Source organism: Nocardioides ferulae, from assembly GCF_003660455.1.
Taxonomy (GTDB): Bacteria; Actinomycetota; Actinomycetes; order Propionibacteriales; family Nocardioidaceae; genus Nocardioides; species Nocardioides ferulae.
Genome location: NZ_QZVR01000005.1, coordinates 57,672 through 169,529, shown reverse-complemented (window position 1 = coordinate 169,529; position 111,858 = coordinate 57,672). Strand labels below are relative to the sequence as shown.

General features: G+C 73.1%; 108 protein-coding genes (2 of these 108 running past the window's edge). 46 read left to right on the top strand and 62 right to left on the bottom strand.

What is annotated here, in order from left to right:
* Positions 1 to 48, bottom strand: the 5' end (the start) of a protein-coding gene (locus D6B71_RS22675; RefSeq protein ID WP_164519587.1) for a hypothetical protein. 126 nt of this gene lie to the left of the window's left edge; 48 of the gene's 174 nt are visible here — the first part of the coding sequence; its start codon is at positions 46 to 48; its stop codon lies beyond the left edge, outside the window.
* Positions 45 to 653 (bottom strand): PadR family transcriptional regulator, encoded by a 609-nt coding sequence (locus D6B71_RS09080; RefSeq protein WP_121254207.1) that lies wholly within the window; start codon positions 651 to 653, stop codon positions 45 to 47. Before D6B71_RS09080 ends, D6B71_RS22675 begins: the two co-directional genes overlap by 4 nt.
* A 222-nt stretch (positions 654 to 875) precedes the next feature.
* On the opposite strand from D6B71_RS09080, the gene D6B71_RS09075 reads away from it, so the two are divergent.
* Positions 876 to 1,658: an SDR family oxidoreductase gene (locus D6B71_RS09075; protein WP_121254205.1), complete on the top strand. Its 783-nt coding sequence runs from the start codon at positions 876 to 878 to the stop codon at positions 1,656 to 1,658.
* A gap of 19 nt (positions 1,659 to 1,677) precedes the next feature.
* Here the strand turns inward: D6B71_RS09075 and D6B71_RS09070 are convergent, their stop codons facing one another.
* Together D6B71_RS09070 and D6B71_RS09065 are read right to left on the bottom strand one after the other, a co-directional pair.
* Positions 1,678 to 2,442: a hypothetical protein gene (locus D6B71_RS09070; RefSeq protein ID WP_126688218.1), complete on the bottom strand. Its 765-nt coding sequence runs from the start codon at positions 2,440 to 2,442 to the stop codon at positions 1,678 to 1,680.
* An 83-nt stretch (positions 2,443 to 2,525) separates the two neighbouring features.
* The gene (locus tag D6B71_RS09065) at positions 2,526 to 3,422 is read right to left on the bottom strand and encodes an LLM class flavin-dependent oxidoreductase (RefSeq protein ID WP_206051642.1); all 897 of its coding nucleotides are present in this window, start codon (positions 3,420 to 3,422) and stop codon (positions 2,526 to 2,528) included.
* An 83-nt stretch (positions 3,423 to 3,505) separates the two neighbouring features.
* Here D6B71_RS09065 and D6B71_RS09060 point away from each other — a divergent pair, with 83 nt between their 5' ends.
* The gene (locus D6B71_RS09060) at positions 3,506 to 3,847 is read left to right on the top strand and encodes a hypothetical protein (RefSeq protein WP_121254202.1); all 342 of its coding nucleotides are present in this window, start codon (positions 3,506 to 3,508) and stop codon (positions 3,845 to 3,847) included.
* Positions 3,848 to 3,897: 50 nt separating this feature from the next.
* On the opposite strand, the gene D6B71_RS09055 is transcribed toward D6B71_RS09060, so the two are convergent.
* From D6B71_RS09055 to D6B71_RS09040, 4 genes are read right to left on the bottom strand one after another with little or no spacing between them, the layout of a single operon-like run.
* Positions 3,898 to 4,581, bottom strand: coding sequence for a histidine phosphatase family protein (locus tag D6B71_RS09055; RefSeq protein ID WP_121254200.1), 684 nt, complete (start codon positions 4,579 to 4,581; stop codon positions 3,898 to 3,900).
* A gap of 10 nt (positions 4,582 to 4,591) precedes the next feature.
* A complete protein-coding gene (locus D6B71_RS09050) occupies positions 4,592 to 5,677 on the bottom strand; it encodes a phosphotransferase family protein (protein ID WP_121254198.1) in 1,086 nt (361 codons plus the stop codon).
* Complete coding sequence (locus D6B71_RS09045; RefSeq protein ID WP_121254196.1) at positions 5,674 to 6,552, bottom strand: SDR family NAD(P)-dependent oxidoreductase; 879 nt, start codon at positions 6,550 to 6,552, stop codon at positions 5,674 to 5,676. Before D6B71_RS09045 ends, D6B71_RS09050 begins: the two co-directional genes overlap by 4 nt.
* Positions 6,549 to 7,808, bottom strand: a complete 1,260-nt coding sequence (locus tag D6B71_RS09040; protein WP_121254194.1) for an acyl-CoA dehydrogenase family protein — start codon at positions 7,806 to 7,808, stop codon at positions 6,549 to 6,551. Before D6B71_RS09040 ends, D6B71_RS09045 begins: the two co-directional genes overlap by 4 nt.
* 119 nt (positions 7,809 to 7,927) lie before the next feature.
* On the opposite strand from D6B71_RS09040, the gene D6B71_RS09035 reads away from it, so the two are divergent.
* Complete coding sequence (locus D6B71_RS09035; protein ID WP_126688217.1) at positions 7,928 to 8,482, top strand: BTB/POZ domain-containing protein; 555 nt, start codon at positions 7,928 to 7,930, stop codon at positions 8,480 to 8,482.
* 376 nt (positions 8,483 to 8,858) lie between these two features.
* On the opposite strand, the gene D6B71_RS09030 is transcribed toward D6B71_RS09035, so the two are convergent.
* Both D6B71_RS09030 and D6B71_RS09025 read right to left on the bottom strand, forming a co-directional pair.
* A complete protein-coding gene (locus D6B71_RS09030; protein ID WP_121254191.1) occupies positions 8,859 to 11,063 on the bottom strand; it encodes a 3-hydroxyacyl-CoA dehydrogenase NAD-binding domain-containing protein in 2,205 nt (734 codons plus the stop codon).
* Between the two features lie 269 nt (positions 11,064 to 11,332).
* On the bottom strand, positions 11,333 to 12,544 hold the full coding sequence (locus D6B71_RS09025; protein ID WP_121254189.1) for an acetyl-CoA C-acetyltransferase: 1,212 nt from the start codon (positions 12,542 to 12,544) through the stop codon (positions 11,333 to 11,335).
* 76 nt (positions 12,545 to 12,620) lie between these two features.
* Between D6B71_RS09025 and D6B71_RS09020 the strand changes: the two genes are divergently transcribed.
* A complete protein-coding gene (locus D6B71_RS09020; RefSeq protein ID WP_240641231.1) occupies positions 12,621 to 13,367 on the top strand; it encodes a MerR family transcriptional regulator in 747 nt (248 codons plus the stop codon).
* A gap of 152 nt (positions 13,368 to 13,519) precedes the next feature.
* Positions 13,520 to 14,404 carry an NAD(P)H-binding protein gene (locus tag D6B71_RS09015; protein ID WP_121254186.1) on the top strand — a complete coding sequence of 295 codons (885 nt, stop codon included), beginning with the start codon at positions 13,520 to 13,522 and terminating at the stop codon, positions 14,402 to 14,404.
* A 22-nt stretch (positions 14,405 to 14,426) separates the two neighbouring features.
* Here the strand turns inward: D6B71_RS09015 and D6B71_RS09010 are convergent, their stop codons facing one another.
* The 7 genes from D6B71_RS09010 to D6B71_RS08980 form a co-directional block, all read right to left on the bottom strand.
* Positions 14,427 to 15,143, bottom strand: a complete 717-nt coding sequence (locus tag D6B71_RS09010) for a CPBP family glutamic-type intramembrane protease (protein WP_240641230.1) — start codon at positions 15,141 to 15,143, stop codon at positions 14,427 to 14,429.
* Between the two features lie 169 nt (positions 15,144 to 15,312).
* The gene (locus D6B71_RS09005; protein WP_121254184.1) at positions 15,313 to 16,812 is read right to left on the bottom strand and encodes a DEAD/DEAH box helicase; all 1,500 of its coding nucleotides are present in this window, start codon (positions 16,810 to 16,812) and stop codon (positions 15,313 to 15,315) included.
* Between the two features lie 334 nt (positions 16,813 to 17,146).
* A complete protein-coding gene (locus tag D6B71_RS09000; protein WP_121254182.1) occupies positions 17,147 to 17,341 on the bottom strand; it encodes a CsbD family protein in 195 nt (64 codons plus the stop codon).
* Positions 17,342 to 17,427: 86 nt separating this feature from the next.
* Positions 17,428 to 18,891 (bottom strand): flavin-containing monooxygenase, encoded by a 1,464-nt coding sequence (locus D6B71_RS08995; RefSeq protein WP_121254180.1) that lies wholly within the window; start codon positions 18,889 to 18,891, stop codon positions 17,428 to 17,430.
* A 153-nt stretch (positions 18,892 to 19,044) separates the two neighbouring features.
* The gene (locus tag D6B71_RS08990; RefSeq protein WP_121254178.1) at positions 19,045 to 19,488 is read right to left on the bottom strand and encodes a pyridoxamine 5'-phosphate oxidase family protein; all 444 of its coding nucleotides are present in this window, start codon (positions 19,486 to 19,488) and stop codon (positions 19,045 to 19,047) included.
* Between the two features lie 269 nt (positions 19,489 to 19,757).
* Positions 19,758 to 20,489: a glutamine amidotransferase gene (locus D6B71_RS08985; protein WP_121254176.1), complete on the bottom strand. Its 732-nt coding sequence runs from the start codon at positions 20,487 to 20,489 to the stop codon at positions 19,758 to 19,760.
* Positions 20,490 to 20,633: 144 nt separating this feature from the next.
* Positions 20,634 to 21,812, bottom strand: coding sequence for a CaiB/BaiF CoA transferase family protein (locus D6B71_RS08980; RefSeq protein ID WP_121254174.1), 1,179 nt, complete (start codon positions 21,810 to 21,812; stop codon positions 20,634 to 20,636).
* A gap of 113 nt (positions 21,813 to 21,925) precedes the next feature.
* On the opposite strand from D6B71_RS08980, the gene D6B71_RS22670 reads away from it, so the two are divergent.
* Positions 21,926 to 22,924, top strand: a complete 999-nt coding sequence (locus D6B71_RS22670; RefSeq protein WP_164519586.1) for a hypothetical protein — start codon at positions 21,926 to 21,928, stop codon at positions 22,922 to 22,924.
* A 32-nt stretch (positions 22,925 to 22,956) separates the two neighbouring features.
* The gene (locus tag D6B71_RS08970; protein WP_121254172.1) at positions 22,957 to 23,739 is read left to right on the top strand and encodes a nucleotidyltransferase domain-containing protein; all 783 of its coding nucleotides are present in this window, start codon (positions 22,957 to 22,959) and stop codon (positions 23,737 to 23,739) included.
* Between the two features lie 10 nt (positions 23,740 to 23,749).
* Here the strand turns inward: D6B71_RS08970 and D6B71_RS08965 are convergent, their stop codons facing one another.
* Genes D6B71_RS08965 through D6B71_RS08950 form a run of 4 tightly spaced genes read right to left on the bottom strand, consistent with a single transcriptional unit; the run spans position 23,750 to position 26,917 of the window.
* On the bottom strand, positions 23,750 to 24,505 hold the full coding sequence (locus D6B71_RS08965; protein WP_121254171.1) for an amino acid ABC transporter ATP-binding protein: 756 nt from the start codon (positions 24,503 to 24,505) through the stop codon (positions 23,750 to 23,752).
* On the bottom strand, positions 24,505 to 25,356 hold the full coding sequence (locus D6B71_RS08960; protein WP_121254169.1) for an amino acid ABC transporter permease: 852 nt from the start codon (positions 25,354 to 25,356) through the stop codon (positions 24,505 to 24,507). The genes D6B71_RS08965 and D6B71_RS08960 overlap by 1 nt, the downstream gene beginning before the upstream one ends.
* Before the next feature lie 25 nt (positions 25,357 to 25,381).
* Positions 25,382 to 26,293 carry an ABC transporter substrate-binding protein gene (locus tag D6B71_RS08955; RefSeq protein ID WP_121254167.1) on the bottom strand — a complete coding sequence of 304 codons (912 nt, stop codon included), beginning with the start codon at positions 26,291 to 26,293 and terminating at the stop codon, positions 25,382 to 25,384.
* 18 nt (positions 26,294 to 26,311) lie between these two features.
* Positions 26,312 to 26,917, bottom strand: a complete 606-nt coding sequence (locus tag D6B71_RS08950) for a DUF4396 domain-containing protein (RefSeq protein ID WP_240641229.1) — start codon at positions 26,915 to 26,917, stop codon at positions 26,312 to 26,314.
* Between the two features lie 64 nt (positions 26,918 to 26,981).
* Between D6B71_RS08950 and D6B71_RS08945 the strand changes: the two genes are divergently transcribed.
* The 5 genes from D6B71_RS08945 (at position 26,982) to D6B71_RS08925 (ending at position 33,023) form a co-directional block, all read left to right on the top strand.
* Positions 26,982 to 27,983, top strand: coding sequence for a M28 family metallopeptidase (locus D6B71_RS08945; RefSeq protein WP_121254163.1), 1,002 nt, complete (start codon positions 26,982 to 26,984; stop codon positions 27,981 to 27,983).
* Positions 27,984 to 28,148: 165 nt separating this feature from the next.
* Positions 28,149 to 28,703 (top strand): PadR family transcriptional regulator, encoded by a 555-nt coding sequence (locus tag D6B71_RS08940; protein ID WP_121254161.1) that lies wholly within the window; start codon positions 28,149 to 28,151, stop codon positions 28,701 to 28,703.
* Entirely contained in the window at positions 28,700 to 30,724 is a 2,025-nt protein-coding gene (locus D6B71_RS08935) for an NADPH-dependent 2,4-dienoyl-CoA reductase (protein WP_121254159.1), read from the top strand. The genes D6B71_RS08940 and D6B71_RS08935 overlap by 4 nt, the downstream gene beginning before the upstream one ends.
* Before the next feature lie 139 nt (positions 30,725 to 30,863).
* The gene (locus D6B71_RS08930; protein ID WP_121254158.1) at positions 30,864 to 32,021 is read left to right on the top strand and encodes a MalY/PatB family protein; all 1,158 of its coding nucleotides are present in this window, start codon (positions 30,864 to 30,866) and stop codon (positions 32,019 to 32,021) included.
* 75 nt (positions 32,022 to 32,096) lie between these two features.
* Positions 32,097 to 33,023 (top strand): NADP-dependent oxidoreductase, encoded by a 927-nt coding sequence (locus tag D6B71_RS08925; RefSeq protein WP_121254156.1) that lies wholly within the window; start codon positions 32,097 to 32,099, stop codon positions 33,021 to 33,023.
* 116 nt (positions 33,024 to 33,139) lie between these two features.
* Here the strand turns inward: D6B71_RS08925 and D6B71_RS08920 are convergent, their stop codons facing one another.
* A complete protein-coding gene (locus D6B71_RS08920; protein WP_240641228.1) occupies positions 33,140 to 34,513 on the bottom strand; it encodes a GH1 family beta-glucosidase in 1,374 nt (457 codons plus the stop codon).
* Positions 34,514 to 34,529: 16 nt separating this feature from the next.
* Here D6B71_RS08920 and D6B71_RS22460 point away from each other — a divergent pair, with 16 nt between their 5' ends.
* Entirely contained in the window at positions 34,530 to 35,231 is a 702-nt protein-coding gene (locus D6B71_RS22460) for a pirin family protein (RefSeq protein WP_164519585.1), read from the top strand.
* Positions 35,232 to 35,300: 69 nt separating this feature from the next.
* On the opposite strand, the gene D6B71_RS08910 is transcribed toward D6B71_RS22460, so the two are convergent.
* Positions 35,301 to 35,810 carry an Lrp/AsnC family transcriptional regulator gene (locus D6B71_RS08910; RefSeq protein ID WP_240641227.1) on the bottom strand — a complete coding sequence of 170 codons (510 nt, stop codon included), beginning with the start codon at positions 35,808 to 35,810 and terminating at the stop codon, positions 35,301 to 35,303.
* Between the two features lie 109 nt (positions 35,811 to 35,919).
* Here D6B71_RS08910 and D6B71_RS08905 point away from each other — a divergent pair, with 109 nt between their 5' ends.
* Positions 35,920 to 37,077: a trans-sulfuration enzyme family protein gene (locus D6B71_RS08905; RefSeq protein WP_121254442.1), complete on the top strand. Its 1,158-nt coding sequence runs from the start codon at positions 35,920 to 35,922 to the stop codon at positions 37,075 to 37,077.
* 71 nt (positions 37,078 to 37,148) lie between these two features.
* On the opposite strand, the gene D6B71_RS08900 is transcribed toward D6B71_RS08905, so the two are convergent.
* A complete protein-coding gene (locus D6B71_RS08900) occupies positions 37,149 to 38,069 on the bottom strand; it encodes a diacylglycerol/lipid kinase family protein (protein WP_121254150.1) in 921 nt (306 codons plus the stop codon).
* Complete coding sequence (locus tag D6B71_RS08895) at positions 38,066 to 39,649, bottom strand: FAD-binding oxidoreductase (RefSeq protein ID WP_240641226.1); 1,584 nt, start codon at positions 39,647 to 39,649, stop codon at positions 38,066 to 38,068. Before D6B71_RS08895 ends, D6B71_RS08900 begins: the two co-directional genes overlap by 4 nt.
* 17 nt (positions 39,650 to 39,666) lie before the next feature.
* Between D6B71_RS08895 and D6B71_RS08890 the strand changes: the two genes are divergently transcribed.
* The 5 genes from D6B71_RS08890 to D6B71_RS08870 are packed head-to-tail and all read left to right on the top strand — an operon-like array spanning position 39,667 to position 44,680.
* Positions 39,667 to 40,296 (top strand): TetR/AcrR family transcriptional regulator, encoded by a 630-nt coding sequence (locus D6B71_RS08890; RefSeq protein ID WP_121254148.1) that lies wholly within the window; start codon positions 39,667 to 39,669, stop codon positions 40,294 to 40,296.
* Positions 40,293 to 41,897, top strand: coding sequence for a glycerol-3-phosphate dehydrogenase/oxidase (locus D6B71_RS08885; RefSeq protein ID WP_121254146.1), 1,605 nt, complete (start codon positions 40,293 to 40,295; stop codon positions 41,895 to 41,897). Before D6B71_RS08890 ends, D6B71_RS08885 begins: the two co-directional genes overlap by 4 nt.
* Before the next feature lie 51 nt (positions 41,898 to 41,948).
* Positions 41,949 to 43,025, top strand: a complete 1,077-nt coding sequence (locus D6B71_RS08880) for a sigma-70 family RNA polymerase sigma factor (RefSeq protein ID WP_121254144.1) — start codon at positions 41,949 to 41,951, stop codon at positions 43,023 to 43,025.
* On the top strand, positions 43,022 to 43,663 hold the full coding sequence (locus D6B71_RS08875; protein ID WP_121254142.1) for a TIGR03086 family metal-binding protein: 642 nt from the start codon (positions 43,022 to 43,024) through the stop codon (positions 43,661 to 43,663). The genes D6B71_RS08880 and D6B71_RS08875 overlap by 4 nt, the downstream gene beginning before the upstream one ends.
* Before the next feature lie 9 nt (positions 43,664 to 43,672).
* The gene (locus D6B71_RS08870) at positions 43,673 to 44,680 is read left to right on the top strand and encodes a LuxR family transcriptional regulator (protein ID WP_121254140.1); all 1,008 of its coding nucleotides are present in this window, start codon (positions 43,673 to 43,675) and stop codon (positions 44,678 to 44,680) included.
* Here D6B71_RS08870 and D6B71_RS08865 read toward each other — a convergent pair.
* Positions 44,639 to 46,030 carry an MFS transporter gene (locus D6B71_RS08865; RefSeq protein ID WP_206051641.1) on the bottom strand — a complete coding sequence of 464 codons (1,392 nt, stop codon included), beginning with the start codon at positions 46,028 to 46,030 and terminating at the stop codon, positions 44,639 to 44,641. The genes D6B71_RS08870 and D6B71_RS08865 overlap by 42 nt on opposite strands.
* Before the next feature lie 286 nt (positions 46,031 to 46,316).
* Positions 46,317 to 47,351, bottom strand: coding sequence for a DUF2332 domain-containing protein (locus D6B71_RS08860; RefSeq protein ID WP_121254138.1), 1,035 nt, complete (start codon positions 47,349 to 47,351; stop codon positions 46,317 to 46,319).
* Between the two features lie 118 nt (positions 47,352 to 47,469).
* Between D6B71_RS08860 and D6B71_RS08855 the strand changes: the two genes are divergently transcribed.
* Positions 47,470 to 48,465, top strand: coding sequence for a hypothetical protein (locus tag D6B71_RS08855; RefSeq protein ID WP_121254136.1), 996 nt, complete (start codon positions 47,470 to 47,472; stop codon positions 48,463 to 48,465).
* A 20-nt stretch (positions 48,466 to 48,485) separates the two neighbouring features.
* On the opposite strand, the gene D6B71_RS08850 is transcribed toward D6B71_RS08855, so the two are convergent.
* Entirely contained in the window at positions 48,486 to 49,943 is a 1,458-nt protein-coding gene (locus D6B71_RS08850; RefSeq protein ID WP_121254134.1) for an NAD-dependent succinate-semialdehyde dehydrogenase, read from the bottom strand.
* Between the two features lie 497 nt (positions 49,944 to 50,440).
* On the opposite strand from D6B71_RS08850, the gene D6B71_RS08845 reads away from it, so the two are divergent.
* Together D6B71_RS08845 and D6B71_RS08840 are read left to right on the top strand one after the other, a co-directional pair.
* The gene (locus tag D6B71_RS08845) at positions 50,441 to 52,543 is read left to right on the top strand and encodes an elongation factor G-like protein EF-G2 (RefSeq protein WP_338036789.1); all 2,103 of its coding nucleotides are present in this window, start codon (positions 50,441 to 50,443) and stop codon (positions 52,541 to 52,543) included.
* A 93-nt stretch (positions 52,544 to 52,636) separates the two neighbouring features.
* Positions 52,637 to 53,641 carry an NAD(P)/FAD-dependent oxidoreductase gene (locus tag D6B71_RS08840; protein WP_121254130.1) on the top strand — a complete coding sequence of 335 codons (1,005 nt, stop codon included), beginning with the start codon at positions 52,637 to 52,639 and terminating at the stop codon, positions 53,639 to 53,641.
* 42 nt (positions 53,642 to 53,683) lie between these two features.
* On the opposite strand, the gene D6B71_RS08835 is transcribed toward D6B71_RS08840, so the two are convergent.
* The 5 genes from D6B71_RS08835 to D6B71_RS08815 form a co-directional block, all read right to left on the bottom strand.
* Complete coding sequence (locus tag D6B71_RS08835) at positions 53,684 to 55,609, bottom strand: penicillin-binding transpeptidase domain-containing protein (protein ID WP_121254128.1); 1,926 nt, start codon at positions 55,607 to 55,609, stop codon at positions 53,684 to 53,686.
* Between the two features lie 59 nt (positions 55,610 to 55,668).
* On the bottom strand, positions 55,669 to 56,649 hold the full coding sequence (locus tag D6B71_RS08830) for an SGNH/GDSL hydrolase family protein (RefSeq protein WP_121254126.1): 981 nt from the start codon (positions 56,647 to 56,649) through the stop codon (positions 55,669 to 55,671).
* Positions 56,650 to 56,811: 162 nt separating this feature from the next.
* Positions 56,812 to 58,590: a DEAD/DEAH box helicase gene (locus D6B71_RS08825; RefSeq protein WP_121254124.1), complete on the bottom strand. Its 1,779-nt coding sequence runs from the start codon at positions 58,588 to 58,590 to the stop codon at positions 56,812 to 56,814.
* 98 nt (positions 58,591 to 58,688) lie between these two features.
* Positions 58,689 to 60,506: a glutamine--fructose-6-phosphate transaminase (isomerizing) gene (gene glmS / locus D6B71_RS08820; RefSeq protein WP_121254122.1), complete on the bottom strand. Its 1,818-nt coding sequence runs from the start codon at positions 60,504 to 60,506 to the stop codon at positions 58,689 to 58,691.
* An 11-nt stretch (positions 60,507 to 60,517) separates the two neighbouring features.
* The gene (locus tag D6B71_RS08815) at positions 60,518 to 60,781 is read right to left on the bottom strand and encodes a hypothetical protein (RefSeq protein ID WP_121254120.1); all 264 of its coding nucleotides are present in this window, start codon (positions 60,779 to 60,781) and stop codon (positions 60,518 to 60,520) included.
* Between the two features lie 198 nt (positions 60,782 to 60,979).
* Between D6B71_RS08815 and D6B71_RS08810 the strand changes: the two genes are divergently transcribed.
* From D6B71_RS08810 to D6B71_RS08800, 3 genes are all read left to right on the top strand, one after another.
* On the top strand, positions 60,980 to 61,594 hold the full coding sequence (locus tag D6B71_RS08810; RefSeq protein ID WP_121254118.1) for a YceI family protein: 615 nt from the start codon (positions 60,980 to 60,982) through the stop codon (positions 61,592 to 61,594).
* A gap of 170 nt (positions 61,595 to 61,764) precedes the next feature.
* Entirely contained in the window at positions 61,765 to 62,685 is a 921-nt protein-coding gene (locus D6B71_RS08805) for a GNAT family N-acetyltransferase (protein WP_121254116.1), read from the top strand.
* A 168-nt stretch (positions 62,686 to 62,853) separates the two neighbouring features.
* Entirely contained in the window at positions 62,854 to 63,885 is a 1,032-nt protein-coding gene (locus D6B71_RS08800) for an LLM class flavin-dependent oxidoreductase (protein ID WP_121254114.1), read from the top strand.
* Here D6B71_RS08800 and D6B71_RS08795 read toward each other — a convergent pair.
* The 4 genes from D6B71_RS08795 to D6B71_RS08780 form a co-directional block, all read right to left on the bottom strand.
* Positions 63,869 to 64,492 carry a hypothetical protein gene (locus tag D6B71_RS08795; RefSeq protein WP_240641224.1) on the bottom strand — a complete coding sequence of 208 codons (624 nt, stop codon included), beginning with the start codon at positions 64,490 to 64,492 and terminating at the stop codon, positions 63,869 to 63,871. The genes D6B71_RS08800 and D6B71_RS08795 overlap by 17 nt on opposite strands.
* 161 nt (positions 64,493 to 64,653) lie before the next feature.
* The gene (locus D6B71_RS08790) at positions 64,654 to 65,691 is read right to left on the bottom strand and encodes a hypothetical protein (protein ID WP_121254112.1); all 1,038 of its coding nucleotides are present in this window, start codon (positions 65,689 to 65,691) and stop codon (positions 64,654 to 64,656) included.
* A 217-nt stretch (positions 65,692 to 65,908) separates the two neighbouring features.
* Positions 65,909 to 67,843: a M3 family metallopeptidase gene (locus D6B71_RS08785; protein WP_121254110.1), complete on the bottom strand. Its 1,935-nt coding sequence runs from the start codon at positions 67,841 to 67,843 to the stop codon at positions 65,909 to 65,911.
* 35 nt (positions 67,844 to 67,878) lie between these two features.
* Positions 67,879 to 68,430 carry a Pr6Pr family membrane protein gene (locus tag D6B71_RS08780; RefSeq protein WP_126688215.1) on the bottom strand — a complete coding sequence of 184 codons (552 nt, stop codon included), beginning with the start codon at positions 68,428 to 68,430 and terminating at the stop codon, positions 67,879 to 67,881.
* A 92-nt stretch (positions 68,431 to 68,522) separates the two neighbouring features.
* On the opposite strand from D6B71_RS08780, the gene D6B71_RS08775 reads away from it, so the two are divergent.
* From D6B71_RS08775 to D6B71_RS08765, 3 genes are all read left to right on the top strand, one after another.
* On the top strand, positions 68,523 to 69,542 hold the full coding sequence (locus tag D6B71_RS08775; protein ID WP_121254106.1) for a glycoside hydrolase family 6 protein: 1,020 nt from the start codon (positions 68,523 to 68,525) through the stop codon (positions 69,540 to 69,542).
* A gap of 83 nt (positions 69,543 to 69,625) precedes the next feature.
* Positions 69,626 to 70,915, top strand: coding sequence for an MFS transporter (locus tag D6B71_RS08770; RefSeq protein WP_240641223.1), 1,290 nt, complete (start codon positions 69,626 to 69,628; stop codon positions 70,913 to 70,915).
* Positions 70,916 to 70,984: 69 nt separating this feature from the next.
* Positions 70,985 to 71,572: a hypothetical protein gene (locus D6B71_RS08765; RefSeq protein ID WP_121254104.1), complete on the top strand. Its 588-nt coding sequence runs from the start codon at positions 70,985 to 70,987 to the stop codon at positions 71,570 to 71,572.
* Between the two features lie 31 nt (positions 71,573 to 71,603).
* On the opposite strand, the gene D6B71_RS08760 is transcribed toward D6B71_RS08765, so the two are convergent.
* A complete protein-coding gene (locus D6B71_RS08760) occupies positions 71,604 to 72,107 on the bottom strand; it encodes a mycothiol transferase (protein WP_121254102.1) in 504 nt (167 codons plus the stop codon).
* A 76-nt stretch (positions 72,108 to 72,183) separates the two neighbouring features.
* On the opposite strand from D6B71_RS08760, the gene D6B71_RS08755 reads away from it, so the two are divergent.
* Entirely contained in the window at positions 72,184 to 73,173 is a 990-nt protein-coding gene (locus D6B71_RS08755; RefSeq protein WP_206051640.1) for an LLM class F420-dependent oxidoreductase, read from the top strand.
* 358 nt (positions 73,174 to 73,531) lie between these two features.
* Here the strand turns inward: D6B71_RS08755 and D6B71_RS08750 are convergent, their stop codons facing one another.
* From D6B71_RS08750 to D6B71_RS08735, 4 genes are all read right to left on the bottom strand, one after another.
* Complete coding sequence (locus tag D6B71_RS08750; protein ID WP_121254098.1) at positions 73,532 to 75,271, bottom strand: DUF429 domain-containing protein; 1,740 nt, start codon at positions 75,269 to 75,271, stop codon at positions 73,532 to 73,534.
* 114 nt (positions 75,272 to 75,385) lie between these two features.
* Positions 75,386 to 75,973, bottom strand: a complete 588-nt coding sequence (locus D6B71_RS23085; protein WP_206051639.1) for an RNA polymerase sigma factor — start codon at positions 75,971 to 75,973, stop codon at positions 75,386 to 75,388.
* A 49-nt stretch (positions 75,974 to 76,022) separates the two neighbouring features.
* The gene (locus D6B71_RS08740) at positions 76,023 to 76,949 is read right to left on the bottom strand and encodes a pseudouridine-5'-phosphate glycosidase (protein ID WP_121254096.1); all 927 of its coding nucleotides are present in this window, start codon (positions 76,947 to 76,949) and stop codon (positions 76,023 to 76,025) included.
* Positions 76,946 to 78,043 carry a carbohydrate kinase gene (locus D6B71_RS08735; RefSeq protein WP_121254094.1) on the bottom strand — a complete coding sequence of 366 codons (1,098 nt, stop codon included), beginning with the start codon at positions 78,041 to 78,043 and terminating at the stop codon, positions 76,946 to 76,948. Before D6B71_RS08735 ends, D6B71_RS08740 begins: the two co-directional genes overlap by 4 nt.
* Positions 78,044 to 78,151: 108 nt before the next feature.
* On the opposite strand from D6B71_RS08735, the gene D6B71_RS08730 reads away from it, so the two are divergent.
* The 3 genes from D6B71_RS08730 to D6B71_RS08720 all read left to right on the top strand — a co-directional run bounded on the left by D6B71_RS08730 (position 78,152) and on the right by D6B71_RS08720 (position 80,939).
* Positions 78,152 to 79,390: a fatty acid desaturase family protein gene (locus D6B71_RS08730; RefSeq protein WP_121254433.1), complete on the top strand. Its 1,239-nt coding sequence runs from the start codon at positions 78,152 to 78,154 to the stop codon at positions 79,388 to 79,390.
* Positions 79,391 to 79,581: 191 nt separating this feature from the next.
* Positions 79,582 to 79,812, top strand: coding sequence for a hypothetical protein (locus tag D6B71_RS08725; RefSeq protein WP_121254092.1), 231 nt, complete (start codon positions 79,582 to 79,584; stop codon positions 79,810 to 79,812).
* 74 nt (positions 79,813 to 79,886) lie between these two features.
* Entirely contained in the window at positions 79,887 to 80,939 is a 1,053-nt protein-coding gene (locus D6B71_RS08720) for a LacI family DNA-binding transcriptional regulator (RefSeq protein WP_121254431.1), read from the top strand.
* A 3-nt stretch (positions 80,940 to 80,942) separates the two neighbouring features.
* Here D6B71_RS08720 and D6B71_RS08715 read toward each other — a convergent pair whose 3' ends face one another.
* The gene (locus D6B71_RS08715) at positions 80,943 to 82,094 is read right to left on the bottom strand and encodes a winged helix DNA-binding domain-containing protein (RefSeq protein WP_121254090.1); all 1,152 of its coding nucleotides are present in this window, start codon (positions 82,092 to 82,094) and stop codon (positions 80,943 to 80,945) included.
* A gap of 58 nt (positions 82,095 to 82,152) precedes the next feature.
* On the opposite strand from D6B71_RS08715, the gene D6B71_RS08710 reads away from it, so the two are divergent.
* Entirely contained in the window at positions 82,153 to 82,647 is a 495-nt protein-coding gene (locus D6B71_RS08710; protein WP_240641222.1) for a VOC family protein, read from the top strand.
* Between the two features lie 28 nt (positions 82,648 to 82,675).
* Here D6B71_RS08710 and D6B71_RS08705 read toward each other — a convergent pair whose 3' ends face one another.
* Positions 82,676 to 83,494: a helix-turn-helix domain-containing protein gene (locus tag D6B71_RS08705; RefSeq protein WP_121254089.1), complete on the bottom strand. Its 819-nt coding sequence runs from the start codon at positions 83,492 to 83,494 to the stop codon at positions 82,676 to 82,678.
* 128 nt (positions 83,495 to 83,622) lie between these two features.
* On the opposite strand from D6B71_RS08705, the gene D6B71_RS08700 reads away from it, so the two are divergent.
* Entirely contained in the window at positions 83,623 to 84,045 is a 423-nt protein-coding gene (locus tag D6B71_RS08700; protein WP_121254427.1) for a nuclear transport factor 2 family protein, read from the top strand.
* On the top strand, positions 84,042 to 84,677 hold the full coding sequence (locus D6B71_RS08695) for a hypothetical protein (RefSeq protein WP_121254087.1): 636 nt from the start codon (positions 84,042 to 84,044) through the stop codon (positions 84,675 to 84,677). Before D6B71_RS08700 ends, D6B71_RS08695 begins: the two co-directional genes overlap by 4 nt.
* 73 nt (positions 84,678 to 84,750) lie before the next feature.
* On the opposite strand, the gene D6B71_RS08690 is transcribed toward D6B71_RS08695, so the two are convergent.
* The gene (locus D6B71_RS08690) at positions 84,751 to 85,215 is read right to left on the bottom strand and encodes a GNAT family N-acetyltransferase (RefSeq protein WP_121254085.1); all 465 of its coding nucleotides are present in this window, start codon (positions 85,213 to 85,215) and stop codon (positions 84,751 to 84,753) included.
* A 192-nt stretch (positions 85,216 to 85,407) separates the two neighbouring features.
* On the opposite strand from D6B71_RS08690, the gene D6B71_RS08685 reads away from it, so the two are divergent.
* Positions 85,408 to 86,196 (top strand): isocitrate lyase/PEP mutase family protein, encoded by a 789-nt coding sequence (locus D6B71_RS08685; protein ID WP_121254083.1) that lies wholly within the window; start codon positions 85,408 to 85,410, stop codon positions 86,194 to 86,196.
* 87 nt (positions 86,197 to 86,283) lie between these two features.
* Here the strand turns inward: D6B71_RS08685 and D6B71_RS08680 are convergent, their stop codons facing one another.
* Positions 86,284 to 86,775 carry a nuclear transport factor 2 family protein gene (locus D6B71_RS08680; RefSeq protein WP_121254080.1) on the bottom strand — a complete coding sequence of 164 codons (492 nt, stop codon included), beginning with the start codon at positions 86,773 to 86,775 and terminating at the stop codon, positions 86,284 to 86,286.
* A gap of 100 nt (positions 86,776 to 86,875) precedes the next feature.
* On the opposite strand from D6B71_RS08680, the gene D6B71_RS08675 reads away from it, so the two are divergent.
* Together D6B71_RS08675 and D6B71_RS08670 are read left to right on the top strand one after the other, a co-directional pair.
* Positions 86,876 to 87,499 (top strand): TetR/AcrR family transcriptional regulator, encoded by a 624-nt coding sequence (locus D6B71_RS08675; RefSeq protein WP_121254079.1) that lies wholly within the window; start codon positions 86,876 to 86,878, stop codon positions 87,497 to 87,499.
* 56 nt (positions 87,500 to 87,555) lie between these two features.
* Entirely contained in the window at positions 87,556 to 88,077 is a 522-nt protein-coding gene (locus D6B71_RS08670) for a GNAT family N-acetyltransferase (RefSeq protein WP_240641221.1), read from the top strand.
* Positions 88,078 to 88,210: 133 nt separating this feature from the next.
* On the opposite strand, the gene D6B71_RS08665 is transcribed toward D6B71_RS08670, so the two are convergent.
* The gene (locus tag D6B71_RS08665; protein ID WP_126688214.1) at positions 88,211 to 88,813 is read right to left on the bottom strand and encodes a hypothetical protein; all 603 of its coding nucleotides are present in this window, start codon (positions 88,811 to 88,813) and stop codon (positions 88,211 to 88,213) included.
* A gap of 158 nt (positions 88,814 to 88,971) precedes the next feature.
* On the opposite strand from D6B71_RS08665, the gene D6B71_RS08660 reads away from it, so the two are divergent.
* Complete coding sequence (locus D6B71_RS08660; RefSeq protein ID WP_121254073.1) at positions 88,972 to 89,751, top strand: hypothetical protein; 780 nt, start codon at positions 88,972 to 88,974, stop codon at positions 89,749 to 89,751.
* On the opposite strand, the gene D6B71_RS08655 is transcribed toward D6B71_RS08660, so the two are convergent.
* From D6B71_RS08655 to D6B71_RS08615, 8 genes are all read right to left on the bottom strand, one after another.
* Positions 89,748 to 90,839 carry a hypothetical protein gene (locus D6B71_RS08655; protein ID WP_121254071.1) on the bottom strand — a complete coding sequence of 364 codons (1,092 nt, stop codon included), beginning with the start codon at positions 90,837 to 90,839 and terminating at the stop codon, positions 89,748 to 89,750. The two genes, D6B71_RS08660 and D6B71_RS08655, sit on opposite strands and share 4 nt — an antisense overlap.
* A gap of 308 nt (positions 90,840 to 91,147) precedes the next feature.
* Positions 91,148 to 91,666, bottom strand: coding sequence for an SRPBCC family protein (locus D6B71_RS08650; RefSeq protein WP_121254069.1), 519 nt, complete (start codon positions 91,664 to 91,666; stop codon positions 91,148 to 91,150).
* A 49-nt stretch (positions 91,667 to 91,715) separates the two neighbouring features.
* Entirely contained in the window at positions 91,716 to 92,327 is a 612-nt protein-coding gene (locus tag D6B71_RS08645; protein WP_121254067.1) for a DUF5701 family protein, read from the bottom strand.
* Positions 92,328 to 92,398: 71 nt separating this feature from the next.
* Positions 92,399 to 94,057 (bottom strand): ABC-F family ATP-binding cassette domain-containing protein, encoded by a 1,659-nt coding sequence (locus D6B71_RS08640; RefSeq protein ID WP_121254065.1) that lies wholly within the window; start codon positions 94,055 to 94,057, stop codon positions 92,399 to 92,401.
* A 393-nt stretch (positions 94,058 to 94,450) separates the two neighbouring features.
* Positions 94,451 to 94,888, bottom strand: coding sequence for a GNAT family N-acetyltransferase (locus D6B71_RS08630; protein ID WP_121254063.1), 438 nt, complete (start codon positions 94,886 to 94,888; stop codon positions 94,451 to 94,453).
* Between the two features lie 391 nt (positions 94,889 to 95,279).
* The gene (locus D6B71_RS08625) at positions 95,280 to 96,110 is read right to left on the bottom strand and encodes a thioesterase family protein (RefSeq protein ID WP_121254061.1); all 831 of its coding nucleotides are present in this window, start codon (positions 96,108 to 96,110) and stop codon (positions 95,280 to 95,282) included.
* 57 nt (positions 96,111 to 96,167) lie between these two features.
* On the bottom strand, positions 96,168 to 96,827 hold the full coding sequence (gene merB / locus D6B71_RS08620; protein ID WP_121254059.1) for an organomercurial lyase: 660 nt from the start codon (positions 96,825 to 96,827) through the stop codon (positions 96,168 to 96,170).
* A 116-nt stretch (positions 96,828 to 96,943) separates the two neighbouring features.
* Positions 96,944 to 97,564: a LysE family translocator gene (locus D6B71_RS08615; RefSeq protein WP_121254057.1), complete on the bottom strand. Its 621-nt coding sequence runs from the start codon at positions 97,562 to 97,564 to the stop codon at positions 96,944 to 96,946.
* A gap of 130 nt (positions 97,565 to 97,694) precedes the next feature.
* Here D6B71_RS08615 and D6B71_RS08610 point away from each other — a divergent pair, with 130 nt between their 5' ends.
* The gene (locus D6B71_RS08610; RefSeq protein ID WP_121254055.1) at positions 97,695 to 98,147 is read left to right on the top strand and encodes an Lrp/AsnC family transcriptional regulator; all 453 of its coding nucleotides are present in this window, start codon (positions 97,695 to 97,697) and stop codon (positions 98,145 to 98,147) included.
* Between the two features lie 235 nt (positions 98,148 to 98,382).
* Here D6B71_RS08610 and D6B71_RS08605 read toward each other — a convergent pair whose 3' ends face one another.
* Positions 98,383 to 100,953, bottom strand: coding sequence for a replicative DNA helicase (locus D6B71_RS08605; protein ID WP_206051652.1), 2,571 nt, complete (start codon positions 100,951 to 100,953; stop codon positions 98,383 to 98,385).
* A gap of 611 nt (positions 100,954 to 101,564) precedes the next feature.
* Between D6B71_RS08605 and D6B71_RS08600 the strand changes: the two genes are divergently transcribed.
* The gene (locus D6B71_RS08600) at positions 101,565 to 102,929 is read left to right on the top strand and encodes an MATE family efflux transporter (RefSeq protein WP_121254051.1); all 1,365 of its coding nucleotides are present in this window, start codon (positions 101,565 to 101,567) and stop codon (positions 102,927 to 102,929) included.
* 60 nt (positions 102,930 to 102,989) lie between these two features.
* Complete coding sequence (locus D6B71_RS08595) at positions 102,990 to 104,219, top strand: hypothetical protein (protein WP_126688213.1); 1,230 nt, start codon at positions 102,990 to 102,992, stop codon at positions 104,217 to 104,219.
* Positions 104,220 to 104,318: 99 nt separating this feature from the next.
* Here the strand turns inward: D6B71_RS08595 and rplI are convergent, their stop codons facing one another.
* The 4 genes from rplI to rpsF form a co-directional block, all read right to left on the bottom strand.
* Positions 104,319 to 104,765 carry a 50S ribosomal protein L9 gene (gene rplI, locus D6B71_RS08590; protein WP_121254047.1) on the bottom strand — a complete coding sequence of 149 codons (447 nt, stop codon included), beginning with the start codon at positions 104,763 to 104,765 and terminating at the stop codon, positions 104,319 to 104,321.
* 14 nt (positions 104,766 to 104,779) lie between these two features.
* Entirely contained in the window at positions 104,780 to 105,016 is a 237-nt protein-coding gene (rpsR, locus tag D6B71_RS08585; protein ID WP_028637855.1) for a 30S ribosomal protein S18, read from the bottom strand.
* 73 nt (positions 105,017 to 105,089) lie between these two features.
* Complete coding sequence (locus D6B71_RS08580) at positions 105,090 to 105,704, bottom strand: single-stranded DNA-binding protein (protein WP_121254045.1); 615 nt, start codon at positions 105,702 to 105,704, stop codon at positions 105,090 to 105,092.
* A gap of 206 nt (positions 105,705 to 105,910) precedes the next feature.
* Complete coding sequence (rpsF, locus tag D6B71_RS08575; protein WP_121254043.1) at positions 105,911 to 106,201, bottom strand: 30S ribosomal protein S6; 291 nt, start codon at positions 106,199 to 106,201, stop codon at positions 105,911 to 105,913.
* Positions 106,202 to 106,488: 287 nt separating this feature from the next.
* Here rpsF and D6B71_RS08570 point away from each other — a divergent pair, with 287 nt between their 5' ends.
* From D6B71_RS08570 to D6B71_RS08555, 4 genes are all read left to right on the top strand, one after another.
* Positions 106,489 to 107,286, top strand: a complete 798-nt coding sequence (locus D6B71_RS08570; protein ID WP_240641220.1) for a deoxyribonuclease IV — start codon at positions 106,489 to 106,491, stop codon at positions 107,284 to 107,286.
* A gap of 58 nt (positions 107,287 to 107,344) precedes the next feature.
* Positions 107,345 to 107,875: a hypothetical protein gene (locus D6B71_RS08565; protein ID WP_121254040.1), complete on the top strand. Its 531-nt coding sequence runs from the start codon at positions 107,345 to 107,347 to the stop codon at positions 107,873 to 107,875.
* A 77-nt stretch (positions 107,876 to 107,952) separates the two neighbouring features.
* Entirely contained in the window at positions 107,953 to 109,125 is a 1,173-nt protein-coding gene (locus tag D6B71_RS08560; RefSeq protein ID WP_276310993.1) for a lipid II:glycine glycyltransferase FemX, read from the top strand.
* On the top strand, positions 109,122 to 110,192 hold the full coding sequence (locus D6B71_RS08555) for an alanine racemase (protein ID WP_121254036.1): 1,071 nt from the start codon (positions 109,122 to 109,124) through the stop codon (positions 110,190 to 110,192). The genes D6B71_RS08560 and D6B71_RS08555 overlap by 4 nt, the downstream gene beginning before the upstream one ends.
* Here the strand turns inward: D6B71_RS08555 and D6B71_RS08550 are convergent.
* Together D6B71_RS08550 and D6B71_RS08545 are read right to left on the bottom strand one after the other, a co-directional pair.
* Positions 110,185 to 111,639 (bottom strand): glycosyltransferase family 87 protein, encoded by a 1,455-nt coding sequence (locus tag D6B71_RS08550; protein WP_121254034.1) that lies wholly within the window; start codon positions 111,637 to 111,639, stop codon positions 110,185 to 110,187. The genes D6B71_RS08555 and D6B71_RS08550 overlap by 8 nt on opposite strands.
* Positions 111,629 to 111,858, bottom strand: the final stretch of a protein-coding gene (locus D6B71_RS08545) for a transglycosylase domain-containing protein (protein ID WP_121254032.1). Its footprint extends 2,056 nt past the window's final position; the window shows 230 of its 2,286 coding nt (coding positions 2,057-2,286); its start codon lies beyond the right edge, outside the window; the stop codon is at positions 111,629 to 111,631. The genes D6B71_RS08550 and D6B71_RS08545 overlap by 11 nt, the downstream gene beginning before the upstream one ends.

Genomic DNA, 111,858 nt, shown 5'->3' with positions numbered 1-111,858 from the left:
GGTCACCGCCAGCAGCGGCGCGCCGTCGGTCTGGCCGACGCGGGTCACGACGTCGCCCCGCTCGGGCGCGGCGCCGCGGCGCCCTCGCTCGGCGTACCGGGCCGTTGTTGCGCCGCCCGCTCGACCGCGGCCCGGCGGACCCTCGCCTCACAGTGGTCGAGCCACCGGATCTCGGCCTCGGCGGCGAAGACCAGCGAGTCGAGCACGAGGGTCCAGGCGAGATCGGCGCCGTCGCTCGACGCGGGGGCGCGGCCGCTGCGCTTGAGACGGGTGTAGTCCTGGAGCGCCGCCATCGTGGCGCTGCGCTGCTGTTGGATCACCGTGCCGACGTCGACGCCGGGCACGGTCACCGCGAGGGCGAGCTTGATCGCGAGCTCGTCACGAGGCGGCTGGGTGCGGTTGACCGGGGTGGTGAACCAGGTCGCCACCTCGGCGCGGCCGGTGTCGGTGATCCGGTAGACCACGTGCCCCTCGTCGTCGGAGCCGGCACCTGCGACCAGGCCGTCGCGCTCGAGCCGGGTCAGCGTCGTGTAGACCTGACCGACGTTGAGCGGCCAGGTCGCGCCGGTGCGCTGCTCGAACTCCGCGCGGAGCTGGTAGCCGTACATCGGCTCCTGCTCCAACAGCGCCAGCAGCGCCTGCTTCACCGACATCGGTGCCCCCTCGTCGTGGGTCACGGCTCCGAGCCGGCCGTGAATACCGGGTATGTATACCACGTATGCACACCCCCCGTCGCCCCGCTGGTCGTGCCCTTCGAGACGGCTCGTCCCTCGCCTCCTCAGGAACCGTGCCTGCAGACGCGCCATGGCGCTTCGTGGGGCACACGACCCGCCCTCACGCCCGGTGCCGCACACCGGTCGGGCACACTGCCGCGCATGAGCGAGCCCCGCGAGTCCTCCCCGAAGACGATCCTGATCACCGGCGCCTCGTCCGGCCTCGGCGCCGAGATGGCCCGCCAGTTCGCCGCGAAGGGCTACGACCTCGCGCTGTGCGCCCGGCGCACCGACCGGCTCCAGGAGCTCGCCGTCGAGATCACCGCCGCCCACCCCCGCCGGCGGGTGGAGTACCTCGCGATGGACGTCAACGACCACGACCGGGTGTTCGAGGTGTTCCGCGAGTTCCGCGCCCTGTTCGGCCGGCTCGACCGGATCGTGGTCAACGCCGGCCTCGGCAAGGGCGCCCCGCTGGGCACCGGCGGCTTCGAGGCCAACCGCGAGACCGCGATGACCAACTTCGTCGGCGCGCTCGCGCAGACCGAGGCCGCGATGGAGGTCTTCCGCGACCAGCAGGCCGGCCACTTGGTGATGGTCTCCTCGATGTCGGCGATGCGCGGCATGCCCAAGACCATGACGACGTACGCCGCCACGAAGGTGGGCGCCGCCTGGCTCGCCGAGGGGCTGCGCAACGAGCTGCACGGCAAGAAGCTGGGCGAGAGCGTGAAGGTCACCGTGCTCTACCCCGGCTACATCGCCTCGGAGATGAACGAGCACGTCGCCCAGAAGACCAAGATGATGGTCTCGACCGAGAAGGGCGTGCGGGCGATGGTCGACGCGATCGTCGCCGAGAAGGGCTCCGCCTGCGTGCCGCCGCTGCCGTGGGCACCGCTGTCGGTGGTGATGAAGCACGCGCCGCTGGGGCTGTTCAAGAAGCTGATGTGAGGCTGCGGCTCCCGCCCGGTCAGCCCGTCCAGCTGAGCTCCCGCACCAGCACCCGGTGGCCGGCGTCGGTGGTCACGACGAGAGGCGCCAGCTGGACCTGGTCCCAGGCGGCCCGCCAGTCGCCGGAGTCGTGGAAGACCGTGTAGCCGGGCAGCACCGTGCCGCTGGCTCCCGTCACCGCGCGGTCCGCCTCACCCGGAGCCTCGATCCGGACCCGGGCCTCGCCGGGCACCGCGCCCAGGAGCAGATAGTCACCGCCGGCCACGAGCCCGTCGGGTCCGCGCTCGCCGAGCACGTTCCCGCCGTAGAGGTCCATGCCGTCGCGCGCCTCCTCCGCCTCCGGTCGCAGCGCGAGGATCGTGCGCAGGATGCGGTCGCCGACCCGCACCCCGGTCGCCACGTAGTCGGCGCCCGCCCCCGCCGTCTCGGACCCGGGCCGGGCCGCGTAGAGGACCTGCTCGTGCTCGCCGACGCGGCCCAGCACCACGACCTCGCCGAGCACGCGTCCGTCCTCCCAGGTGCCGATCAGTCGCCCGCCGCCCGGCAGCGGCACCGAGCCCGATCCGGGGGGCCGACGCACCTTCGACCGCTGCCTGTCCGGCGCCGGCTCCGCGGAGTCGGTCGGAGCCGCGGGCGTCACGGTCGGCGCCGCTGCCCCGCCGGTCTGCTCGTCGCCCTCGGCGCGCATCCAGCCCGGCACCAGCGCGAGCGCCACGACCACGGCGGCCACGAGCACACCGGTGAGCACCGCCGTGAGCGCCGGCAGCCGCGAACGTGTCCTCATCCCGAGATTCACCATGCTCCTGGGACGCCGGCCGGCGACGGAAGGTTGTCGCCGCCGGTGCTGGGTCCGCGTCAGGCCGGCATTCAGGCCAGCAGGTCGGCCACCCGCGCGACCTGGTCGAGAGCCGCTCCGGTCGGGATCAGCTGCACCTCGTCGGCACCCAGGTCGGCGAACCGGTCGAGCGTCACGCGCAGCTCGGCGGGAGTGCCCGCGAAGCCGGTCGCGGGCGCCATCGCGTCGACGTACCGCTGGGGGATCCAGTTCATGTAGTGCCGCAGGTGGCGGTGCACCTGGTCTCGAGCGGAGCCGTCGCCGTCGTCGAGGGCGAACCAGAACGACGTCGTCAGCCGCGGCTCGGGGCGGCCGGCCTCGCGCCACGCCTCACGCACGAGGTCGAACTGGGCGGCCACCCCCGCTGGGTCGAGGTCGAGGGTGATCCCGGCCAGGCCGTCGGCCCAGGCGGCCGAGCTGCGGATCGTGCGCGGGCCGGTGCTGCCGACCAGGAGCTCGGGGCCGCCCGGCTGCGCCGGAGGCGGCCCGACCGGGCGCTGCGCCTCGGTGACCCGCTCGCCGGCCCAGACCCGCCGCATCACCGCGGCCCGCTCGGCCAGGCCGGCCATGGTCCGCGTGGACCAGTCGGCACCGGCGGCGCGGTAGTCCTCCTCGCGACCGCCCACCCCCAGCCCGACGCTGAGCCGGCCCCCGCACAGCTGGTCGCCGGTCGCCAGCGCCTTGGCCAGCATCACGGGGTCGTGCAGCTGCGGCACCACCACGGTGGTCGCGATCCGCACCCGGCTCGTCCACGCCGCGACGGCGCCGAGCAGCGTGAGGGTCTCCGGGTTGTCGAAGGCCATCCGCTCGCCGAAGCACACCGACGAGAACGGGCCCTCGTCGACGGCTCGCGTCCACGCCTCGAGCGTCGTGGCGCCGTCGGCCCACACGTCGGGCTCCATCACCGGGAGCGTCATCCCCACCTGCACGGTCGCCACCCTCGCAGCCCCCGCCGCCCTCGTCACCCGAGGTCCCGGTCCGCGGCACGGGACGGCGCGGCACACTGTCGCCCATGGCAGCGCGGGAGCGGAAGAGTCGCGAGCAGCGGGACGCCGAGACGCGCGCGCACCTCGACGACCTGGGCGCCGGCCGCGGCCGCGGCGAGGAGCAGGTCGGCTGGCTGCGGCAGATGGGCCGCGACCTCGTCGAGGACTCGCTGTTCGTGCTGGTCCAGGCCGTGCTGTTCGTGGTGCCCGCGGCCGTGGGCTGGTGGGTCGCCGGCGGTGTCGGGCTGGTCGTGGGCCTCGTGGTCGGTGCCGGCTGCTGGCTCGCGCTGTGGGTGGTGCTGCTCACCTCGGGGGTCCGGGCCGCCTGGCGCGGGTGGCGGGCCGGGCGGGCGCGACGCTCCGGTTGAGGCGGCCCCGGCCGATGTCGTGAAGCCGCAAGCGCCTGCACTCCCGCCGCTCAGCGATAGGTGAGGTGCTCACCCTCCAGATGCGGGTGCTCGTTGAAGGTCAGCAGCCGGGCGCCGGTCGAGCCGACCACGACCCGCGTGAGCGAGGAGTTCACCACCACGGTGTTGAACCGGCTCCACAGCCGCGCGGTGACCGCCTGGTCGTCCCCGGTCGGGTCGACCAGCGCCGCGGCCGCCGCCGCGATCGGACCGCCCGAGGTCACCACCGCGACCGTGCCGCCCTTGCCGGCCCGGGCGCAGGCGCGGCCCAGCGCCCCGCGCACCCGCGCCACGAACCCGGCGTACGTCTCGGGATAGGCGACGCCCTCCTCGGCCGCGGCCCACCGCGCCGTGGCCTGCTCGAAGAGCCGCTGGAACTCCCGGCGGTCGTGGGGCAGCTCCCCGGCCGGGCCGTGCAGCGCCGCGTCGGCCGCGACCACGCCGAGGTGGTCGAACTCGTCCCAGCCGGCATCGACCTCCAGCGGGGTCTCCCAGCCGGCGCCGGCGAGCAGGCTCTCCGCGGTCTCCCGGTGGCGGCGCATGTCGCCGCGCACCACCACGTCGGGGGCGACGCCGCGGGCGGCCAGCCACTCCCCCAGCAGCCGCCCCTGCGCCCACCCGGTCTCGGACAGCACGTCGTAGTCGTCGGCCCCGAACGAGGCCTGGCCGTGCCGGACCAGCAGCACCACTCCCACGCGCGCGCCCTCAGCCGGCGATCAGCCGGCGGCAGCGGGTCTCGAGGTAGCCCACCGCCGGGCCGAACACGGCGTACGCCTCGTTGGTGGTCTGCTTGTGGAAGTAGCGGAACCAGATCTGCTGGGCGATCACCGCCAGCCGGAACAGCCCGAACACCTCGTAGAAGCGCCACTGGTCGGCGGTCACCGAGTAGCCCATCCGGGCGCAGTAGCGCTCCACGATCTCGGCGCGGGTCATCATGCCGGGCAGCATCGAGGGCTGCCGGCTGAACATCTGGAAGAACTCGTCGTCGTCGCGCTGCACCCAGTAGGCGAGCGCGCCGCCGAGGTCCATCAACGGGTCGCCGACGGTGGCCATCTCCCAGTCGAGGACGCCGACCACGCGGGTGCGGTCACCGGGCGCGAGCACCAGGTTGTCGAGGCGGAAGTCGTTGTGGATCAGCCGCTGGTCGACGTCGGCCGGCTGCTGCTGCGCCAGCCAGGTGGTGATGTCGCTCCAGTCGCCGGTGTCGTCGGTGCGGGCGCGCTCGAAGCGCCCGGTCCAGCCCGACACCTGCCGCTCCACGTATCCGGGTCCGCGGCCGAGCGCGGCCAGGTCGGGCACCGCGGCGACGTCGACCGAGTGCAGGTCGACCAGCACGTCCCACGCGTTGCGGCACAGCGCGGAGATCTGCTCCTGCGGCAGGTCCCAGGGCAGGTCCTTGCGGGGGATCGTGCCCTCGAGCCGCTCCATCACGTAGAACTCCGAGCCGATCACCGCGTCGTCGGTGCAGTGCCCGACCATCGTCGGCACCAGGGCGAAGACCGGCTTCAGCGCCGACTGGATGCGGAACTCCCGGCCCATGTCGTGCGCGCCCGCGGCCTTGGTGCCGGCCGGCGGGCGCCGCAGGATCAGGTCGCGATCGGGGTAGCGCAGCAGGTAGGTCAGGTTCGACGCCCCGCCGGGGAACTGGCGCACCTCGGGCGTGCCGGCGAGGTCGTCGGCGAACGCGGTGGCGTTCTCGCGCAACCAGGCGGCCACCGCCTCGACGTCGAACGCGTCCTCCTCGCGCACCTGCTTGGCCGGGTTGCCGGCGTCGCGGTCGGCCTGGGTCACCGTGTCTCCTTCGTGGGGTCGGCTCGGTCCGGGTCCGGTGGGAGGTCCGCCCCCGCCATCCGGTGCAGCTTGGCGGCCTGCCGCCGCATCACGACGTCGTACGCCGCCCGGTCGGCCTGCTTGAGCGCGTAGGCGTCGCGGGCCGGCTGGTCGGGCAGGATCAGCTCCTCGCCCCGGTCGAGCGCCTCGAGCACCGCCGCCGCGATGTCGTCGGCGCTGAACGGCGAGCTCTCCACGAGGTGGGCGACCACGCCGGTGAGCGCGGCGTCCTCCGCCGGGGAGTCGCGCAGCGAGTCGACCAGGCTCGTGCGGAAGTACGACGGGCAGACGGCGTGCGCGGTGACGCCGAAGGCGGCCAGCTCGTGGCCGGTGGTCTCGGTCAGCGCGACCACCGCGGCCTTGGTGGCGTTGTAGGAGGCCATCCCGGCGGGGTGGACCAGGCCGGCCAGCGAGGCGATGTTGACGATCCGGCCCGAGCCCTGGCGTTTGAGCAGCGGGGTGAAGGTGCGGGTGCCGCGGACCGCTCCGAACAGGTTGATCTCGGTGATCCACCGCCACTCGTCGATCGGCGCCACGTCGAGCCGGCCGCCCCCGGCCACACCGGCGTTGTTGACCAGCACGTCGAGGCCGCCCCAGGTGGCCTCGACGTGGTCCAGCGCGGCGGCCCAGTCGTCGTCGGAGGTGACGTCGAGGCGCAGCACGTGGCCGGTGGTCGAGCCGCCCCCGGTGGTCGAGACTGCCGAGACCCGGTCGGTGCGCAGCACGCGCGCCCCGCGCGCCTCCCACGCCGCCGCGAGGGCGGCGCCGAGGCCGCTCGCGGCTCCGGTGACGAGCACCCGCTCGCCGGTCGCGGGGCCGGGAGTCGCGCCGGTCATCGCCGGGCTCCGTACTTGCCGAGCTCGAGCCGCGCGACCATCCCGCGGTGCACCTCGTCGGGCCCGTCGGCCAGCCGCAGCGCCCGGGCCGCGGTGAAGGCGCCGGCGAGCGGGAAGTCCTCCGACAGGCCCGCGCCGCCGTGCACCTGGATGGCGAAGTCGATGACCTGCTGGGCCATGTTCGGCACCGCGACCTTGATCGCGGCGACCTCCGACAGCGCGTTGAGGGGGCCTCCCTGGTCGAGCTTCCAGGCGGCGTCGAGCACCAGCAGGCGCGCGGAGTCGATCGCGATCCGGGCGTCGGCGATGCGCTCGCGGTTGCCGCCGAGGTTGGCCAGCGGCTTGCCGAACGCGGTGCGCTCGAGCGCCCGCTTGCAGGCCAGCTCGAGCGCCAGCTCGGCCAGACCGATCAGCCGCATGCAGTGGTGCACCCGGCCCGGGCCGAGCCGGCCCTGGGCGATCTCGAAGGCCCGGCCGGGGCCGCCGATGATGTTGGCCGCCGGGACCCGCACGTCGGTGAAGGAGACCTCGCCGTGGCCGAGCGGCTCGTCGAAGTGGCCCATCGCCGGCAGCAGCCGCTCGATCCGCACGCCCGGGGTGTCGCGCGGCACCAGCACCATCGAGTGCCGGTGGTGCCGGTCCGCGTCGGGGTCGGTGACGCCCATGAACACGAAGATCGCGCAGTCGGGATGCCCCACGCCCGTCGACCACCACTTGCGGCCGTCGACCACGACCTCGTCGCCGTCGACGACCGCGGTGGCCTCCATCGTGGTGGCGTCGGAGGAGGCGACGCCGGGCTCGGTCATCGCGAAGGCCGACCGGATCCGGCCGTCGAGCAGCGGCTCGAGCCAGTCACGGCGCTGCGCCTCGGAGCCGTAGCGCAGCAGCACCTCCATGTTGCCGGTGTCGGGCGCGTTGCAGTTCATCACCAGCGGCGCGATCGCGGAACGGCCCATCGCCTCGGCCAGCGGCGCGTAGTCGACGTTGGTCAGCCCCTCGCCGCCGTCGGTGCCGAACCGCGCGGCGTACTCACCGGCGTGCTCCTTGGGCAGGAAGAGGTTCCACAGCCCCCGCTCCCGGGCCTTCGCCTTGAGCTCCTCGAGCACCGGCAGCGGCTGCCACGGGTCGCCGGCGCCGGCCCGGCGGGCGGCGAGCTCGTCGTGGTAGGCCGACTCGACGGGGTCGACCTCCTCGGCGAGGAAGGCGCGCACCCGGGCGGTGAGGTCGGCCGCGCGGGGCGAGGGCGAGAGGTCCATGGCTGCACACCCTAGGGTGTGGCCGGTCGTGGTTGGCGCCCCGCACAAGGCGTCTCAGTCACGGAGAACACCGCGGTCGGCGGTGGCCGCCGGGCGGGCGCGGTGCCAGGATGCTGGGCGTGCACCCGCCGCGCTCCTCCGTTCGCTCCGGCCGTGCGGCCGTGGCGGTGGTCGCGCTCGCGGCGAGCGCCTTCCTGGCGGGCTGCTCGGGCGAGGACGACTCCGAGCCGGAGGCACGGCTCTCGACGGTGCGCTCCGGGCTCGCGGCGATGTTCGCCGGGGACCATGCCGTCGAGCGCGACATCACGGCCGGCAACTGCTTCGCCGAAGCGCTCACCGACGAGGTGGACCTGGCGGACCTGCGGGAGGCGGGCGTGCTCGACTCGTCGTACGCCGTGGTCGCCGAGCTGCCTGCGTTGACGGAGGAGCTCGCGGTGCCGTGGGCCCGGGCCCAGCTGGCCTGCACCGACTTCGCCGAGGAGTCGGCGCGGGCGCAGGTCGCGGCGAGCAAGGGCGCGGCCGACGCCGAGGCGTACGCCGGGTGCCTGCGCGCCGCGCTCTCCGACTCCGACCTCGAGGCCGCCCTCGTGGAGACGCTCACCGGCACCTGGGACGGCCCGGCGTTGACCCGGCTCGCGGCCGCCCAGACCTCCTGCGCCGTCGACCCGCGCTGACCCGCCACTCGTGGTTGGCCAGGGGACGCTGACCCGTCACTCGTGGTTGGTCAGGGGACGCCGACCCGCCACTCGCGGTTGCCCAGGGGGCGCCGACCCGCCACTTCTGGCGACGCAGCGACGGGTGACCTGCCACGTGTGGTGCCCGATGGCTGCCATGAACGGCACGACCCGCCACCTCCGTGCGACGGGAGGTGGCGGGTCGATCGGTCGACCGTGACCACACGTGACGGGTCGGGGTCGTGAACGCAACCACGAGTGACAGGTCAGCGCCCCGAACACCACCACAAGTGGCAGGTCAGCGCCCCGAACACCACCACAAGTGGCAGGTCAGCGCCCCGAACACCACCACGAGTGGCAGGTCAGCGCGAGGGGATCACGCCGGGAAGGACTCGCCCTTGGCGGCCATGTCACGCAGGTACGCCGTGGGGCGGAACCGGTCGCCGTAGGCGTCAGCGAGCTCGTCGGCACGCTTGACGAACGCGGCCAGGCCGATCTCGCCGTCGGCACCCTCGTAGCCGAGCATGAACTGCGCGGCGCCGCCGGTCATGGGCGGGAAGCCGATGCCCATGATCGAGCCGATGTTGGCCGCCGCGGCCGAGGTGATCACGCCCTCCTCGAAGCACTTCGCGGTCTCGAGGGCCTCGATGACCAGCATCCGGTCCTTCATGTCCTGCAGCGGCACCTGCTCCTCGGCGACCGGGAACGCCTCGGCCAGGCCCTTCCACAGACCCTGCCGCTGGCCGTTCTCGTCGTAGTCGAAGAAGCCCGCGCCCTTCAGCCGCGAGGGGCGGCCGAGCTCGATCATCTTCGCGACGACCTGCTCACCCGCGCTCGGCACCCACTCGCGACCCTCGCGGGCAGCGGCCTCGGCGTTGGCCTTCTGGATCTTGACCATCAGCTCCATGTTGAGCTCGTCGGTCAGCTGCAGCGGACCCACCGGGTAGCCCGCCTGGGTTGCGGCGCGGTCGATCGAGACCGGGTGGCAGCCCTCGGCGAGCAGCGCGAGACCCTCCATCACCTGGGTGCCAATCACCCGCGAGGTGTAGAAGCCGCGGCTGTCGTTGACCACGATCGGGGTCTTGCGGATCTGCTGGACCACGTCGTAGGCCTTGGCCAGCGCCTCGTCGGAGGTCTCCGCGCCGCGGATGATCTCGACGAGCGGCATCTTGTCGACGGGGCTGAAGAAGTGCAGGCCGATGAAGTCCTTGGGCCGGTCGACACCGGAGGCCAGCTCGGTGATCGGCAGCGTCGAGGTGTTCGAGCACAGCAGCGCGTCGGGGTTGACGTGCGGGGCGATCTCGGCGAACACCTTGGCCTTCAGGGCCGGGTCCTCGAAGACTGCCTCGATGACCAGGTCGCAGCCGGCCAGGTCGGCGGCGTCGGCGGTCGCGGTGATCCGCGAGAGCAGCTCGGCCATCTTCTCCTCCGTGGAGCGGCCCTTGGCGATCTGCTTGGCGAGGATCTTCTCGCTGTAGGCCTTGCCCTTCTCGGCGTTCTCGACCGCGACGTCCTTGAGCACGACCTGCATGCCGGCCTTGGCGCACACGTAGGCGATGCCGGCGCCCATCATGCCGGCGCCGAGCACGCCCACCTTCGTGGCCTTGAACGGCTCGATGCCCTGCGGGCGCAGCGAGCCGGCGTTGATCGCCTGCAGGTCGAAGAAGAACGCCTGGATCATGTTCTTCGCGCCCTGGTTGACGATCAGGTTGGTCAGGTAGCGCGACTCGATGCGCGAGGCGGTGTCGAAGTCGACCTGGGCGCCCTCGACGGCCGCGGACAGGATCGCCCGGGGCGCCGGGTAGACGGCACCCTTGGTCTGCTTGCGCAGCAGCGCCGGGAAGGCCGGCAGGAACTGCGCGAGCGCCGGCGACTTCGGGGTGCCGCCGGGCATCTTGTAGCCCTTGCGGTCCCACGGGTTGACCGCGGCGTCCGGGTCGTCGGCGTTCGCGGTCAGCCACGCCCTCGCGGCGGGAAGCAGCTCGTCCTGGCTCGCGACCAGCTCGTCGACCAGGCCCTTCTCGGCGGCCTGGGCGGCCTTGAAGCGGGTGCCGGGCAGCAGCACGTCCATCAGGCCCTGCTGCAGGCCGAGCAGCCGGACGACGCGGGTCACGCCGCCGCCGCCGGGGAGCAGGCCCAGGCTCGACTCGGGCAGGCCCACCTCGACCTTGCGGTCGTCCACGGCGACGCGGTGGTTGCAGGCCAGGCAGATCTCGAAGCCGCCGCCGAGTGCGGCGCCGTTGATCGCGGCCACCACGGGGCGGGGGAACTTCTCCAGGCGGCGCAGGTCCGCCTTGATCGCCTCGGCCATCGCGAAGACGTCGGCGGCGTCGTCCTTGGTCGCCTGCACCATGCTCTTGAGGTTGCCGCCGGCGAAGAAGGTCTTCTTCGCGCTGGCGATGATCACGCCCCGCACGTCGTCGACCTCGGCGTAGAGCCGGTCGATGGCCGCGGCCATGCCGGCCTTGTAGAGGTCGTTCATCGTGTTCGCGCTCGACGTCGGGTCGTCGAGGGTGAGGGTGACGATGCCGTCGGCGTCGCGCTCGTAGCGGACGGCGGTCTGGGTCTGGGTCTCGCTCATGGAAGTCCTTGAGTCCTTGCTCGAAAGTGCCGGAGAAGAGTTCGGGGTACGCCGGGGGCGTGGGGTGGGGGGTGGCGATCGGTCGCCGGTGGCTCAGCGGGGGGTCACGGCCTCGTCGCCGGGCCGGTGGCGGTGGCCGGTGGCGGTGGTTGCCCTGGCGGGCACCTCACCGGGTCTCGACACGCGGGTCACGGCTTCGCAGGCTCAGCCCTGCCGCTCGCTCGTCCACCGTTGACCATCGGTGAACTGGTGCTGACCTCGTTCCTCGGTCAGACCAGTTCCACGATGGTCGCGATCCCCATCCCGCCGCCGACGCAGAGCGTGGCCAGGCCGCGGCGCTGGTCACGGCGGGCGAGCTCGTCGACGAGCGTGCCGAGGATCATCGCGCCGGTCGCACCCAGCGGGTGGCCCATCGCGATCGCGCCACCGTTGACGTTGGTGATCTCGGAGGTGATGCCCATGTCCTTCATGAACCGCAGCGCGACCGCGGCGAAGGCCTCGTTGATCTCGTAGAGGTCGATGTCGGTGGCCTCGAGGCCGGCCTTGGCGAGCGCCTTGCGGGCCGCCGGGGCGGGGCCGGTGAGCATGATCGTGGGGTCCGCGCCGGAGACGGCGGTGGCGATGATCCGCGCCTTGGGCGTCAGGCCGAGGCGGTTGCCGACCTCCTCGGTGCCGATCGCCATGATCGCGGCGCCGTCGACGATGCCCGAGGAGTTGCCGGCGTGGTGGACGTGGTCGATCTTCTCGACCCAGTGGTACTTCTCCAGGGCGACGTCGTCGAAGCCCGCGTCGCGGCCGATCTGGGCGAAGCTCGGCTTGAGCGCGCTGAGGCTCTCGACGGTGGTGTCGGGGCGGATCAGCTCGTCGTGGTCGAGCACGGTGAGGCCGTTGAGGTCCTTGACCGGGATCACCGAGTTCGCGAAGTAGCCGTTCGCCCAGGCCTTGGCGGCCCGGTGGTTGGACTCCGCGGCGAACGCGTCGACGTCCTCGCGCGAGAAGCCCTCGATGGTGGCGATCAGGTCGGCGCCGATGCCCTGCGGCACGAAGCCGGTGGCCAGCGCGGTGGCCGGGTCGGAGGCCCAGGCGCCGCCGTCGGAGCCCATCGGCACCCGGCTCATGCCCTCGACGCCGCCGGCGAGGATGAGGTCCTCGAAGCCGCCACGCACCCGCGACGCGGCCTGGTTGACGGCCTCGAGGCCGGAGGCGCAGAAGCGGTTGAGCTGCACACCGGCCACGGTGTCGGGGTAGCCCGCCTTCAGCGCGGCGGTCTTGGCGATGTCGCCGCCCTGGTCGCCGACCGGCGAGACGACGCCGAGCACCACGTCGTCGACCGCCTGCGGGTCGAGACCGGGGTTGCGGGTCTTGATCTCGTCGAGGAGGCCGACCACGAGGTCGACCGGCTTGACCTCGTGGAGTGACCCCGTCTGCTTGCCCTTGCCGCGCGGCGTACGAATGTGGTCGTACACGAAAGCTTCTGCCATGACCGTCCTCGGGTGGTGTGCGGGAGTTGCCCCATGATTGTGACACCATCAGTGTCAAGGTCAAGGGGGGTCCAGCGTGACCAACGCCAACACGGAGGTGGGAACGGTGCCCGACGCACCGCGCGAGCTGCTGACGCTCGACGAGCTGACCAAGCGCGTCGGCATGAGCGTGCGCAACGTGCGCTTCTACACCACCAAGGGGCTGGTTCCTCCGCCGATCCGGCGCGGCCGGCAGGGCTACTACTCCCCCGACCACGTGGCCCGGCTGGAGCTGGTGCAGGAGCTGCAGCGGCACGGCTTCACGCTGGCCGCGATCGACAAGTACGTCGGGCGGATCCCGCACGACGCCAGCCCCGAGGACATCGCGATGCACCGCGCGATGCTCGCCCCGTGGTCGCGCGACCTGCCGGTCGAGATGTCGCGGGCCGACCTCGAACGGCGTGCCGGCCGTGACCTCACCGACGAGGACCTCGCCACGCTGGCGGCGCTGGGCATCGCGATGCGCACCAAGCGCGGCCGGTTCGAGGTCGCCACCCAGCAGCTCTCGGTCGGGCTGGGGCTGCTCGACCTCGGCTTCCCGACCGAGGCCGCGCTCGCCGCCGCCGACGTCTACGCCGCGCACGGCCGGCAGATCGCCGAGGAGCTCTACGAGGTGTTCCGCACCCAGGTGTGGCCGCGCTACAAGGAGGCCGGGGCGGCGCCGGAGAAGGTCCGCGAGGTGGTCGAGAAGCTCAAGCCGCTCTCGGTCGCCAGCCTGGTCGCCGCCTACGAGTCCGCCATGGACGAGACCAAGCGCGAGGGCATCGCCAAGCGCGCCCGCTGAGACAGCTGGGACCGGGCGCCGCGGAGCGACCGAGATCGGCCGAGATCCGCCGCCGGTCACATCAGCGCCCTTCGCCGGCCCGGAAAGGGCCGTGGCGTGACCGGGAGCGTACGACGGCCCGGCCGCGACCAGGTCCGGCCTACGGTGGGCGCATGACCACGGTCCTGGTGACCGGCGCCACCGGCTTCGTCGGGCGCCGGCTCGTGCCCGCGCTGATCGAGCGCGGCTTCGAGGTGCGCGCGATGACCCGCCGGCCCGAGGACTACGCCGGGCCGGCCGACCCGGTCTTCGGCGACGTGCACGATCCCGGCACGCTGGCCGAGCCGCTGGCCGGCGTCGACGTGGCGATCTATCTCGTGCACTCCCTCGACGACGACGACTTCGAGCGCAAGGACGCCGCGGCGGCCCGCGCGTTCGCCGTGGCCTGCGGGGCCGGCGGCGTCCGCCAGATCGTCTACCTCGGCGGCCTCGGGCCCGACGACGCCCGACTCTCCGCCCACCTGCGGTCGCGGCGCGAGGTGGAGCGGCTGCTTGCGACCGGCGGCGTGCCGGTGACCGTGCTGCGCGCGGCGATCGTGGTCGGTGCCGGCAGCATCTCGTGGGAGATGACCCGGCAGCTGGTGAAGAACCTGCCCGCGATGGTGGTCCCGAAGTGGGCCTCGACGCGCACCCAGCCGATCGCCGTCGACGACCTGATCCGCTACCTGGCCGGCGTCGTCGACCGCGAGGAGGCCTTCGGCCGGGTCTTCGAGGTGGGCGGCCCCGACCAGCTCACCTACCTGGAGATGCTGCAGCAGGCGGCCGAGGTGATGATCGGGCGGCGGGTGCCGATCGTCACCGCCCCGGTGCTGACGCCGCGGCTCTCGTCGTACTGGCTGTCCTTCGTCACCGACGTCGACGTCACCACCGGGCGCAACCTCATCGACTCGATGGACACCGAGGTGGTGGTGACCGACGACGCGATCCGCGAGCTGGTGCCGGGCGACCCGATCGGGTACGCCGAGGCGGTGCGGCGGGCGCTGGCCGAGCGGTCCTGAGCGCGCTCGGCTTCGGTCATGCTCACGCGAAGAGCGCGGGCAGCACGAACACCATCGACCCCGACCAGGTGACGTGGGTCAGCGCGGGGCCGAGGATGCCGCCCGAAGCCCGCCGCTCGAGGCCGACCACGGCGCCCAGCAGCAGGGCGGCGAGGACGAGCATCGCGTTGCCGGTGGCGAGCGTGGTGAGCCCGTAGAGCAGCGTGGTCCACAGCACGGGGTGCCGCGGGATCGCCGCGTAGGCCGCGCCGCGGAAGAACAGCTCCTCGGCGACACCGTTGAGCGCGGTGACCGCGAGCACCAGCGGCAGCGCGCCGGCGTCGGCGATCTCGGTGACCGACTCGACCCGCTCGGCCAGCCACGGCACCTCGCGCACGACGAGCGCCCCGAGCGTGAACACGCCGGTCATCGCGACGGCCAGCACCACCGGGGTGAGCACCGGGCGGACGGTGCGGCTGCGCCAGGCGATCCGGCCCAGGTGCAGCGGACCCGAGGCGAGCGCTCCGGCGACCCAGACCGCGGCCAGCGTCAGCGTGGCCGGGTAGAACCAGGCGCTGCCCGGTTCGAGCCGGAGCGAGACCCCCAGCACGACCGCGCCGACGGCGAGGGTCGCGGCCACCACCCACTGCCGGCGGCGCAGCGCCGCCGGGGTGTCGCGCTGGTCGCGCGGGACGACGTCCCACAGCGCGCGCCGCACGGCACGCCCCAGGGCGTCACGCAGCAACCCGACCGGACCCACCCCGCCGAGCGTACGGCGGGGTGGGGCGGTCGGGTCGACTGCAGTCGGGGCGGGCGGCACCAGGGCGTCTCCCCCCACGCGCTTCGTGCACTCCTCACGCGCTGCACAACGCGTGCGGTGCGAGGGAATCACCGGATATCCGGTGATCCCCCGCCCCCAGCAGCGTGGGTCAGCGGCGCCCGGAGCTGAACGACGCGGCGCTGTGGCCACCGGAGGAGCCGGACGAGCCTCGACCACCGCGGCCACGGGAGCGACCCGAGCCGGAGCCCGAGGAACCGGCGCCCGAGCCCGCCTTGGTCGAACCAGACGAGGCGCTGCCCGAGCCCGAGCGGCCGCGGCCGCGCGACCGGCTGCGGCCCGAGCCGGAGCCGCCTCGGCTGCCGCCACCGTTGCCCGCACCCGAGCCGCCGCCGGGACGCGCGGCCGGCACGTCGGCGACGTACCCACCGGGCACCAGGGTGCGCTCGCCGGGGGCCAGCTCGGCGAGCACCGGGTGGGCGGCGCGGTCGAGCTTGGTGATGGTCGGCTTGATGCCCGCGGCGCGGGTCAGGTCGCGCACGTCGCGGCGCTGCTCGTCGGTCATCAGCGTGACGACGGTGCCGGCGGCCCCGGCCCGGGCGGTGCGGCCCGAGCGGTGCAGGTAGGCCTTGTGCTCGGTCGGCGGGTCGGCGTGCACGACCAGCGAGACGTCGTCGACGTGGATGCCGCGGGCCGCGATGTCGGTGGCCACCAGCGTGGTGGCCTTGCCGGAGTGGAAGGCCTCCATGTTGCGCACCCGTGCGTTCTGGCTCAGGTTGCCGTGCAGGTCGACGGCGGGGACGCCGCTGCGGTTGAGCTGGCGGGCCAGCGCCTTGGCGCCGTGCTTGGTGCGGGTGAACACCACCGTGCGGCCGGGGGCGCTGGCCAGGTCGACCAGCACGTCGACGCGGTGCTCGCGGTTGATGTGCAGCACGTGGTGGTCCATCGTCGCGACCGGCGACTGGGCCGAGTCGGCCTCGTGGGTGCGCGGGTCGCGCAGGTAGCGCTTGACCAGCACGTCGACGGCCTTGTCGAGCGTGGCCGAGAACAGCAGACGCTGACCGGTGGGCACCCGGTCGAGCAGTCGGCGTACCGCGGGGAGGAAGCCGAGGTCGGCCATGTGGTCGGCCTCGTCGAGCACGGTGACCTCGATCGAGCCGAGCGTGCAGTGGCCCTGGCCGATCAGGTCCTCGAGCCGGCCCGGGCAGGCCAGCACGATGTCGGCGCCGCGACGCAGCCCCTGCACCTGCGGGTTCTGGCCGACGCCGCCGAAGACGGTGGCCGTGGTGAGCCCGGCGGCCGCCGCGAGCGGCGCCAGCGACTCCTGGATCTGACCGACCAGCTCACGGGTGGGAGCCAGCACCAGCGCGCGCGGTGCGCCGGGGGCGGTACGCCGTCCCGATGCGGCCAGGCGGGCCACCAGGGGCAGCAGGAACGCGTAGGTCTTGCCCGAGCCGGTGCGGCCGCGGCCGAGCACGTCGCGGCCGGCGAGCGAGTCGGGCAGCGTCGCTGCCTGGATCGGGGTGGGGTCGATGATCCCGCGCTCGGCGAGCACGGCCGCGAGGTCGGCGGGGACGCCGAGGTCGGTGAACGACCGGGCGGCGTGGGCGACGGGAGTCGCCGGGGTGGAGGTGGACGGACGGGTAGACACTGCAGAAGACAAGAAGGGATCTCTCGGTGGCGTGTCTCGCCACGCTGATCCCGCCGGCGGCGGGAGCGAAGAAGCGTTGCCTCCGAACGGAGGAGCGCGGCGCCGGTGTGATCCGGCAACGCGCGCGAGCCCGAGGCAAGACTGGGCGGGCTCCTGGGTCCACTGTAGGGCAGGAGCCCGCCGGTCGTTGAATCTGGGTGGAGCTGGGCGCCGGGGCCGGGCCGGGCAGAGCGGCGCGATCGCGCCGGAACGCACCTCGGCCGTGCCGACCTGGGCGTGAAGCCCGACAGTCGCGCTGAGACGCGTCCTGCCGGAGGTCGGCCCCCGGGTGCGCCTACTTGGTCAACCCGTCCTTGGCGTTCTTGGCGGCGTCCTTGACGTGCTCGCCGGCGTCCTTGAGCGAGGCCTTGGTCTGGTCGGCCTTGCCCTCGGCCTGGAGCTCCTCGTCGTCGGTCGCCTTGCCGGTGCCCTCCTTGAGCTTGCCGCCGGCGTCGTCCAGCTTGTTGCCGACCTTGTCTCCGAAGCTCATCTGCGCCTCCTGTTGGTTCGCGGCGGGCGCTCGGGACGCGCCGCCTGCTCCCCCCTCCGGTGACCGGAGTGCGCCACGGCGAAACGTCACCGGAAGGTCAGCACCCCGTCGTCGACCGGGTCGCGCCGGATCGTGCGCACGTCGGTGAGGTAGTTCTGCTTCAGCATCCACGGGGCGCGGTCACCCTGCTTCGGCAGCCGGTCGAGGGCCCGTAGGACGTAGCCGGACTGGAAGTCCATGAACGGCCGCTCGCCGACGGCGGGGTCCTTCTCGGCGACGAAGACGCGGCGTCCGGTGCGGTCGAGGTGGCTCAGTACGCGCACGACGTAGTCGGCGACCAGGTCGGCCTTCAGCGTCCAGGAGGCGTTGGTGTAGCCGATCGTGTAGACGAAGTTGGGGACGCCGCTGAGCATCAGCGCCTTGTAGGCCATGGTCTGCTCCAGGCGGACCGGCTCGCCGTCGACCTCGAGCTCCATGCCGCCGAACGGCAGCAGGCGCAGGCCGGTGGCGGTCACGATCACGTCGGCCTCGACCTCCCGGCCGGAGCCGAGCCGGATGCCGTGCTCGGTGAACGTCTCGATGGTGTCGGTGACCACCGAGGCCCGGCCCCGGCGCATCGCCCGGAACAGGTCGCCGTCCGGCACGAAGCACAGCCGTTGGTCCCAGGGGTTGTAGCTGGGGCGGAAGTGCACGTCGACGTCGACGCCGGCCGGCAGCTGCTTGCGGGTGCCGGCCCGGATCAGCCGCTTCACGACCTCGGGGCGCCGCTGCGAGAGCTGGTAGAACGCGACCGCCTGCAGGATGTTCTTCCAGCGCACCACCGGATAGGTGACCCGCTGCGGGAGCCTGCTCAGCGCTCGGGCGACGGGGTCGCTCCCGGGACGGGAGAGGACGTACGTCGGGGAGCGCTGCAGCATCGTGACGTGCGCGGCCCGCTCGGCCATGGCCGGCACCAGCGTGATCGCGGTGGCTCCGCTGCCGATGACGACGACCCGCTTGTCGGTGTGGTCGAGGTCCTCGGGCCAGGACTGGGGGTGCACCAGCTCGCCGCGGAAGTCGTCCTGGCCGGGGAAGGTGGGCGCGTGGCCGGACTCGTAGTCGTAGTAGCCCGAGCAGCACCACAGCACGTCGCAGGTGATCTCGATCCGCTCGCCGTCGCGGTCGATCTCGAGGCTCCACCGGGCGGTGTCGCTGTCCCAGGCGGCGCGGACCACCCGGTGCCGGTAGCGGATCAGCCGGTCGACGCCGCGTTCGCGGGCGACCGTGCGCAGGTAGTCGAGGATCAGCGGGCCGTCGGCCAGGGCGGTGTCGCTCGGCCACGGCCGCCACCGGTAGCCGAAGGTGAACATGTCGGAGTCCGACCGGATGCCCGGGTAGCGGAACAGGTCCCAGGTGCCGCCGCTGACCTCGCGGCCCTCGAGCACCGCGATCCGCCGCCGTGGGTGGTGCTCGCGCAGCTGGCAGGCGGCGCCGATGCCGGACAGCCCGGCTCCCACGACGACGACGTCGAGGTGTTCGGACGGTCCGGTCGAGGGCTCGGGTGCGCTCACCTCGGGAAAGGTACCCGCCGGGCGGCGCGGTGGCAGCCTCACCGCTCAGGCGGTGGAACTCACGTTCGGCCCACGAAGCTCCGTGGGCGAACCGTGAGTTTCGTCGGCCCGGGGTGACGGATGGGCGACGAGTCCGGCCTCAGCCGCGCCGGCTCACTCCTCCGGGCGCAGGTGCAGCCAGGGCCGGTCGAGCCGGAAGGAGCGGCCGGTGATCAGCGTCGGGGTGATCTCGACGACGTCGTACTTCGGTGTGCTCACCCACGGTCGCAGGGGGACGTTCTCGGCGCGGTGCGCCTCGTCCTCCTCCAGGCGGCGGGCGTTGCCGCGCACGATGACGCTGGCGGCCTGGTGCTCGTCGTACTCGTCGACCTCGAAGACCACGTCGTGGTGCATCACCACGCCGAGCAGCTTCTCGCCCTCGGCGGTGCGGAACAGCAGCGTGCCGTGGTCGACCGCGTAGTTGATCGGGACCAGGTGCACCTCGTCGCGCAGGTGGAAGGCCAGTCGGCCGAACTCCTGCCGGTCGAGCATGCCCCAGCACTCCTCCTCGGAGAGCTCACGGACGACGTCCTCGTCCACGTAGTTCTCGCCGCCCATGCCGGCCTCCTCACGACGCCCTTCGACTGGGTACGACCGTAGCGACCGCGCGGGGGTCTAGGCGAGGGACGTTGGTCCCGATCGGGCGGGTCCGGTCCGGTGGAATTCGGACGACCTGCGTCTCGTCGGTCCCCGGTCGGGCGGCTGCCCGTGAGCCCGGCGAGGCGGCGAGTCGTCGATCGTTCACCGACCCGCCGCGAAACAGCGGGAATCGTTGACGGGTCAGCGACGCCCACCCACCCGGACCGCTGACCGGGGCGCGGCGGCGTTCAGCGGGCGTAGAGCTCGGCGAACCGGCGCAGCAGCCGGGGCGGCTCGCTGACGGTGGCCTGGCGCGCGGCGCGTTTGAGCTCGTCGGCGTCGTCGGGGTCGAAGTAGCCGTACTCGCGATAGACGTCGATGCGCAGGCAGAGGTCCTCGACGTCGAGCTCGGGGTGGAACTGGGTGGCGTAGACGTTCTCGCGGAGCCGGAACCCCTGCACCGGGCAGCGGTCGCCGGTGGCGAGCAGCACCGCGCCCTCGGGCATCCGGGCGACGGCCTCCTTGTGCCCCAGGAAGGCCTCGAAGCGTTCCGGCAGGACGCCGAAGAGGGGGTCGGTCCGGCCGGCCTCGGTGAGGCTGACCGGGGTGGCGCCGATCGGCTCGCCGTAGGTGCGGTCGACCTGCCCGCCGTCGAGCACCCCGAGCGTGCCGATGCCGTAGCAGGCGCCGAGGAACGGGAAGTCGGCCGAGACCACGAGCCGGGCCAGGCCGCCGAGCTCGGCCTCGACCCGGCGCTGCACGGGCGACTTCGCCTCGGGCGGGTCGCTGACGTTGAACGGGCCGCCTCCGAGCACGATGCCCGACCAGCGATCCAGATTGACCTGACCCAGGGACTCCCGCTCCAGGCGGACCCGCCGCAGCTCGGGCTCGGCGAGGCCCATCCCGCGCAGCACGGAGACGTACTCGCCGTCGGCGGCGGGGTCCTCGGCGCGGGTGCCGAGGAACAGGAACGGCTTCACGGGGTCATCGTCTCAGCCCGGGTGCGCCTCGACGCGCCGATCCCGGGGGGATGGGTCGTGTGCCCCACGACGCGGTATGGCGCGTGCTCAGGCACCCGACCCGCCACGGAAGCCACGAAACCGCGAGGTACGCCGGCGGGGCGCTCACGCCTGGACGGCGACACCCCGCTCGAGCAGCCCCTCGACGTCGGCGACACCCCACGCGGTGAGCGCCTCGCGGGTGTGCGACCCGGCCGCCGGCGAGGGCGGCAGCGTGAGCGACGGCTCGGTGCGGGAGAAGCGTGGCGCGGGCGCCGGCTGCACCTGGCCGTCGTGCTCGACGAAGGTGCCGCGGGCGGCCAGGTGCGGGTGGTGCACCGCCTCGCTGATCGGGATGATCCCGGCCACGCAGGCGTCGGTGCCCTCGAACACCTCGACCCACTCGGCCTGGGTGCGGCTTCGGAACCGCTCTGCGATGAGCGTGCGCAGGGCGTCGCGCTGCGCCGCGTCGTACCGGTCAGGGGCGGTGTCGGCGATGCCGAGCAGGCGGACGAACTCGTCGTAGAACTGCGGCTCGAGCGCGCCCACCGACATGTGCCGGCCGTCGGCGGTCTCGTAGATGTCGTAGTAGGGCTCGCCGCCGTCGAGCAGGTTGGCGGCGCGCTCCTCGCGGAAGGCGCCGGAGGCGAGGAACGCGGCGGTCATCGCGTTGAGGTGGGCGGTGCCGTCGACGATTGCGGCGTCGACGACCTGGCCCTGGCCGCTGATCCGGGCCTCGAGCAGGGCCGCCAGGATGCCGATGACGAGGTAGGTCGACCCGCCGCCGAAGTCGCCGACCAGGTTCGAGGGGAAGTGCGGGCGGGCCTTGTCCTGGCCGAGCCCGAACAGGGTGCCGGTGATCGCGATGTAGTTCATGTCGTGGCCGGCGGCGTGGGCGAGCGGGCCGTCCTGGCCCCACCCGGTCATCCGGCCGTAGACCAGCCGCGGGTTGACCGCCAGGCAGTCGTCGGGGCCGAGGCCGAGGCGCTCGGTCACGCCGGGGCGCATGCCCTCGACCAGGACGTCGGCGCTCGCGACCAGCTCGAGCACGGTGCGGGTCGCCTCGGGGTTCTTCAGGTCCAGGGCGACGCTGGGACGGCCCCGGTTGAGCAGGTTCTCCTTGCCGCCGGCGAGCAGTTGCCCTCCGGGGCGCTCGACGCGGATCACGTCGGCGCCGAGGTCGGCGAGGATCATGCAAGCGTGCGGCCCGGGACCGATGCCGGCGATCTCGACGACCTTCACGCCGCGCAGCGGTCCGGTGCCCTGACCGAGTCCGTAGGGCCGCTGGCCCGGTTCGTTGCTCATGGCCGGTGATCATGACAGATCCACTGTCACGATCGGGAGAGATGTTCCACAGAGTCGCCGGCCCCGGTGGCGGCTCCGGCCGGGAGGGGCGAGGATGGACCCGTGATGCGCCCGTGAGCCGAACACCCGTTCTCGACCTCCGTGCGCTGTTCGGGCTGATGGACCGGCAGGCGGGGCTGGTCTCGCGCCGGCAGTTCAACGAGCTCGGCGGGCGCCACTCCGACGTGGAGCGGCTGGTCCGTCGCCGCCAGCTCGACCGCCTGGTGACCGGCGTGCTCATCGCTCCCACCGACCAGCCCAGCTGGCACCAGCGGGCCTGGGCCGGCGTCCTGCACTTCTGGCCGGCGGCGCTCGCCGGCGAGTCGGCGCTGCGCGCGGTGGCCGGACCGGGGTGGCGTCGCCACGACGACAGCGCGCCGATCACGATCGCGGTCGGCGGCGACCGCAGCATCCATCAGCTGGAGGGCTACGCCACGCGCAAGATGCGGGCCCTCGACGTGCGCACCGACTGGGACGCTGCGCCGCCCCGCCTGCGACCCGAGGAGGCCGCTCTCGACGTCGCCTCCCGGGCCGCGGACCTGTGGGCGGGGGTCGGGGTGCTGTCGACGGTGATCGACCTGCGCGGTGTCGACGCGGCGGTGCTGAAGTCGGCGGCCGACCGTCGGGCGCGGCTGCGCAACGCGCTGTGGCTGCGCCCGTTGCTGCGCGACCTGGAGCGGGGCCGCCCGCTGATGCTGGAGAGGCTGCTGCACGAGCAGGTCGAGGACCCCCACGGGCTGCCCCGCGGCCGGCGCTGGCGCCATCCGCGCGGCGACCGGCCCGACGAGCCGGGCATCACCGCGTTCGCCTACCCGCCGCACCGGCTGCGACTCGAGCTCGACGGCCGGCTGCGCCACGACTCGGCGGGTCGACACGACCGCGAGCTCGACGCCCAGCTGGCCGCGGCGGCCGCGGCCGGCCACGCCCGCCGCACCGAGGTGGTGCTGTCCTACGGCCAGGTGCTGGCCCGCCCCTGCGCCACCGCCGGCCACCTGGCCACGCTGCTGGCGCGGCGTGGCTGGTCGGGCGCGCTGCGGCCGTGTAGTCCCGGCTGCACCGCGAGCCGTCACTGATTCACGGGTTTCGTCGGCGTGTCGAGGAACAGATGACGACTCGGCGGCCGGTCCCGTCAGCGGTGACCGCGCTCGGCGCCCGGCTCGCCGAGCTGGGCTGGGTGCGCGACCTCTGGGTCGCGGGGTCGCTCGCGACCGGCGACCATCTGCCGGGGGTGAGCGACCTCGACCTGGTGGCGGTGGTCGACGGCCGGGTCGACACCGCCCGCATCAGGGCCGTCGCCGAGCTGCACCGCGACCTCGACAGCGGACCAGCGCTGGGCGCGGCGCTCGGCTGTGCCTACGTCGAGGAGCATCGCCTGCTCGACGTCGAGCTCCGGCACCCCACCTGGACCCACGGCCGGCTGGTCGAGCGTCCGCTCTCGCAGATCACCCGGGCCGAGCTGGTCCGGCACGGCTTCGCGGTCTTCGGGCGTCCACCGGTCGCGCTGCTGCCGCCCGTGACCGGTGACGACGTACGCCGGGCGGCGCGGGCCGAGCTGGCCGGCTACTGGTCGTGGGCGGTGCGCCGGCCGTGGGTGTGGCTCGACCCGACACTGGCCGAGCTCGGCCTGACCGCCATGGCCCGTGGCCGGCACGCGATCGCGACTGGCGAGCTGATGACCAAGAGCCGGGCGGTCGAGCAGGCCGCCGCTCCCCCGTGGCTGGCCGACCTGATCCGGGCCCGACGCCGCGGCGAGCCCCGGCCCCTGCCCCGGCTGCGTGGCGCCTGGATCGCCTGGCGCGATGCGAGCCGAACGGTGCGCGGCGCTACTGCGGGATCGCCGACCCGTCGATCGTTCCTCGACACGCGGCGACGTGGCGGGAATGCCTGACGGGTCGGCGTCAGGCGGGGAGCACTCGACGCAGGAACTGACGGGTCCGCTCCTCGCGCGGCGCCGCGAAGATCTCGGCCGGCGGGCCCTGCTCGAGGACCCGGCCCCCGTCGAGGAAGCACACCTTCGTGGCGACCTCGCGGGCGAAGGCCATCTCGTGCGTGGCCAGCAGCATCGTGGTGCCGGCCCGGGCCAGGTCGCCCACGATCGTGAGCACCTCGCCGACCAGCTCGGGATCCAGCGCCGCGGTGATCTCGTCGAGCAGCAGCACCTCGGGGTCGGGGCAGAGCGCCCGCACCAGCGCCACCCGCTGCTGCTGTCCTCCGGAGAGCCGGTCGGGGTGCGCGTCGGCCTTGTCGGCGAGTCCGAACCGCTCCAGCAGCTCCCGCGCCCGCGCCTCGGCGTCGCGGCGCGAGCGGCCGTGCACCTTGCGCGGCGCGAGCGTGCAGTTGTCGAGCACGGTCAGGTGCGGGAACAGGTTGTAGGCCTGGAAGACCATGCCCATCCGGCTGCGCACCGCGCGCACGTCGACCCGCGGGTCGGAGATCTCCTGCCCGTCGAGCTCGATCACCCCGTCGTCGACGACCTCGAGCAGGTTCAGGCAGCGCAGCAGCGTCGACTTGCCCGACCCCGACGACCCGATCAGGCAGATCACGTCGTGCCGGGCCACGTCGAGGTCGACGTCGTCGAGCACCACCTTGTCGCCGTAGCTCTTGCGCAGGCCGCGCACCCGCAGCACCGGCTCACCGCTTCCCGGATTCGGCATCACAGGGCACCCGCCCGCTCGCGCTCCATCGAGCGCCGCTGCAGCCAGTCGGCGAACCTGGTCAGCGGCACCGTCAGCACCACGAAGAACACCGCCGCCACGGTGAACGGCGTGTAGTTGAAGTGGTACGCCGTGTAGTCGCGCGCGGCGTACACCCCATCGAAGACCGCGACCGCGGACACCAGCGCGGTGTCCTTCTGCAGCGAGATGAAGTCGTTGAGCAGCGGCGGCACCACCCGGCGCACGGCCTGCGGCAGCACGATGTGCCGCATGGTCTGCCCTCGACCGAGGCCCAGCGCCTGGGCGCTGGTGATCTGCGAGGGATGGATCGAGTCGATGCCGGCGCGGAAGACCTCCGCCACGTAGGCGCCGTAGGAGGCGACCAAGGCCACGCCGGCCCAGAAGAAGCCGCTGTTCGGGAGCCCCTGCAGCTGCAGCGCGGGCATGCCGAAGCCGAACATCAGCACGAGCAGGATCGTCGGGATCCCGCGGAACAGGTCGGTGTAGACGACCGCGACCACCCGCAGCGGTGCCAGCCAGGGCGACCGGGCGGTGCGGGCCAGCGCCACCGAGAGCGCCAGCGCGAGGATCAGCACCTCGCAAATCGTGAACAGCTGCACGTTGAGCCAGAAGCCGTCGGCGATCGCCGGGAACGACTCGCGGGCGTGCTCACCGTTGAAGAACGTCTCGCGCACCCGCGGCCAGCCCGGGGAGCTGGTGACCGCCACCGCGACGACGGTGAAGGCCAGCAGCACCAGCGCCGTGGCGCCGAGCGTGCCGAGCCACCGCCGCCGCCGGCGCACCGCGCGGCGCTCGACCTCGCGCGGGCTCGGGGTCCAGGCCTCGGTCATCCCCGGGCCCGACGCGGACGGGCGGTCACGACAGCTCGGGAACGTTCACGACGTCGGAGAGCCACTCGGTCTCGAGCTGCTCGAGAGTGCCGTCCTCGCGCAGCGCGGCCAGCGCCGCGTCGACGCACGGGACCAGGTCGCTGCCCTTCTCGAACAGCATGCCGAACTCCTCCTGCTCGCCGGTCTCGGGCTGGAACTGCCCGACGATCGTGCCCTGCGGGATCTCGACGGCGGTGATGTAGAAGGCGGTCGGCAGGTCGGCGAGGATGGCGTCGACCTGGTCGTTGAGCAGCGCCTGCTTGGCGGCGTTGGTGTCCTCGAAGACGAGCGGGTCGTCGTCGGGCTCGATCACCTCGCGGATCGCGGTCAACGAGGTGGTGCCGGTCTGGGCGCCCAGCCGCAGGTCGCCGAGCTCGGCGACGGTGGTCGCGTCGGCGGCGGGCGAGTCCTTGAGCACGATCACGGCCTGGGCGGCGGAGTAGTAGCCGTCGGAGAAGTCGACGACCTCCGCGCGCGCCGGCGTGATCGAGATCTGGTTGATGTCGAAGTCGAAGTCCTTCGCGCCCGGCTTGTAGGAGGTGTTGAAGGGCACCTTGACCCAGTCGACCTCGTCGGCGGAGAAGCCGAGCTCCTCGGCGACCGCGTAGGCGACCGCCGACTCGAAACCCTCCCCGTTACTGGGGTCGTTGTCGACGAACCAGGGCTCGTACGCCGGGGAGTCGGTGCCGATGATCAGCTGCCCGGCGTTGACCAACGGCAGCTGCTCCTTCTCACAGGCGGGGTCCGGGCTCGCGTCGGCGCTCCCGGCCGGGCTCTCGGCGGACGTCGCGCCCGGGTCGTCGGCGGTCTCGTCCTCGTCGACCGGAGCACAGGCCCAGGCGGTGAGCAGGAACGGCAGGAGGGTGAGCCCGACGAGGCGGGGACGGCGCGCGCGCATGGACCGAATCGTAGGGACTCAACCGTGGTGCTGGTGACCGGTTCCACCGGACCGCCCCTGGTCGTGACTCTCGTCATTGCTGTGCCCGGGGGTCGAGCCCGCCTCGGTGGTCGAGTCCGCCTCGGTGGTCGAGCCTGCCGAGACCTCGTGCCCCTCATGCCCCTCGTGCCCCTCGTGGTGCATGGCGTGCACGACCGCGTGCCCGCGCCCGCGGGCGATCAGCGCGTGGTTGACCGGCACGGTGACCACGAACGCCACCGCCAGCGCCATCGCCAGGGCGGCCCAGAAGAGCCAGTCGCTGAGCATCGCGTCCATCGCCCCGGGCCAGGCGAGCAGGAAGCCGTTGTCGACGACCTCCATCACCAGGATCGAGACGGTGTCGGCGGCCAGCGCGGCGCGCACGGCGTCGCGCACGCTCAGGCCGGCCCGCCGGACGCTCCAATACGTGAGCAGGTAGCCGAAGAAGAACGCCAGCGCCACGGCCAGCGCGATGCTCGGCAGGTCCGACCAGCCCCACCAGGTGGCCAGGGCCATGCCGAGCACCTCGCCGATCGCACAGCCGGTCAGGCAGTGCCGGGTCGCGGTGATCGCGGTGCGCCAGGTCTGATCCATATCGATCGCCATACCCCCCTAGGGTATTCAGTCAAGAGGCCTGGGGTGTTCGGTCCTGGTGCCCTACCGTCGAGGCATGCGAGCACGGGGGGCGGCGGTCACGGTCGCGCTGCTCGCCGCCCTCGCCGGCTGCTCCGGCGACCCGGACGCCGGCCCGGCGAGCCCGACCGGCCCGAGCACACCGAACTCATCGAGCGCCTCCGGTCCGGCGACCACCCCCACCCCGAGCCCCGAGCCCACCGCCGACCCCTCCCCCGTCCGCCCGGCGCGCTTCGCGGTCGACCGGGCACTGCGACACGTCGAGGCGCTGGCCGGCCGGATCGGCCCACGGCTGGCGACCTCACCGGCGTTCCGCGACGCCGCGGCGTACGTCGGCGGCGAGCTGACGCGCCAGGGGTACGCCGTGCGCCGCCAGCGGTTCCCGGTGCCGGCCGGTGACTCGTGGGGCGTGCCGGTCGCGGCGGGCCGATCGTTCAACGTCGTGGCCGAGCCGCCCGGCTTCGACCCCACCCGGCCCTACCTGCTCGTCGGCGCCCACCTCGACACCGTCGCGGTGGCCCCGGGCGCGGAGGACAACGCCTCCGGGGTCTCGGTGCTCCTCGAGCTCGCCCGGCTGGCGAGCCGCGACGGCACGCGACTGCCGGTCGTGCTGGTCGCGTTCGGCGCGGAGGAGCCCCGTGGGCCCGGCGACGACCTGCACCACTTCGGCTCCCAGCACCTGGTGCGTGAGCTCACCGGCCCCGAGCGACGCAACCTGCGGGCCATGGTCTCCCTCGACCGGGTCGGCGTCGGCGGCCTGGTGCCGGTCTGCACCGGCGGCCTCAGCAGTGGCAGGGTGCGCGACCGGCTGCTGCGTACCGCCCGCGCCGAGGGCATCGCCGCCGCGGGGTGCAGCGACAACCGGTCGAGCGACCACTGGTCCTTCGAGAAGGCCGGCTTCGACGTCGCCCGGCTCGGCAGCACGCCGTACGCGGCGTACCACTCGGCCGACGACCGGCCCGACGTGCTGCAGCCCGAGCAGCTGGCCCGCACCGGCCGGCTGGTCTGGGCCTGGCTGCGGACACGCCCGACCGGCTGACCTCCCTCCCGACCGGCCCATCGAGGCCGGCTCGCTCGCTCCTCACGTTCGGGTTGTCTCTAGGGCCTCACAGCGACCGAAACGTGAGGAGCCGGACCTGCCTGTGGTCCAGGCAACGTGTGCAACTAGTTGCATACCGTCCCTGGTTGGGTGAGGATCGCCGTCATGGCCCTCGAGCACGCCCTACTGGTCGCACTGCGCGAGCAGCCCGCGGCCGGCCTCGAGCTGGCCCGCCGCTTCGAGCGGTCGATCGGGTTCTTCTGGCAGGCCACCCACCAGCAGATCTACCGGGTGCTGGGCCGGATGGAGGCCGACGGCTGGCTCACCGTCACCGAGGTGCCGCACCCCGGCCGGCCGGCCAAGAAGGTGTACGCCGTGTCGGCCGCCGGCGAGGCGGCGCTCGCGGCGTGGCTGGTCGAGCCCGCGGCCGGGGAGCCGCTGCGCAGCGACCTGGCCGTCAAGCTGCGCGGGGCGGCGTACGCCGACGACCCCGACGGGGTGCGCGACGTCGCCCGCGCCGCCCGCGCCGACCACGCGACCCGGCTTGAGCACTACCACCGGCTCCGGGCCCGCGACTATCCCCACCCCGACCGCCTCACCGGCCACGAGCTGCACCAGTACCTCGTGCTGCGCGGCGGCATCCGGCTCGAGGAGTTCTGGGTCGACTGGCTCACCGAGTTCCTCGACGCGACCGACCCCCACCCGGAAGGACAGCCGTGACCGGCACCTCGTACCCCCACCTGCTCGCCCCGCTCACGATCGGATCCCTCACCCTGCGCAACCGGGTGGTGATGGGCTCGATGCACACCGGGCTCGAGGACCGGGTGCACGATCTGCCCGCGCTCGCCGCCTACTACGCCGAGCGCGCCCGCGGCGGCGTCGGGCTGATCGTCACCGGCGGCTACGCCCCCACCAAGCGCGGCTGGCTCAAGCCGTTCGCCTCCGAGATGACCACGCGGCTGCAGGCGATGCGGCACCGCGACGTCACCGCCGCGGTGCACGGGGAGGGCGGTGCGATCGCGCTGCAGGTGCTGCACGCCGGCCGCTACGGCTACCACCCGCTGAGCGTCTCGGCGTCGAACCGGAAGTCGCCGATCACCCCGTTCCGGCCGCACGCCCTGTCCAGCCGCGCGGTCGACCAGACCGCGACCGCCTTCGCGAAGTCGGTCGGGCTGGCCCGCAAGGCCGGCTACGACGCGGTCGAGATCATGGGGTCGGAGGGCTACCTGATCAACCAGTTCCTCGCCGCCCGCACCAACGACCGCACCGACGCCTGGGGCGGCAGCGCCGAGAAGCGGATGCGGTTCCCGGTCGAGATCGTGCGGCGGGCCCGCGAGCTGGTCGGCGACGACTTCCCGATCGTCTACCGGATCTCGCTGCTCGACCTGGTCGAGGACGGCCAGATCTGGGAGGAGGTCGTCGAGCTCGCGCACCGGTTGGAGGACGCCGGCGTCAGCGTGCTCAACACCGGCATCGGCTGGCACGAAGCCCGGGTGCCGACGATCATCACCCAGGTGCCGCGCGGCGCGTGGCGCTCCTACACCGCCCGGCTCAAGGCGGAGGTGTCGGTGCCGGTCTGCGCGTCGAACCGGATCAACACCCCCGAGCTCGCCGAGTCGGTGCTCGCCTCCGGTGAGGCCGACCTGGTGTCGATGGCCCGGCCGCTGCTCGCCGACCCCGAGTTCGTGGCCAAGGCGGAGGCGGGTCGCGCCGACGAGATCAACACCTGCATCGCCTGCAACCAGGCCTGCCTGGACCACGTCTTCGAGAACCGCAAGGCGTCCTGCCTGGTCAACCCGCGCGCCTGCCGCGAGACCACGCTGGTGCTGAGCCCCACCCGGCACCGGTCGACGGTGGCCGTGGTCGGCGCCGGGCCGGCCGGACTGGCGGCCGCCACCGCCGCCGCCGAGCGTGGGTTCGCGGTCACCCTGTTCGAGCAGTCCGACGAGCTCGGCGGCCAGTTCCGGCTCGCGATGCGGGTGCCCGGCAAGGAGGACTTCGCCGAGACGCTGCGCTACTACCGTCGCCGGCTCGAGGTGCTCGGCGTCGACGTGCGGCTCGGCACCCGGGCGCGCGGCAGCGACCTCGCGGCGTACTACGAGGTGGTGCTGGCCACCGGCGTCGTGCCGCGGGTGCCCGACTTCCCCGGGGTCGACCACCCGAGCGTGGTCTCGTACGCCGACGTGCTGAGTGGACGGGTCGTGGCCGGCAAGCGGGTGGCGGTGATCGGCGCCGGCGGCATCGGCGTCGACGTCAGCCACTTCCTCGCGCACGACCCGCGCGAGGACTTCGACGACTGGATGGCGCACTGGGGCGTCGGCGACCCAGCCGTGCACCGCGGCGGGCTCACCGAGCGCAAGCCGCGGACGGCGGTGCGCGAGGTGACGCTGCTCCAGCGCAAGACCACCCCGATCGGGATCGGCCTCGGCAAGACCTCGGGGTGGGCGCACCGCGCGGTGCTCAAGCAGTCCGGGGTCGTGCAGGTGACCGGGGTGACCTACGACCGGGTCGACGACGCCGGGCTGCACGTCACCGTCGACGGAGAGCCGCGGCTGCTCGAGGTCGACACCGTAGTGGTCTGCGCCGGGCAGGAGTCGGTGCGCGACCTCGTCGAGGCACTGCCGCACGCCCATGTCATCGGCGGCGCCGACGTGGCCGCCGAGCTCGACGCCAAGCGGGCGATCGAGCAGGGCACCCGGGTGGTCGCCGGGCTGGCCGACCGGGTGCCGGCCGGGCGGTGAGTGCGCGCGTGCTCGCGCGATTGCCGGGCGAGGCACCTCTGGGCGGCCGATCCGATGCATCGCGGCGCAGATGCGCCAGGAGCTGCACCGCGAGACCCATCCCGGCCCCACTCGACCCCGCCTGACCTAGGTTCGGACCGTGAGCGAGACCGCACAGATCGTCGACCTGACCGAAGCGCAGGCCCGGGCCGCGCTGCCGTGCAAGTGGGGGGTGCCCGAGGGCGTGCTGCCCGCCTGGGTGGCCGAGATGGACTACGCCGTGGCGCCCGCGGTGACCGACGCGGTCGCGGCGGCCGTGGCCCGCGGCGTCACCGGCTACCCGGCGTTCGAGACCGGTGGCGGCGCGCTCGGCGAGGCGTACGCCGGGTTCGCGCGCCGGCACTTCGGCTGGCAGGTCGACCCGGGGCAGGTGACGCCGGTGGTCGACGTGACCGCCGGGGTGCGGCTGGCGCTCGACGTGCTCAGCGATCCCGGACCGATGGTGCTGCCGCTGCCGGCCTACGCCCCCCAGCTCGACGTGGCCCAGGTGACCGGCCGGGAGCGGTGGGACCTGCCCGTCTCCCCCGACGCCGGGCGCGCCACGATCGACCTCGACGGACTCGACCGGCTGTTCCGCGACGGCGCCCGCACGCTGCTGCTCACCCAGCCGCACAACCCGTGCGGCCACGTCTACACCCGCGCCGAGCTGGAGGGCGTCCGCGACGTCGTGGCGCGGCACGGCGCGCGGGTGATCAGCGACGAGATCCACGCGCCGCTGGTGCTCCCCGGCGCCGAGCACGTGCCCTACCTCGCGCTCGAGGGCACCGCCGACCACGCGGTCGCCATCGTGGCCTCCTCGAAGGCGTTCAACACGCCGGGGCTGCGCTGTGCCCAGCTGGTCACCGCCGACCCGGGGACGCACCGGCGGCTGACCGACGTGCCGATGGTGCGCAACGACTCGTGGTCGTCGCTGGGCGTGGTCGGCGCGGTGGCCGCCTACGAGCTCGGCGACGCCTGGCTGGCCGCGCTCGTGGAGCGCCTCGACGGCCAGCGCACCCTTCTCGCGGAGCTCCTCGACACCCACCTCCCGCAGGCCCGGATGCGGCCGCTCGAGGCGACGTACCTGGCCTGGCTCGACCTGCGCGCCTTCGGTCACGACGACCCGGCGCAGGTCGCGCTCGAGCGCGGCCGGGTGAAGCTGGCGCCCGGCCACGACTACCACCCGGGGCTCACCGGTCACGTGCGGCTGAACCTCGCCACCTCGCCGGAGCGGCTCACCGAGATCGTGCGACGCACCGCGGCGGCGCTGGGCGCCTGAGCGCGTACCCCGGGCTGGAACGGGCACCGGACCCACGGCCGGGACCGTCCCGGCCGACGAGCCCGGAGGCGATCAGTGCGAGCAGCGGTCTACGAGGAGTACGGCGACGCCGGAGTGATCTCGGTGCGCGAGGTCGAGGATCCGCCGATGGGGCCCGACACCGTCCTGGTGCGGGCGAGAGCCACCAGCGTCAACCCCGTCGACTGGAAGGTCCGCGAGGGCTACCTGCGCGGCGCGTTCCCGCACCACCTGCCGATCATCCCCGGCTGGGACGTCGCCGGAGTGGTCGAGGCGGTCGGGCCGGCGGTGACGACCGGGCTGCAGGTCGGCGACGAGGTGTGGGGCTACGTACGCCGCGACGACGTGCACGCGGGCACCTCGGCCGAGCTGGTGCCCGCCCCGCAGCGCACTGTGGCGCTGAAGCCGGCCGGCCTGTCGTTCGAGGAGGCCGCCGCGGTGCCGCTGACCGGGCTGACCGCCTGGCAAGCGGTCGTCGACGCGCTGCAGGTCGGCGAGGGTGACCGGCTGCTCGTGCACGCCGCGGCCGGCGGCGTCGGCCAGTTCGCGGTGCAGATCGGGCTGGCCCGGGGCGCCGAGGTGGTCGGCACGTCGAGCGCGGGCAACCACGACTTCCTGCGCGGCCTCGGCGTCACCGAGGTGATCGACTACGCCGCTGGGCCGGTCGGCGAGCAGCTGTCGGCGCCGGTCGACGCCGTGCTCGACCTGGTCGGCGGCGACGCGCTCGCCGATGCGCCGAACCAGGTGCGCGACACCGCCCGCGTCGCCTCGATCGTGGACGCAGACACCGTGCTCGCCATGGGCGGGCGCTACGTGTTCGTCAGCCCCGACCGCGACGACCTCGACGAGCTCCGCGCGCTGGCCGACGCGGGGCGGTTGCGCGTCGACGTCGCCGAGACCTTCGCGCTCGACCGGCTCCCCGACGCCCACCGGCTCTCGGAGCAGGGCCACACCCGCGGCAAGATCGTGGTCACGATCCCGTAGCGCCCGTGCGCGGCGCCCGCGGCATGTAACGCGGTGTCCGGGTAGGTTTTCGGCCGTCCCAGCACCGCGGTACCTACCCGGACACCGCGTTACAGCTGGCGCCCCGCCGACCGACCTCAGCCGAGCGACCGGGGCTGGGCGGCGATCACCTCGGCGTACCAGTCGAAGGAGCGCTTGGGGGTGCGCTGCTGGGTCTCGTAGTCGATGTGCACCAGGCCGAACCGCTGGGTGTAGCCCTCGGACCACTCGAAGTTGTCCATCAGCGACCAGGTGTAGTAGCCGCGGATGTCGACGCCGCGCTGGATCGCGGTGGCCACCGCCCGCAGGTGGGCGTCGAGATAGTCGATGCGCGGCTGGTCGTCGACCACGCCGTGCTCGTCGGGGCCCATGTTGTAGGCGCAGCCCGACTCGGTGATGTGGATCGGCGGCAGCGCCGCGCGGTAGCGGGCCCGGAACGTGATCAGCCATTCGCGCAGCGCGTCGGGCACCACCGGCCAGCCGAAGTCGGTGGTCGGGTAGCCGACGAGCTCGCGGAACTCGAACGGCATCTCCGCGCCCTCGGCGGCCGCACCGACGCGCATCGGGTTGTAGTAGTTGACGCCGTAGAAGTCCAACGGCTGCCGGATCGCGGCCAGGTCGCCGTCGCGGACCACCTCCTCCAGCAGCGGGGCCAGGTCGGCCGGGTAGCGGCCCAGCAGCATCGGCTCGCTGAACATGCCGTTCCACAGCGCGTCGAACAGCTTCGTGGCGCCCACGTCGGCGGCGTCCTCGCTGGCCGGCCACATCGGGGCGTGGTTGTTGGCGCAGCCCACGCTGGTCGCGCCCGCGGCGCGCAGCGCCACCGCGGCCCGGCCGTGACCGAGCAGCAGGTGGTGGGCCACCGGCAGCGCGTCGAACATCAACGCCCGGCCGGGGGCGTGGATGCCGATGCCGTAGCCCATCAGCGTCACGACGTTCGGCTCGTTGACGGGGATCCAGTGCTCGACCCGGTCGGCGTACCGCTCGCCGGCGATCGCGGCGAACTCGGCGAACCGCTCGACGGTCGCCCGGTTCAGCCAGCCGCCGTCGTCCTCGAGCGCCTGCGGCAGGTCCCAGTGGTAGAGCGTCACCATCGGCTGCACGTCGTTCGCCAGCAGCTCGTCGATGAGCCGGTCGTAGAAGTCGAGCCCCTTCGCGTTCGGCGCGCCCGAGCCGGTCGGCTGGATGCGTGGCCAGCTCATCGAGAACCGGTAGCCGTCGGTGCCGAGTCGCTTCATCAGCGCCACGTCCTCGGCGTAGCGGTGATAGTGGTCGCAGGCGTCCGCGCCCGACGAGCCGTCCACGACACGGCCCGGCTCGGCGCAGAAGGTGTCCCAGATGCTCGGGCCGCGCCCGTCCTCGGTGGCGGCGCCCTCGACCTGGTACGCCGCGGTGCTGGTGCCGAAGCGGAAGCCCGGCGGCAGCTGTGGTGGCGGGAGCGGGTCCCCGGGCGGGGGTGTCTGGGCGGGCACGGGCACAATCTTCCACGTGGTGGTCGAGGTCCGCAGGGGTTCATCCCGCTTCATCTCCCGGCTCGACGGTGGCCAGACCCGGCACTCGTTCAGCTTCGGGGAGCACTACGACGCCGAACGGGTGCGGTTCGGGCCGATGGTCTGCCACGACGAGCACCATCTGGCCGGCGGCAAGGGCTTCGAGGCGCACAGCCACAGCGACGTCGAGATCGTCACCTGGGTGCTCACCGGCGCCCTCGAGCACGGCGACGACCGCGGCACCGCCGACAGCTCGGCTCGGGTCGAGCCCGGGACCGTCCAGGTGCTCGACAGCGGCCCCGGCGTCACCCACCGCGAGGTGGCGGTGGCCGACGTGGGCCCGACCCGCTTCGTGCAGGTCTGGCTGAGCCGCGACGTGCCTGCCACCGAGCCGTCGTACTCCCTGGCGGCCGCGCCGCTGGAGCCGGGGGTGCTGACCGTGGTCGCCGGGGCGGGCGGGGCGGTGCCGCTACGCACGCCCGGCGCGACGTTCCGGGTGGCCCGGCTCGAGGGCGGGCAGACGCTGACCCTGCCCGACGAGGCGCGCCAGCACGTCTTCGTGGCCCGCGGGGCACTGCTGCGCTCCTCGCTGGCCGAGCCGCTCGCCGAGGGCGATGCGTTCCTGATCACCGACGACCCGGGCCGGCAGGTCACCGCGGCCGTGCCGAGCGAGCTGCTGGTGTGGTCGTTCGCCGGGTGAGGCGCGGCAGTTCCGTCGGTCCGGTGTGACGCCTGGGACGACGCCCCACGTCATCCGGCCGCGCCGGGCTCAGACCTCCGGCAGCAGCCGCCGCCCGGGGGTGGCGTGGAAGACCAGCGAGGTCTCGGCGTGGACCACCCCGGGACGCACGGTGAGGTGGTCGAGCACGAAGTCGCGCAGCGCCTCCGGGGTCTCGGTGGCGACGTGGACGATGAAGTCGTCGGCGCCGGAGACGTTGTAGGCCGCGATCACCCCCGGCAGCCCGGTCACCTCCCGGGCGAAGGCGTCGACGTCGCTGCGCAGGTGGCCGGCGAAGCGCAGCGACACCATCGCCTGCACCGGCAGCCCGAGGCGGGCCAGGTCGACCGTCGCGGTCACCCCGGTGAGGATGCCGCGCTCGCGCAGGCGGCGCAGGCGGGCCACGCACGTCGACTCGGCGATCCCGGCCGCCCGGGCGAGCGCCGCGTTGGCGGCGCGGCCGTCGCGCAGTAGCTCGGCGACCAGCACCCGGTCGACCTGGTCGAGCACCGGCGGGGTGCGGGGCGGCGGGCCGGGGGCCCGTGCACGATCGTCGGCCACGACGGCGAGCGTAGCCGTCGGGTCGTCGTGATCCGCGGTCTTCGCCACCATGAACCGAGGATTCTTCGGAACTGTTCTCTCAGAACCACGGGTGGCGCACGCTGGGGAGATGAACCGGCTCGACACCGACGCAGTCCACCTCGCCCGCGAAGACCTCGCCGCGCTCGGCGTGCACGTGCCCTCCATCGACCTGTCGACCACCTACCCGCTGCCCTCGGTCGAGGCCGGCGGCGCGGCGTACGACCGGCTGGCCGGCGGCGCCCGGCCCGAGGCGGGCGACTCGCTGGTCTACCAGCGGCTCTGGAACCCCAACGTCGACCGGTTCGAGCGGGCCGTCGCCGGGCTGGAGCGACTGCCCGCCGCGGTCGCGTTCGCGACCGGGATGGCCGCGCTGAGCGCGACCCTCGTCGCCACGGTGAGTGCCGGGCGGCCGCACGTGGTGGCGGTGCGCCCGCTCTACGGCGGCACCGACCACGTGCTGGCCAGCGGGCTGCTCGGCACGCAGGTCAGCTGGGCCACCGCCGACCGGGTCTCCGAGGCGATCCGCCCCGACACCGGCCTGGTGGTCGTGGAGACGCCCGGCAACCCGACGCTCGACCTGGTGGACCTGCGCGACGTGGTGGCCCAGGCCGGCGACGTGCCGGTGCTGGTCGACAACACCTTCGCCACCCCGGTGCTGCAGCGCCCCGCCGACCATGGGGCGGCGCTGGTGCTGCACTCGGCCACCAAGTTCCTCGGGGGGCACGGTGACGCCATGGGCGGGGTCGTCGCGGCGGGCGAGGAGTGGGTGGCCCGGCTGCGCGGCGTCCGCGCGCTGACTGGTGGGCTGCTGCATCCGCTGGCCGCCTACGAGCTGCACCGCGGGGTGCAGACGCTGCCGGTGCGGGTGCGCGCCCAGCAGGAGACCGCGGCGGCGCTCGCCGACCGCCTGGCCGGCCATCCCCGGGTGCGGCGGGTCCTCTACCCCGGCCTGAAGGAGTGCGACCCCCATGGCCTGGTCGGCACCCAGATGGCCGGCCCGGGCTCGATGCTCGCGTTCGAGCTCGCCGGGGGGTACGCCGCCGCGGCGGCCACGGCGGGCGGGTGCGCGCTGATCACCCACGCGGTCTCCCTCGGCGGGGTGGACACGCTGGTCCAGCACCCGGCCGGGCTCACGCACCGGCCGGTGGCCGCGGCCGCCCGTCCGGACGCGGCGTTGCTGCGGCTCTCGGTGGGCCTCGAGGACGTCGAGGACCTGTGGGCCGACCTGGAGCAGGCCCTCGGCTGACCCGGTGCCGCCGACCCGTCGAACGTTCCGCGACACGCCGCCAAACTGCGGGAATCTGTGACGGGTCGGCGTCAGGCCAGGATGCGCAGGACGCCCGGTCGGACCTCGACCACCAGCGGCGGGTCGGCGAGCCCGGGCAGGTCGCCCAGCGGCTCACCATCACCGCCCACCGGCACCGGCACCTTCGCGTCGGCGCGCACCTCGACCCGGCGTCCGGTCAGCGTGGTGACCTCGGGCAGCGCGACGTGCCCGCCGTCGTAGACCTTCGGCAGCGACCGGATCAGGGAGACCCGCGAGGCCGCCTCGATCACGACCACGTCGAGCCGGCCGTCCTCGACCGCCGCCAGCGGCGCGATCTTCATGCCCTTGCCGTAGAAGGCGGAGTTGGCCACCACGACCGTCGCGGCGGCGTACCGGTGGGAGACGCCGTCGACGACCACCTCGACGTCGGCCGGGCGGTAGGCGGCGAGCGCGCGCACCGCGGCGACGGGGTACTGCAGCCGCTGCGGCAGGCGGCGGGACCTCGCCACGATCGCCGCCGCGCGGGCGTCGACCCCGCAGTAGACCGAGCCGGCGACGGCCCGCGGGGCAGCTCCCGGGAAGGTGGCGCCGAGCAGGTCGACCGAGCGCTCGCTGCCCTCGAGCAGGAGCCGGGCCTGCGCCTCGGGCTCGGTGGGCAGGTCGAGCATCCGCGCGAAGTCGTTGCCGCGGCCCGCCGGCAGCACCGCGAGGGTGCCGTCGAGCTCGGCGACCTCGCCGGCCAGCGAGGCCAGCATCCCGTCGCCGCCGACCGAGACGACGACGTCGCCGCGGTCGACCGCCTGCCGCACCAGGGCCGTCATCGCCCGAGGCCCCGGCGAGTAGGTCACCTCGACGGCAGCACCCGCCTCACGCAGCAGCCGGGCCACCGGCACGACGGCCTCCGGCGCGGCACCGCCGCCGGCGCCGGGGTTGACCAGGAACGAGAACGAGCGGACCGCGGTGGAGCTCATGGCACCAGCACCCCCGGGTTGAGCACGCCGGCCGGGTCGAGCTCCCGCTTGACCGCCCGCAGCACCGCGACCCCCAGCTCGCCGATCTCGTCGGCCAGCCAGGGCCGGTGGTCGGTGCCGACCGCGTGGTGGTGGGTGATCGTCGCCCCGGCGGCGACCATCGCGTCGGTGGCGGCGGCCTTGGCGGCCCGCCAGCGGGCCAGCGGCTCCTCGCCCTCCGGCGCGGCCACGGTGAAGTAGAGCGAGCAGCCGGTCTCGTAGACGTGGGAGATGTGCGCCAGCACCATCACCGGCTGGCCGAGCGAGGCCTCCAGCGCGTTGCGGACGTCGGCGTGGAGCCGCTCCAGACCGGACCAGAAGGTCGCGCTCTCGAGGGTCTCGACCAGCACGCCGGCGTCGAGCATGGCGTCGCGCAGGTACGGCGCGGCGAACCGGCCGTGGGCCCAGGAGCGGCCCGGCTCCTCCCCCAGCGGGATGCCACCGAGGCCGGTGAGCAGTGCCTCGACCGCGGTGCGGCGGGCGTCGACCGCGGCCCGGTCGCCCTCGTGGCCGACCAGCATCAGGCAGCCGGCGGCGTCGCTGCCGCCGATGGCGCCGGGGTCGGCGAGGTTGATCGCGGTCTCGGCCTCGTCGGAGAGCCGGAGCACGGTGGGCTGCAACCCGGCCTGGACCAGCCTGCGCACGGCCGCGGCGCCGGCCGCGAACGACGGCCACCGCCATCCCTCGTAGACGCGGACCGCGGGCGCCTTGCGCACCCGCACGGTCACCTCGGTGATCACGCCGAAGGCCCCCTCGGAGCCGAGCACCAGCTGGCGCAGGTCGGGCCCGGCCGCACTGGCCGGTGCGTGCCCGAGCCGGAGCTCGCCGACGGGGGTGGCGACCCGCAGCGCCACCACGAGCGCGTCGAAGCGGCCGTAGCCGGCGCTGGACTGCCCGCTGGACCGGGTGGCGGCGAAGCCGCCGATGGTGGCGTACTCGAAGGACTGGGGGTAGTGGCCGATGGTGAGCCCCTCGGCGGCGAGCAGGGCCTCGGCCTCGGGACCGCGCAGGCCGGGCTCGAGGGTGGCGGTCATCGACTCGCGGTCGACGGCGATCAGGCGCTTGAGCCGCACCAGGTCGAGGCTGACCACGCCGGCGAAGCCCTCGCGGCGCGCGACCAGGCCGCCGGTGACGCAGGTGCCGCCGCCGAACGGCACCACCGCCACCCCGGCCCGGGTGGCCCAGGCGAGCAGGGCGGCGACCTCGTCGTGGTCGGCGGGGCGGACCACGACGTCGGGGGCGTCGCTCAGGTCACCGGCGCGGGCGAGCAGCAGGTCGGGGGTGGACTTGCCCCGGGTGCGCAGCCGCCGGGTGGCGTCGTCGGCGAGCACGTGCTCCTCGCCGAGGATCTCGCGCAGCTCGGCGAGCAGGTCGTCGCTCAGGCCGCAGGGCGGCAGGGTCACCTGCTCGACCGCGGGACGCTCGTGCACCCCGAACGCGAGGTCGACCAGTCCCCGGGCGGACTCGGGCAGCGGCGCGGCCAGGGCGGGGTCGCCCCACCGTTGCGGGTGCATCTCGGGGGTCTGCGTCGACGCGGTCATGTGTTACAGTGTGACACATGACGTCACAGCGTCACAACAGTCCGGACCAGCCGGTCGTGCCCGTCGCCTCGCTCCGGCAGTCGCCCCGCGACGGCTACCTCGACGCCGCCCGCGAGTGCATCCTCGACGTCGGCTGGCGGCGCACCACCCTCACCGAGGTGGCCCGCCGGGCGGGGGTGTCGCGGATGACCATCTATCGCACCTGGGCCGACATGCCGAAGCTGCTCGGCGACCTGATGACCCGTGAGTGGACCGCGGTCATCGAGGCCGCGGTCGCCGCCCAGGACCCGGCCCGGCCCGCCGTCGACCGGATGGTCGACAGCATCGTCGCCACCGTGCGTCACCTGCGCGAGAACGAGCTGTTCGTGCGCATCGTGGAGCTCGACCCCGAGCTGCTGCTGCCCTACCTGCTCGCCCGCCGCGGGCGCACCCAGGACCTCATCCTCGGCCTGGTCGCCGACGCCGTCCGCACCGGTCAGGAGGCCGGGGAGGTGCGCGCCGGCAACCCCGTCGCGATCGCCCGCGGGCTGCTGCTCGCCGCCCACGGGTTCGTCCTCTCGGCGCACACGATGGTCGACGACGAGGTGACCGAGGAGGAGCTCGACGCCGAGCTCACCGCGCTGATGACGAAGGCGGTGCTTCCATGAGCACGCACGCAGGCCGGGCGCCCGGCCAGGACGCCGGCCGGCCGGCCACCCGCATCGCCGCCGGCCTCGCCGACCTGCCCGACACCGTCGACCTGGTGGTGATCGGCCTCGGCGTCACCGGCGCCGGGGTCGCCCTCGACGCCGTCACCCGCGGGCTCACCGTGCTGGCGGTCGACGCCCACGACCTCGCCTTCGGCACCTCGCGCTGGTCCTCGAAGCTGGTGCACGGCGGACTGCGCTACCTCGCCAAGGGCCAGGTGGGGGTGGCCCACGAGAGCGCCGTCGAGCGCGGCGTCCTGATGGAGGTCACCGCGCCCCACCTGACCCGCCCGATGCCGATGCTGCTGCCGCTCAACTCCAGCGTCACGCCGCCGCTGGCGGCGCTGACCCGGGCCGGGCTGCTCGCCGGCGATGCCCTGCGGTTCGGCGCCCGCACCTCCTCCGGCACCCTCCCGCGGCCGCGTCGGCTGACCGCGACCGAGACGCTCGGCCTCGCGCCGGCACTGCGGCCCGCCGGGCTGCGCGGCGGGCTGCTGTCGTGGGACGGCCAGCTCGAGGACGACGCCCGCCTGGTCACCACGATCGCGCGCACCGCCGCCGACCACGGCGCCCACGTGCGCACCCGCGCCCGGGTGCTCGAGGCCTCGGGCAGCGGCGTCCGCCTGCGCGACGAGCTGACCGGCACGACCACGACGGTGGCCGCCCGCTCCGTCGTGAACGCCACCGGCGTCTGGGCCGGCGGCCTGGCCGACGACATCGCCCTGCGCCCCAGCCGCGGCACCCACCTGGTGCTCCGGCGCCAGACGCTGCCCGGCCTGCAGGTCTCGGTCTTCGCCCCGATCCCGGGAGCCACCAACCGGTTCGTGCTGGTGCTGCCCCAGCCCGACGACACCGTCTACGTCGGCCTCACCGACGAGCCCGCCGACGGCGACATCCCCGACGTGCCGCAGCCCACCGAGCCCGAGATCGGCTTCCTGCTCGACGTCGTCGGCGCCGCGTTCGCCCACCCGCTGCACCGCGACGACGTCGTCGGCGCGTTCGCCGGCCTCCGCCCGCTGCTCGACCTGCCCGGCCGCGAGGGCGCCACGGCCGACCTCTCCCGCCGGCACGCCGTGCACACCGGCGCCGACGGCCTGGTCACCGTCGTCGGCGGCAAGCTCACCACCTATCGCCGGATGGCCGAGGACGCCGTCGACGTCGCCGTGCGCATGGGGCGGCTCACCGCCGGCCCGTGCCGCACCCGCACCACCCGGCTGGCGGGCGCGGCACCCCGGCCCGCTCTGGCCTCCCTCGAGCACCCCGAGCGGCTGGTGCGCCGCTACGGCGCCGATGCCGGACTCGTGCTCGAGACCGCCCGCGAGGTCACCGGACTCAGCGACGACGACCTGCTCGCGCCCGCCACCGAGCAGATCCCGGTGACACTGGCCGAGCTGGTCTTCGGGGTGACCCACGAGGGCGCCGTCGACGTCGACGACCTGCTCGAGCGGCGTATCCGCGTCGGGCTGGTGCCCGCCGACCTCGAGCTCACTCGTCCGCTCGCCGAGCGAGCGCTGACGCTGGCCGGCATCGGTGATCGGCGGTATCTCGACGCCGACCGATGATTTTCTCCATCGACGGGGGTCGGTCCGGGGGAGCAGACTGAAGGAGCCCCCATGGTTGCACCCACGGCGCTGGAGACCACCCCCATGACCCCCACCTCCCCACCGAGCCCGACCCGCACGGCCCCCGACCCGGCAGGACCTGCCGGTGAGCTGTCGGACTTCTCCGCCCTGACCGAGCGCTACCAGCGCGAGCTGCTGGCCCACTGCTACCGGATGAGCGGGTCGGTCCACGAGGCCGAGGACCTCGTCCAGGAGACCTTCCTGCGCGCCTGGAAGGCCTCGGCCGACTTCCAGGGCCGGTCGTCGGTGCGCACCTGGCTCTACCGGATCGCCACCAACGTGTGCCTGACCAACCTCGAGGGTCGGCCCCGCCGGCCGCTGCCCACCGGTCTCGGCACCCCCGACTCCCCCGCGGGCTCGGAGCTCGAGCAGAGCACCGAGGTCGCCTGGCTCGAGCCGGTGCCCGACGCCGCCGTGGTCGTCGAGGAGCGCGACTCGATCCGGCTCGCGTTCGTCGCCGCCCTCCAGCACCTCCCGGCCCGACAGCGGGCGGTGCTGATCCTGCGCGACGTGCTGCGGTGGTCGGCCGCCGAGACCGCGGTCGCCCTCGACACCACCTCCGCAGCAGTGAACTCCGCCCTGCAGCGGGCGCACGCCCAGCTCGCCGGCCGCGGCCTCACCGCCGAGACCGTGCAGCCCGACCTCAACGAGGCCCAGCAGCAGCTCTTGGACCGCTACGTCGACGCGTTCTGGCGCAAGGACGTCGACGAGATCGTCAGCCTGCTGACCTCCGAGGCGATCTGGGAGATGCCGCCGTTCCTGAACTGGTACGTCGGCGCCGACAGCATCGCCGACCTGATCAGCAACCACTGCCCCGGCGGCTGGAACGACATGCCGATGCTGCGCACCTCCGCGAACGGCCAGCCGGCGTTCGGCCTCTACATGCGCTCGCCCGGCGACGGGGACTTCCGGCCGTTCCAGCTGCAGGTCCTCGAGCTCGACGGTGCCCGGGTGCAGCACGTGCACGCGTTCTTCGACACCGCGCTGTTCGCGAAGTTCGACCTGCCGGAGCGGCTGGGCGCCGACTACCGTCCCGGCGACCATCCCCTGAGCCTGGTTCCGAGGTGAGCCGGGAGCTCGACGCGGCCGTCGAGCTCCTGGACCGGTCGCTGGCCTACACTCGCGTGGCGCTCGCCGGCGTGACCTCCGACGACCTCGGCCGGAGCACGCCCTGCGCGGGCTGGTCGCTGGCGCGGCTGTTGGCCCACATGGAGGACGCGCTCGACGCGTTCACCGAGGCCGCCGGCGGGGCGGTGGGTGCCGAGGGGCCGGCCGACCGGACCGGCGCCCGCGTCGATCGGTTGCAGGCCAAGGCCTGCCGGCTGCTGGGCTCCTGGACGACGCTCTCGGCGGCGGTCGGGGCCGGCCACTCCGGGGGCGGGAGCGTCGCGGTCGGCGACCGGTTCCTGGCCGCCCCACTCCTGGTCGGCGCCGCAGCGCTCGAGATCACCGTGCACGGCTGGGACGTCGGCCGGGCCACCGGGCGCGGCGGCCCGGTGCCAGAGTCACTCGCGTCGGAGCTGCTCGAGGTCGCCGCGGTCGTCGTGCCCTCCCAGCGGCGCGACGGACGGTTCGGCGAGCCGGTGCCGCTGCCGGCCGGGGCCGACGCCGCCGACCTGCTGCCGGCGTTCCTGGGCCGCCACCCATCTGGTCCACCGTCGGGCAATCCCCTGGTTCCCGCCCCACCCGGGCCGCCGGGTTCTTAGCCTGAGGCCATGCAGGCGACGGGGAACGCGCTCCGAGTGCCCGCGCCCCGGCGCGGTGGCTCCGGCGTCCCCGAGGCGCGCGCGCTGATGCGCCAGGGCAGGCTCACCGAGGCGCTCGGCGCCCTGGCCACGCTCTCCGAGTCGCGACTCACCGAGGACGACCTCGCGCTGGCCCGCGCCGCACGGGTGGAGTGCCTCCTGGCCCGCGGCGAGCTCACGGCCGCGATGCTGGCCGGCGACCAGCTGACGCCGCTGCTGCAGCGCCCGTCGTACGCCGGCGCCGTGGCCCAGCACGCCCGCGCGGAGCTGGCCGCCGCCATGGGCGAGTTCGACGTCGCGCTCGAGGGCTACCTCGCCGTCGGCTCGCTGCCGGCCTGGGGCGATCACGGTCCCGACGGCGACAGGTCGCTGCCCTGGCGCTGCGGCGCGGCGCTGGTGCTGCTGCACCTGGGCCGGGGGCGCGAGGCCGCCCTGCTCGCCCGCGAGCAGGTCGACGCCGCCCGGGGCTCGGCGTACGACCGGGCGCTGGCCCTGCGCACGCTGGCCACCGCCGACGTGACCGTCGACCGGGTCGCCACGCTCCGGCTGGCGCTGGACGCGCTCGAGCCGGTGCGGGCAGACCGGCTGGCCGCCCAGATCGGCACCGACCTGGCCGGCCTGCTGCTGCTCTCGCCCGCCGTGGCGCCGGCGCAGCTCGCCGAGGCGGTGCGACTGTTGCGCGCCGCCGAGAGGTACGCCGGGCGGCAGGAGCTCTGGCCCCTGCAGGGCCGGGTGCGGCGGCTGCTCGAGCGGGTCGGCGAGGATCCGCAGCCGGTGCAGTCGGAGGCGATGGCGGCGCTCACAGCCGGGGAGCGCCGGGTCGCCCGGCTGGCCGCCGAGGGGCTGACCAACCGGCAGATCGCCGCCCAGCTCGTGATCACCGTGAAGGCGGTCGAGTGGCACCTCTCCCACGTCTATCGCAAGCTGGGGATCCGCTCACGCACCCGGCTGGCCAGCGCACTCGGGCTGCCCGCCTGAGCCCGACAGCGGCTCCGGCTCGTCGCGCAGGGGGTGGGCCAGCTCGTCGGCCGGCAGCCGCGCGGCGACCACCGCCACCACGGCGAACACCACCGGTGCCGTGCCGGCGAGCAGGAACGTCGTGCGGAGCCCCAGGACCTCGCTGACCGGGCCGGCCAGCGCCATCGAGACCGGCATCAGGCTGACGGAGACGAAGAAGTCGAGCGAGGCGACCCGGCCCAGCATGTGGGGCGGGACCCGGCGCTGCAGCAGCGTGCCCCAGATGACCACCGGCGCGGAGAACGCGGCGCCGAGCACGAGCGCGGCTGCGACGACCATCCACAGCTCGGTGGCCACCCCCATCACCGCCAGCGGCAGGCACCCCACCCCCCAGAGCAGGTTCATCCAGGTCAGGTAGCGGCGCGGCATGCGCAGCGAGGCCATCACCATCGACCCCACGGCGCCGCCGACGCCGAACGCGGCGAGCACCCACGCGTGGCCGCCGGGGCCGCCACCGAGCCGGTCCTTGACGATGAACGGCACCAGCACCTCGAGCGGCCCCATCATCACCAGGATCATCAGCGAGGCGAACAGCAGCGTGGCCAGCAGCCAGGGCGTGGCCAGCATGTAGCCGAACCCCTCGCGCATGTCGCGCAGGGCCGAGACCACCGGGTTGGCCGGCCCGGCGCCGGCGGAGGCGTCGCGACGCACCGGCGTCAGCGGCACCCAGGTGAGGGCGACCAGTCCGGCGGCGGCCGCCGACGCGGCCACCGACACCGCCGCGCCGGCCGAGACGGCACCGACCACCGCACCGGCCACCGCCGGCCCCAGGGCGTTGCCGATCGTGGGCCGGACCATGCCCTCGAAGCCGTTGACGGCCATCAGGTCGGACTCGGGCACCAGCGCCGGCAGCCAGGCGGAGTAGGCGGGGTAGTAGAAGGCCATGCCCACGCCGGTGAGGAAGGTGATCACCGCGAGATGCCACAGCTGGGTGAGGTCGGCGAGCGAGAGCGCCGCCACGACCGTCATGCCGCCCAGCTCGAGCGAGGCGACCCCGAGCAGGATCAGCTTCTGGGGGACCCGGTCGGCCACCACCCCACCGAGCAGCGCCGGCAACAACACCCCCACCGCGCTGGCGGTGGTGACGACCGACAGCTGGGCAGGGCCGCCGCCGATCCGGATGACCTCCCACACCAGGGCCACCACCCACACGCCCGAGGCGAACGTCGAGAGCACCAGCGCCGCGGCCAGCCGGCGGTAGGGAGGGTGCCGGAAGGGCGTGAGCGCCCGAGGAAGCCGCCGGGCCGGCGCCGGATCCGGGGTCGGCCGGGCCGGCGCCGGCGGCATCGTCGGCTGGCTCGTCTCGCTCATCGGTGGATCCTCCCCCGCCGCCCCACGGTGACCGCCGGCACGTCGGCCGGCGGGCGGGCCCCCCGAGGGCCCCGGGCGGCAGTCAACACGTGGGGACCGACACCGTCGAACGGATTCATCGGTGACCACCCGGGCACGGCCCGCGCCGCACCACGCGTCGTCCGCCCTCCGGCGGAGTCGAGACCGGGGAGGCTGATCGCTCGCATGCGAGCATCAGACAAGTTCGAGCGCACTCGAGGTCAACGCGGAGGCCGACGCAGCCGGCCACGACCTGGCCAGGGTCTGGTCAGCCGGCGGTGCCGAACCAGTGCATCGAGCGACCGTGACCATGGGTCCAGGCCACCGCGCGGCCGTCGACGCCCAGCACGAAGTCGGTGGAACGGTCGACCGCGGGAGGTGCGCTCGCCGTCACCTCGGGCACCACGTTCGGGCCCTCGTTGCTGACCCAGTGACAGGTGCCCGCCGCCACCAGCTCGGCCATCGTGGCCGCGAACGCCCGGCGGTCGGGCTCGTCGAGGTAGGCCACGACCGCGCTGTGGAACACCACCACCGGGCCCTCGGCCGTCGTCGCCACCTGCTCGACCAGTCCCACCAGCCCGGCGAGGTCGCCGCGCAGGTCACCGGCGACCAACCGCGGCGGCTCGCGCCGCAGCACACGGACGGCCTCGGACAGTCGCTCGCGCCGGTCCTCGTGCTCCGGCCACACCAGGGTGGAGAGCCAGCCCAGTTGATCGTCGTCGGTGACGTCGACCGGAGACAGGTCGAGTCCGTGGCGGGCCGCGACCCGTGGTGGCCGGCCCGGCAGCGGCGCCGGCCCGGTGACCTCGCAGCTCAGCCGGGGCCCGTCGGCGGGGTGCCCGGGCGGCGCCGCATGCACCTCGCCCTCGGCCGTCCGCCAGGTGTAGGCCCAACGGTCGGGATAGAGGCAGAGGCCGGCACTGGCCCCGGCCTCGACGAGGGTGAGCGGGGCCTCGCCCGCGGCCGACGAGATCACCGACAGCGCCGGCACCAGGGTGGCCAGCCGGCCCACCTCGTTGGTCTGCGTGGCCCGGGTGGAGATCGTCGCCCGGATCTCGCCGCCGTCGCCGAGCAGGGCGGCGCGGAGTCCGGCGTACGGTCCCGGGGCCGGCACGCCGTGGTGGCGAGCGGCCGCGAAGACCAGGTTCGGCTGTCGCTTCAGGGGTGGCAGCCGCTCCAGCCACGCCACCACGTCGGCGTCGTCGGCGACGCCACGCGCCCACTCCTCGAAGCACGGCGACTCGCCCTCGGCGTACGCCGCGAACTCCAGATAGCCGGCGCGCACGTCCTGGTAGGGCTCCATGACGGCATCCTGCCGCACCGGCGGGTGGCCGGGTGTGACGAGATTGCTGGGTGGAGTTGCCGGGCAGATCGGACGGTTCCTCGCGCACACCGCCGCGGCGACTGGGAGCATGGAGGGCATGGCGGTCCTGGGGGTGACACGCCGGCACCACGCCGGCCGTCACCCGCTGACCGCGGTGGCGCTCGTGGGGCTGCTCGCGCTCGGCGGCTGCGCCGGCGAGGCCGACCGGGCCCGCAGTGCCGGGGCGCGCCTGAGCCAGGTCGAGGGCGTGGCCCAGGCCGAGGTCGACCCACCCGGAGACGACCGGCTGGCCCGGCTCTCGGTGATGGTCGAACCCGACATCACCGCGGCCGTGGCCGGGTCGGTGCTGGCCGCCATGGCGGAGGCCGCCCAGAACGCCGGCTACGTCAGCTACACCCTCGAGATCGCCCGCGGGGACGGCGACCTGCTGCTCGCCGACGAGAGTCTCGTCGACGAGCCCCGCCGGATCGCGCTGCTGCGCGGCTGGCTGCGGCTGGCCGACGCGCTGGACGGCGGCCTGGTCCTGGACCGGACCTCGGCCGGCAACGTGGTGCAGGTGTCCGCCGAGACGGTGGCGCTCGACCTGGCCGAGGCCGCCGACGTCGAGCTGCCCGGACCCCGCACCGAGTGGCGGTTCAGCACCGACGACGGCAGCCTGGCGCTGGTCGGGAACCCCACCGACGCCGACCTGCGCGCCGCCCGCCGGGTCCCCGCGACCGTCACCTCACCCGGGTTGCCGCTCCCGGCCGACCGGTGGGGGCTCGGCCGGTTCGACGGCGGCTACCAGCTGGACCTGTGGCTGCGCGTTCCCGGCGCGGACGCACCGGCGGACCTCTCGCCGCGCAGGTTCGGCGAGCGCATCGCCCCGCTGGCCCGCGGGGCGCTGGAGGCCTTGCGACCCGCGCGCTCGGTCACGCTGCGGCTGCACGCCGGCGGCGAGGATCCCGGCGGCGCCGACGACCTGTTCGGTTGGTGGTCGACCTCCGGCACCGCCGAGCCGGGGCGAGACCTGCTCGGCCGCGGCTGGGACGCCTGGCTGCGCGATCTGCTCGAGCCGCGCGACGACCGCACCCGCCCGGTCCGCGGGCGCTGAGCGACCCGCCGGAGCAGCCTTCAGCCGCCGGGGAGCGCGACGTAGGTGGTGTCGAGGTACTCCTCGATCCCCTCGAAGCCGCCCTCCCGGCCGAACCCGCTCGCCTTCACCCCGCCGAACGGTGCAGCGGCGTTGGAGATCAGGCCGCTGTTGACGCCCACCATGCCGAACTGCAACGCCTCCGCGAGCCGGATGGTCCGGGCCAGGTCGCGGGTGAAGACGTAGGAGGCCAGGCCGTACTCGGTGTCGTTGGCGCGGGCCACCGCCTCGTCCTCGGTGTCGAAGACGGTGATCGGTGCGACCGGTCCGAAGATCTCCTCGGCGTTGATGTCGGATCCGGCCGGGACGTCAAGCAGCACGGTGGGCTCATAGAAGTGGCCGGCACCCTCGGGAGCGGTGCCGCCGACCACGACCCGGGCGCCGTCCTCGACCGCGGCGCCGACCAGCCGCTCGACGGTGCGCACGGCCTTGTCGGTGATCAGCGGGCCGACATCGACGCCGTCGTCCTGGCCTCGGCCGACTCGCAGCGCACCCATCCGGGCGGCCAGCTGCTCGGCGAACTCCTCGGCGACGGCGCGGTGCACCAGGAACCGGTTGGCGGCGGTGCATGCCTCACCCATGTTGCGCATCTTCGCCACCATCGCCCCGTCGACGGCGGCGTCGACGTCGGCGTCCTCGAAGACCAGGAACGGCGCGTTGCCGCCGAGCTCCATGCTCACCCGCTGCAGCTGGTCGGCGGCCTGCTTGACCAGCACCTTGCCGACGGCGGTGGACCCGGTGAAGCTGACCTTGCGCAGCCGGTCGTCGGCCATCAGCGCCTCGCTGACCGCGGCGGCGTGGGTGGTCGGCACCACGTTCAGCACGCCTGGGGGAAGCCCGGCCTCGGTGAGCAGTGCCGCGAGCGCCAGCATGGTCAGCGGCGTCTCGTGGGCGGGCTTGACCACCATCGTGCAGCCGGCGGCCACGGCCGGGCCGATCTTGCGGGTGCCCATCGCCAACGGGAAGTTCCACGGGGTGATGAACAGGCACGGCCCGACCGGCCTCTTCAGGGTGAGCAGCCGACTCCCACCGGCGGGGTTCTGCATCCAGCGGCCGTGGATGCGCACCGCCTCCTCGGCGTACCAGCGGAAGAACTCGGCCCCGTAGGCGACCTCGCCCCGCGCCTCGGCGACGGTCTTGCCCATCTCGAGACTCATCACCCGGGCGAAGTCGTCGGCCCGGGCGGTGATCAGCTCGAAGGCCCGGCGCAGGATCTCGCCGCGCTCCCGCGGCGGGGTGCGCGCCCAGTCGGACTGGGCGGCGACCGCGGCGTCGAGCGCCTCGACAGCATCGGCGACCGACCCGTCGGCCACCTCGGTCAGGACCGAGCCGTCAGCGGGATCGTGCACCTCGAACCGGGCACCGCCGTCGGCGTCGCGCCACTCGCCACCGACGAACAGGCGGCACTGCTCGGGGGCCGGGAACTCTAGACCAGTCATGGGCCACACCCTGTCATCCAGGGCAGTTGGAACAAATGCGGGACAGACCACCTACCCCGTGGAATCCTGTGGTTGTCGACTTCGGAGGGAGCACCGCGAAGGCGGCACTGAACCCCTTGCTGACCCCATGCAGCGAGGGGTTCGCCTCGTACCGGCCGCGCCGCGTCCCCACCGCGCCGCGGCCGGTCCGCATTTCCGGGCCCGCCACGTGGGGTCCCGGCCTCCGCTCCGGTCGCGTCATCCGCCCTGGTCGTGCTCCCGCGACGTCGTACGTTCCGGTCGCCCCGGCAGCCACCTCGTACGACGTCCCCGGTGACGTCGTACGAACCGGTCGCTCGGACGACCGCCTCGGATGACGCAGCCGGCGGCGTCCCGGGACCATCGACCCTTGCCCCGCGCCGCGAAGAGGAGTTGCCTGATCCAAACGGCCCGGACCGGGCTCCCGCGGCGACCCAACGCTCCTGGCCCACCGGGCGTGACGACGGTGGCAGCAGGAGGTGCTGGCAGTGGCAGACAAGGGAAATGCGCGTAGACCAGCGGGCCAGGATCTGGAGGCGAGCAGCCCCGATCGGATCCGCAACGTGGTGCTCGTCGGACCCGCCGGGTCCGGCAAGACCACCCTCGTGGAGGCGCTGCTCGCCTCGGCCGGAGCCGTGCCACGCGCCGGAAGCGTGCGCGACGGCACCACCGTCACCGACTTCGAGGACGCCGAGAAGGCGCACGGCCGCTCCATCTCCCTGGCCGTCGCGCCCGTCGTCCACGAAGGCATCAAGATCAACCTGATCGACACCCCCGGCTACGCCGACTTCGTCGGTGAGCTGCGCGCGGGGCTGCGCGCCGCCGACTGCGCGCTGTTCGTGATCGCCGCGAACGAGGACATCGACGCCGGCACGCGGGCGATCTGGCGCGAATGCGCCGACGTCTCCATGCCGCGGGCCGTGGTGGTCACCAAGCTCGACCAGGCCCGGGCCCACTACGAGGAGCTGCTCGCGCAGGCGCAAGCCGCGTTCGGCGAGAAGGTCGTCCCGGTCGTCGAGCCGGTGCGCAGCGGGGAGGAGGTCACCGCCGTCGCCCGGCTGCTGGCTCCCGACGGCAACCCCGACCTGCGCGGTCCGCTCATCGAGGCGGTCATCGAGGAGTCCGAGGACGAGGGCCTGATGGACCGCTACCTCGGCGGTGAGGAGATCGCCGAGGACGTGCTGGTCGCCGACCTCGAACGCGCCGTCGCCCGGGCGACGTTCTTCCCGGTGCTTCCGGTCTGCGCGATGACCGGCGTCGGGTGCACCGAGGTGCTCGACCTCGCCACCCGCGGCTTCCCCTCACCGTCCGAGCACCCCTCCCCGGAGGTGTTCCACCCCGAGGGCAAGCCCGCCGACCCGGTCACCTGCGACCCCGCCGGCCCGCTGGTGGCGGAGGTCGTGAAGACGACCAGCGACCCGTACGTCGGCCGGCTGAGCCTGGTGCGGGTCTTCTCCGGCACGCTCACCGCCGAGCAGCCCGTGCACGTGTCCGGCCATTCGGCGGCGTTCTTCGGCGACGGCTCCACCCACGAGGACCACGACGAGGACGAGAAGGTCGGGGGGCTGAGCCACCCGTTCGGGCGCACCCAGCTGGGCACCACGACGGTGGTCGCCGGCGACATCGCCGCCGTGGCCCGGCTGACCCGGGCCGAGACCGGTGACACGCTCTCGGCGATCGACACACCCCGGGTGTTGAAGCCGTGGTCGCTGCCCGAGCCGCTGCTGCCGGTGGCGGTGGTGGCCCGCAGCAAGGCCGACGAGGACAAGCTCTCCCAGGCGCTGGGTCGCCTGGCGGCCGAGGACCCGTCGCTGCGGGTGGAGAACAACCCCGAGACCCACCAGCTGGTGCTGTGGACGATGGGTGAGGCGCACTCACAGGTGCTGCTCGAGCGGCTGGCCGAGCGCTACAGCGTGAACGTCGACGAGGTGCCGGTCGTGGTGCCGCTGCGCGAGACGTTCGGCGGCAGCGCCAAGGGCAAGGGGCGCCACGTGAAGCAGTCCGGCGGCCACGGCCAGTACGCCGTGTGCGACATCGAGGTCGAGCCGCTGCCACAGGGCGGCGGGTTCGAGTTCGTCGACAAGGTGGTCGGCGGCTCGGTGCCGCGGCAGTTCATCCCGAGCGTCGAGAAGGGGGTGCGCGCCCAGATGGAGCGGGGCGTGCGCAACGGCTACCCGGTCGTCGACCTGCGGGTGACGCTGACCGACGGCAAGTCGCACGCGGTGGACTCCTCCGACATGGCCTTCCAGACCGCGGGGGCGCTGGCGCTGCGTGAGGCGGCGGCGGCCACCTCGATCTCGATGCTCGAGCCGTTGGACACGGTCACCGTGGTGGTGCCCGACGAGCTGGTGGGGCCGGCGATGAGCGACCTGTCCGCGCGTCGAGGGCGGCTGCTAGGCACCGACAAGGTCGGTGAGGACCGCACCGCGATCCGCGCCGAGGTGCCGCAGACCGAGCTGGTGCGGTTCGCCGTCGACCTCCGCTCGGCGACGCACGGCGCCGGCACCTTCACCCGCACCTTCGCCCGCTACGAGCCGATGCCGGAGGAGGTCGGTCGCACGGTTACCCCGCGCGAGAGCTGAACCCCGAGTCGCCGACCGCGGGCCTGCGGGGCGGCCGGCCGCACATGCCGGCCGGCCGTCCTGGGCACCCGGTCGGTCGAGGAGAGGGGACCGATGGACGAGGCGACGACTTCCCGCGGGGCGGCCGGCTCCGGCGACGGCACCGCGATCCGCCACGACGTCGTGGTGGTGGGCGGTGGCCCGGCGGGCATGCAGGCGGCGCTGACGCTGGCCCGGATGCACCGGCGGGTGCTGCTGCTCGACGCCGGCGCGGGGCGCAACGCGGCCACCGCCGCGATGCACAACTTCCTCACCCAGGACGGCCGGTCGCCCGAGGAGTTCCGGGCGGCGGGACGCGCCGACCTGGCGAAGTACCCGCACGTCGAGGTCCGCGAGGTCGCCGCCGTGGACATCGCACCCGATCTCCCGGCCGAGCCGCGCGAGGGCGCAGGCTTCCGCGTCGACCTCGCCGACGGCGGGCCGGTGCGCTGCCGCAAGCTGCTGCTGGCCACCGGGCTGCGCGACGAGCTGCCCGACGTGCCGGGCCTCGAGGAGCTGTGGGGGTCGCTGGTGCTGCCCTGCCCCTACTGCGACGGGCACGAGCAGAGCGGCAAGCACGTGGCGGTGCTGGGCGAGGGACCACACGCGGTGCGACTGGCGCTGCTGATGCAGCGGTTCACCGACCGGGTGACGGTGCTGCTCGGAGGTGGAACGCTGCGCGACCAGGACTCGGCGACGCTCGAGTCCGCCGGCATCCCGGTGCGCACCCAGCCGGTGAGCGAGGTCGTGGCGGCCCCGGCCGGCGCCCGGGTGGTCTTCGGCGACGGTGTCGACCAGGTCGTCGAGGCCATCGTGCTCGCGGCGGCGGCCACCCAGGCCGCGCCCGTCGCCGGCCGGCTCGGCCTCGACACCGTCGAGGGCGACTGCTGCGTCGCCGTCGACGGGGTGGGCCGGACCAGCCTGCCGGGCGTCTACGCGGCAGGCGACATGGCCCGCTGCAGCGAGGCGCCGCTGATGGAGGCGTCGGTGCTGGCGGCCGCGGCGTCGGGGCAGCTGGCCGCCACCGTCTGCGACCTGGACCTGCTCTCCGAGGACACCGGGGTGGCACAGGTGCCCTGACCCGTCCCGGTGGTCGAGCGCACCGAGACCCAGGACCGTGCCTCAGCCGCCGACGCCGATCGCGCCGGCGGCCCGCAGGAACGACTCGAGGATCGGGCCGGCGGTGCCGGAGCCCGAGGCGCCCTCCTCGACGAACACGGCGACGGCGAGGTCGCCCTGGGCGGCGACCATCCAGGCGTGGGTGCGCAGCCGGCCGCCGCGCTCGAACTCGGCGGTGCCGGTCTTCGCGATCGCCGGTGACCCCGGCAGATCCGCGAGCCCGGCACCGCTGCCGGTGGTGACCACGCCGCGCAGCATGGCCCGCAGCGCGTTCGCCTCGTCACCGGTGAGTGGCGCGACTCCGTCGGGCGCGGACACCTCGACCTGCTCGAGGAGCCGGGGCACGACCAGCTCGCCGCGCTGCACCGACCCGATCACCGCCGCCATCGCCATCGGCGAGGCGAGCACCTTGCCCTGACCGATCAGGTCGGCGGCCAGTTCGACGTCGGACGCCGGCGGCGGCACGCTGCCGAAGTACGCCGGGAAGCCGAGGTCGTGGTCGACGCCGAGGCCGAGCGACGCGGCGGCGCCGGCGAGGTCGTCGGCGCCCAGCCGGCCGGTCTGCGCGACGAAGGCGGTGTTGCAGGAGTGGGCGACCGCGGTGCGCAGCGCGATCCTGCCCACCGCCGAGGAGGGGTAGTCGTCGTAGTTCTCGAACTGCTTGCCCTCGACCGTGGTGGTGTCGGGGCACTCGAGGGGGGAGTCGGGGGTGAGCCCACTGCGCAGCAGGGCCAGGCTGCTGACGATCTTGAAGGTCGACCCGGGCGCGAACTGGCCGAAGCTGGCCATGTTGTAGCCCTCGGTGCCGGGCCCGTTGGCGACCACCAGCAGGTCGCCGGTGCTGGGTCGCAGCGCGACGAGCGCGCTCGCGGGCCGGACCTGCGCCAGCAGCCGCTCGGCCTCGCGCTGCAGGTCGAGGTGGAGGGTCAGCCGGAGCGGCCGGCCCGGCCGGGCGGGCACCCGGAACAGCTCCCGCTCGTCCTGCTGCTCGTCGCGAGCGAGGACGACCGCGCCCGGCCGGCCCTGCAGCTGCTCGTCGTAGCGGGCCTGGAGCCCGGACAGGCCGGCCCGGTCGCCGAGCTGGTAGCGCTCGGGCTGCTCCTCGATCATCTCGGCGGTGACCTCGCCGACGGAGCCGAGCAGCGGAGCGGCGAACTCGGGGGTGGGCGCGAGCGGCAGCTCGTCGGCCAGCGCCAGCACGCCGGGGATCAGCTCGTAGCCCTCCTCCACCCGGGCGGGCAGCTCGTCGGCGCGGAACACGATGGCCTCGACGAAGGCCCGGTCGCCGGCCGCCTCGACCCGGTCGACGTAGGGGGCGACGTCGATGCCGACCAATCGGGCGAGCTGGCCGGCGGCGGCCCCCGCGCGCCGCTCGGGCACCTGGCTGCGGTCGATGCCGAACCGGACCACGGGTCGCGCCGTGACCAGCGCCCGGCCGTCGGCGCCGAGCACGTCGCCCCGCTCCGCACCCTCGGTCGAGAGGGCGAGCACCTCGTGCTCCTTGAGGCTCGGGTGCACCAGCGACGGTGACCAGCCGGCCTGCCACTCGTCGTCGACCAGGGTGAGCCGGGTCTCGACCGGATAGCTCCACATCTTGTCGGCGACCGGCCAGCTCCAGGTCAGCTCCACCCGGGCGGAGTCGTCGCCGTCGACCACCTCGGTGACCTCGACGCTCGGCTCGGTCTCGCCCATGCCCTCGGTGACGAGGTCGAGGGCGGCGGAGGCGTCGGGTCCGTCGGTGGCCCGGAAGTCGACGCCGTCGAGGTCGCCGGCGGACAGCGCGGCGGCCAGCTCGCGGGCGGCCTCGGCGGCCTCAGCGCCGTCCGGCGGATCGGCGTCACCCTCGCAGGCGGAGAGCCCCAGGGCGAGCGCCGCGCCGAGGAGGGTGGCGACGGCACGTCTGGGGGTCCGGACGGGAAGACGAGGCATGTCCCCCTTCTACCAGTTCGGACCCCCGCCGGCCGCGTCGACGAGCGGCCGAGCATCGGTCAGCGCGCGCCGGCGACCTGCGGGGCGCGGAACGTCTTCTGCTCGATGGCGGCGTCACGATCGGCGTACCGACGCTGGAGCGCGGCCTGCTCGTCGGCGTCCGCAAGGGCGGCGCGAACGGTGGCGGGGCCGACCCGGGCCGGCGCTCCGGTGAGCAGCTGGGCGACCAGGGGGGTGTAGCCGGAGGCGTGGCCGAGCCGGTTGGGGTGGTAGCTCTCTGCGATCGGGTTCGACAGCCCGTTGATCCACTCGGGGTTGTCGCACACGGCGTGGCCGACGAACGCCGACGTGGGGTTGGCGAAGCCGAAGCCGCGAGCCGACGCGGCGGCCGCCAGCCGGCTGTTGAGCTGGTCGGCGGTCTGGTTGAGCCGGGTCTGCTCGGCGGGGGAGAACCAGGTGAGGGCGTTGCAGTCCTCGCCCATGAACACCCGCGGGTAGCCGACGACCACGACCCGGGCGTTGGGCGCCAACGTGTGGATCTCGGCGTAGAGCGACGACAGCGCGGCCGGGAGGGTGCCGGCGATGTAGGACTGGGCGCCGTCGATGGCGGCGTTGCAGCTGCTCATCCAGCCGGGCATCGCGCACTCGGTGAGCACGTCGACGAAGCCGGCGTCGTTGCCGCCGACGGAGATCGTCACGTAGCGGGTGGCGGTGGAGAGCGCGCCGAGCTGGGTGGACCGGACGTCGCCGATGCGGGCGCCGGAGCAGGCCCGGAAGTTCAGCGCGTAGCCCTTCTGGGCGGCGATCAGGCTCGGGAACGCGTACGCCGAGCGCTGGCAGTCGCTGCCGTCGTCGAGGTAGGCGCGGGTGCCGGTGCCGGAGGAGTAGGAGTCGCCGAGGGCGACGTAGGGCGGCGGGGCCGCCGCGGCGGGCGCGGCGGTGGTGACCGCGGCGAGGGCGGCGGCTCCTGCCGTGGCGAGGACGGTGAGGAGCAGGGCGAGCAGTCGGCGCGCGCGGGCGCCGAGCAGACGGAGGTGCATTCGTTCTCCCGAGAGTGACTGGCCACACCGTTGTGGCGCAGGTCACTCAAGCAGGTCGCACCGGCGCCGCGCCAGTGGTCGCCTCCGCCCCGCCCGCCAGCGGGGCCGGCGAGCGCGGGGAACCGCGAGCGAAGCGAGCTCCGAGCCTTTCCGGCCGGGGGCCTAGCTCTTCTTGTGGCGCGGCTTGCGGGGCCGGTCGGCGCCGGAGTCGTCGCCACCGCGAGGCGAGCCGGGCCGGCCGCCGCGGGGGCCGCGGTCGGGGGCCAGCTCGATCAGCTTCCCGGAGATCCGGGTGCCCTGGAGCTTCTCCCAGGTCTCGGCGGGCAGCTGGGCCGGGAGCTCGACGAGGGAGAAGTCGGGCCGGATCGAGATGCTGCCGAAGTCCTGCCGGGAGAGCCCTCCCTCGTTGGCGATCGCGCCGACGATCTGGCGGGGCTCGACGCGGTGCCGCTTGCCGACGTTGATCCGATAGGTCGCCATCGGCACGTCGCTGCGTCCGCGCGGGGCCCGCTCGGGCCGCCCCCGGCGTTCGCCGCGGTCGCCGGAGGGGCCGTCCTCGCGGGGGGTGCGCAGGGGCTTCTCCTGCGCCGGATCGAGCAGCAGCGGGGTCTCGCCCTGCGCGACGACGGCGAGGGCGGCGGCGACGTCGAGCTCGGGCACGTCGTGGTGGCGCACGTAGTGGGCGACGATGTCGCGGAACCGCTCGACCCGGCCGGTCTCGGCGAGGGCGCTGGTGATCGCGTCGTCGAAGCGCGCCAGCCGCGTGGTGTTGACGTCCTCGACACTCGGCAGCTGCATCTGCACCAGCGGGGAGCGGGTCGCCTTCTCGATGTGGCGCAGCAGGTGCCGTTCGCGCGGGGTCACGAACGAGATCGCGTCGCCACTGCGACCCGCCCGGCCGGTGCGGCCGATGCGGTGCACGTAGGACTCGGTGTCGGTGGGGATGTCGTAGTTGACGACGTGGCTGATCCGCTCGACGTCCAGGCCGCGGGCCGCGACGTCGGTGGCGACGAGGATGTCGAGCTTGCCGGACTTGAGCTGGTTGACGGTGCGCTCGCGCTGGACCTGGGCGACGTCGCCGTTGATCGCGGCCGCGGACAAGCCGCGGGCCCGCAGCTTCTCGGCGAGCGTCTCGGTCTCGTTCTTGGTGCGGACGAAGACGATCATGCCCTCGAAGTTCTCGACCTCGAGGATGCGGGTGAGCGCGTCGACCTTCTGCGGGTAGGAGACGAGCAGGTAGCGCTGGGTGATGTTGGCCGCGGTCGCGGTCTTGTTCTTGACGGTGATCTCGACCGGCTCACGGAGGTACTGCTTGGAGATGCGGCGGATCTGGCTCGGCATCGTGGCCGAGAACAGCGCGACCTGCTTCTCGGCGGGGGTCCCGGCGAGGATGGTCTCGACGTCCTCGGCGAAGCCCATGTTCAACATCTCGTCGGCCTCGTCGAGCACCAGGAAGCGCAGCTCGGAGAGGTCGAGGGTGCCCTTCTCGAGGTGGTCCATGATCCGGCCGGGGGTGCCGACCACGACGTGGACGCCGCGGCGCAGCGCCGAGAGCTGGACGCCGTAGCCCTGGCCGCCGTAGACCGGCAGCACGTGCACGCCCTTGCGGTGCGCGGAGTACTTCTCGAACGCCTCGCACACCTGCAGCGCCAGCTCACGGGTGGGCGCGAGCACCAGGGCCTGGGGGTTCTTCTGCCTCAGGTCGAGCTGGGAGATGACCGGGAGGGCGAACGCGGCGGTCTTGCCGGTGCCGGTCTGCGCGAGACCGACGACGTCGCGACCCTCGAGCAGCGGCGGGATCGTCGCCGCCTGGATCGCCGATGGGCTCTCGTAGCCGACGTCGCGCAGCGCCTTGAGCATCGCGTCGTCGAGGCCGAGGTCCGCGAACGTGGGGGTGGTCTCGGTCTGGTCGGTCGCCTGCTCGTGCTCCTGCGTGCTCATCGCCTCAACGGTAGTGGCAGCGTGCTCTCGGTGGGCATTCCACGGCGCGGCGACGTCGGTCACGCGGTCGGGGGTGGTAGGCGTGACGCCGTCGGCGACTACTCGACCGTCACGGACTTGGCCAGGTTGCGCGGCTTGTCGATGTCGAGCCCCAGGTGCTCGGCGGCGTGGTAGGCCAGCAGCTGCAGCGGGATCGTGAGCAGGATCGGGTCGAGCTCGCGCTCGTTGCGCGGGACGTCGATCCGGGTCGCCGCGACGTCGCCCAGGTCGACCCCCGGATGGGTGACCACCACCAGCGGCCCGCGGCGCGCCGCGATCTCGTGCAGCGCCGCCACGTTGCGGTCGGTGAGCTCGTCGTCGGGCACCACCGCGACCGTCGGCACCGACTCCTCGATCAGCGCCAGCGGACCGTGCTTGAGCTCCGAGGTTGGGTAGGCCTCCGCGTGCCGGTAGGAGACCTCCTTGAACTTCTGCGCCCCCTCACGAGCCACCGGGAAGCCCCGCACCCGGCCCACGAAGAAGAGGCTCTCGGCCGCGGCGAGCCGGTGGGCGACCTCACGCAGCTCCTCCTCGACCGCCAGCACCTCGCCGATCTGCGCGGGCAGCCGCTCCAGCCCGCCGATCAGCCGCCGGCCGTCGGCGATGGACAGGTCGCGGACCCGGCCCAGCTGCAGCGCCACCAGCGCGAAGCCGAGGAACATGTTGGTCAGCGCCTTGGTCGAGGCGACCGCCACCTCGGGGCCCGCGTGCAGGTAGATGCCGCCGTCACACTCCCGCGCGATCGCGCTGCCGACCACGTTGACCAGGCCGACCACGCGGCCCCCCTTGCGGCGTACCTCCTGGACGGCCAGCAGGGTGTCGACGGTCTCGCCGGACTGGCTGACGGCGACGTAGAGGGTGTCGGGCTCGATGATGGGGTTGCGGTAGCGGAACTCGCTCGCCGGCTCGGCGTCGGCGGGCACCCGCGCCAGCTCCTCGATCAGCGAGGCGCCCATCTCACCCACGTAGTAGGCCGAGCCGCAGCCGAGGATCTTGACCCGGCGGATGGCGCGCAGCTCGCGGGCGTCGAGGTTGAGGCCGCCCAGGTGCGCGCTGCCGAACCGCTCGTCGAGCCGGCCGCGCAGCATCGCCCGGGCGCTGTCGGGCTGCTCGAGGATCTCCTTACGCATGAACGACTCGTGCACGCCGGCTTCGTACGCCGCGGGGTCGATGTCGAGCGTCGTGGCGCGCCGGTCGGTGGTCGAGAGGTCCTGGCGGAACGTGGTGAACCCGGTGGCCGTCACCGTGGCCATCTCGCCGTCCTCGAGGTGGGCGACCGTGGTGGTGTAGCGCACCAGGGCGGCCAGGTCGGACGCGACGTGCATCTCCTTCTCCCCCACGCCGATGATGAGCGGGCTGCCGTTGCGGGCGACCACGATCCGTCCGGGGAAGTCGGCGTGCAGCACGGCCACCCCGTAGGTGCCCTCGATGGCGGACAGGGCGTCGGCGACCTTGCCCTCGAGGGTCGGGGCCTCGGAGCGGGCCACCAGGTGGGCCAGCACCTCGGAGTCGGTGTCGGAGACCAGGTCGACTCCGTCGTCGGCGAGGCGGGCGCGCAGGGCGGAGGCGTTGTCGAAGATCCCGTTGTGGACGATCGCCACCTCGCCCTTCCCGTCGGTGTGCGGGTGGGCGTTGACGTCGTTGGCCGGTCCGTGGGTGGCCCAGCGGGTGTGCCCGATGCCGGCTCGTCCGGTGAACCGCTTGGGCAGCTGCTCCCCGAGGTCGCGCACCCGGCCGGCCCGCTTGCTGGTCTTCAGGCCGGTGCCGAGCACGGCCACCCCGGCGGAGTCGTAGCCGCGGTGCTCGAGCCGGGCCAGGCCCTCCAGCAGCAGCGGCGCCGCCTGCTGTGCACCGATGTATCCGACGATCCCGCACATGTCAGGTCTCCTCATCCATAGACGATCCGGCGCAGTTGGCGCTCGGTGAGCCGGGGTGCGGCGACGACACGGTCGGCCAGCTCCTCGACGAGGCGGGCGAAGATCTCGTCGTTCTTCGCCCCGTAGGTCTTCAGGTGGGCGTGCCGGCGGCGCACGTAGTCCTCGACGGGCTCGGCGTAGAACGCGACGACGTCCTCCACCACCCGGGCCGCCTCGCCGGGGGTGAGTCCGGTGGTCGCGACGAGGCGCGTGACGAGGGCGGGGTCCGCAGGCACGGACCCATGCTGGCCCTGTCCGAGCGCGAATCACCACTTCCTGCCCGAAATCGGGCAGTGAGCGGCGCATCGCGGCCTGCGATTCCCGCGACACCTCCAAGAAAAGTGGTCCAGACCACCCAATCCGCGGAATGAATCGGACCATGGTCCGGTTCCATCTCCGTACGGTTGAATCTTCTACAACCCCTGGAGCCCCTCATGAGCATCTTCTCCCGCAAGGCCGACCAGGCCGCCCCCGCCACCGCGGACACCTTCGACGCCCCGACCTCCGTGCTGACCGACGTCACCGGCGACTACACCCTCGACGCCTCCCACAGCCGGATCGGCTTCAGCGCCCGCCACGCGATGGTCACCACCGTCCGCGGTGCCTTCAAGGAGTTCGAGGGCACCGCCCACATCGACGCCGCCGACCCCAGCAAGTCGTGGGCCAAGGTCACCATCAAGACCGCCAGCATCGACACCGGCAGCGCCGACCGCGACGGCCACCTCGTCTCCGGCGACTTCTTCGACGCCGAGGCCAACCCCGAGATCACCTTCGTCTCCACCAAGGTCGAGAAGGTCGACGACGACACCTGGGCGATCACCGGCGACCTGACCATCAAGGGCGTCACCCAGTCCCTGACCATCGCCTTCGACGAGACCGGCTCGGCGCAGGACCCCTTCGGCAACACCCGCCTCGGCTTCGAGGGCGGCACCGCCATCAATCGCAAGGACTGGGGGCTGACCTGGAACGCCGCGCTCGAGACCGGCGGCGTCCTCGTCTCCGAGAAGATCAGGCTCGACTTCGACGTCTCCGCGATCCGCAACGCCTGATCCGCGGACACCGCTCCCCCACCACCACCCGACACGCTCGCGGCCGGTGGCGCACCACCCTCGACGGGGCCTCCCACACCGGGAGGCCCCGTCGCCCCATTTCTGCAGCGGTGTCGCCACCGCGCGTATTTCGCGCGACCGGCACCCGCCCCGGCCAGCACACTGCAGGCATGACCCACAGCACCGCCGAGCTCACCCTGCCGACCGGCTACACCGCCCGCCCGCTCGACATGCCCGACGCCACCGCGGTGTTCGAGGCGATCGCGGCGGAGGAGCTGCACGAGACCGGGGCGGTCCAGGTCGAGGAGGCCGACATCGTCGGCGACTGGCAGCGACCCAGCTTCGACATCCCCTCGAGCACGATCGGCGTCTTCGCCCCCGACGGCGTCCTTGTCGGCTACGCCGAGTTCAGCACCCCCGACCGCGGCGACGCGGCGGTGCACCCCGACCACCGCGGGCTCGGCATCGGCACCGCGCTGGCCGGCTGGATGCAGCGCACCGCCCGCGCCGCGGGGGCGAGCGTCGTCGGCATGCCCATGCCGCAGGGCAGCGCCGGTGACCGGCTGATGGAGGCGCTCGGCTACCGCGTGCGTTGGACCAGCTGGATCCTGCAGCTGCCCGCCGGCCGCGAGATCGAGCCGCAGCCGCTGCCCGAGGGGTACGCCGTGCGCGAGGCTCGGCCCGAGGAGTACTCCGCGACCCACGAGGTCATCGAGGACGCCTTCCTGGAGTGGTCGGTGCGCCCCCGGCAGACCTGGGAGGACTTCGAGGCGACCGTCACCCGCCGGCCGGGGTTCGAACCATGGAACCTGCGGGTGGTCACCGACCCGTCCGGCGCCGTCGTCGGCGTCTCGAACGTCCTCCAGTCGGGCACGACCGGCTACGTCTCCCGGCTGGCCGTGCGCCGCGACCTGCGCGGCCGCGGGCTGGCCCGCGCGCTGCTCGTCGACTCCTTCGCCGTCGCCCGGGCCCACGGCGCCTCGGTCTCCGAGCTCTCCACCGACTCCCGCACCGGCGCGCTGCCGCTCTACGAGAAGGTCGGCATGGAGGTCACCTCGGTGTGGGTGAACCGGGCGATCGAGCTGCGGTGAGCCTCTGCCGGGCGGTGCCGCTTCATCACGGTATGCAGACGAACCGGCACTTCCCTCGGCAAGTTCATCGGGGGAAGTGAAGGTTCGCCTGCACTCCCTGGGGAACCTGCAGCCCCGGTTCTCGTAGAGGTCACCACGAGACTCCGTGCGCTCTGGTTGGCTGTCCGCATGGCCGATCACGAGCCCCGGACCTTCTTCGTCACCCGCTACGACCTGCGCGCTCCCGGGGCCGACCCGGCCGCCCGCCAGGAGCTCTACGCGCGCGCCGTCGAGCAGGCGGCGTACGCCGAGCGGTGCGGGCAGGACGCGCTCACGCTGTCGGAGCACCACGCCGCCGACGACGGCTATCTGCCCAGCCCGCTCCCGGTGGCTGCCGCGTTCGCGGCCGTGACATCGCGGATCTCGATCTCGATCGCGGCCCTGCTCGTCAACCTCTACGACCCGATCCGGCTCGCCGAGGACATCGCCGTGCTCGACCACCTCAGCGGCGGGCGGGTGACCTACACCGTCGGGCTGGGCTACCGGCACGAGGAGTACGACCTGCACGGCCGTGCCTGGGAGTCCCGCGGGCGCGACGTCGAGGAGCGGCTGCGGGTGCTGCTCGCCGCCTGGACCGGCGAGCCGTTCGAACACGGCGGCCGGACGGTCCGGGTCACTCCGACCCCCTTCTCCCGGCCGCGCCCGATCCTGTTCTACGGAGGCGGCAGCGAGCCCGCCGCGCGCCGGGCCGCCCGACTCGGCCTGCACTTCCAGCCGCAGACCGACGACCGCGAGCTGCGCCGGCTCTACCGCGACGAGTGCCGGCGGCTCGGCCGCGAGCCCGGGATGGTCGTCGCCCCCTCCCCCGGGCCGGCGACTGTGTTCTGCGCCGAGGACCCCGACGCGTTCTGGGCGGCCCACGGGCAGCACCTGCTGGCCGACGCCCGCGGCTACCAGGCCTGGCGGGAGGGGGCCGACGAGGCCGATCACTTCGTGCTCGACCGCTCCACCACCGTCGAAGGGCTTCGCGCCGCCGGCAAGTACGTCGTGCTCTCGCCCGACGAGCTTGTCGACCGGTGCCGGGCCGGCACGCTGCCGCTGGTGACCAGCCACCCCGGCTGCGGCGGGATGCCGGCGGAGCCCTCCTGGGAGCACCTGCGGCTGATCGGTGAGCGGGTGCTCCCGGTGCTGCGCGAGGCCGCCGTCAGTCCGGCACCGTGACCGTGGTGACCACCGCGGTCACGCCGGGTCTCCGCGGCGTCGAGGAGAAGCCGAACCGGCAGGGCGGGTCGACCGGGGCCAGCGCACCGAGCGGTACGCCGTCGAAGCTGCCGGTCAGGCCGGTCACCGCGCGGCGGTCGGTGGCCGCGTAGTACTCCCGCCGCCCGCCGCCGGCGCTGCCGCGGGTCCGCACCCCGCGCAGCGCGAGCCGGGCCACCGGATCGGTTACGGTGCACCAGGCCGGCGAGGTGGCCAGGGTCCGCGGCACCAGCCGCAGGGCGGAACCGAGCGGCGTCCTCGCACCGAGCGTGAGGTCGAGCTCGAGGTCGGCCGACCGCACCTGCCACGTGGTCCCCGCGCCGGCGAGGGTGGTCACGGTCGCCGTGAACGGCGCCACCCGGACCTCGTCGAAGGTGTAGGTCGAGGCGATGAAGTCGGCGGCATCCTGGTGCGGGGCCAGCAGGACGCGGTGCCCGGCGGCGGTCTCGACCATCGCGTCGGCGAACGCGCCGAGCGGGGTCTCGACCCAGCGTCCGACCACGACCCGCACGCCGCTGGTGCTGCCCGCGCCGGCGATCTCACCGCGGAACCGCAGGCGTCGTGGCACCAGCCCACCGTAGCCAGTGGGACGGACGCCGGACCGCCGACCCGTCGATCGTTCCCCGACACTCCGCGATTCGGAGGGAATCTGTGACGGGTCGGCGTGGACGGGACATGCCACGCGCCCCCGACGGTCCAGGGTGTCGGGGGCGCGCGGGTGGGGTCAGGTCAGGGGACCAGGGACTGCTGCTTCTGCGGACCTGTGCGGCCCTCGAGGCAGAGGTTGTCCAGCCATACGTTCTGGGGGTTGTGGGTCACCCAGAACTTGTGCGCCCGCGTCTTCGGACGCGGATCCTGGCCGAGCCACCAGATCTTGTCCCACGCGTTGAAGTACATCGAGCCGACCAATGCCTTGCCGTGATCGCGGCAGGACAGCTGGAGCTCGGCCGTCTCGGAGGCGTGCACGGTGAACTTCACGCCGAGGTGGCTGTTCAGCGGCCCGACCGTGTCGCCGTACCAAGCCAGTCCGAGGTCGTGGACGTGAGGTCCTGCACCGAGCGGGGCGGTCTCCGACTTCAGGCAGCGGTAGGAGAACTTCGCCCCGGTCACCTCGGACTCGACGCGGAACTTCCACGCCCAGCCTCGGTGGTCTGCGGTCGGCCAGGTGTGGAACAGACGGGCCTTGCCGTTCGGCAGGAAGAACCCCGGCGCCACGGTCCAGTAGCCGGCCGGACAGAGCGAGCTCTGGGCCGGGTAGTCCCCCACATGCATGGTCTCGCCCGGGTCAGCCGTCTCGACGAGAGAACCGGTCTGGATGTCGTGGGCGTGACCGTTGCGTTCGGTCGTCTTGCCGGCCAGGCAGACCACGAAGAGCTTCACCTGCGCATCCGCGGTCGCGTGGTTGGTCAGCGAGAACAACCAGGCCGCGCGATCGGAGGACTTGTTGCGCGACTGGGTCACGTAGACATCGCGCTCGTCACCGAAGGTCCCGGTGTCGGGGTTGGCCTGGTCGACGTGGTCGACGCGCCACATGCCGTCGACGGCGATGTCGCCCGGAGAGCACTTGAGCTCGTACGACGCCGTGTTGTCGGGGAACTCACCCCCGAGGTCCACGTGCTTCTCGACCTTGTAGACCTTCGTCTGGTGGGTCTTCAGGCCCTTCGGGGCGGCGGCGGCCTCCCCGGAGGAGACGAGGGCCAACGGCGCGATCAGCGCGGCGAGCGCGCCGACCGCCGCGAGGGCTCGGGTGCGACGAGAGGCAGCCATCACTGGGCTCCTTGACTAGCGGGAACGAACGGTCGTCGAGCTTCCGGCCCGAGCCGGCCACAGGTGCCCCATCACCTCAAGAAATCAAACTAACTCCGCTCACCGCTCTGGGGTAGGCGCTTCTATGCTGTGGTCCAGACCACTTCGGAGAGTGCTCCGGAGAGATCCCGGTCACACCGGTCACACCGGTCACGTCGGCCACACCCGACCGACAAGGTCAGCGGGCCAGCCACTCCGCGTAGGCGTCGAAGGTGTAGGGCCGGCCGAGGAAGTCCGCGACCAGGTCCGCGGCATCCCGGGTGCCACCTGGCGCGAGCACCCGGTCGCGGTAGCGCGCGGCCACGTCGGCGTCGAACAGGTCGTCCGCGTCGAAAGCGCTGAACAGGTCCTTGGCGATCACCTGCGACCAGGCGTAGGTGTAGTAGCCCGACGAGTAGCCGCCGAGGTGCCCGAAGCTGGCGAACATGTGGGTGCCCTCGATCCAGGCGAACATCGAGTAGCGCGCCTGCAGCTCGCGCATCGCAGCGGTGAGGTCCGCCGGCCGGTCGGTGTGGAACCAGTAGGACATCGCGGCGTAGAACATCTGGGTGCGCGCGTGGTAGCCCTTGCCGAAGTCGTCGGCGCGGCGCATCCGCTCGACCAGGTCGGCCGGGATCGCCACCCCGTCGGCGTCGGTCGCGAACGAGCGCAGCACGTCGGGGTCCCACGCCCACTCCTCGAGCATCTGGCTCGGCGCCTCGACGAAGTCCCACTCGGTGGCCACCCCTGAGAAGCGGGCCCACTCCACCCGCCCGGCGAGCACGTGGTGCACCAGATGGCCGAACTCGTGGAACAGCGTCACCACCTGGTCGTGCTCCATCAGCCCGCGGGAGAAGTTGCACACCAGCACCCCCTCCGGGAGCTGGCGCCCGGCCACGCCGTCGACCAGCGTGAACTGCGCGGCGTGCTTGTACTTGCCCTCGCGCGGGTGCAGGTCGAGGTGGATCCGGCCGAGCGGGTCGCCGGCGTCCGCAGCGTCCGCCCAGAACACGTCGTACGTCGTGACGTCGGCGTGCCAGGCGCCGGCGTCGGCCACCGGCTCGTAGCGCAGCCCGAACAGCCGACCGGTGACATCGAGCAGACCCTGGCGGACCTTGCCGAAGTCGAAGAAGGTGCGCACCTGCTGAGCGTCGACGTCGAGCTGCTCGCGGCGCACCAGCTCCTCGTAGTAGGCGAGGTCGGCGGTGTCGATGCCCTCCGCCGCAGGCACGTCGCGTCGGTAGCGCTCCAGCAGCACGGCCAGGTCGCGCCGGGCCGGACCCTCGGCCGCCTCGGCGATCCGGTCCACGAAGTCGGGGATCGCGGCACCGGCGCCGATCATCTTCACCGCGGCGTCGAAGTCGGCCCAGGTCTCGTAGCCCACCAGCTGAGCGCGCTCGTGGCGCAGGTCGAACAGCTCGCGCAGCAGCGGCTCGGTGGCCGGCCAGCCACGGTTCAGGAACGCCCGCGTGAGCTCGCGGCGCACGTCGGCGTCGTGGCAGAACGTGCGCACCGGGATCGCGTCGGGGTAGTCGGTGGTCACGGTGACCAGGCCGTCGTCGCCGGCCGGGTGTGCGTCGAGCCAGTCCTGCGGCAGTCCGGCCAGTCGCTCCGGCGCCACCCGGATCGTGCGCACGTCGTCGCGGATCGCCTTGCTGAACTCCTGCCCGACCTCGGTGAGGCGCTCGTTGAGCGCCGCGATCCGCTCGCGAGCCTCGTCGTCGCGGTCCACCCCGGCCCGGCGGAAGTCGCGCAGCGTCTTCTCGAGCAGCCGGGTCGCGGCCGCGTCGAGATCGGCGGGGTCCAGCGCGGCCAGCACGTCGTAGAGCCGGCGGTCCAGGCCCAGCTCGGTGCGCAGCCGGGCCACCTCCTGCTCGGCCTCCTCGGCGCTGGTGCGCACCGCCTCGGCCGGGTGCACGTTGCTGAACAGCTCGGCGACCGCGGCCACGTCGGAGATCCGCAGCGTCGCCTCGTCCCACAGCCGCAGTGCCTCCAGCGGCTGGGCCGGCGGGTTCTCGCGGAGCCGCTCGACGAGCTCGCGAGCGGCGGCGAGGCCGTCGCGGGCCCGGTTGCGGACCCACTCCTCGCTGGTCTCGGCGTCGGCGGCGGGCAGGGCGAGCGGCAGCTGGGTCACGCCCGCGATCGTAGAGCGTTGCGCCCTGCCGGAGCTCAGCCGTCGACGTAGGCCGGCCGCCGGGTGCGGCCCAGCGCATACAGGCCGAAGCCGCCGGCCAGCGCGAGCGCCGCCAGCAGGCTCACCCGGCCCGCGAACGGGCCCGGCTGCGTGACGTCGAGGGCGCCGTACACGGCGAGGTCCGCGACGACGTACCACCCCAGGTAGACCAGCGGCGGCACCACCCAGACGAGTGGGTGCCACCAGCGAACCCGGGCCTGGTCGTCGCCGACCAGCAGGAAGTCGGCCAGCACCAGGGCCGGGGTGACGACATGCTCCAGCACCGACCAGGGCTCGGCCAGGTTGCCGTTCTGCATCGGCAGATAGGCCAACGAGACCAGCACCATCAGCGAGGTCAGGGCACCGCGCAGCAGCGGTGACCGGGGCTCGCGCACCGCCATCGCCACGAAGCAGACCGCGACGGCCAGGTTGGCCAGCTGGCTGAGCGCGGTCCACCACACGTCGTACTGCTGGGCCGCGAGGGCCACCCCTGCCGCGGCACAGGCGGCGACGAGCAGCCGCCAGGCCCGCACCGCCGCTGAGTTCACCGAACCAGGGTGGCACGTTCACCGTCCGTTCACCTCGCGAACGGCAGGCCCGATCCGGCACCCCAGCCAGGCCGGGCCTCTAGATTGGGGACGTGACCCGTCGTCTGCGCGCCCGAACCGTCGCGGCCGCGCTGGCCCTCGCCGCCGGTCTCGTGACGCCGGGCATCGCACCGGCCGTGCCCGACTCCGACGACATCGGGGTGGACCGGCCCGCCGCCCCGGCCGCGGAGCGCCCCGACCCGCGGCGCACCCGCGGCCTGTTCGTCGACCCGCTGATGCCGGCGGCCAACCAGGAGCGGGTCTACGCCACGGCGTTCGGCCGCCGCTCCCAGGCGCTCTGGATCACCCCCGAGCACTACCCGACGCCGGTGGTCCGCGACATCGTCCGCGCCTACACCGGCCGGGCGCTGGCCGCCGACAAGACACCGGTGCTCACGGTCTACGGCATCCCCGACCGCGACTGCGGGCTCTACTCCTCCGGCGGGCTCCCCGGCGGCGACGCCTACCGCGACTGGATCCGCCAGGTGGCCCGCGGCACCCGTGGCCAGCAGGCACTGGTGGTCCTCGAACCCGACGCGATCCCCTTCTACGGCGACCCGCGCTGCACCAACGCCGGAGACCGGCTCAAGCTGCTCCGCTTCGCCAGCCGGGTGCTCAGCCGATCCGGCGCCTGGGTCTACCTCGACGCCGGCCACTCCGACTGGCGCCCCTTCGACGGCCGCCCCCGGCTGCTCAAGCGCGCCGGGATCGGGTTCGCCCGCGGGTTCAGCACGAACGTGTCGAACTTCCGGCCCACCGCCGACGAGCACGACTACGCCGGGTTCCTGCGCCGCGAGCTGCGCAAGCTGAAGGTCAAAGGCGTCCACTACGTCATCGACACCTCCCGCAACGGACACCCCGACCCCGTCGGCGGCGACGTGCTGAACCCGGTGTGGGCGCGGGTCGGCAAGGCACCACGACTGGTCTTCGACGGCGCCTTCGACGGCACGCTGTGGGTCAAGCACCCCGGTGAGTCCGACGGCGAGGTCAACGGCGGCCCCGGCTCCGGTCAGTGGTGCGACTTCCTGGCCGACCGGCTGCTGGACCGCCGGGAGTCGCCGACCTGCGACTGAGGCGGCACGGGTCGTGGTGGAGGTCACCGACGCGGGGCACCTGGTTGCGGGAAGCAACCGATCGCGGCGTAGGTTGCTCGGTCGTGGTCACGCGGATCCGGGAGTCGCTCAGCGCGCTCACCGCCGACACCCGGCCGCTGCGCAACGACCACTTCCGCCGGCTGTGGACCGCCAACATCATCACGGTCATCGGGGCGCAGCTGACCGTCGTCGCGGTGCCGGCGCAGATCTATGCCGAGACCGGCTCCTCGGCGTACGTCGGGCTCACCGGCGTCTTCGGGCTGGTGCCGCTGGTGGTGTTCGGCCTGTGGGGAGGCGCGCTGGCCGACGTGTTCGACCGGCGGACGCTGCTGCGGATCACCACCGTCGGCCTGATCGTCACCAGCGGCCTGTTCTGGCTGCAGGCGGCGCTCGGGCTCGGCAACGTGTGGCTGCTGCTCGGGCTCTTCTCGGTGCAACAGGCGTTCTTCGCGGTCAACCAGCCGACCCGCAGCGCGGTGCTGCCCAAGCTGCTCGAGCCCGAGCTGCTGCCGGCGGCGAACTCGCTGAACATGACCGTCTTCCAGGCCGGCGCGATCGCCGGGCCGCTGGTGGCGGGGGCGCTGATCCCGGTGCTCGGCTTCTCCTGGCTCTACCTGATCGACACGCTGACGCTCTTCGCGACGCTCTCCGCCGTCGTGCGGCTGCCGCGACTGCCGGTCGAGGGCGCGATCGCCGGCACCCCCGGGCTCCGCTCGGTGGTCGAGGGGCTGGCCTACCTGCGTGGCCACCCGGTGCTGCTGATGTCGTTCGTGGTCGACATCATCGCGATGGTCTTCGGCATGCCGCGGGCGCTGTTCCCCGAGATCGCCCACGTCGACTTCGGCGGCCCCGACGAGGGCGGGCTGGTGTTCGCGGCACTGTTCGCGGCGATCCCGGCCGGGGCCGTCCTCGGCGGGGTCTTCTCCGGCTGGGTCTCCCGGGTGCAGCGGCAGGGGCTCGCCGTCGTCGTGTGCATCCTGGTGTGGGGCTTCGCGATGGCCGGCTTCGGAGTCGCGGTCGGGCTCGCCGGACGCTGGCCCCAGGCGATGCTCGTGGCCGCGGTCGGCATGCTGGTCGTCGGTGGAGCGGCCGACATGGCCTCGGCCGCGTTCCGCACCAGCATGCTGCAGACCGCCGCCACCGACGCGGTGCGCGGTCGCCTGCAGGGCGTCTTCATCGTCGTCGTCGCCGGCGGGCCCAGAATCGCCGACGTCGCACACGGCACCGCCGCGGTCGCCGTCGGCACCGCGGTCACCGCCGCCGGCGGCGGGGTGCTGGTGGTGGTGCTGACCGTCGCCGCCGCGATCGCGGTCCCGTCGTTCGTGCGCTACCGGATCGGGCAGCCCCGGTAGCCGGGTGGTGCGGCGGTTCCGCGCCACCCCGGCAGGCATGACCGGCCGTGATGTCGGTCACCGGTAGGCATGCGCCTTCCCCCGATCCCGGGCCCCGGTGACGTGGCCCGGACGCTCGACCAGCTGGTCTCGCTGGTGCCCCGGGCGAGCCGGCTGCTGAGCAGCGCCGAGGAGCTGCTGACCGAGGCCCGCGGACTGCTCGACCGGGTGGAGGCCACCAGGACCGACGCCGACCGGCTGGTGCGCAGCGCCGGCGACACCCGCGCCGAGGCGAACCGCCTGGTCAAGCGGGTCGAGGTGACCCGCAGCAAGGCCGACGACGCCATCGGCGACCTGCAGGAGCCGTTCCGCCGGCTGGTCGGACTGCTCGACGCCCTCGAGCCGCCACTGCTGCGGTTGCAGCCGGTGCTGGAGAGGCTCGCGGAGACGACCACTCCCGCCGAGGTCGACGCGGCGGTGGGCCTGGTCGACCGGCTCCCGGCACTCACCGACCGGGTCGAGGGCGACGTCCTGCCTGTGCTCGGCACCCTCGCCACCGTGGCCCCCGACCTGCACGACCTGCTCGCCGCCAGCCGTGAGCTCAACGAGCTGCTCGGCAACGTGCCCGGCATGGGCCGGGTGCGCAAGAAGCTCGACAACGGCGACAGCGACGACTGAGCGACTGAGGGACTGAGGGACTGGGCGACGGTCAGAGGCCCAGCAGGCCCCGCACGAACGCCGCCTGCCCGACGTGCTGGGTGTCGTCGTTGACCACGCTGACCAGCCGCACGCCGAGCGTCACCGGCGGGTCCCACCGCTCGTCGACGACCCGGTCGAGGTCTTCGGGGCTCACCGTGCGCAGGAACCGCACGGTCTGCTCGTGCACCGCCCGGAGGTACGCCGTCAGCAGCCGTGCGTCGGCGCGCACCCGGGCCACCTGCGCGTCGTCGTGGCCGTAGCCGATGTCGTCGGGCTCGAAGTCGAAGCCGAACCGCTCGATGAACCCCTCGGCGGTCCACAACTGCTCGCGGCCGGCGACCTCGCTGACGTGGTCGTCCTGCACGCGAGTGAGGTGCCAGACCAGCCAGGCGATCGAGTTCGCGTCGGCGCCCACACGGTGCGAGAGCTGGTCGCGGTCCAGGCCGCTGACCACGGCCACGCCGTCGTCGAGGACCCGAGTGAACGCGTCGATGAGCAGATCGGCCGGGGTCATGACATCGACGGTAGCGCCCGGCGGGCGTGGGTACCGCTGCTTCGCACACGCGCACCCGACGATCCCCGGAGGACCCGTGACCCGCTTCGGCTACACCCTGATGACCGAGCAGAGCGGACCGCGTGAGCTGGTCCGGTACGCCGTCGCCGCCGAGCGGCTCGGCTTCGACTTCGAGGTCTCCAGCGACCACTACTCGCCCTGGCTCACCGAGCAGGGCCACGCGCCGTACGCCTGGACGCTGCTCGGCGCCGTCGCCCAGGCCACCGAGCGGGTCGGGCTGATGACCTACGTGACCTGCCCGACGCTGCGCTACCACCCGGCCGTCGTCGCCCAGAAGGCCGCGACGCTGCAGTTGCTCGCCGAGGGTCGGTTCACCCTCGGCCTCGGCAGCGGCGAGAACCTCAACGAGCACGTCGTCGGCGAGGGCTGGCCGGCGATCCAGGAGCGCCAGGCGATGCTGCGCGAGGCCGTGGAGATCATCCGCGAGCTGCACACCGGCGACCTGGTCGACTATCGCGGCGACTTCTTCCAGGTCGACTCCGCGCGCATCTGGGACCTGCCCGAGCAGGGCGTGGACATCGGCCTCGCGGTCGCCGGCGACCGAGCGATCGGGGAGTTCGCCCCGCTCGCCGACCACCTGGTCGGGGTGGAGCCGAACGCCGAGCTGGTGGAGTCCTGGAACGCCACCGACGGTGCCCCTCGGATCGGTGAGCAGGCGCGCGCGATCGGCCAGATCCCGATCTGCTGGGCCCCCGACGAGGAGACCGGAACCCGCCTCGCCCACGAGCAGTTCCGCTGGTTCGGGGGTGGGTGGAGCGTGAACGCCGACCTGCCCACGCCCGCGGGTTTCGCCGCCGCCAGCCAGTTCGTGCGGCCCGAGGACGTCGCGGAGTCGATCCCCTGCGGCCCCGACCTGGATGCGATCGTCGAGGCCGTCTCCGCCTATTGGCAGGCCGGCTTCACCGACATCGCGCTGGTCCAGGTCGGCGACGAGCTGCAGCAGCAGTTCCTCGACACCGCCGCGGGTCCCCTCCTGGAGAGGCTGCGGGCAGCGTCCCCGCGCTGACCCGCCACTCGTGGTCGGTGAACCGACGCTGACCCGCCACTCGTGGTCGGTGAACCGACGCTGACCCGCCACTCGTGGTCGGCGAACCGACGCTGACCCGCCACTCGTGGTCGGTCAGTCCGCGGTGACCTGCCACTCGTGGTCGGTCAGTCCGCGGTGACCTGTCGCTCGCGGCCGAGCGGTCCGCGTCGACCTATCCGCCAACCACGAGCGGCAGGTGACGGGGGAAACACCCACCACGAACGGCAGGTCACCGCGCAAACACCCACCACGAACGGCAGGTCACCACGCAAGCACCCACCACGAACGGCAGGTCACCACGCAAACACCCACCACGAACGAGGGTGATGCCGCGGACTCAGCCTCGGATCCGCTGCAGGCGGGTCGCCAGGAGCGCGCGGCGGTGGGCGTTGCCGTGCAGCGCGACGTACTCCTCGCCGTAGGCGGCGAGCAGCGCGTCGTCGAGGCGGCGCACGGCGCCCGGTGGGTAGCGGTAGTCCATGCGGTCGTTGATCGCGGCCGAGTCGACCGCTCGCAACACGCTGCCGAGCTCGTCGAGCGAGGTGATGCCGAGCTCGAGCAGCAGTCCGGAGATCCAGCCGTAGTGGTCGGTGCGCGACCAGCCGGCGTCGGCGTACTGGCCGGCGAGGAACGCGGCCAGCTCCCGTGGGTCCAGCCGGGGGTCGTCGTCCTCGGCGTCGGCCGGCGCGGCCGCGGCCGGGCGCAGCCGCTCCCAGATCATCGAGAACTCGCGGTCGGCGAGCTCGAGCAGCCCGGCGGCGAGGGTGAAGCGGCGGTCGAACTCGCCGGCGTGCTCCTCGGGCACCGAACCCTTGTAGCGGATGTCGTGCTCGAACTCGGCCCACGCGTGCTGCAGGACGGTGCGGATCTGCACCTGCACCCGCTGCCCGACCAGCTGCGGCTGCTCCGCGGCCAGCGGCCGCTCGGGGTCGAGGCTGACCAGGAGGTGCCGGCTCGCGTAGCCGAAGCGCCCCTGGCTTGCCGTCTCCTCGCCGAGGTCACGGTCGTCGTGCACCCGCACCTGGCTGGCGAGCAGGTCGGCGACGGCGTCCACGTCGCTGCGCACGTAGGTGATCACCCGCACGCCGACCTGGTCGGTGATCTCGCGCAGCGGGTCGGCGTACATCGGCCGGCCGTCGGCCTGGCGGGCGGCCTTGCCGGCGAACGACGCGACGCTCTTCGCCCGGCCGCTGACGTTGAGGTAGTTGATGCCGGCCTCGTCGAGCAGCTGGGTCATCAGCGCGACCGCGCGCTGGGCCGTGTCGGCGAGCGCGGGCTGTCGAGCGGCGTACTCGCGGACCGCGGCGCGGACCGGGTCCTCGGCCGGCTCCGGGGCGTCCTCACCGGGCAGCGCCGGGGTGAGGATGTAGCCCTGGTCGAGGTCGCCGTAGAGCCGCATGCGGGCGGGATGCCGGTCGGCGTACGCCGCGACGTAGGCGCAGACGACGGCGTCGACCTGGTCCTCGACGACCCGCAGCTCGCTCTTGCGGGTGGCCCGCTCGGCCCGGGTGCGCAGCGCCGCCCACTCCTCTCCCAGCAGCAGCGGCGGGTCGGCGACGGCGAGGCCCTCGAGGTGGGTCATCAACGCGAGCAGGGCGGCCTGCAGGGAGGCGATGGTGCGGCCGGGCTTGTCCTTGTACTTCAACGTCTTCTCGAGCCCGAAGAGCACCACGGTGGCGGGGTGCGGATAGACCTCGACGGCGCGCCGGGCCCGCCCCGAGCGGGGATCGATGTCGAGGCCGAGGAGCTTGGCGACCCGGGCACCGCGAGGCGTGTCGCGGAACTCGGGCTTGCCGGTGTTCGCCGGGTGGGCACCGGCCTCGAACCGGCGGAAGTCGCGGCTCAGCTCCTGCTCGGCCGGTCGGCTCCCGGTCGGGTTCTTGACCACCAGCGGGGCGTCGATCGCGACCAGGCAGGGCCCGGCGGTGTACGGCGCGAGCGCGTCGACGATCTCGTCGTCGGTGACCACGGTCGAGACGTGGCACAGCCGCCCGTCGGCGTCGAGCGCCGCCAGGCCGGTGGGCCGCTTCTCCCCCCAGGCGAGGTCGATGCCGACGTGGTGCGGATCCGGGGCCATGTGCGAAGCCTGCCGTACCCGGGCGTCCGGCGGGGCGCGGCCGGGTGCTGCTTCATCACGGTATGCAGGCAACGGCCCCGCGCCCGCCGTCCCACGCGCGCCGGGGGCCCGCCCTCAGGGGTCGACGCGCTCGGTGACCTGGTGCAGGGTGCGGCCGTCGGCGTCGAGGAAGCGAACGACGTAGCGCTCGGTGGCCGCCGGCGCCGGCAGCTCGACAGCCCAGCCCTCGGGCTCGGTCACCGGGATCGTCTCGTCGACTCCGGGGCCGGCCACGCCCACCGCGGCGGTGCCGTCGGGCAGGTCGAAGTCGCCGCCCGCGAACCCGAACAGGATCGGCGGACCCTCGTGGTCGCTGTCGGGCGCAGTCCGGCGGGTCTCCTCGGGCACGGTGTCGACCTCGGCCCCGTCGGCCGAGGCGAGCTCGAGCCGCTGCTGCAGGGCACGGCGCCGGTCGCGGCCACGGCGGTGGTTGGCCGCCGCCTTGCGGGCGGCGCCGATCAGCCAGGGCAGGGGCGGGTCCGGCACCTGCGGCCAGCGCCGCCAGGCGGCCAGGAACGCCTCGGACACCACCTCGGCGGCGTCGTCGGGCCCCACGTGGCGCACGGCGTAGGCGTGCACCCTGCCGGCGTCGCGCTGCCAGCAGGCGGTGAACGCCGCGCGGTGCGCCGGGGTCCGGCCCCCGTCGTCCAGCTCGTTGCTCATGACCACCTCCTGCCAGGGAAGTGTCCGCCAGGCAGGAGGTGTTACCGGCCTACCCGGCGTAGGCGCGGGCGATGGCGGCGCCGAGGCGGGCGTTGTGCCGCACCAGTGCGATGTTGGCGGTGAGGCTGGCGCCGCCGGTGATCTCGACGATCCGGCCGAGCAGGTACGGCGTGGCGTCCTTGCCGTGGATGCCGAGCCGCTCCATGTCACCCACGGCCTGCTCGATGATCACGCCGATCTCGTCGGCGGGGATCTCGTCCTCCGCGGGGATCGGGTTGGCGACGACGATGCCGCCGGCCAGGCCGAGGCTCCACTTGGCGCGCATCACCTCGGCGATCTCGGCGGGGCCGTCGACGCGCAACGGGGCGGCGAACCCGCTGCTGCGCGAGAAGAACGACGGGAACTCGTCGCTGCCCTCGACCAGCACCGGCACGCCCAGGGTCTCCAGCTTCTCCAGGGTGAGCCCGATGTCGAGGATGCTCTTCACCCCGGCGCTGACCACGGTCACCGAGGTCTGGCCGAGCTCGGTGAGGTCGGCGCTGACGTCGAAGCTGCGCTCGGCGCCGCGGTGGACGCCGCCGAGGCCGCCGGTGACGAAGACGCTGATGCCGGCCAGGGCCGCCAGCCGCATCGTGGAGGCGACGGTGGTCGCACCGTGCCGTCCCCGGGCCACGACGTAGGGCAGGTCGCGGACGCTGACCTTCATCACGTCCTCGTGGCTGGCCAGCAGTTCGAGGGCGGCGCTGTCCAGGCCGATGTGCGGGCGGCCGCCGAGCACGGCGATGGTGGCGGGCACGGCGCCGTGCTCGCGGATGATGCCCTCGACCTCGACCGCCATCTCGACGTTCTGGGGGTAGGGCATCCCGTGGCTGATGATCGTGCTCTCCAGCGCGACGACGGGGCGGCCGTCCGCGAGCGCGTCTGCGACCTCGTCGGTGAGCCGCAGGGCGGGGTGCGGGATGGTCTGGGGGGTCATGACAGGAGGCTCCTCACGAGTCGGTCGGTCAGGTCGGTGCGGACGGTGGTGGGGGCGGCGATGGTCAGGGACGCCGCGGCGTGGGCGTAGGCGGCGGCGTCGACGGGGTCGTCGCCGAGGACGACCGCGTGGCAGAAGGCGGCGAGGGCGGAGTCGCCGGCGCCGGTGACGTCGACGACCTCGGTCGGGATCGCCGGCAGGAACACGTGGCGCCCCGGTGACGCCAGCAGCGACCCGCGCTCGCCGAGGCGGGCCCACACGTGCGCGACGCCGCGCTCGTGCAGGCTGGTCGCCGCGGCCACCAGCTCGTCGTCGCTGCCGGTGGGCAGGTCGGTGAGCGCCGCGAGCTCGTCGCGGTTGGGGGTGATCGCGAACAGCGGCCGGTCGGGGGTGACCAGCTCGGCGAGGGCGGCGGCCTTCGGCACGCTCACCGGCTCGAGCACCACCCGACTGCCGGCGGCAGTGGCCAGGTCGAGGGCGTAGGCCAGGGTGGCGGTGACCAGGTTGCCGTCGAGGACGACGAGCCCGGCGGCGGCGATCAGGTCGCGGGCGGCGTCGACGTGCTCGGGGGCGAGCTCCTCGGTGGCGGCCATGTCGGCGACGGCGACGACGAGCTCGCCGTCGGCGTCGAGGACCGCGGTGTAGGTGCCGGTGGGCGCCGAGCTCCGGCGTACGTGCTCGACGCGCACACCGGCACCGGAGGTGGCGACCAGCACCTGGTCGCCGAGGGGGTCCTGGCCGACCGAGGCGACCAGGTGGGTGCGGGTGCCCAGGCGGGCGAGGTTCTCGGCGACGTTGCGGCCGACCCCGCCGGGGCTCATCGTGCCGGTGCCGGGGTTGCTGGTGCGGGCCACCACCGGCCGGGCGCTGCGCGCCTTGATGTCCATGTTCGCGCCGCCGACGACCACCACACCCGGGCTCTCGGCGAGCACGTAGCCGCGGCCGAGGATCACGCCCTTGCGGCCGAGTCGGGACAGGTGGACGTTCACCGCCGCGCGGGTGCTGCCCAGCCGGGCGGCGATCGCCTCGGCACTGAGCAGCGGGTCGCGGCGCAGCAGCGCGACGATCTCTCGCTCTCGCTCGGTCAGGTGCATGACATCATGCTAAAGCATGTTCACTCCAATGAAGAGGACTAGCGCGGAAATGTGACCGTCACCTCCCCGACGCGCGTGCGCGACCAGGCGTCGGGGAACCTTGGGGGTGTGACAGCACTGCAGAGAAAGCCGGCCAACCAGATCCAGGGGCTGACCGACGCCGACATCGAGCAGCTCGGCCGCGAGCTCGATGCGATCCGTCAGGAGGTCCTCGACAGCCGCGGCGAGCGCGACGCGGCGTACATCCGTCGGGTGATCGCCGTCCAGCGCGGACTCGAGCTCGGCAGCCGGTTCGTGCTGCTGGCCGGGCGGTTCCCCCCGGCCTGGATCCTCGGCACCACCGGCCTGACGCTGGCCAAGATCCTCGAGAACATGGAGATCGGCCACAACGTCCTGCACGGCCAGTGGGACTGGATGCGTGACCCGAAGATCCACTCGAGCACCTGGGAGTGGGACTTCGCATCGCCTGCGGCGCAGTGGAAGCGCACCCACAACGAGGTGCACCACACCTACACCAACATCCTCGGCATGGACAACGACCTCGGCTACGGCATCATGCGCGTCGACGAGGACCAGGAGTGGAAGCCCCGCTACCTCGTCCAGCCCCTGTGGAACTTCGTGAACGCCTGCATCTTCGAGTACGGCATCGCGATGTACGACCTCGACCTGGGCGACCACCTGCGCGACGGGCGGGGCTTCTCGGAGGAGAAGAAGACCGAGATCCGGGCGACGCTGGCCAAGATCCGCAAGCAGGCCACGAAGGACTACGTGGTGCTGCCGGCGCTGGCGGGGGCGGCGACCCGGTCGGCCGGGCCCGCGGCGCTCGCCACCTTCGTGGCCAACACGCTGCGCAACCTGTGGTCGCACTCGGTGATCATGTGCGGGCACTTCCCCGAGGGCGTGGAGACCTTCGAGCAGCCTGCGCTCGACGAGAAGGAGACCCGCGGCCAGTGGTACCTGCGCCAGATGCTGGGCTCGGCCAACATCTCCGGGCCCCGGCTCCTGCACACGCTCACGGGCAACCTCTCGCACCAGATCGAGCACCATCTCTTCCCCGACCTGCCGAGCAACCGGTACGGCGAGATCGCGCCGCGCATCCGTGAGCTGTTCGCTCGCTACGGCCTGACCTACAACGCCCGGCCGCTGCCGCAGCAGGTCGCCAGCGCGTGGCACAAGGTGGTCCGGCTCTCGCTGCCCAACGACTTCACCGCCGGGCTGACCGCGCGCACCGCTCCGCGCAAGCTCGCCGGGCTGGTGCGCGAGGTGCGTGCCTCCGGGGCCGTACGCCGGCGCAAGGCCGCGATCGCCGCGTCGCTGGCGCCGAAGGCGATCGCCGCTCCGGCCTGACCTCCCACGCGCTTCTCGCACACCCCACGCGTTGCAGCGCGTGGGATGTGGGGCGATCGCCGGATATCCGGTGATCCTGCGCCTCCCGACGGCGCGAACGGTGGCCAAGGATGCGTCGGCTGATCAACCTCTTGACCGGTAAAGCGCGCAGGCGTACTGTACCGGTACAGCACCAGTTTCGAGGAGCCACCATGTACGACCCCACGTCCGCCCGACTCGCCACCGACCTCGCCCGCAGCGCGGTGCTCAGCGCCCGCCCCGACGCCCCGGTCGTCGCCGACGACCACCGGCCCGTCCTGGCCCGCAGCCGGGTGGGCGTCGCCGCCACCCTGCACGCGATCGCCCGGCGGGTCGAGCCGGCCGAGCGAAGCACCACCGCACGCCCCACCTCGCTCACCACCGGCGGCTGCGTCCCCGGGTGAGCCGGCCGCCGACCGGGCGGTCCGCCACGGGTCGACGTCCCGGCGTTGCCGCGGGGGATGTCATGATCGCGCCGATGGGCAAGGTCACCCTGCAGTCGATCGCGGACCGTCTCGGCGTCAGCCGGATGACGGTCTCCAACGCGTTCTCCAAGCCCGACCAGCTCTCCGCCGAGCTGCGCGAGCGGGTCCTCGCCGCGGCCGACGAGATGGGCTACGTCGGCCCCGACCCCGCGGCCCGGGCGCTGGCCCGCGGCCGCACCGGGTCGGTGGGCCTGCTGCTCACCGACAGCCTCGCGGAGGCCTTCGAGGACGAGTTCACCAGCGCGTTCCTGGCCTCGGTGGCCGATGCGCTGACCGCCCGCGGGCTCGCCCTGACCCTGCTCATGCCGTCGGGGAGCGGCGACTTCCTGCCCGCCCGGGACGTCGCCATGGACGGCGCGCTGGTCTATCTCTGCGACCCCCACACGACCGACGTCGCCTGGCTGGGCAAGCGCGGCCTCCCGATGGTCACCGTCGACCAGCGCCCCAGCGCCGGCATTCCCAACGTCACCGTCGACGACCCCGCCGGGGCCCGCGCCGCGGCACAGCACCTGCTCGACCTCGGGCACCGGCGGATCGGGTTCCTGACCCTGGGCGAGCGGATCCAGCGGGTCGACGACCCGGCCGGGGAGCCCCAGACCACGGTCGCCCGGGTCCGGCTCGCGGGATGGCGCGAGGTCCTGGACGCCGCCGGCGTCGACACCCAGCTCGTCACCTGCCCGTTCCGCCCGCCGCACCTGGCCCTGGACGCCGCCCGGCTGCTGCTCAGCGCACCCGACCGGCCCACCGCGGTGCTGTGCTTCTCCGACGTCTTCGCCGACGCGGTGGTGCGCGCGGCGGCCGAGCTGGGACTCTCGGTGCCGGACGACATCTCCGTCGTCGGCTACGACGACACCCCGCTCGCCGCCACGTCGACCCCGTCGCTGACCACGGTCAGCCAGGACGTCGCCGCCAAGGCGGAGGCCGCGGTGCAAGCACTCACCGAGGTGCTCGCGGCCCGCCGCGACAAACGCCCGGACCCGGTCGAGCACGCGACTCTGCCCACCCGTCTCGTCGTGCGGGAGTCCACCGGGCCCGCCCCCGCCTGATCGCTACCGGGGCAGCAGCCGCACCTCGGTCGCGGGGAGGCTGGTCCACCACCGGTCGTAGCGGCGATACGTGCGCGGGTCCCGCTCGGCCAGCAGCACGGCCAGCGAGGCCGCCTCGGCCTCCAGCCCCGACCACTGCTCGCCGCTCAGCGACTCGAACGCCGTCGCCTCGACAGCGCCGTCGACGGGTCGCCACACCCCGGCCACCCGGCCGTCGACGAGCAGGGTCGGCAGCACGTCGCCGTTGCTGCGGATCACCTCGCGGCGGTAGGCAGGGGGGATCACCCGTGACCGGTCGGCGTGGGCCAGCAGCAGGCTGTCCCACATCGGGAGCAGCCGTGGCGGCGCCGGGGTGTCCTCGTCGGGCAGCGACGCGCCCGGGACGTCGTACAGCACGGCGCCGTCGGCGTCCTCCAGCTCGACCACCGCGTCCCCGAGCGCCAGCAGGGCGCGCCGGGCGCGGGTGCGCTGCACCCGCGTGAACTGGGCCAGGTCGGAGACGGTGGCTGGTCCGAAGGCCAGCAGGTAGCGCCGCGCCAGCTCGGCCAGCGCGGAATCGGCGGCCGCGACACCCGGCGGGTCGTCGGTGAAAGGGAGCCAGTGCGGCGCGCGGGTGTAGGCGGGCCGCAGCCCGAAGCTCCACGGCGGCCCGGTGGGGGCGTGCACCAGCGGGGCGAAGCAGCGCAGCAACCACCAGACCCCCTTCGCCGACGCACCGACCCGGTCGGTGAGCCAGGCCTCGACCTCGGCGTTGCCCTTCGGGTGGGCGAGGAGGTCGAGCAGGGGCGGCAGCAGGCCCTCCACCTCGGCGACGCTCAACCCGCTCTCGGCGACCCGCGGGTCGGCGAAGCGGGTGGTGCGCAGCAGCGGCTGGAGCGCCAGGTGGAACGACGGGTGGTCGTCGGCCGCCACGGCGTGCAGGGTGACCCGCATCAGCGACGCCTTGAGCAGTCGGCCGTCGGCGAACGCGGCGTCGACCTCGGCCGGGTCGAAGCCGCGGACCCGGTTCCAGAGCGCGAGGTACGGCGAGGCCGGCTGCTGCGCCTGCAGGGCGAGCACCCGGCGTACGGCGTCGGCGACCGGCAGGTCGGCACGCTCGAGCAGCAGCTGTCGGGCGAGGGTGGCTCGGTTCAGGGCGCGAGCGGTCAACGGCACCAGGCCATCGTGACGGACACCCGGAAAACCTCGAGTGGTGGCCACTAGTGTGCCGAGCGTGGACAGCAATCCCCCGGCTCCCGACCCCAGCCCCGCCGATCACCGGCCGGTGCTCCAACTGCGGCTGGTGGTGGAGGCCGACGACTACGAGCAGGCGGTGATCTTCTACCGCGATGTGCTCGGCCTGCCCGAGCAGGCCGCCTTCGAGGGGGAGGGTGACGCAAGGGTGACCATCCTCGAGGCCGGCCGGGCGACGCTCGAGCTGGCCAATCCCGCGCAGCGCCGGATGATCGACGACGTCGAGGTGGGCCACCCGACCGAGGGCCGGATCCGGGTGGCCTTCGAGGTCACCGACGCCGAGGGCGGCACCCGTCGGCTGGTCGACGCCGGCGCACGCCTGGTCGCGCCCCCGACCGTGACCCCCTGGCAGTCGCTGAACTCGCGTCTCGACGCCCCCGCGGGCCTGCCGATCACCCTGTTCCAGGAGCTGGCCCCGCTCGAGCAGCGGGAGGCGATGGACGGCTTCGGCACCGACGAGGAGCGCCACGGATAGGCCCTGGGTGCTGGTCAAGCGGCCGCGTTCACCACGACTCGCCGACACCGGCATCGCGGCCGGGCCCGGCGATCGCACGCAGCATCTCGGCCGTCCTCGCGTCGGCGGGGAAGAACGTCTCGATCGCGATCTCGTCGAGCGTCACGTCCCGGGGTGAGCCGAACACCGTCGTCGCATAGAGCAGGGCCAGGTCTCCCTGCCCGGTCGAGATCCGAAGCGGCACGACCAGGTCGTTCGCGGGTGGCTGGCCGACCTGCGTCGGGTCCGGCGGGCAGGGATAGGACTCGACCTCGGCCAGCAACTCGCCGAGGCCGGCGGCCCCAGTCCGCTCCAGCTGGCGACGGACCCGCCGGGCCACGTGACCGCGCCACTGCTCGTAGTTGCGGATCCGCGGAGCCAGCCCGTCCGGGTGCAGGGTGGCGCGCAGGACGCTGCCGGGCGGGTGGAGCAGGGACGCCGGGAGGTCGCCGAGGAACACTTCCGCCGCCGCGTTCAGCGCGAGCGGCTCCCACCGCACGTTGACCGCGAGGGCGGGGTTCGGGAAGTGGCCGGCCAGCACGGCCTCGACCGCTGCCCGCGCGACACCGAGGTCGGCGTACGGGCGCTCGTCGTAGATCGGCGCGTAGCCGGCGGCCAGGTAGAGGGAGTTCCGCTCTCTCAGCGGGACCTCCAACTCCTCGCACAGTCGCTCGATGACGCCGCGGCTCGGCACGGCCCGGCCCGTCTCGATGTAGCTCAAGTGCCGGGTCGACACCTCGGCCGCCAACGACACGTCGAGCTGGGAGCGGCGGCGCTGTTCCCGCCACCGCCGGACCAGTCGTCCGACGGGCTCCTGGGTGAGCGTCATGCGGCAAGGGTGCCACCGCCGGAGGGCGCTCGGCCATGACCTGGCAGGTCATCGACACCCCGCCGCCGCGGTGGACACAGTCGTCGCAGACGGCGGCATCCCGCCGCCCGTTCCCGAAGGAGACGACGATGAGCACCGAGAAGCCGACCGAGTCCGCCGGCACCACCGCCACGGCGGTGTCACGCTACCTGCGGTTCTGGAACTGCGATCCCGGGCCGGACCAAACCGCGCTGGCCGCCACCGTGTTCCACGACGACGTCCACTACCTCGCCCCACTCGGCGAGTGGCGCGGGGTGCCCCACCTGCTGGAGCTGAGCGCTCGATTCGCCGAGCACCTCGGCGACGTCGCCTTCATCGCGCGCCGGGAGCCTGAGGTCCTCCGGGACCGGGCTCGACTGCGCTGGGAGATCGTCCGCGGCGACGACTCGTTCGCGGAAGGCACCGACCTGATCACGGTGGACCAGGACGGCCGCATCGCGGAGGTCATCACCTTCTTGGACCGAGCCCCCGTCGGGGCCGAGGCGCACCCCCAGGCGGGAGGCAGGGCATGAACCTGGTCGAGATCGCCACACCCGCCGGAGCTCTGGACGTCGGACGACGCCGTGCTCTCGTCGCCCGGCTCGTCACCGCGTTCCTGGGCGGACCGGAGGAGTCCGCCGCCGTGCCCGAGGCGACGCTGCGTCGGGCACGCTCCATGGCCCATCTCGGGTTCCGGGAGCTGGAGGACTGGTCGACCGGGCACGGGCCATGGTCGGCGCAGTCGACACCGCCGCTGTGGATCACGGTCACCGTGCCGGAGTCGTGGCGCCAGGAGGCCGGCAGCCAGCTGATCTCGCTGATCGGCCGCGCTGTCCGTGCCTGGGATGCCGACCAGGGGTGGGAGCGGCCGGGCCACGACCTGTGGGTGAATGTCGTGGGCGTCCACGACGGGTGCCTCGGCCTGGCCGGTCGGCCGGCCACGTCGGACGACGTCCTGGCCTACATGACCGAAGAGCACCGGGCGCACCCCGACCCGTCGGGACCACTGCCCGAGGGCGTCGTGGTGGATCCCATGTGCGGCATGCAGGTCCGCCTGGGGCCGCGGGCCATCACCCTCGACCACGGCGGGACGACCCACGGCTTCTGTGCCCGCGCCTGCCGCGACGCCTATGCCCGCCAGCACGGGCTGCCGGTCCCGGCCTGAGCCCCTCGGCCCACCGGCCGGGTGCCGGTGAGCGAGATCGCCTCGGCGGTGAGCCACCCGAAGAGAGGCTTCCTCACCCCCCGAGCCCTCCCTTGTCTGGTGGCCCGCCGTCCTCGAGGACGGGCTTCACCCAGCGCCGCCACTCTCCCTGCCGGGTGTAGCCGGTCGACTCCCACAGCGACCTGCCCAGCTCGTTCTCGTCGAGCACCATCGCGCAGTACCGCTCGGCGCCGAGCGCCCGCAGCCGCTCCTCGGCCCCGGCCAGCAGCCGGCGGCCGAGGCCTCGTCCACGCAACTCGGGTTCGACCGCCAGGCGGTAGAGGTTGGCCCGCCAACCGTCCCATCCTGCGACGATCGTCCCGACGATCCGCCCGTTGAGCGTGGCGAGCATCAGCGCCTCCGGCTCGTGCTCGACCAGCCGCCGGACCAGCTCGGGCCGGTCGACGGGCCGGGCCCCGTTCTCGGCGGCCCGCGACCAGAAGTCGACCACCTCGTCGACGTCGGCGCTGCCGGCCGCGCGGAAGGCCACCTCGTCCATGCGGAGATCCTCCCAGCCCTGGGGTCTGGCCGTCGTCCTCGGCCCGGCTCGGTGGCTGGGCGACGACCACTGGAGGTCCTCAGCAACGCTGGCCGGGCTGCAGGAGCCGGTCTTGCTGTCACGACATGGTCTCCGCCCGGTCGCCTTCTGCCTGGGGCAGGGTCCGGATGGGCGTGCCCTAGCGTGTCGAGCGTGGACGCAACCGACCCCCCTGAGGTCACCGGCTTCTTCGAGCTGCACCGGCCCGGCGACCCCTTCGTGCTGCCCAACGCCTGGGACGTCGGATCCGCCCGCGCCCTGGTGGCAGAGGGGTTCCCCGCCGTCGGCACGACCAGTCTGGGCGTCGCGGCCGCCCGCGGCCTGCCCGACGCCACCCGGGCCGCTCACGACGCCGTGCTCGCGGTCACCGGTGAGCTGCTCGCCGCCGGGCTCGGGGTTCCCCTCACCGTCGACCTCGAGGACGGCTTCAGCGACGACCCCGGCGCCGTGGCCGACCTGGTCGTCGGCCTCGGTGTCGCAGGGGTCAACCTCGAGGACGCCACCGACGGTGCCCTCATCGATCCCGATCGGCACGCGCACCGGATCGCCGCGGTCAAGCAGCGCGCCCCCGGCGTCTTCGTCAACGCCCGCACCGACGTGTTCTGGGTCGGCGACCACGACCCCGGCGAGGCGATCGCCCGGCTCCGTCGCTACGTCGACGCCGGTGCCGACGGCGTCTTCGTCCCGGGTGCGCTCGACGAGGCCACGATCGAGTCGCTCACGGCTGCCGTCGGGGCGCCGCTGAACGTGCTGGCCTCGCCGGCGATCCCCCGCACCCGACTCGCGGAGCTGGGCGTGGCCCGGATCAGCACCGGGTCGCTGCTCTACCGGTCCGCGCTGGGCCAGGCCGTCGCCGCCGCCCGCGCGGTGCGCGACGGAGCCCCGCTGCCGGCCGCCCCGTCGTACGCCGAGGTGCAGCGGCTCGCCACCGGCAGCGGGTGAGCGCTGGCTCAGCACCCGGCCGGGCCGATCCTCCCCGGACGACGTCTGAGGAGAACGCGCCGATCGAGCCACCGGCGTCGGACGGGGTCAGGCGATCGCCGGCACGCCCATCTCGGTGAGCCGGGCGTCGAGGTCGAGGATGCGCTGGGTGTCCTCGTAGAAGTCGCGCTGCTCGACGATGCGACCCCAGCGCGTGCGCACCCACAGCACCGTGCGGTTCGCGTAGATCTGTTCGCCCGTGGGTGCGTGGGCGGCGTCGTCGAACCGCACGCACATCTCCATGGCCCAGGGGGGGCCGCTGACCCAGACCCGGCCGATCTCACCGGTCAGTCCGGCAGCGACGAAGTTCTTCAAGAACACCTCGATCGCGGCCTTCCCACGATAGGTGCCCTCCCATCGGTGATCGCCCTCGTGGAAGTGGAGGGTTGCGTCCTCGGCGTAGCCCGCGAGGAGCGGGCCATAGTCGCCCCGGCCGAGGCGGACCACGTCTCCGTTCAGCTTCGCCCTGATCAGAGCGGGCACGGCGGCACGCGCGGCCACGGCGACCGCGGCTCCGGTGAGCAGGCTCGTGATGGTCATCGGGTCCTCCGTGGGTCGTCCCGACGGCGTCGTGGCCGGGATTTGAATGATCGTTCAAGACAGGCCTACCATGCTCGAGGCACCTCAGGGAAGGGCAGCGATGGACTCGACCGGCGGCACGGCTGACCGGATCCTGGCGGCGACCCAGACGCTGCTGCGTCGGCAGGGGTACGCCGCGACCGGGCTGCAGCAGATCGCGACCGACTCCCGTTCGCGGGTCGGCTCGATCTACCACTTCTTCGCCGGGAAGGAGGGCCTGGCGGACGCCGCGCTTCGCAGCAGCGGCGCTGCGTACGGCGCCTATGTGATGGGGCTACTCGGGGCGGCGGAGGACCCGATCGCATCGCTCGGCGGGGCGTTCGACCGGGCGGCGGCCGACCTGGTCGCCACGGACTACGCAGATGCGTGCCCGGTCGCGACGGTGGCGCTCGAGGTCGCCAGCACCAACGAGACCCTGCGGCAGGCCACCTCCGATGTCTTCACGGACTGGATCGAGGGGCTGTCCACGTGGTGCCGGGCGATCGTCTCCGATCCGGAGGCCGCCCGCGACCTGGCCACCGCGATCCTGGCGGCGCTCGAGGGCGCGTTCATCCTCAGCCGCACGCGGCGCGACCCGGAGCCGCTGCTCGCGGCGGGCCGCTCGATGACCCGCCTGGCGACGGCGATGCGGAGCACCGCCACCGGCCCGCTGCGACCCTACTCGGAGGCTTCGGATCCGGCCTGACCCGGCGACCGCACGGGTGCTCCTGCGCCATGGCCGCGCCAGGGGAGGATAGGTCCGTGCCGTCCGCCGCCCTCGACGTCCGTCCGCTCGCCGCTGCCGACTGGCCGGCGGTCGGGACCATCTACGCGGCCGGGATCGCCACCGGCCACGCGACCTTCGAGTCCGCGCCGCCCTCCTGGCCGGAGTTCGACGACTCGCGCCTGCCCGGGCATCGCCACGTCGCCGTCGACGGCAGCGGACGGGTCCTCGGCTGGGCGGCGGCCGTGCCGGTCTCCGATCGCTGCGTGTACGCCGGGGTGGTCGAGCACTCCGTCTACGTCGACCCCGACGCCCGCGGCAGGGGAGTGGGCCGGCTGCTTCTCGATGCTCTCGTGGCGTCCACGGAGGCCGCGGGGATCTGGACGATCCAGAGCGGCGTCTTCCCGGAGAACTCCGCCAGCCTGGCCCTGCACGCGGCCGCGGGCTTCCGGGTGGTCGGCACCCGCCGCCGGGTCGGACGGATGGCCCACGGCCCGCTGGCCGGTCAGTGGCGCGACGTGGTCCTCCTCGAGCGGCGCAGCACCCGGGTCGGCGTCTGACCCGGCTAGAAACCGGGGGCCTTCAGCGAGCGGCCACGACCGACTCGCCGGCGGCCAACGCGTGCCCGCCATGTGGCGACCGTAGCGAAGTGTCGTTCGGTGGATGACCTGTCCGCGGTGGCTGCGGCGGCGGTCACCCGGCGAGGTCGGTGCCGAGCAGGCCGTAGCTGATCGCCGAGACGTAGACCGCGTTGCGCACCGGGTGGTCGCGTTGGGTGAGGGCCACGCTCACGAGCGCGTCGAGGTGCGGGAGCGCGGAGACCCGACTCGCGGTGGTGATCCTCGGCCGGAGGGTGGCCTCGGTGTCCTGCCCGTGGCAACCGGCGTCGTTCCGGTCGAACCGGACCGGGAAGTGCAGCTCGAGCGCATCGCAGGCGGTGCCGAGCAGCTGGTCGAGGGTCTGCTGGGGGTCACCCTCCGGGAGCGCGTAGCCGGTGACCCGCACCTCGAGCCAGGCCCGCCCCGGGCTGCCCACGGTGCAGGTGGCGCGCTGTCTGCCGTCGACGGTGTCGGTGCTGGAGGAGCCCTCGCCCAGGTCGAGGTCACGTGGGACCAACGGCTCGACCGCGGCGCACAGGTCGTCGACCTCCAGCGCGCGGCCGATCCGCGGAGCGGGCTCGTCGTCGTCGTCGCGCCAGGCGGAGACCCCGGCGACCACCGCCACCGCGATGGCCACCGTTGAGATGAGCGAAGAGCACGCGAGGAGGACGACGAGCAGGCGCACTTGGGAGCTCACGGCGACAGCATGCCCTGCGCACTCGGAGGGAAACCGGGCTGTTGACCCGGTCGCCGAGTTGGGTGCCCCCAGGCCGCGTCCTCAGTATCCGTGGCCTGCATCGCGCCGCCCCGCGAGCGGCGGCCGGGACTTGGCAGACACGGCCTAGGGTCGGGTGCGTGACGTCCCCTCACACCCTCCCACTCACGCAGTACCTCGACCTGCTCGACCGCCACGGACGCGCGGCCCTGGACGCCCTCAGCGGGCTGCAGCCGGACGCGAAGGTGCCGCCCCACGGCACGGACGCCCTCGGCCACGCCCAGGACCACCTGTCGACGCTGGAGATCTGGGCGTGGCTCCTCGAGCACCCGGAGTCCGACTGGCGCGCCTTCGAGGCGGGCCCTCCGCCGTCGGGCTACGCCGAGGTGCTCGGCGCAATCGGGCGGGTGCGGGATCGGCTGACCCGGCTGCTGGTGGAGGTCGGCCCCGACCTGCCGGTGGACTACTTCGGCCGTCCCGGCACCTCCCATGACGTGGCGCGCCTGCTCGCCCACGAGGCGATCTGCGTGGCCATCGCGGCCGGCGAGGCCCGCGGCGTCCCGGTGCCTGCGTTGCACCCGGAGGTGGCGACCGACTACGTCGACCGGATCCTCGTGCATTGGAGCGACCCCGGGGCCGATGTCCACTGGTACCCCGCCCCCGCACAGCTCCTGGCGGCGGACTCCGGGCGGTCGTGGTGGGTGCGGTTCAGCGACGGGGAGGCGATCGCGCCGGCGGAGGAGGGTCCGGCGTCGGTCACCGTGTCCGCCGCCGCCGACGATCTGCTCCGCTGGCTCGAGGGGCATCCGGTCGGCTCGGTCGAGGTCGCCGGCGAGCGCGCTGCGCTCCGGGCGTTTCGGCGCTCCCTCGGTCACCGCCTCGAGCCCGCTCCGCGGCGTCCGTGGTGGCGTCGGCGCTAGCCGGACCCGTGTCTCTCGGTGTCGGCGCGCAGCCGCTGGCCCAGCAGCGTGGCCGCAGCCACCAGGCGCTCGTAGCGCACCATCGGGGGCCAGACCAGTTCCGCGGCGCCGGGCTCGCGCGGGTCGGGTCCGGTGACGAACAGGACGCCGCCGGCGACCTCATCGGTCGGGGCACCGGCCAGGGCGTCGGCGACGGTCGGGAGCAGGTCGCCGGCCCAGTCGCGACTGAGCCAGAGGTGGTCGACGACGCCCGATTCGGGGAGCTCGGGCGCGACCCCGGGGGGCAGGACGCCGCCGCGGGGGAGCAGGCCCGCCCAGGCGGGGGCACCGGCCGCCACCGCCGTCCGTAGCGCGGCGAGGAGGTCGCTCTGGTCGACGACGTTCACGGGAGGTGTCACGACGACCGGGGAGAGCGGGCCGTACTCCTGCTCGTCGTCGACCCCGTGGTCGGGCAGGGCTGCTGCGACCGCGGCGGCCAGCTGGGCGGCATCGCCGTCGGTCCAGCACCAGAGCACCGGGGTGTTCGCGTCGTCGACGTCGTCCGGGGGCGGCGCGGGGTCGGCCGTCTCGCCGGTCCAGGCTCGATAAGTCGCCGCGGCGAGCTCCAGCGGTGCCACGTCGAGCAGGTCGGCTCCCAGCGGGACGCCCGGCGGGGTCGCCCACCGCGCGGCACCGTCGCGCACCTCGACCAGCCGTCGGTCGGCGAGCGCGTCGAACCTCGCGGTCTGGTCGGCGTCGAGCCGGGCGAGGTCGACGCGGCCGCTGCACCATCGCCGCCCGTCGATCAGCCCGTCCGGTTCGTCGAGATCCAGGACCGGCGTGAACGCGCCGAGGGCGATCGCCGGCGCGACCTCGTCGAGCACGCTCCCGAGGTGCCGCGACAGAGTCGTCCACCCCTCGCCGCCGTCGACCGGGCCGAGGCCGAGGTCACCGACCGCGATCTCCAGGACGGCGACGGTGCCGTCGCTCCCCGCGGCCTCGGTGACCCAGCCGGTGAGGCCACGGTCGGCGGCGGCGCTCCGCAGCCGGCCGGCCAGGTCGGGTCGATCGGCGTCGTGACAGGTCACCGTGGCGATGGGTCCGAGCATGGTCTGATCCTCCCGGATGGAACGGAGATCCGGTACGCGTCGGCCGTTGGCTGCCCCAACGATGGCAGGGCCTCCTCGACGCGGTGGATCCGGGCCTCGGGATCCGTCGGGCAGGTCTGCCGCACGGATGGACGCCGTCTGATCTGCGGTGCCGGAGGGTGCCGCTGGAGGCGGACACCGGTCCCGTGTGGAAGAGATTGGGCTCCTCGACGGTCGACGGCGTCGCTGACGAGACGCAGACATGATCGAGGGGCCTGCCGCGGGCCGCGGTGACGAAGTCGGCTGCCCGGCACGCGGGCTGGAGCCCCCTACTGCTGGTCCCTGTCGCCCTCGCTGTCGGCGCGGAGACGGCTGGCCGCCGGCGTGGGGTAGCCACGCCGGACGGCCCGCTCGAGGAGTCCCAGGGACGCCCGCAGCGCCTTCTCGTCGATGACGGGGAAGATGGGCTTCCACTCGTCGGCTGCGCCGGACCAGTCGCAGTAGGAGGTCACGATGGAGCCGTCGGGGTGGGGGGCCAGCTCGTAGCCGTACACATGGCCGATCGGCGGCTTGATCGTTCCTTCGACGGTCCACTCGACGCGCTCGGGCGGCTGGATGCGGGTGATGACGACCCGGACGTCGTAGGCGCCCATGGGCAGGTCGCCGAGCGCCTCTCGGTCCATGTGGACGACGAACGCGTCGCCGACTCGCTCGACCGGTACGCCGGACGCTCCTTGCAGCATGCCGCTGGAGTCGATGGCGACGTGGCCGTCCGGGTCGGTGAGGACCTTGAAGATCGCCCGTGGTGGCGCGGGTACGGTTCGTCGCGCGGAGAACCGCTCGGCCATGGTGGTATCCCTCCCTGTCTTCATCGCCTTGCCCTCCATCGCCTTGTCGTCATCGGCGGCCGGTGGCCGAGGCGAATCCCAGCCAGGTGTGCCGGTTGCGCCACCAGCACCAGCCGACCTTCGGAGCGTTCCTGCGGGCCGGTCCGTCGTGTCCGGTGCCGCCGCTGATCCACAGCGCCGGGGTGCGGGCGTCGTACCCCTTGGGCTTCGGCTTTCGCGAGCCGATGCACATGAAGCACCGGTTCGGCTCGAGGGCCTCGGGCTGCTGGAGGAGCCAGCTGATGCCCTCGCTGATCGTCAGCGGCGTGCGCCCTCGCTGAGCGATCACGGGAGCGGCCTCCTCGGGGCTCCAGTTCAGCATGTCGTCGCCGCGGTCGACGCCGCCCAGTGTGTACAGCGGCCGATCCGGGATCACGAGGTCCGGAGTGGGGCGGAAGTCGTCGAGGTCGGCCATGTCGTGGACGACGAAGCCCTGCTTGCCCTGCCTGCTGAGCAGGGGCGCGAGCCTGCTGGGGGGCACCAGCGTGGGGTGCACGGCCAGCACCGCGTCGGGCTCACCGTCCACCTCGGCCACCCATCCGGCGAGGTCGGCCGACGTGACGTCGGCGAGGGCGGGAAGGCCGAGGTCGATCAGGTGGTGAAGCTGGTCTGTCAGGGTCATGGAGCTCCTTCGAGGTCGGACGAGGTGACGGCCCCGCCTGAGCGTGTCGGGGTCGGTCGTGGGGTGAGTCCCTACGGCCGGGGGCTTTGTCGGCCGCGGCCGCCGCTCGCCGGGCGGTACGACGGCGGGGTCAGGGCCGGGGTGAACCGGTCCGGTGCCATCTCGACGTAGCGGGTGAGGTGGAGCCGCCGCAGGAACGCCTCGTCGTGGCTGGCGACGAGCAACGCGCCGCGGAAGCTCTCCAGCGCGCTGACGAGCTGGTCGATGCTGGCGAGGTCGAGGTTGTTGGTCGGTTCGTCGAGCATCAGCAGCTGCGGTGTCGGCTCGGCCAGGAGCAGTGCGGCCATCGCGGCGCGGAACCTCTCTCCGCCGGAGAGGGTCTCGGCCCGCTGGTCTGCGGCGCGCCCGCGGAAGTGGAACCGGGCCAGCCGCGCCCTGCGGCGGTTCTCGTCCGAGGCGGGGGCGAATCGTCCGACGTTCTCGACCACCGACAGATCGTCGTCGAGGACATCGATCCGTTGCGGCAGCAACCTGGCCGGGACGCACAGCTCGCACACCCCGGACGTCGGCTCCAGCTCGCCCGCGATGGTGTGCAAGAGCGTGCTCTTGCCGGAGCCGTTCGCTCCCACGAGTGCGATGCGCTCCGGGCCACGCACCTCGAGAGACCCCCGTGCACCGTTGCGTAGCGCGACGTCCTCCAGGCGCAGCACCACGCGCCCTTCCGGCAACGCGGTGCCGGGCAGGTCGATCCGGATCGCGGCTTCGTCACGGACTCCCTCCTCGGCCTCGGTGAGTCGTTCACGCGCCGTGGCGAGGCGCTCTTCGTGCATGATGCGGTGCTTGCTCGCGGACACCTGGGCCTCGCGCTTGCGGGCGCCCATGACGATCTTCGGCTCACGCTTGGTGTCCCACATCTTCTGGCCGTAGCGCTTGCGCCGGTCGAGCTTGATGTGGGCGGCAGCGAGCTCGCGCCGCTGACGTCGTACATCGGCCTCGGCGACGCGGACCGCCCGTTCGGCCGCTTCCTGCTCCATAGCCAGCGCTTCCTGGTACGCCGAGAGGTTGCCGCCGTACCAGTCGACCCGGCCGTCGTGCAGGTCACCGATCTCGTCGACGTGTTCGAGCAGCCGCTCGTCGTGGCTCACCACGATGAGAGTCCCGCGGAACGACCGGACGGCCTCGACGAGCCGGGCTCGTCCGGACCGATCGAGGTTGTTGGTCGGCTCATCGAGCAGCAGGACGTCGGGCTCGTTCAGCAGTTCGGCGGCCAACCCGAGCAGGACGGCTTCGCCCCCGGACATCTCGCCGAGCCGCCGATCCAGATCGCAGTCCAGCCCCAGACGGTCGAGCAGGGTGTGCGCTCGTTGCTCGATGTCCCACGCGTCGCCGATCGTGTCCAGGACCGGCTCGGAGACGTCGCCGGAGTCGGCGGCGGCGAGGGCCCGGCGGATGCCGGCGATCCCGAGCACGTCGTCGACACGGGCGTCGCGGCGCAGCGGGAGGTCCTGGGGCAGGTAGCCGAGCGAGCCGGCACACCGGATCGAACCCCGGTGCGGGCGGAGTCGGCCGCTCAGCAGCCGTAGCAGGGTCGACTTCCCTGCACCGTTGCGGCCGACCAAGCCGACGCGACCCGCGTCGACGGTGAACGACAGGCCGGCGAAGACGCGTGTCCCGTCGGGCCAGGTGAAGTGAAGGTCGGAGACCGAGACAGCGGAGGGCCGGGTGGACATGGTTGCTCCTGAAACGCGCGCGTGTGGACAGAAAGTGGTCGGGGCGGCGGTCTCAGAGGAGCAAGAGCGTTCTCCGTACGGTCGGCGTCAGCGCACGTCGGGGTCTGGATCCGACTGCCCGCAGGCACTTCGGGGGCCCGGTGCGAGTACTGCTTCATGATACAACGTACAATGTACGTTGTAAATCGAATATGCGGCCATCGCTCCGATGACGACCCGCAGCACCGGGACCCGCAGCCCAGCCGCACCCTGGCGCTGCTGTGGGGTGAGCCGTCGGCGACGATGCGGCGCAAGGGCCCGGCGCGGTCCGTCGACGTCTTGCAGGTGGTCGACGCCGCCCTGCGGCTCGCCGATGAGCAGGGCCTAACTGCCCGAATGTAGAGGCGTTCTCGTTCAGGGCCGAGCTAGGTAGGCGGTCTTGGCGTCGGGCGAGAAGCCACAGCCTCGGTAGAAGGCGTGAGTCGCGGGCGTCTTCGAGCCGGTCATCAGCATGGCCTTGTAGCAGCCCCGGTCCCAGGCTTCTTGGAGCGTCGCGGCCATGATCTGCTTGCCGAGGCCGGTTCCGCGGAGCGTCTCCTCAACGACGACGTTCTCGATCACTGCGTAAGACGCACCGCCACGAGTGAGGTTGGGGATGATGTTGAGGTACGTCGCGGCAACCACCTCGCCGTCCGCCGACTCCATCACCAGAAGCGTCAGGTCGGGGTTCCTCAGGATCGAGTCGAAGATCATGCGCGCCTGACTCGGGTCGGTGGTCGCGTCAGCCGGGTGCAGCTGGCGGTAGAGGCCCATCACCGCGGCGAAGTCGCCGGGGAGCGCTTCACGGATCACGACCGCACCCTATTCACCACGGCGGTACTGACGTCCAACGTCGGTCGGCACACAGTTGTCGAGATGCACGGAAGATTGCCGAGACTCCCGCGGAGAACCTTGCCGAACTGATCCGGATCGGACGACGTCGTCAACGTAGGCAGCCGGGACGGGTCACCGTCTCCGGAAACGTCTCCTCACGGGTCTTTCGGGCCGCCCCGCGGCCCGCTCGGCGGGTGGACTTGCGGCTTCGCCGTAGGAGGTCCTTCTTTCGGGCCGCTTGGTGCGCCCGCTCATAGCCGAGATCCCGATGCCCATCTCGCTGCACCTACGGGGTGCATCGTCATCGAGCCCGGGGAGCGTTTCGCGCGTAGCGGTCTGTTTCAGTGCAGGCGGTCGCTCGGCGCTCGAATCAACTGTGTCGACGCTGAGCGAGCACGGTCTGCGTGACGCGTCCGATGGGGCCGTTCTCGTGGTGGAGAGTGGCAGCGCTCAGGCCGATGCCGTCGGCTCCGATGGAGGTCTCGGCTGCCAGCCCGAACCACGAACCGCGTGGACGTTCGTGGAGGTGGACGCTTAGCTCGGTGTTGGGGAAGGTGAAGCAGGCTGGGTCCAGGCGGGCACCGATCCCGTTGGCGACATCCGCGATCGCCACGGCCTGCTCGAGCGGGGTGGTCTGTTCGCCCGCGACGAGCGGGCGTGCAAGTCGCATCCAGGCGACCGTTGGTGTTCCCGGCACGTGGGCGGCCGATGTGTAGCGCCAGTCCAGGGCCTGGACGAAGGCGCTGGTGTGGAGGGCCGCCGGGAGCGGGTGTTGGTCGGCCGGCTGTGGCGCGTCGGGAGGTAGCGGCACGACCTGGTCGGCGTGATGGTGAACGTCGTGGGTGTCTTCGGTGGCGAGCCGCCAACCGCGCGCGTGAGCGACCTGTCTCCAGGTGCCGTCCGCCTGTCTGGCGTCCAGCCGTGAGGCCAGCAGTTCCACCCGCCGACCGGGCCGCTCGACCTGCGCGGAGGTGCGCACCTCGCTGATCGGCACCACGCCGAGGAACTCGACGGTCACCCGGGCGAGCCGGGTCCCGTCTCGCGGGGCGCAGCGGTCCATCGCCCGGGTGAGGAGGGCGGCGACGGGGCCACCGTGCTGGAGGTCGCCCGACCAGGGGCTGCCGGTGTGTCGGGTGGCGAGGAACGTCTCTTCGACGAGGTCACCGGGGGTGGTCTGGTCGAGGGGCTCGTAGTAGCTCACAGTGCGAGGTCCTGAGTGTCCGAGGAAGGGTCTGTCCTAGGTTGTCCTACGTCGAAGTCACAGGCCCCAGAAGGAGCCGCGGAGGCCGACACGGCGCATGTAGTCGGCGGCCTGGCTGGGCTCACGGCGGGTGTATCCGTAGTCGAGCCGGCCGGTGTACCAGTCGGAGGCGAACCGCCACAAGGTGGGGAGGTCCATCACGTAGCCACGCTCGTTGCCGGTGCGCTCGAGCCAATGGTCGACGCACTGCGTCGAGCAGAACAGGCTCTGGTGGCCGCAGGTGTGCACGACGTCGTCCCACATGTGCGCGGCGGGCACCAGGAAGTGTGCTACCTCAGACCCGGCGGGGGGCTTGTCGGTGCCGACGTTCCAGGCCAGCGGCCGCTCGCAGTTGGGGCAGCGGGTGGCCACGAGCACCGGGCTCTGCTCGGGCAGCAGGTGCGGCAGCGCGAAGGCGTCCCAGGCACAGCCGCCCCACCACAGCGTGGAGGCGCCCATCACCGAGAATCCGAGGGGGATGGCCGCGAACGGGTGTGCCATGGCGATGTGGTCCTCGCCGTCCAGCACCAGGTGACGTGCCTCGGCGAGTTCGCGCAACCCGTCGACGACCGCTTCCTCGGTGGTCGCGAACCGCTCGGCGAGATCGCGGGCCTGTGGCGCTCGTCCGATCTCGGCGAATGACCGGTAGACCGCGACGCGCAACTCCTCAAGATCCATGATTCTTCCTTCCGGCAGGTTGTGAACGAGTCTCGGTTCAGGGTCGAGAGTCGGTGCGGCGACGTCGACGGGCGGCGCGGCAGAACGGTCAACGAAGCACTCCGGCATCTCGCCGCTCATGTGAGCAGTTGCTTGGCGACAATGAGACCGCCGATCATCATCATCGCCACGCCCGATAAGCGTGACACCGTGCGCGCCGCCGCCGGACGTGCGCTCAGCAGCCTGCGGGCTCCCATGCCCACGACGCTGTAGACCACCGCGCAGCTGGCCATGTGCACGAGCCCCAAGGTGAAGATCTGGGCGGGGACCGGCCAGGACGCGGCAGCGTCGACGAACTGCGGCAGGAGCGCGAGGAACAGCAATAAGACCTTCGGGTTCAGACCGCTCACCCCGAACCCTGCGACGGCCTGCCGCGCCCACGACACCTCCGGGGTGGCGTCGCTTGCGACGAACGGCGCCGCGCCGGCGGTCAACACGCCGACACCGAGCCAGACCAGGTACGCAGCCCCCGAGACGGTCAGAGCGGTCATCAGCACCGGTGAGCGGCTCAAGATAGCCGCGACACCCGCGGCGACGACGACCGTTGCAGCCAGGTGACCCGCAAGGAGGCCACCGATGGCAGGGAGAACGGTGCGGTAGCGCAGGCCGGCCGACATCGCGTATGCCCAGTCCGCGCCCGGGGTGATGACGAACAGGAAGGACACCGCCCAGAACGCCCCGGCGGTTCCCAGCGTCATCGGTCTCTCCTCGTGGTCGTACCAACCGCGCCAGTGCCTGCTTGGCGTAGTTGGAACGGTATCCGCGATCGGGCCAAAGGTGCTTCCAAGTTCTTGCCCCCAGCCGCACAGGTCTGAAAGGATCTTTCCGGTGGATGCGGTAGACAAGCAGATCCTTGTTGAACTCCAACGGGATGGTCGGCTCACCGTCACCGAGCTGGCCGAGCGGATCGGCCTCAGCCTCTCCCCATGCCACCGTCGTCTGCGGGCCCTGGAGCGATCCGGCGCTATCGCCGGCTATCGCGCCCACCTCGACCCGGTCGCGCTCGGACTCTCCTTCCAGGCCCTCGTCTTCGTCACCATGCGCGGTGCCGACCGCGACACCGTGGCCACCTTCGAGAACGCCGTCAGCGACCTACCCCACGTGCTGCAGGCCCGACGACTGTTCGGAGATCCCGACTACCTCCTCCATGTCATCGCCCGCGACCTGCCCGCATTCCAAGAGATCTACGACCAACAGCTCTCGACGCTCCCGGGGGTGCAGCGACTCACCTCGACACTGGTGATGAAGAGCGTCGTCGAGGGCCGCCCCCTACCGCTGTGACCCGCGACGTGCCACCTCCGCGCATTCCGCGCGTTATCGCGGCGCCGGGTGGACCCCAGTTGCGCGTCGTACCGCTGCCGCGCCAGAAGTCCTAGGAGACCAACCGCGTCGGGTCGCTCCGCGAACTCATCCACCACCGGCGCACCTGGCCTGTCGAAAGTCCACCGGACCGGTAGATCTTGACATTGACAGCGACTTGTCAATGTTCGCTGCATCTCGACAACAGTCGCCGCGGTCAGTGGGCCATGTCGACGAACCGCGAGTAGTGGCCCTGGAAGGCGACCGTGATGTCGCGCGTGGGGCCGTTGCGGTGCTTGGCCACGATCAGGTCGGCCTCGCCGGGGCGGGTCGACTCCTTCTCGTAGACGTCGTCACGGTGCAGCAGGATCACCATGTCGGCGTCCTGCTCGATGCTGTTGTGGACGGGGACGCCGTTGGCCACGAAGTTGTGCACGCCCATCACCGTCGCGTCGTAGACCGGCCGCTCACCGAGCGAGGTGACCGAGGCGACGGTGTCCCAGTAGACGTCGTTGGTGGCCAGCACCTCCAGGTCGGCATCGCCGAGCACGTCGGCGACCCGCGCCATGCGCTGCCGGCTCGGGGCGGACTTCCACATGCTCGAGCCGGAGAACTGCACGCCCATCGCCGCGGCGAAGTCGCGATGGCTGATCCTCTCCACGGCCAGGACCTCTCGGACCTTGCCCCACACCTCCTTCGGCACCGTGTCGAGATTCGTGGTGGGACGGACGTCACGCAAGAACGACGCCAGCCGCTCGACGTGCTCAGCCCTGGCGCCGTGCACGCCGATCTCGTCGAGGAAGCGCAGTTGGTTCTCGGCGCCGACCACGTGAAGCTGCCAGCCGTCGCGGTAGCCGGGCTTGCGCACCCGCCTGATGCGGGTGAACACGTTGTAGCGGCCCAGCAGGCGAGCAACGTCGTCGACGAGCCGGCGGCTGGTGGAGGCGTAGTAGACCCGGCCCACCCGGTGGCGTTCGTCGAGGTGTACGCACCCGTCGGTGGCCCACAGATGCCGCAGGAACAGGCCCACCTGCTCCTTGGGCAGCCCGAACACCCAGGAGGGCACGAACTTCTCGTGGCTACGGAGTCCGAAGAGACCGTCTTCGTCGAGCCAGGCAGCGATGGGGTTGCGCTTGCCGTGCGTGAGGTGGAACGGCGCCGGAAGCCGGAGCGTCGTCACCCGGGCCGCGGGATGGTCGTCTCGCTTGGCGGTGATGCCGAACCGGCGCCGAGCCGCCGCGGCAACCGCCTCTAGGTTCGCCTCATCGACGCTGGCATAGCGGATCGGCTGCCGCTTCACGAACGACCCGTCACCCAGCAGGTGCGCGAGCAACACGACCTCGTCGTCGTCACGCGGCGTGATCTGCAGCGGCGGCGGCACGTGGCGGATGGAGCCGACCCTGGCCCCCACGGTCAGCTCGCGCAGCGGCACCCATCCGTCGTAGGTCAGGAACGGGTGGTTGCCGGTCGCGGTCACCCGCCGGCCCGAGGCCAACGTGAGCTCGAAGACCTCCTTGGTCCCGCTGGGGAACGCGTGGGTCATCGTGCGCGGGACCAGCTTGAGCCGGTCGTCGAGCGCCCACACGGGGACATCGGTGGCGCCGGACGCCATCAGCTCGCCGATCGTCACCTCCGCGTTGGTGTCGGCGCGCAGCACCCGGGTGTCGGCGGTGACACAGCCCGACTCACGCAGGTCGCTCATCATCGGGCGCTTGTCGCCGCGCTGCTCGGGGCCACGGTTGAGCTGGGAGAGCGCGATGATCGGCAACTCCAGCTCCTTGGCCAGCAGCTTGATCTGCCGGGAGAACTCCGAGACCTCCAGCTGGCGGGACTCGACCTTCTTGCCCGAGCTCATCAGCTGGAGGTAGTCGATGACGATCAGCTTGAGGTCGTGGCGCTGCTTGAGCCGCCGGGCCTTCGCCCGGATCTCCATCATCGTCATGTTGGGACTGTCGTCGATGAAGATCGGCGCCGAGGAGACCTCGCCCATCTTGCGCGCCAGCTTCGCCCAGTCGTCGTCGGTCATCGCGCCGTTGCGGATGTGGTTGAGCGGCACCTTCGCCTCGGCCGAGAGCAGTCGCATGGTGATCTCGGACCGCGTCATCTCGAGTGAGAAGAAGCAGCTGGCCAGGTTGTTGTGGATCGACGCCGCGCGACACAGGTCAAGGGCAAGCGTCGACTTGCCCATGGCGGGCCTCGCCGCCACGATGATCATCTGACCCGAGTGCAGACCGTTGGTGAGGTCGTCGAGGTCGGCGAATCCGGTGGGGACGCCGTAGAGCCCGGCCTCGCGGTTGGAGATGGCCTCGATCTCGTCGAGGACGCCGTCCATGATCTCCGAGAGCGGCGCGTAGTCCTCCGTGGAGCGCTTGTCGGTGATCTGGTAGACCTCGGCCTGCGCCCGGTCGACGATGTCGTCGACCTGCCCCTCACCCGCGTAGCCGATCTGCACGATCCGGGTGCCGGCGTCGACCAACCGGCGCAGGATCGCCTTCTCGCGCACGATCTCGGCGTAGTAGGCGGCGTTCGCCGCGATCGGCACGTTGGCAGAGAGCGTGTGCAGGTAGGGCGCGCCGCCGATGCGCTGCAGCTCACCGCGGCGCTGCAGCTCGGCGGCGACCGTGACCATGTCGACCGGCTCGCCGCGGCCGTAGAGGTCGATGATCGCGTCGTAGATCGTCTCGTGGGAGGGACGGTAGAAGTCGACGCCCCGCACTGTCTCCGAGACGTCGGCGATGGCGTCCTTGGAGATGAGCATCGAGCCGAGCACGGACTGCTCGGCGGCCATGTCCTGCGGCGGGGTGCGGTCACCGGGCCGGCTGGGCCGCTCGCCGGGAGCATAGGGAGCGGGGCCGTCACCCCACTCCTCGAACGGCGGGTCGGGGACACCTCGAGTGTCGGACTCCGTGACGCTCAAGGCGGTGGCCTCCTGAATGCCTTCGGCAACGGATGGACGGCGCCGGACCCCGCGCGAGGGCGGTCCGACCTGGTTCTGCGACGGTAGGTGGCGCCACCGACAACGAGTGGACGGTACGCCGCGGGCCAGCCCGCCGAAAGCACGTTGTCCACAGGGCCTGGGGATAACTCGCTGGAACCCGTGGACGACACGCTCGGGGATGTGCACATACTGGGGACACGCCTGTGGACAACTGCTCACGGCCTTCTCCTGTCCCGGTCTTGACCTGCGAAAACGTCGCTCAACGGGTGTGGAGGGAAAACTCCTGCCGACTTCGTGGATTCATCGGCGCGACACGCCCGGGACATCGCCCGGCCGGCCGGGACCCGGACGGAGCCCGACTGATATGCACAAGCCCGGGAGGTTTTTCCACCGTCCGGCGAGAATGGCCCGCGTAGGGGTCTGGCGCGCTACTTGCCTCTTACGATGACTAGCATGGTCCCGTGACCCGGTCGATCGACCGCGAGATCCTCCGGCTCGCGCTCCCCGCCTTCTTGGCGCTGGTCGCCGAACCGCTCTTCCTGCTCGCCGACGCCGCGATCGTCGGCCGCCTCGGCACCGTGGAGCTGGCCGCGCTCGGCATCGCCGGCGTCGTGCTGCAGACGGTGGTGGGGCTCTGCGTGTTCCTCGCCTACGGCACCACCGCCGGTGTCGCGCGCCGGCTCGGCGCCGGCGACCGGCGCTCGGCGCTGGCCCTCGGCATCGACGGGCTGTGGCTGGCGGTGCTGATCGGCGCCGCCGCCACCTTGGTCACGGTCGGCCTCGCCGGGCCGATGGTCCGCGCCCTCGACCCCGGCCCCGATGTCGTCGGACCCGCCACGACCTATCTGCGGATCGCCGGCCTCGGCGTCAGCCCGCTGCTGCTGATGCTGGCCGCCACCGGGGTGTTGCGCGGACTCCAGGACACCCGCACGCCCCTCATCGTGGCCGCGGCCGGCAACGTCCTCAACGTGGTCCTGAACCTGCTGCTGGTCTATGGCATCGGGGCGTTCGCCGGCCTCGGCCTGCCCGGCTCCGCACTCGGCTCCCTGCTGGCCCAGGTCGCGATGGCCGCGGCACTGGTGGCCGTCGTGGTCCGTGGCGCCCGCCGCGAGGGCGCCGCCCTGCGTCCCGACGTCGTGGGTGTGCTGGCCGCCGGCCGCACCGGCGTGCCCCTCGTGGTGCGCACGCTGACGTTGCGCGCTGCGCTGCTGGCCACGACGTACGCCGTGGCGTCCGGCTCCGCTGCCGATGGCTCCCGCGCCGTGGACCTGGCCACCCACCAGCTCGCGATGACCCTGTGGACCTTCCTGGCGTTCGTGCTCGACGCCATCGCCATCGCCGCCCAGGCGCTGACCGGCCGCCACCTGGGCGCCGGCGATGTCACCGCCACCCGAGCGGTGACCCGGCGCATGGTCCGTTGGGGGTGGGGCGCCGGGCTGGTCACCGGCGTCCTCCTGGCGGCGGGCAGCCCGCTGCTCGGCCCGTTGTTCACCGGCGACGAGCGCGTCCACGACCTGCTGGTGCCGGTGCTGCTCGTCGCGGCCCTGGCCCAACCCGTCGCGGGAGTGGTGTTCGTGCTCGACGGGGTGCTGATCGGAGCCGGCGACGGCCGCTACCTCGCGCTCGGCGGGCTGGTCACCCTGGCCGTGCACGCCCCCCTCGTGCTGCTGGTGGCGAGCCTGGGCGGTGGGGTCGTCGGCGTGTGGATGGTCTTCGCCGGTGCCTTCATGGGGGCGCGGTGGCTGGTGCTCGTGCACCGCGAGCGCGGCGAAGCCTGGCTGGTCGTCGGTTCGGATCCTCCGACACGCAGCAGTCAGTCCACGTAGCCTTTCGCCTCCACGCCGGTTGAACGGCCTGGACACGTAGCCGGCCACGGGAGGGCACAGATGAGGACACGTTCACGACGGGTGGCCATGCTGGCGACGGGGGGTCTGGTCGCCGCGCTGCTGCCGACGATCGGCATCGCCGCCCCGGCCGGGGCCGACCCCGGCTGCCCGACCGAGACGGCTCCGACGGATCCGCTGCTCGGCATGCCGACGGGCCCGCACTGCGACGACACCATGCCTCCGGAGACCGCCGACCTGGCCTCGAGCCCGGCCGTCAACGACGCCGGATACGTCGCCGCGAACAAGGTCGCGTTCACCTTCACCGGCGCTCACCCAGCCGCCGACTCGACCGACACCGACCCGGTCACCTTCCAGTGCCGGCTCTTCGTCGGCCCCACCGCACCCGCGGGCGCGTCCTGGTCCGGCTGCCAGAGCGGCGACACGTTCAAGAGCATCTCCGGAGAGTCGTGGGGTGAGCTGCGCGAGACCAGGCTCGTCGGCCAGCCCTACACCTTCGAAGTGCGGGCGGTCGACTCGGTCGACTCCGCCACCGACATCACCAGTCGCCTCGTGAACCCGTTCTTCGCCGCCGATACCGATGCTCCCGACCTCGACGAGACCCCCGAGCGCGTCACCTTCTCCGTCGACACCGAGGCGCCGCTGGAGAGCACGATCACGGGCAAGCCGGTGGACCCGCTCGACCCGCGGTGGCCGATGCTGCGCCAGCCCCGACTCGAGCTGACCCTCGAGGTCGTCCAGGACGGCGGGTCTGCGGTGGGCGCCAGTTGCGAGCTCGACGAGGAGCCGGTGCTCTGCGAACCGGGGCCGTTCGTGCTCACCGGTCTGCGCCCCGGCGACCACATCTTCAAGCTTTCGGCGACCGACGCCGCCGGCAACCGGGAGGAGTACGCCGACCGGGTGATGTTCTCGGTGCCGCGCAATCTCAAGGCCCGCAAGCGGTCGCCGTGGAAGACGGTCGCTGCCGAGGACGCCTTCGCCGGAGACCTGCTCACGACGCGACGGGTCGGCGCGCAGGTGCGCGTTCCGGCGAAGAACGTGCAGGTGGTGCGGCTGATCGCCCCGCGAGACTCGCGACAGGGCCGGGTGGAGGTCTATGCAGGCAAGCAGCTGCTGCGAGCGGTCAGCCTGGCCGGCGGCGATGACGACCCGTTCCACGTCTTCACCGTCCGGCCGCCCGGCTCGAAGCGGATGTCGCGCCCGATCACGATCCGGGTGGTGCGGGTCCCCAAGGGCGGCGCCGTGCGTCTGGACGCGATCCAGACGCGCTGACCCGCGCGTGACGGCGCCGACACGCAAAGGGGCCGACACGAAAGGGGCCGCCCCTCCCGAGGGAGGGGCGGCCCCTTCTTGTTCCGTGGCGTGCGCCGGTCAGGCCGGGACGACGTTGAGGGCCACCGTGGCGGACACTTCGTCGTGCAGCTTGACGGTCACCTCGTGGTTGCCCAGCGCCTTGATCGGGTTCTTCGACGCGATCGTGCGCTTGTCGACGGCCTCGCCGGAGCTCTCGCTCAGCGCACCGGCGATCTCGGCCATGGTGACCGCACCGAACAGGCGACCGCCCGCACCGGCGCGCACCTTGACGTTGACCGCGGTGGCCTCGAGCTTGGCCTTGATCTCCTCGGCGTGGGCCTGGTCGCGCACCGCACGGGCCGAACGGGCCTGCTTGATCGACTCGACGGTCTTCTCGGCACCGCGGGTCCAGCGGATCGCGACACCACGCGGAACGAGGTAGTTGCGGCCGTAGCCGTCCTTGACCTCGACCACGTCGCCGGGCCCGCCGAGGCCGGTGACCTCCTGGGTCAGGATGAGCTTCATCTCTCGTGCTCCTCTCAGCGACCGGTGGACGTGTAGGGCAGCAGAGCGACCTCGCGCGCGTTCTTCACGGCCGTCGCCACGTCACGCTGGTGCTGGACGCAGTTGCCGGTGACCCGACGGGCGCGGATCTTGCCGCGGTCGGAGATGAACTTGCGGAGCAGCGCGGTGTCCTTGTAGTCGACACCGGTCGCCTTCTCCTTGCAGAACTGGCAAACCTTCTTCTTCGGCTTGCGAATCACTGCCTTGGCCATTGTGGTGCTCCCTTTCTAGAAGCCCGGCTGACGCCGGAATGGTGAGGGTGAATCGGATGGATGTGTTGCTGGGTCAGAACGGTGGCTCGTCGCTCCCGACGCCAGGGGCGCCCCACGGGTCCTGAGCGGGGCCGCCGCCCTGAGGGGCGCCGCCGCCGTAGCCGCCGCCCCCGCCGGGGGCCGGGTAGCCACCGCCCCCGCCGTAGGAGCCGCCACCCTGCTGGCCGCCCTGGCCCCCCTGCTGGGGAGCCGGGGTGGCCCACGGGTCGTCGCCGCCGCCCTGCTGGGCGCCGCCGCCGGAGTAGCCCCCGCCGCCGCCCTGCCGGGTGGTGCGGGTGACCTTGGCGGTGGCGTACTTCAGGGACGGGCCGACCTCTTCGACCTCGATCTCGAAGACGGTGCGCTTCTCGCCCTCACGCGTCTCGTAGGTGCGGGACTTCAGCCGCCCCTGCACCACGACACGCATGCCGCGTTGCAGGGACTCGGCAACGTTCTCCGCGGCCTGCCGCCACACCGAGCAGGAGAGGAACAGCGCTTCGCCGTCCTTCCACTCGTTGGTCTGCCGGTCGAAGGTGCGCGGCGTCGAAGCGATCCGGAAGTTCGCCACGGCCGCCCCCGAGGGGGTGAAGCGCAGCTCCGGGTCGTCGACGAGGTTGCCGACCACGGTGATGACGGTCTCGCCTGCCATGAGGTCTCCCTAGCTTGCGTCGGGGGCGGTCTGCCCGTCCCCGCTGGTCTGCGACGAACCTGATTGGCCGGTTCGTGCCGGTGTCGGGCCCATCGTCGCCGTTGGGACCGACAGCCGACAGTGGTCGTCCACAGGTGGTCTCGACAGGTGGCCCGTCGATCGCACCCGGAAGGCGGCGCGCCCGGGTCGCCCCGGCGCGCGACCCCTCAGTGGACGTCGGGCCGGATCACCTTGGTGCGCAGGATCGACTCGTTCAGCGTGAGCTGGCGGTCGAGCTCCTTGACCGTGGCCGGCTCGGCGGTCAGCGAGACGATGGCGTAGATGCCCTCGGCGTTCTTCTTGATCTCGTACGCCAGACGGCGTCGGCCCCACACGTCGACGGACTCGATGTTCCCACCGTCGTTGCGAACGACGTTGAGGTACTTGTCGAGCGACGGCGCGATGGTCCGCTCGTCGAGGCTGGGGTCGAGGATGACCATCACTTCGTAGGCACGCACAGCGTTCTCCACCTCCTCTGGACTCGGCGGCCACGGTCTCTCCGTGGCAGGAGGGCTTGCGTGACCCACCCCACGAGTCGCGAGCGACCCGGGTGGTGGGCTGTCTGCCGGCTCGGGCCCGTCGGTGGGTCCGCGCACAGAAGACGAGTCAAGATATCAGCGCACCGGCCGGAGCGCCCAACCCTCGCGCCCCCCTCCGGCGCCGCGTGGGCGTCGTACCCGACCGGCTGGGCGACCGCACCGCACGACGTCCCGGCCGACTGGCGGCACTTCCTAGGATGGCGGCCATGAGCGACATCCGGATCGGCGCGCACGTCGACCAGACCGACCCGATCGCCGAGGCGGCGGCCCGGGAGGCGCCGTTGGTGCAGTTCTTCCTCGGCGACCCCCAGGGATACCAGGGGCCGGAGGTGTCGTACGCCGGCGGTGCCGAGGCCCTGCGCGCCGACGCGGCGGCGGCGGGGGTCGACCTCTACGTGCACGCGCCCTACATCGTCAACGTGGCCACCACCAACAACCGCATCCGGATCCCCTCCCGCAAGCTGCTCCAGCAGCACGTCGACGCCGCCGCCGCGATCGGCGCCAAGGGCCTGATCGTGCACGGGGGCCACGTCAACAAGGCAGACGACCCCGAGAAGGGCTTCGACAACTGGCGCAAGGCGATCGAGGCCACCGACCTGCACGTGCCGCTGTTGATCGAGAACACCGCCGGCGGCGACAACGCGATGACTCGCTACCTCGACCGCATCGGCCGGGTCTTCGACGCGATCTCCGGCTGCGAGCAGGCCGACCGCGTGGGCTTCTGTCTCGACACCTGCCACGCCCACGCCGGCGGCAACGACCTCGAGACCGTGGTCGAGCGCGTGCGCGCGATCACCGGCCGCATCGACCTGGTCCACTGCAACGACAGCCGCGACGAGTTCGGCTCCGGGGCCGACCGGCACGCCAGCTTCGGCGCCGGCCGGATCGACCCCGACCTGCTGGCCGCGGTGGTGCGTGAGGCCGCCGCCCCGGTGGTCTGCGAGACTCCTGGAGGCGCCGCCGAGCACCGGGCCGACTTCGCGTGGCTGCGCGACCGGCTCTGACCCACCGACCGAGCCCCGCCTCTCCCCGGCGCGGGCACCACCCCGAGGAGGCGCAGCGATGGCGACCGACCACCCTGACCAGCCCGGCCACGACGGCCACACCCACGACGCCGACGTGCACGCCGGACCCGACGACGAGGTCGTCGACGAGCGGCTCCAGTCCGAGTTCGACGAGCTCCTCAACGTGGGCATCGACGTGGCCCAGCAGCTGCTCGAGGAGCAGGGCGCGTTCCTGCCGTTCGCGGTCGCGCTGACCGCGGAGGGCGAGACCCAGGTGATGATGCTCGAGGACGACGAGGACATCGACGGCGAGGAGGCCCTCGAGGCGCTCGTCGAGGAGCTGACCGAGAACCGTGACGGCCTGGTCGGCATCGCGGTGGTCAGCGACGTCCTCCTGGACGACGACCAGGACGCCATCCGGGTCGACATCGAGCACAGCGACCTGGCCACCGAGGCGATGGTGATGGCCCTGGAGTACTCCCCGGTCGACGACAGCTCGCCCTCCGGCGCTGAGAGCGCCGAGGACGACACTCCCTACTCCTACGGCGAGCTGCTCGGCTCGGTGGGCGAGCGCCGGATCTGGGCCTGACGACGCGGTCGCCACGCCGCGAGCGGCGCCTGCGGCCACCCGCCGGACCGCGAAGACCGGCCGGTAGCCTCGTCCCGGTGAGCCGTCGACCCGCCGCTGATCCCCAGACCGTGCTGACCGTCCGTCCCGTCGACGCGGCCCAGCACCTGGCCTTCCTGCGCGCGCAGCGTTCGGCGAGCTTCCTGCAGACCCCCGCCTGGGGTCAGGTCAAGGCCGACTGGCGCTCGGAGTCGCTGGGCTGGTTCCGCGACGGCGAGCTGGTGGGTGCCGCGCTCGTCCTCTACCGCCAGCTGCCGAAGGTGAAGCGCTACCTGGCCTACCTTCCCGAGGGTCCGGTCATCGACTGGACCAGCGAGGACCTGCGGGCCTGGCTCGTCCCGCTCGCCGAGCACCTGCGCGGCCAGGGCGCCTTCGGGGTCCGGATGGGGCCGCCGGTGGTCACCCGCCGCTGGACCGCCGCTCAGGTCAAGGACGGCATCGCCGACACCGGCGTGCGCCGCCTGGGCGACCTGGCCCCGGTCGAGCGCGACCAGGTGGGCGCCCGGGTCGTCTCCCAGCTGCACGAGCTGGGCTGGCGCCCCCAGCTGGCCGAGGGAGGCTTCGCGGCGGGCCAGCCGCAGTACGTCTTCTGGGTCCCGCTGCGCGACGCCGAGGGCGGCCCGCTCACCGAGGACGCCGTGCTGGCCGGCATGAACCAGCTGTGGCGCCGCAACATCCGCAAGGCCGACAAGGCGGGCGTGGTGGTCCAGGCCGCGGGTCCCGACACCCTCGACGCCGACCTGGCGGCCTTCCACGACCTCTATGTGCACACCGCCGAGCGCGACCACTTCACCCCGCGCCCGCTCGCCTACTTCCGCACCATGGTCCGCGCGCTCGGCGCCGAGGAGCCGGATCGGATCCGGCTCTACCTGGCCCGCCACGACGGCGACCTGGTCGCGGCGACCATCGCGATCCGGGTGGGCGCGCACGCCTGGTACTCCTACGGCGCTTCCTCGACCGAGAAGCGCGAGGTCCGCGGCTCGAACGCCGTGCAATGGGCGATGATCCGCGACGCCCTCGCGGCCGGCGCCGACGTCTACGACCTGCGGGGCATCACCGACACGCTGGACGCCGACGACCCCCACGTCGGGCTGATCCAGTTCAAGGTCGGCACCGGTGGCGAGGCCGTCGAGTACGCCGGCGAGTGGGACCTCCCGCTGAACCGGCCGTTGTACGCCGCGTTCTCGGCGTACCTGCGGAGGCGCGGATGAGCCTCACCCTCAGCGTCGACGGCGAGCGTTGGCGCACCCATCTGCGGTCGGTCGCGGCCTCCCATCCCGGCCTGGTGCCGGTCGCGAAGGGCAACGGCTACGGATTCACGCTCGCCCGGCTCGCCCGCCGCGCCCAGTGGTTGCACGACTTGGGTCTGGGTGTCGACACGCTGGCCGTCGGCACCTACGAGGAGCTGCCCGAGGTCGCCTCGCGCTTCGACGGCAGCCTGCTCGTGCTCACTCCGTGGCGGCCGTTCGGCGCCGCGCTGGAGCTCGACCCGAAGCTCGCGCGGCGGGTGGTCCACACCGTCGGCCGGCCGGGCGACGTCGATGCCCTGCTGGCCCGTGAGCCCGACGCGCGCTTGGTGCTCGAGCGCCGGACCAGCATGCAGCGGCACGGCTTCCTCGCCCGCGATCTGTGGGCGGCCGCGCGCACGCTGGCCGAGGCGCCGCGGGCCCGGGTCGAGGGCTTCGCCTTCCACCTGCCGCTGGCGCAGGGATCGCACCTGGGCGAGGTGCAGCGGCTGATGAACGACGTGGTCGCCTGCCAGCTGCCGACCCGCACCATCTGGGTCAGCCACCTCACGCCGGCCGAGCTCGACGCCCTGCGGGCGGCCTACCCGGACTACCAGATCCGGCCCCGCATCGGCACCGCCTTGTGGCTGGGCGACCGGGCGGCGCTGCGAGCGAGCGCGACCGTGCTCGACGTGCACCCGGTCGAGCGCGGCGACAGCTTCGGCTATCGCGGTCGCACGGCGCCGAAGCCGGGCCATCTGCTGGTGGTCAGCGGCGGTACCGCCCACGGCATCGGCCTAGAGGCGCCGACCGGCGACTCCTCGATCCGGGCCCGGGCCGCCACGCTCGCCCGTGGTGGCCTCGACGCGGTCGGCTTCGTGCGGTCGCCGTTCTCGATCGACGGCAAGCACCGGCTCTTCGCCGAGCCTCCGCACATGCAGGCGTCGATGCTGTTCCTCCCGCACGGCGCCCCAGTGCCCGAGGTGGGCGACGAGGTCGACGTCCGGGTGCGGTTCACCACCACCCGGTTCGACCGGGTCCAGGTCAGCTGAGCGGGACGGCGTCCGGCTCCGGGCGACGGGCCGCCCGCTCGACCGGCTCTCGCCCTTCGGCCACGGGGTCGTGCGAGGGCACCAGCACGTCGCGCACGACGACGCCGACCAGGTAGAGCTCGGCAGCCATCCGCAGCACGATCGCCAGCCAGTAGAACCCGGCGTCCCCGCCGCCGGCAGGCTCGAGGTAGCCGCCGAGGTACCACCACACGGCGGCGAAGTAGAGCACCTCACCGGACTGCCACACGATCTGGTCTCGCCACCGGGGCCGCGCCAGCGCGGCCAGCGGCAGCAGCCACAGGACGTACTGCGGCGAGTAGACCTTGTTGACCAGCAGGAACCCAGCCACGACGAGGAAGCCGAGCTGGGCCAGCCGGGGGGTCTGCGGCGCGGCCAGCCCGACGAGGAGCACACCGACGCACCAGGCACCGAACAGCACCCACGACCAGGCGTTGATGGTGTCGGGACTGATCGTGGTGTCGGCGGCCTGCTGGACCACCAGCCAGATCGACCCCAGGTCGGCCCCTCGGTCGGAGTTGAAGTGCCAGAACACCCGCCACGCGTCGGGGCCGGCGAGGTACGCCGGGGCGTTGGCGAGCAGCCAGGCACCGGCGGCCGCGACGACGGCCAGGCCCAGATCGCCCCACCGGCGACGCCGCAGGCAGATCACCAGCACGCCGCCGAGCAGGAACAGCGGGTAGAGCTTCACCGCGGTGCCCAGCCCGATCAGCACGCCCGCCAGCCCCGGATGGGCTCGGGCCCAGGCCCACAGCGCCCCCGCCACCAGCGCCACCGCGAGGAGGTCCCAGTTGACCAGCGCGGTCAGTGCGAGCGCCGGTGAGGCGGCGAAGACCGCCGCGTCCCACGGCCGGCGCCGGTGCGTCCGGGCCAGCAACCAGGCCGCGAGCAGCACGACCGCCGCGAACCCGAGGGCGTTCACGATCACGAAGGCCCGCATCTCCCGCTGCACCTCGGGCTTGCCGCCCAGGGCGTCCGCCGGCTGGGAGTAGCGCGCCTCGACGTCGGGGGATCCGGTGATCTGATGGGTCACCCATGCCGTGCCCCAGGCCCAGTAGGAGATGCCGACGGGGTACTCCATCGCGGTGTAGCGGGCCCGCACCCACGGGTCGTCGTCGTAGGGCCACTCCAGCTCGGCGAAGCCGCGTCCGGTGTAGAGGTAGGGCAGGTCGGAGTAGCACATGTGGGAGTAGCGAGCCTGGCCGTCCTGCCACGTGTCGTCGTAGCAGTTGCCCTTCTGCCACATGCCGACGGCCATGGCGACCGCGGCGAGCAGCAGCACCACGCGCACCGGCGTCCACCAGCGGTGCCGGCCGGCCCGGTCGCCGAGCGGTCCGCCCACGCCCTCGCTCAGCCCGGCGACCACCGGGTCGTCGCGCGTCGGCGCGACCGTGCCCAGGCGCCCCGGTCCGTCGCCCTCAACGCCCACCGGCGGCCTGCCGCGGGCGCCCCGATCCCGACTGGGTCGGCGAAGACGTTCCGGTGGGGCTGGGGAAGAACGTGGGCCCGTCGTCGGTGGGCGACTGGGTCGGACTCTGGCTGGGCGACTCCGTGGTCGGCGGCGGGCTCGACGACGGCGGCTGGGACGGCGTCTTGGTCGGCTCCTGGGTGGGCTCCTTGGTCGGCGACGGCTTCTTCGTCGGCGACG

Excerpts from the sequence above, each read along its gene's own strand:
- D6B71_RS08805 (WP_121254116.1), top strand. The coding sequence starts at position 61,765 with ATGACCCACAGCACCGCCGAGCTCACCCTGCCGACCGGCTACACCGCC.
- D6B71_RS08720 (WP_121254431.1), top strand. The coding sequence starts at position 79,887 with ATGGGCAAGGTCACCCTGCAGTCGATCGCGGACCGTCTCGGCGTCAGC.
- D6B71_RS08870 (WP_121254140.1), top strand. The coding sequence starts at position 43,673 with ATGCAGGCGACGGGGAACGCGCTCCGAGTGCCCGCGCCCCGGCGCGGT.
- D6B71_RS08865 (WP_206051641.1), bottom strand. The coding sequence starts at position 46,030 with ATGAGCGAGACGAGCCAGCCGACGATGCCGCCGGCGCCGGCCCGGCCG.
- D6B71_RS08695 (WP_121254087.1), top strand. The coding sequence starts at position 84,042 with ATGAACCTGGTCGAGATCGCCACACCCGCCGGAGCTCTGGACGTCGGA.
- D6B71_RS08905 (WP_121254442.1), top strand. The coding sequence starts at position 35,920 with ATGAACCGGCTCGACACCGACGCAGTCCACCTCGCCCGCGAAGACCTC.
- D6B71_RS08705 (WP_121254089.1), bottom strand. The coding sequence starts at position 83,494 with ATGACGCTCACCCAGGAGCCCGTCGGACGACTGGTCCGGCGGTGGCGG.
- D6B71_RS08760 (WP_121254102.1), bottom strand. The coding sequence starts at position 72,107 with ATGACCCCGGCCGATCTGCTCATCGACGCGTTCACTCGGGTCCTCGAC.
- D6B71_RS08595 (WP_126688213.1), top strand. The coding sequence starts at position 102,990 with ATGAGGACACGTTCACGACGGGTGGCCATGCTGGCGACGGGGGGTCTG.
- D6B71_RS08830 (WP_121254126.1), bottom strand. The coding sequence starts at position 56,649 with ATGCACCTCCGTCTGCTCGGCGCCCGCGCGCGCCGACTGCTCGCCCTG.
- D6B71_RS08840 (WP_121254130.1), top strand. The coding sequence starts at position 52,637 with ATGGACGAGGCGACGACTTCCCGCGGGGCGGCCGGCTCCGGCGACGGC.
- D6B71_RS08855 (WP_121254136.1), top strand. The coding sequence starts at position 47,470 with ATGGCGGTCCTGGGGGTGACACGCCGGCACCACGCCGGCCGTCACCCG.
- D6B71_RS08690 (WP_121254085.1), bottom strand. The coding sequence starts at position 85,215 with ATGGACGAGGTGGCCTTCCGCGCGGCCGGCAGCGCCGACGTCGACGAG.
- D6B71_RS08955 (WP_121254167.1), bottom strand. The coding sequence starts at position 26,293 with ATGCGCGCGCGCCGTCCCCGCCTCGTCGGGCTCACCCTCCTGCCGTTC.
- D6B71_RS08645 (WP_121254067.1), bottom strand. The coding sequence starts at position 92,327 with ATGACCCTGACAGACCAGCTTCACCACCTGATCGACCTCGGCCTTCCC.
- D6B71_RS08700 (WP_121254427.1), top strand. The coding sequence starts at position 83,623 with ATGAGCACCGAGAAGCCGACCGAGTCCGCCGGCACCACCGCCACGGCG.
- D6B71_RS08800 (WP_121254114.1), top strand. The coding sequence starts at position 62,854 with ATGGCCGATCACGAGCCCCGGACCTTCTTCGTCACCCGCTACGACCTG.
- D6B71_RS09030 (WP_121254191.1), bottom strand. The coding sequence starts at position 11,063 with ATGAGCGAGACCCAGACCCAGACCGCCGTCCGCTACGAGCGCGACGCC.
- D6B71_RS08675 (WP_121254079.1), top strand. The coding sequence starts at position 86,876 with ATGGACTCGACCGGCGGCACGGCTGACCGGATCCTGGCGGCGACCCAG.
- D6B71_RS08640 (WP_121254065.1), bottom strand. The coding sequence starts at position 94,057 with ATGTCCACCCGGCCCTCCGCTGTCTCGGTCTCCGACCTTCACTTCACC.
- D6B71_RS08825 (WP_121254124.1), bottom strand. The coding sequence starts at position 58,590 with ATGAGCACGCAGGAGCACGAGCAGGCGACCGACCAGACCGAGACCACC.
- D6B71_RS08950 (WP_240641229.1), bottom strand. The coding sequence starts at position 26,917 with ATGGCGATCGATATGGATCAGACCTGGCGCACCGCGATCACCGCGACC.
- D6B71_RS08555 (WP_121254036.1), top strand. The coding sequence starts at position 109,122 with ATGAGCCTCACCCTCAGCGTCGACGGCGAGCGTTGGCGCACCCATCTG.
- D6B71_RS08810 (WP_121254118.1), top strand. The coding sequence starts at position 60,980 with ATGAGCATCTTCTCCCGCAAGGCCGACCAGGCCGCCCCCGCCACCGCG.
- D6B71_RS08850 (WP_121254134.1), bottom strand. The coding sequence starts at position 49,943 with ATGACTGGTCTAGAGTTCCCGGCCCCCGAGCAGTGCCGCCTGTTCGTC.
- D6B71_RS08880 (WP_121254144.1), top strand. The coding sequence starts at position 41,949 with ATGGTTGCACCCACGGCGCTGGAGACCACCCCCATGACCCCCACCTCC.
- D6B71_RS09045 (WP_121254196.1), bottom strand. The coding sequence starts at position 6,552 with ATGACCGGCGCGACTCCCGGCCCCGCGACCGGCGAGCGGGTGCTCGTC.
- D6B71_RS08945 (WP_121254163.1), top strand. The coding sequence starts at position 26,982 with ATGCGAGCACGGGGGGCGGCGGTCACGGTCGCGCTGCTCGCCGCCCTC.
- D6B71_RS09040 (WP_121254194.1), bottom strand. The coding sequence starts at position 7,808 with ATGGACCTCTCGCCCTCGCCCCGCGCGGCCGACCTCACCGCCCGGGTG.
- D6B71_RS09060 (WP_121254202.1), top strand. The coding sequence starts at position 3,506 with ATGGCAGCGCGGGAGCGGAAGAGTCGCGAGCAGCGGGACGCCGAGACG.
- merB (WP_121254059.1), bottom strand. The coding sequence starts at position 96,827 with ATGGATCTTGAGGAGTTGCGCGTCGCGGTCTACCGGTCATTCGCCGAG.
- glmS (WP_121254122.1), bottom strand. The coding sequence starts at position 60,506 with ATGTGCGGGATCGTCGGATACATCGGTGCACAGCAGGCGGCGCCGCTG.
- D6B71_RS08960 (WP_121254169.1), bottom strand. The coding sequence starts at position 25,356 with ATGACCGAGGCCTGGACCCCGAGCCCGCGCGAGGTCGAGCGCCGCGCG.
- D6B71_RS09000 (WP_121254182.1), bottom strand. The coding sequence starts at position 17,341 with ATGAGCTTCGGAGACAAGGTCGGCAACAAGCTGGACGACGCCGGCGGC.
- D6B71_RS08565 (WP_121254040.1), top strand. The coding sequence starts at position 107,345 with ATGGCGACCGACCACCCTGACCAGCCCGGCCACGACGGCCACACCCAC.
- D6B71_RS08890 (WP_121254148.1), top strand. The coding sequence starts at position 39,667 with ATGACGTCACAGCGTCACAACAGTCCGGACCAGCCGGTCGTGCCCGTC.
- D6B71_RS09025 (WP_121254189.1), bottom strand. The coding sequence starts at position 12,544 with ATGGCAGAAGCTTTCGTGTACGACCACATTCGTACGCCGCGCGGCAAG.
- D6B71_RS08895 (WP_240641226.1), bottom strand. The coding sequence starts at position 39,649 with ATGACCGCGTCGACGCAGACCCCCGAGATGCACCCGCAACGGTGGGGC.
- D6B71_RS08680 (WP_121254080.1), bottom strand. The coding sequence starts at position 86,775 with ATGACCATCACGAGCCTGCTCACCGGAGCCGCGGTCGCCGTGGCCGCG.
- D6B71_RS08650 (WP_121254069.1), bottom strand. The coding sequence starts at position 91,666 with ATGGCCGAGCGGTTCTCCGCGCGACGAACCGTACCCGCGCCACCACGG.
- D6B71_RS08570 (WP_240641220.1), top strand. The coding sequence starts at position 106,489 with ATGAGCGACATCCGGATCGGCGCGCACGTCGACCAGACCGACCCGATC.
- D6B71_RS09075 (WP_121254205.1), top strand. The coding sequence starts at position 876 with ATGAGCGAGCCCCGCGAGTCCTCCCCGAAGACGATCCTGATCACCGGC.
- D6B71_RS08900 (WP_121254150.1), bottom strand. The coding sequence starts at position 38,069 with ATGAGCTCCACCGCGGTCCGCTCGTTCTCGTTCCTGGTCAACCCCGGC.
- D6B71_RS08605 (WP_206051652.1), bottom strand. The coding sequence starts at position 100,953 with ATGGCCGCCGAGCAGTCCGTGCTCGGCTCGATGCTCATCTCCAAGGAC.
- D6B71_RS23085 (WP_206051639.1), bottom strand. The coding sequence starts at position 75,973 with ATGAGCAACGAGCTGGACGACGGGGGCCGGACCCCGGCGCACCGCGCG.
- D6B71_RS08790 (WP_121254112.1), bottom strand. The coding sequence starts at position 65,691 with ATGGCTGCCTCTCGTCGCACCCGAGCCCTCGCGGCGGTCGGCGCGCTC.
- rpsR (WP_028637855.1), bottom strand. The coding sequence starts at position 105,016 with ATGGCCAAGGCAGTGATTCGCAAGCCGAAGAAGAAGGTTTGCCAGTTC.
- D6B71_RS08835 (WP_121254128.1), bottom strand. The coding sequence starts at position 55,609 with ATGCCTCGTCTTCCCGTCCGGACCCCCAGACGTGCCGTCGCCACCCTC.
- D6B71_RS08580 (WP_121254045.1), bottom strand. The coding sequence starts at position 105,704 with ATGGCAGGCGAGACCGTCATCACCGTGGTCGGCAACCTCGTCGACGAC.
- D6B71_RS08885 (WP_121254146.1), top strand. The coding sequence starts at position 40,293 with ATGAGCACGCACGCAGGCCGGGCGCCCGGCCAGGACGCCGGCCGGCCG.
- D6B71_RS08940 (WP_121254161.1), top strand. The coding sequence starts at position 28,149 with ATGGCCCTCGAGCACGCCCTACTGGTCGCACTGCGCGAGCAGCCCGCG.
- rplI (WP_121254047.1), bottom strand. The coding sequence starts at position 104,765 with ATGAAGCTCATCCTGACCCAGGAGGTCACCGGCCTCGGCGGGCCCGGC.
- D6B71_RS08965 (WP_121254171.1), bottom strand. The coding sequence starts at position 24,505 with ATGCCGAATCCGGGAAGCGGTGAGCCGGTGCTGCGGGTGCGCGGCCTG.
- D6B71_RS09015 (WP_121254186.1), top strand. The coding sequence starts at position 13,520 with ATGACCACGGTCCTGGTGACCGGCGCCACCGGCTTCGTCGGGCGCCGG.
- D6B71_RS08860 (WP_121254138.1), bottom strand. The coding sequence starts at position 47,351 with ATGGAGCCCTACCAGGACGTGCGCGCCGGCTATCTGGAGTTCGCGGCG.
- D6B71_RS08990 (WP_121254178.1), bottom strand. The coding sequence starts at position 19,488 with ATGGGCGGCGAGAACTACGTGGACGAGGACGTCGTCCGTGAGCTCTCC.
- D6B71_RS08765 (WP_121254104.1), top strand. The coding sequence starts at position 70,985 with ATGCGCCTTCCCCCGATCCCGGGCCCCGGTGACGTGGCCCGGACGCTC.
- D6B71_RS08725 (WP_121254092.1), top strand. The coding sequence starts at position 79,582 with ATGTACGACCCCACGTCCGCCCGACTCGCCACCGACCTCGCCCGCAGC.
- D6B71_RS08615 (WP_121254057.1), bottom strand. The coding sequence starts at position 97,564 with ATGACGCTGGGAACCGCCGGGGCGTTCTGGGCGGTGTCCTTCCTGTTC.
- D6B71_RS09080 (WP_121254207.1), bottom strand. The coding sequence starts at position 653 with ATGTCGGTGAAGCAGGCGCTGCTGGCGCTGTTGGAGCAGGAGCCGATG.
- D6B71_RS08655 (WP_121254071.1), bottom strand. The coding sequence starts at position 90,839 with ATGCTCGGACCCATCGCCACGGTGACCTGTCACGACGCCGATCGACCC.
- D6B71_RS08980 (WP_121254174.1), bottom strand. The coding sequence starts at position 21,812 with ATGAGCAACGAACCGGGCCAGCGGCCCTACGGACTCGGTCAGGGCACC.
- D6B71_RS08740 (WP_121254096.1), bottom strand. The coding sequence starts at position 76,949 with ATGACCCCCCAGACCATCCCGCACCCCGCCCTGCGGCTCACCGACGAG.
- D6B71_RS08970 (WP_121254172.1), top strand. The coding sequence starts at position 22,957 with ATGACGACTCGGCGGCCGGTCCCGTCAGCGGTGACCGCGCTCGGCGCC.
- D6B71_RS09070 (WP_126688218.1), bottom strand. The coding sequence starts at position 2,442 with ATGAGGACACGTTCGCGGCTGCCGGCGCTCACGGCGGTGCTCACCGGT.
- D6B71_RS08750 (WP_121254098.1), bottom strand. The coding sequence starts at position 75,271 with ATGGCCCCGGATCCGCACCACGTCGGCATCGACCTCGCCTGGGGGGAG.
- D6B71_RS08735 (WP_121254094.1), bottom strand. The coding sequence starts at position 78,043 with ATGCACCTGACCGAGCGAGAGCGAGAGATCGTCGCGCTGCTGCGCCGC.